The organism is Mesorhizobium sp. L103C119B0, assembly GCF_000502235.1.
GTDB lineage: Bacteria > Pseudomonadota > Alphaproteobacteria > Rhizobiales > Rhizobiaceae > Mesorhizobium.
Window position 1 is genome coordinate 398,819 of record NZ_AYXE01000001.1, and the last position, 115,343, is coordinate 514,161.

Genomic DNA, 115,343 nt, shown 5'->3' on the forward strand with positions numbered 1-115,343 from the left:
TGGCCGATGCGCTCGACGCGCCGCGCCGCGACACCGGCCGCATCGTGCTGCCACCCGCCTCCTTCCTGCACGAGAAGGAGAAGGTGCAAAAACGCTGGCCGGCGGCGGTCGATTTCATCGCCAGGAACAAGATCAACGAGTTCTTCGGTTCGGACCATGGCTCGGTCGGCATCGTCATGCAGGGCGGCATGTACAATTCGGTCATCCGCGCCTTACAGCGGCTCGGCCTTGCCGACACCTATGGCGAGACGGATGTGCCGCTCTACGTTCTCAACGCCGTCTATCCCCTGATAGACGATGAGTTCCTGTCTTTCTGCGAAGGCAAGCAGGCGGTGCTCGTGGTCGAGGAGGGCCAGCCCAACTACATCGAGCAAGCCTTTGCCGCCATGCTGCACAAGGCCGGGCGCGGCACCAGGCTGGTTGGCAAGGAATATCTGCCGATGGCCGGAGAATATACCGGCCAGGTCATGCTGGACGGCATCGGCGCCTTCCTGCGCGCCGAGGCCGCGCATCTCTTGCCGAGCGAGGTGCGAGCACCGAACAAGGTCGGCGACGGCGTCAACACCGCCGACCTGATCAACATCGTGCCGGGACGTCCGCCGGGTTTCTGCATCGGTTGCCCGGAGCGGCCGATCTTTGCCGCGACCAAGCTGGTCGAGCAGGAACTCGGCAAGCACCACATCGCCTCCGACATCGGCTGCCATCTGTTCTCAATCATGCCGCCCTTCGAGCTTGGCGCCACCACCATGGGCTATGGGCTGGGGCCGGCCTCGGCTTCGGCCTTCAATTCGCCCGACGCCAAACGGAGGTCGATCTCCTTCGTCGGCGATGGCGGCTTCTGGCACAACGGCCTGACCTCCTCGATCGGCAACGCGGTGTTCAACAAGAATGACGGCGTCATCGTCATCGTCGACAATTTTTACTCCGCCGCCACCGGTGGGCAGGACATCCTGTCGTCGCGCGCGGGCAACAAGACCAAGTCGACCAAGCATCCGATCACCGAAGCGGTGAAGGGCATGGGCGTCAAATGGCTGCGCCACATCGACCGCACCTACGATGTCGGCAAGATGCAGGACACGCTGCGCGAGGCGCTGACGACGGAGGAAAAGGGACCAAAGGTCATCGTCGCCTCTTCCGAATGCATGCTCAACCGCCAGCGTCGCGAAAAGCCGCTGGTCGACAAGGCGATCAAGGGAGGGACCCGTGTCGTCAAGCCGAAATTCGGCGTCGACGAGGACATCTGCACCGGCGACCACGCCTGCATGCGGCTGTCCGGCTGCCCGTCGCTGTCGGTGAAATCGCTCGACGATCCCTTGCGTGACGATCCGGTGGCATCGATCGACCAGAGCTGCGTCGGCTGCGGCAATTGCGGCGAGGTGGCGGACGCTGCCGTTCTGTGCCCTTCTTTCTACCGCGCCGATGTCGTGCACAATCCGAGCCGCTGGGACCGCTTCCTCGAATCTGCACGTCGCGCCACCATCGGCCTGATGCAGCGCCGCCGCGAGAGCCGCAGGTTGACGTTCGCCGATGCTTGACCAGGCTTCGCCCTTGCGTCCGAAATCCGGTGCCGCCGATACCGAGCCGGTGATCAAGCTCGCTTTGCTCGCGGTCGGCGGCCAGGGCGGAGGCGTGCTCGCCGACTGGATCACCGATGTCGCCGAGCGCAATTCCTATGTCGCGCAATCGACCTCGGTCGCCGGCGTCGCCCAGCGCACCGGCGCTACGATCTATTACGTCGAGATGGCCCGCGACACCGGCCGGCTGCCGGTCTTTGCCTTGTCGCCTTCGCAAGGCGATGTCGACATATTGATCGCCGCCGAGCTGATGGAAGCCGGCCGCGCCATCATCAGGGGCTTCGTCACGCCCGATCGCACCACGCTGATCACCTCCTCGCACCGTATCGCCGCGGTGTCGGAAAAGATCGAGCCGGGTGACGGCCGGGCCTCGTCTTCCAAGGTACGCGCGACGGCGGAAGCTGCATCGAAACGCTTCATCGCCTTCGACATGGAAAAGATCGCCGCGGACAATGGCTCAATGATCTCGGCCAGTCTGCTTGGCGCGCTGGCCGGCTCCGACGCATTGCCGTTCACGCGTGAAAGCTATGAGCAAGCGATCGGCGCCGGCGGCCGAGGCGCGAAAGCCAGCCTCGCTGCCTTCGCCGTCGCCTACGACCGCGCGCGCGGTACGACGGTCCCCGCGCCAGAGCCGGCAGAACCGGCCACGGTCGAACCCGCTCCGGGTGCAGGGCGCGTGAGCGGTCCGCAGAACCTGCTGCAGGGTTGGCAGGCGCTGGCCGCCCGCATCGACCTGATGCCCGCGGCGGTGCGCGCCATGGCGCTTCGAGGCCTGAGAAAGGTCGTCGACTACCAGGACATCGCCTATGGCCGCGACTATCTCGACCGGTTGGACAAGGCCGTTGCGCTTGATGATCCCGGCCATGCCCATGCATTGTCCATCGCTGCCGCCAAGCACCTGGCCAACGCGCTGTGCTACGACGACATGATCCGCGTCGCCGATCTCAAGACACGTTCGACGCGTGACCGGCGGGTGCGCAAGGAGGTGGGCGTCAAGAACGGCTCCATCCTGCAGGTGACCGAGTATTTCCATCCGCGCATCGAGGAGTTCTGCGGCACTTTGCCGGCGGGATTGGGCAGCTACATCGAGAACCGATCGAAACTTGCAGGCTTTCTCGACCGGCGCATCAATCACGGCCGGCGCATCCGCACCGACAGCTTTGCCGGCTTTGCGGTCCTCTGGTTCATCGGCGGCCTGCGCCGCTGGCGGCGGCGCCTGTTGCGCCACAAGGTCGAGACGGCGCATCTGGAGCGCTGGTATGGGCTGGCGCTCAGCCACGCGCCTCAGGACTACGCGCTCGCCGTCGAAATCTTGAACTGCCGCCGGCTGATCAAGGGCTACAGCGACACCCACCTCCGCGCCCAGTCCAAATTCGATCGCGTGCTGTCGGCGCTCGATCTGGTCAAGGGCCGCGATGACGCTGCCGACTGGATCAGGCGGTTGCGCGAAGCTGCGCTGAAAGACGAGAAAGGCGACATGCTCGATGGCGCGCTGAAGACGGTGGCATCGTTGTCTGATCATGGTGTGGGAAGAGGTCGAGCTTAGGCTGGTACCTCTACGCTACTGCCGCCGTTTCCCTACTCCCACGGGATTCGCGGATTGAACACGCCGCTTCAGGCGATCGCAGCTCGGCTTCCACCCGGATTGCGGGAAGCGTTGCCGGCGGACCTGCCGGGCGTCAGTCGCGCGATATGGACAGCCCCGAGAGAAGCGGAGCGTACGCGGCGAGCCTGCGGGATACGAACTCGGTGAAGAGCCGCACCCGCTTCGTCTTGCGTGTCTCGCCTAGCGTGAGAAGCCAGAGTGTCCCATGCATGGGCACGTCGATCCCCGGCACCCTTACCAGCAGGGGGTCGGCATCTCCGACGAAGCACGGCAGTTTCGTTATCCCAATCCCTTGGTGCGCCGCGATGATCTGCGTCTCGGCGTCAGGTGTCCTGAACGGTACTCCCGTTACGTGAACTTCTCCCTCGCGCGCCCAGTCCGGAATTCCATGATTGTCTATGCCTATCCACCGGATGGGATCAGGCGTGCCCGCACGCCACGCGGCTAGCCGATCGCGAGACATGTAGACGCCGCTGAACAGCTCCGGTCCCTTCAGGCCGTGAAGATTGAGCGGCAGGGTCTTGCGGTCGGCGACAATGCGGATCGCGACGTCGGCCTCTCGGTTGGTCAGATTGGCCAGCTCGCCGGACGACAGGATTTCCATCTCGATGTCGCGATGTAGACGCGCGAAGTCGGCGAGATCCGGCATGAGCAGGTGTGTGGCGAGGAACGGTGGAAGCGTCACCCGCAAAAGCCCGCGCGCGCTCTGGTCACGACCGAAGACTCGCGTCTCCAACTGGTGCGACGACGCTTCCATCTGGGTCGCGAGATCGAGGACCTCTTCGCCGGCAGCCGTCAGGCGGTAGCCGGAAGGCAGCTTTCCGAACATCTGCGCCCCGAGGCGTTCCTCGAGCTGAGCGATGCGTCGCAGCACGGTCGAGTGGTTCACACCGAGGTGCGCGGCGGCAGCACGCACCGAGCCGCCGCGCGCGGCGGCAAGAAAGTAGCGGACGTCATCCCAGTCGATCATGGTGCATTCCTGCGCAGCGAAGTGCGGCTTGCAAAGCCCATACTAACACGATCAGCCGTAGTTCGTGCGGCCGCCGCGGCGTTCAATCATCTAGCTGGATCGTTTTCGCACCAGCGATGTGCGCGATTGCGCACTCACCGCCCGACTTCGGCGAACCCATCTTGAGGCTCTCGCGGGACTTTCCCGTACAGCCAAAGACACGAGACGGCGAAACAAAGGATGCATGACATGAACAGACTGAATGGAAAGACCGCTGTGATAACTGGCGGCGCTACGGGCATCGGCCGCGCCGCAGCCAAGCGCTTTATCGAGGAGGGCGCCTTCGTCTTCATCTTCGGCCGCCGGCAGGAAGCGCTCGACGCAGCCGTGGCCGACCTTGGGCCTAGTGCCCGCGCGGTTAAGGGCTCGGTCTCGGATGAGGCCGACCTCGACCGACTCTACGCTGCGGTGAAGGCCGAGCGCGGAAGCCTCGATATCGTCTTCGCCAATGCCGGGGCAGGAAGCCCGCTTCCGCTCGGCCAGATCACCGCCAGGCACATTGACGAAACCTTCGACACCAATGTGAAGGGTACGATCTTCACGGTCCAGAAGACGCTGCCGCTGATGAGCCAGGGCGGTTCGATCATCCTGACCGGGTCGAGCGCCGGCACCACGGGCGCTCCGGGGTTCACTGCCTATAGCGCGAGCAAGGCGGCAGTGCGCAACCTGGCGCGGACCTGGGCGGAAGACCTGAAGGGCACCGGCATCCGCGTAAACGTGCTGTCGCCCGGAGCGACGGCGACCGAACTCGCGAAGGAGGCGTTAGGCGAGGAAGGCCAGAAGGCCTACGGCGCGATGACCCCGCTCCAGCGCANCGACCGAACTCGCGAAGGAGGCGTTAGGCGAGGAAGGCCAGAAGGCCTACGGCGCGATGACCCCGCTCCAGCGCATGGCCGATCCGGCGGAGATCGGCGCCGCGGCCGCCTTCCTCGCGTCGCCGGACAGCAGCTTCATGACCGCCAGCGAGGTCGCCGTCGACGGCGGCCTGGCTCAACTCTGACCCCCAGCGCGGTCCGTACCTGGCCCGTGCGCAACGAAAGACAAAGAATTATGAAAAAACTCGAAGGCAAGATCGCAGTCATCACGGGCGGAAGCAGCGGGATCGGATTGGCCACAGCCAAGCGCTTCGTAGAAGAAGGAGCGCACGTCGTGATTACCGGGCGAAGAGAGAAGGAGCTGAAGGAGGCCGCAGCCTTCATCATGAAAAACGTTACGACGGTCGTGGGTGACGTGTCGCTCCTGGAAGATCTGGATCGCCTCTATGCCGTCGTGAAGGAGAAATATGGTCATATCGACATTCTCTTCGCCAACGCCGGCGCGGGGACGATCGCACCGCTCGCCGTCGCTACCGAGGCACATTTTGATCAGACCTTCGATGTGAACGTGAAGGGTCTGTTCTTTACGGTGCAGAAGGCCCTTCCCCTATCAAAGACGGCGGTTCGATCATCCTGAATTCTTCAGTGTCGAACGTGTTGGGGCTTCCAGGGTTTAGTACCTACACCGCGAGCAAGGCGGCTGTACGCAACTTCGCGCGCGCTTGGACACTGGAATTCAAAGACCGCAAAATCCGCGTCAATGCAATGAGTCCGGGACCAATCGAGACGCCGGCCTTAGAGACAACGACTGGCCTTACCCCTGAGCAAGCCGAGCAAGCGGCCGCCCAGTTTGCGTCACGGATCCCAATGGGTCGCAGGGGCAAACCAGAGGAAATCGCTGCTGCCGTAACGTTCCTCGCCTCCGATGAAAGTTCTTTCGTCACCGGCGTGGATCTCGCCGTCGATGGAGGCATGGCGCAAGTCTGAGCCCGGCATTAGCACCAGATCGGAGAAGTACTATGAACTATGCAATCGTAGGATTCGGCGATATCGGACAGGCCCTTGCCAAGGCGTTTGCCCGAAACGGCATCGAAGTTTCCGTTGCAACCACACGCGACCCGGAAAGCTTTGCCGCCGATGCGGCCGCGATCGGACCCACCATCATCCCCAAAAAACTGGCGGAAGCCATCAAGGCGGACATCATCTTTTTGGCTGTCCGCTTCGAGGCGCACCCGAATGTTGCTAAGGCGCTCCCCACCTGGCAGGGGAAGACGATCATCGATGTGACCAATGCCTATGGCGTGCCCCCTGAGGAACTGGGAGGACAACCTTCTTCCAAGTTCATCGCGCAGGCCTTCTCTGGCGCAAAACTGGTCAAGGGCTTCAACCATCTGGTCGCCCCGGTGCTTGATCAGGATCCGGCCGTACATGGTGGCCGGAGGGTCGTGTTCTTGGCAAGCGACGATGATGCTGCCGCAACACAGACTGGGGAGCTTGCGGAAAATCTCGGTTTCGCGCCGATCAAGCTTGGCGGGGTGTCGGAAGGTGGCCTGCTGGTCCAGGCGCGCGGAGACAGCTGGGGTCATCTGATCTTCAAGGACTTGGTCAAATTCGACTGACGAGCGCGACGTCCCCACCGGCAAAGAAACCACGCACTCGATCGGAACTCGGATCGGATCAAGCGCGATCCGATCCGAGCAAAATGGAGAAATCACTATGAGCACCGAGAAGAATATCCACTCCTAAGGAGATTTCGATGTACGACCAATCCAAGGTATCCGAGTTAATCCGGTTCGCACGAATCGAGGCGGGCTCCACCGTGATCGACGTCTACCCTGGCGACGGAGACTGGACGCGCCTCTTCTCCGACATCGTCGGATCAGAGGGGCGGGTCTACAGCTTCGTGCCGGCCGAAGTCGCCCACTTCAAGAACGATCCGGTCGGCCTCATGCGGACGCTCGCGAAGGAGCCGGGCCGAGAGAACGTCGAAGCCGCCTCGGCGGATCTCGTCGCGATGCCGGAGGTCACGCCGCCAGCGGATGTCCTATGGCTGCACCTGTTTTACCACGATCTTCACACCGCCCTGGTCCAGAAGAAGGGTGCGACGGCGGCCGACTTCAATCGAGCTGTCTACAAGCGGCTGAAACCCGGTGGGTCCTACGTCATCGTCGACCACGCCGCCGCCGCTGGGTCGGGCACGAGCGACACCCGGTCGCTGCATCGGATCGACCCTGCATTCGTCGGCGAGGAGGTGGAGGCGGCCGGCTTCGTACTGGACGCGGAAAGCACCGTGCTGGTGAATAAGGATGACCCGCACTCGACCAAGGTGTTCGATCCCGCGATCAAGGGCGAGACCGATCGCTTCGCGTTCCGGTTCGTGAAACCCTGACAGCTCCCGGGCGCCGACTTTCATGTCGACCTCTCCAATGGGCCAATCAACTCGGGTTGGCACCCGTCAAGCTGGGAAAGGTCAACGAGGATGGCGCGCTGGTGCACGCACGCGATGCGGCAGCGCTTGAAGGCGTCCGAGGTGATGATGGCACAAGGTTCTGGAGCACACCTGCCGCAGGTTCCTGATCTGAACCTGATGACATGACTGAGTGCCCGCGCCGTTGAGAGAGCCGGCGCATCCCCTCAGGGATGCGCCGGGACAAACGATTCAAGAATGGCGGATTTCCGTTCCCAGCACCTTCAGGCATTCACGGATGAACGCCGCAAGCGCGGTCCAGCCTTTGGCTGAAACCATGGTCCCATCGACATAGGCGTCGGTGGGAGACAGATCGATATAGGTGCCGCCGGCAAGCGTCACCTCCGGCTCGCAGGCGGCGAGCGCCGCCACCTTCTTGCCGCGCACGACGCCGTCGACCGCGATCAGAATCTGGACGCCATGGCAGATCGTGAAGATCGGCTTTTTCGCCTCGTGGAAATGGCGCACCATTGCCTGTATCCGCTTGTCGGTGCGGATGTATTCGGGGCCACGACCGCCGGCGCAATAGACAGCGTCGTACTGGCTCAGCTGCTTCTCGGCGTCGGCAAAGGTCTTGTTGATCAGCGCATTGTGGCCGGGCTTTTCGGTGTACGTCTGATCGCCCTCGAAATCGTGCAGCGACGTCTTGATCATGTCTCCGGCGCTTTTGTCGGGGCACACGACATGAACGGTGTGTCCCACCGCTTCCATCGCCTGCTGATAGACGAAGATTTCATACTCCTCGGTGAAATCACCGGTCAGCATCAGGATTTTTTTGGCTGGCATGTCTTTCCTCTCGGTTTGTTTCAGGGGCGAGGTGCACTGCGCGCCTCCTTCCGGTATCGAAATCGGCTCAGAACGGGGAGTACAATTCGTAGGCGGCAGGCTGGGCGAACAGCGGCGCGCCGCGCTTGAGGGTGCCTCGGACAAGCACATCGCCAGGCTACTCGAACGCAGGCAGGAGCCTGTCCCGCGAATTTTCGATGTGCGCACGCATGGCTTTTTCGGCGGCGTCCGGATCGCCCCCGGCAAAGGCAGCGAGAATAGCCTCGTGCTCGTCGAGCGCCTCTTCGGTCACCCTGGAGTGATACATCAGGCGGAAGATATGGAAGTGGGTATGCTGGTGATTCAGCGTCTCGCGAATGAGTTCGTTCTGGGCGAACTCGACGATCTTGTCGTGGAAGATCGCGTCCTGACGGGCGAAGTTCGAATAGCGCAGGCGTTCGTCCTTGCCGACCCGCCGAGCCATGACGCCGGCCGCCTCCTGCAGCGCGGCAAGGCGCTCGCCGTCCATTGTTGCGGTGGCTTTGGCCGCGGCGGCAGGTTCAAGCAATAGACGCAGCTCGTAAAGCTCGTCGAAGCGCCGGCGGGTGATTTGTGGGGCGGCGCGATAGCCGATCAGGTGGGTTTTCAGAACCAGCCCTTCCCCCTCCAGCCTGCCAAGCGCTTCACGAATGGGGGTATGCGAGACGTTGAATTCCTTGACGAGATTGTCGACGGTGATGCGCGATCCCGGAGCAATCCTCAAAGACATGAGCTGCGCGAAGATTGCTTCGTAAACGTCGCCAGCCAGACTGTTGGCGCGCTGAATACGACCGGTCGCACGGGCTTCATTGTCAACCGTCAGGTCCGTGTTCTGCATCGTTTGCCTCTTGACAGAACCACCCACTAACATGATGCTCCGCGAAACTCAATCCTATATCCTATACGATTTTATTAGAGGGGTATCGCATGATCATGACCTGCAGCGCCGAGGTCGGCCTCTGGCACGAAGCCAAGCCTGTCGGCTTCCAATCCGTCTTCGCAGGATCTTGTGCATGAGCTTGTTTGCAGCGGCGCGCCTGCCGAGCGAGATTCTATTTGGCAAAGGCCAGCGCCATGTCCTGCCTGCCATTGCCGCCAAATATGGACGGCGTGCGTTCGTCTGTACCGATGAGCGCTTCGCGGCGACGTCGCAGTTCGCCGAGATTCTGGCTGGCTTGCACAACGCGGTGATCGAGGCGCTGGTCTTCGACCGAACGCTGCCGGATGTGCCGCGCGACAGCGTCGCCACCTGCATTGCGCAGGCGAAGGATTTCAAGCCGGACATGGTGATCGGCATCGGGGGCGGCAGTTGCCTCGACATGGCCAAATGCGCTGCACTTCTGCTCAGCCACGGCGGCAAGCTCGAGGACTACTATGGCGAGTTCAAGGTACCCGGCCCTACCCTTCCGGTGATCGCAGTGCCGACGACGGCTGGAACAGGCTCCGAGGTGACCCCCGTCGCCGTGATCTCCGACCCGGATCGGACGCTGAAAGTGGGTATCGCCAGTCCGCATCTCATCGCGGCAGTGGCGCTTTGCGATCCGGATCTGACGGTGACCTGTCCACCGTCCTTGACGGCGATCGCCGGCGCCGACGCGCTGACGCACGCAATCGAGGCCTTCACAGCGGCCAAACGCGGCGCCGACCCTCATTTGCCGCAACAGCACGTGTTCATCGGCAAGAGCGCTCTGACCGATCATTTCGCGCTTCTGGCCATCAGGCTGCTCGGCCGCAGTCTGGAAAAGGCATATCGCGACGGATCGGACGAGGATGCGCGCGCCGACGTCATGATGGGAGCGCTGGCCGCCGGTTGCGCCTTCGGTACGGCGGGAACGGCCGCCGCCCATGCGGTGCAGTATCCCGTTGGCGCGCTTACCCACACCCCGCATGGCCTGGGAGTGGCCACGATGCTGCCCTACGTGATGACCTACAATCTGGCCGCAGCAGCCGCGGAGATTGCGGAAGTCGGCACTGCTCTCGGCCTTTCCCATCAGGGCGGCGGCGACGCCGATGCCTTGGCGCACGCCACCATCCGTGAGGTGAGCCGGCTGTTTGGCGCCATCGGCATCACACCGACATTGGCCGAACTGGGTCTTCCCGAAGACAAGATCGACTGGACGGCTGAGCAGGCGCTGGGCATCGACCGGTTGATCAAGAACAATCCCCGCCCGTTCGACCTTACCGCGATGCGACAGCTGGTCAGGGCTGCTTATGACGGCGACATGTCCGCCACCACGATGTGATCGACCAGGAGCTCATCCAAAATGAACATCGCCGCAGGCATATCCGACGAGGATCAAGATATGTTCGACTACGCCACGGTCTCGCACGGTCTCTACATTGGCGGACGCTGGCGGCCCTCATCGGAGGGCCGCGTGATCGAAGTGGTCGATCCCTCGACTGAAGCCGTGATCGCTGCGGTTCCCGATGCAACACTCACTGATGCCGCCGCCGCCGTCGACGCTGCCGCGAAGGCGGCGGCCGGCTGGCGCGAGACCCCGCCACGCAGGCGATCGGAAATCCTGCGACGCTGCTTCGAACTGATGACGGAACGGGCGGAGACGTTGGCCGCGCTGATCTCGCTGGAGAACGGCAAGGCGCTGCGCGATGCGCGCGGCGAAGTCGCCTATGCGGCGGAGTTCTTTCGCTGGAACGCCGAGGAAGCGGTCCGCATCAACGGCGAGTTCGGCCTTGCGCCCTCGGGCGCGAACCGGATCATTGTCGACTACCAGCCCATCGGCATTTGCGTGCTCATCACGCCATGGAATTTCCCAGCCGCCATGGCGACACGTAAAATCGCTCCGGCGCTGGCGGCCGGCTGTACGGTGGTCCTGAAGCCCGCCAGCGAGACACCGCTGACGGCCTATGCGCTTGCGGCGCTCTACGAGGAAGCCGGCGTGCCGCCCGGCGTCGTCAACGTCCTGACGACCTCGACCCCCGGACCGGTGACGGCGGCCATGCTGGCCGATCCGCGCGTGCGAAAGCTGTCCTTCACCGGCTCGACCGGCGTCGGCCGCGTGCTGCTGGCCGAAGCCGCAAAGCACGTCATTTCCTGTTCCATGGAGCTTGGCGGCAACGCACCCTTCATCGTCTTCGACGACGCCGACCTGGAAGCAGCCCTCGACGGTGCGATGGTTGCCAAGATGCGCAACGCCGGCGAAGCCTGCACGGCCGCCAACCGGCTTTACGTCCAGGCCGGCATCCATGATGCTTTCGCGGAAGGCTTGACCAAACGCATGGCGGCACTCAACCTGGGCCCGGGCACAGACTCAGACACAGAATGCGGGCCGATGATCACCAGGAAGGCTGTGCACAAGATCGACCGGCTTGTGCAGGACGCCGTTGCCCGCGGCGCCAAAATCCTGTGTGGCGGCGGCGTATCTGAAGGCAGAGGCTTTTTCTATCCGCCAACGGTGCTCAAGGACGTGCCGGCCGACGCCGCCATGCTCCACGAGGAGATATTCGGTCCGGTGGCGCCGATCATGCGCTTCGACAGCGAGGCGGATGTCATCGCCAAAGCCAATGACACCGAATACGGCCTCGCTGCCTACATCTATACGCGCGACCTGGCCTGGGGGATGCGCGTGGCATCGAAGATCGAGTCCGGCATGATCGCGCTCAACCGCGGCCTGATGTCGGATCCGGCGGCGCCTTTCGGCGGTGTCAAGCAGAGCGGGCTGGGCCGCGAAGGCGGCCAGAAGCATGGCGTTGCCGAGTTCATGGAGGCGAAGTACATCGCCGTGACCCTGTGAGCGGACATCCCGCCAAAGATCCGTTTCGCATTCGCGATCATGTGGTCGAGTTCGACGACATCGTCGCCGAGATCGTTCGCAGAAGCGAGGAGACCAGGGCGAACGTTCCCATGGTCGCCGATGTCGCCTACGGGGCTGACGCCACCGAAACCATGGATCTGTTCTTTCCCGAGGGCAAACGGGACCGCCTGCCGGTGCACATGTTCATCCACGGGGGCTATTGGCGCATGTTCTCCAAGCGCGACTATTCCTACGTCGCCGAGACCGTTACGAACGCAGGTGCGATCGCGGTCATTGTCGACTACGCGCTGATGCCTACCGTCAGGATGGCCAGGATCGTCGACCAGGTGCGTCGCGCCAAGCGATGGGTATTTGACAATGTCGCACACCATGGCGGCAATCCCGGCCTGCTGACCGTTAGCGGTCATTCCGCCGGTGCGCATCTGGCAACAATGCTTTTCGACGGTGACGAGCGGCCTTTCGGCATCAAAGCTGCGCTGCTGCTTGGCGGCCTTTACGACCTGAAGCCATTGCAGATGTCGTTCCTTGCCGCGGAGATCGCGATCACCGACGAGGAGGCCCGCCGATTCTCGCCGATCGACCACAGTTTCGATCCATCCGTGGGCGTAGATATCTCGGTCGGCGCCGATGAAACGCCGCCGTTCCACAGCCAGGCCGCACTCTTCACGGACCACCTTGACACACAGGGACTGACTGTTTCGCGCACCACCCTTGGTGGGGCCAATCACATGAGCAGCGTCCGTGACCTTGGCTTGGCTGGTACCGAGGCCGCGTCACTGCTGGCCCGCGTCGTGGCCGCCTGAGACTTCCGCCAGAAGCGCTGCTGGGCGCGACCGTTCTTCAAAGTAGCGTCGCAGCATCGAGGTGCCGACAGCGGTGGCAAATCTTCCGCCACCGGTCGCCATACCGTAAGCCCGCCGGCGATGTCGACGTCGACGTGGTTCATGCTTTCCAGCGTGATTGAGCTTGATAACCGACGTCGGCGATCGCCGTCATGCAGGCAGCCCAGTTGAGTTCTCAAGGCTGGCCGGCCAAAGACGCCCTTCAGGGGAGAGCGGGCCGACGTTCCGCAACACCGGCCCGCAACCTCAGAATATGATAGCCCGCGGCACCCCGGAGAAGGGAATCTGCGCTCTCACACCAGCATCGACTGCTGGGCGAAGATGCCCGCCATCGCGCCGTGCGATATTGCCAGGGTGACCGATGGCGGCGTGAGGGGGTTGGCGAGGTCGCCCGCGGCGTAGATGCCGGGCATGCTGGTTTCGCGGCGCTCGTCGACCTTGAGGATTACGCCGAGGGGCGTATCGACCGTGGCGAGGCACAGTGATTCATGCAGGCTTGCGGACGGCTTGTTGCGCGAATGCGCGAACAGGATGTCGACCGCGACCTTGGGGCCGGTATCGAGCTTGACGGTGGCGTTATGCCCCCCATGATGGGCGATCTCGCTGATCCGGCCGTCGACGACAGGTATGTTGCGGCGCGCCAGACCGGCCCGGATATCGGGCGAAATGTCGTGACCATCAGCGAAGACCGTCAACCTGTCGGTCCAATCGTGGAACAGCCTGACCTGATTCATCGACTGTGGGCCGGACCAGACGAGGCCCCAATGCTGGCCGGCGACTTCAAAGCCGTCGCAATAGGGGCAGGGCACGATGGACGTGCCCCAACCTTCGGCAAAGCCCGGAACATCAGGCATCTGGTCGGCGACGCCATAGCTCAGGATCAGCCGGCGCGCGCCGAGGCTTCCGCCATCGCCAGTGAGGACGGAGAAATCGTCGATGGCCCCGGAGAGGCTGTCGGCCCGGGCATTGACCAGCTTGATCGTGGGATAGCGCGCCAGCTGCCGCCGCGCCTCGGCCAGGATGTCCAGCGGTGGCTTGTGATCGTGGCCGAGCAGGCCATGCGAGTGGCCGGCGAAGCGGTTGCGCGGCAGGCCGGTATCGAGAACGGTGACCTTACGGCGGGCACGGCCGAGTTGCAGGGCACCGGCGAGACCGGCAAAGCTGCCGCCGATGATGATGACGTCATCCATGATGGGCTCCGTGTTGTGGATGAGGGGCTGGTTGGACCAAACCTACCCATCGGCTTGCGCATTTCAGAAACTACATGGTATCGTAATCCAAGAATTAGGATACTGTCAAGGACTGGAATTGTCGTGACCGAAAATAGCCAGGGCCGGCGCGGCCGACCCGCCAACGAGGCGCTTGGCCAAACGATACTCGACGCTGCGTCCGAACTCTTTGTGGAATTGGGTTTTCAAGCGACCACATTGGACAAGGTCGCCCAGCGGGCGAAGATATCTAAACTCAGCATCTATCGGCACTTCGAGAACAAGGAGGCGCTGTTCAGCGCGGCCATCGCGTCCGGCTGCCATCAGTTGTTTGCACCACAGGCCCTTCTTGAAGGCGTCGGCGGTTCGGTCGAGGATCAGCTCATGGCGGTGGGATCATCCCTACTTCGCACGCTGTTGAGATCAGATGTCCGCAATGTCGAAGCCATGGTCATGGCCGACCAGACGAATCCAAAGTCCTTAAGCAAGCTCCATTACGAAGCCGGCCCCGCCAATGTCATCGCCCAAATCGAGGCCCTGTTGCGTCAGTTGCACGCGAAGGCGGTTCTGAACGTGCCCGATCCTCTCCGGTCCGCCCGCTTGTTTGCCGCGCTTTTCAAAGGATCCGATCTCCTGATTATCGCACGCTTCGATGACGCGAGAGCAGCGGACGACAACGAAATCGAATCCTATTGCCGGTCGGCCGTCGCCATGTTCATCGCTGCGCACGGCTAGCAGTCCGCCCTGCCCGCTAATCATTGTATTTCTGCGAAATACTCCGCTAGAGCCGCCGTCGCGATGGCGCCCATCCACCTCATGTCGATCGCGTCGGTCGGGCTGCGCGCCCGCCGGTGAGCGGCATCTCCTACCTGCTCCGGTCACAGCGCTGACCCTTGAGCGCCTCGGCCGACCTGTGAGGGCGAGGAAGAGAATGCCGGTTATGGCCGCGAGAATCGAGCAGATGAGGTGTCGATCGCCGCGAAGGGACACCTGCGGACGGACCTTCTTTGGTACACTTGAGTACGTCCATTCGTGGCTCGGGCTCCGGCGGTTCGTGCCCCGACGCGCCCGCGAAGGCCGCTGGTGCCCGCGACAGATCCTTCCAAGGTGCGGGTCTGGAATGGCCCAAAAATTCTCTCGAGCTCCCGGAACATCGGTCCGCCCCTGTGGTTCGACAAGCAGCGGCACAGTCGATCCAACCAGGCATCGGCCCGCTTAGGACAGGCGCGAGGTCCCTACCCACAGATCTTGCGAAAATAGGAGCAAGCTATGCGAGCGTTGGTCTGGCACGGCAAGGAAGACATACGCTGCGATCAGGTTTCGGATCCGGAAATTGAGGATGAACGTGACGCGATCATCAAGGTGACGAGTTGTGCCATATGCGGCTCCGACCTTCACCTCTACCACAACTATGTGCCAGCCATGCTGCCCGGCGACATCATGGGCCACGAGATGATGGGAGAGGTCGTCGAGGTCGGCAAGGGCGTCAACGGCGCTCTGAAGGAGGGAGACCGCATCGTCGTGCCGTTCACCATAATCTGCGGTGAGTGCGACCAGTGCAAGCGACAGAACTTTTCGGTTTGCGAACGCACAAACCGCAAGAAGAATCTCGGTGACAAGGTGTTCGGGCACACCACCGCGGGTCTGTTCGGCTACACTCATTTGACCGGCGGCTATCCCGGGGGACAGGCGGAATACATGCGTGTGCCGTTCGCCGATGCCACGCACGTAAAGGTGCCTGACAGCCTTACCGACGAGCAGGTTCTCTTCCTCGGCGATATTTTTCCTACCGGATGGCAGGCGGCGGCACAGTGCGACATTGAGCCCACCGATACGGTTGCGGTGTGGGGCTGCGGCCCAGTCGGGCAGATGGCCATACGCAGCGCCCTGCTGCTCGGCGCGAAACAGGTGGTGGCGATCGATTGCCTGCCGGAGCGGCTTTCCATGGCCGCGGCCGGCGGCGCCATCGCCATCAATTTCGCCGAGGAAAGTGTCGTCGAACGACTGCGGGAACTCACCGGCGGAAAGGGCCCGGAGAAGTGCATCGATTGCGTCGGCATGGAAAGCCACGTCTCGCTGGCCCAGCCCGATACCGTCTACGATCGCGCAAAGCAGTTGATGCTGATGGAAAATGATCGACCGCACGTTTTGCGTGAGATGATCTATGTCTGCCGGCCGGCCGGCGTGATCTCGATCCCCGGCGTCTACAGCGGGCTGGTCGACAAGATTCCGATGGGACAGGCAATGAACAAGGGGCTCACCTTCCGAATGGGGCAGACCCATGTCAACCGTTGGACCGAGGATCTGTTGCGCCGCATCGAAGATGGCCAGATCGACCCATCCTTCGTCATCACCCATACCGTGGGGCTCGAGCAGGGACCCGAGATGTACAAGGTGTTTCGCGACAAGCAGGACAGCTGCATCAAGGTTGTACTGAAACCGTAGGGAAATCGTCATGAACGTGATTGCCAAACTTACCAACATCACCCGATCGCCTGGCGATCCCAAAGTGCTGAAGACTGGGCAGAGTGCGGTCGCGGCCTCCGATGGCCTTGCCCGCAAGCTCGGCTGGTTCAGCATCGCGCTTGGCGTCGCCGAGCTGGTTAGCGCCGAGCGGATTGCCGGCGCGCTCGGCATGCGCGGCAAGGAAGANACATGACGCTTGACCGTATGCTCGCTGAGCCTCAGCTCGGCGGCGATCGCGACATTGCTGACAGCGTATCGGCATGGCAACCCAAAGCGCGATAATGTGGGCCTTGCGCTTGCGATGGTCGCCGGCATCACATTGCTCGACATCATCGGTGCGAAAAGCGTGACCGCGCGCCACTCTCGGAGCGGGACCAAGCCACGCGATTACAGCGATCGAAGCGGCTTTCCCGGAGGCACTGCCGCAGCCCGCGACCGTGCCCGCTCGCAGCGCAGCCAGGAGGCCGGCACAGCCTGATAGAGATTTCCGAACCCTGGCGCCATGCGACCTGGACAGGTGGCATCTCGTCAGGCCCTAACGCCAGAGGTGGTAGCTCTCGGCGAGCCGAGTTTGCTGGAACAGAGTGGACCGTCGCGCGGCCGTTCTCGCCGTCTCCTGGGTCACCGCCGCGCATGGGTTGTGTGGCCGGTGCGTTAAAGGCACGAAGCAAGCAGCGATCCGACCGGCGTCGAGCCTTCCATGTCTCTTGCCTTGGCAAGGTTCCGGCGATCCTCAGGCCGAGCCGCGTTCGGGAAGCTCGGTCTCTTCCGCCACCCCTTTCCGCAGGTCTCGGCGCAAGCGTTCCGCTTCGTCGGAATTATTATCGTCGTCTGTCCGCTCGAGTTCGCGATCGATTGTCTCGCGCGACCCCTCTGCCGGATCCTGTTGCGGAGATGTGTTCGGGCCGGTTTCGATCTTGCCGTCGCCGGGAACGGTGCGGTCGCGAGACTTCGTCATCTTCAGCTTCCCTTTCATCTGTCATCTGCCTCGGCATGTCCGATGGCATGAATTTTGGCCGCTTCCCTGCCGAACCGGATCGTCGACGCTTTGTTCCGGGAAAGCCCCCGCAGGTTCGTGCTGGTCGGCCCCGGGGCATTGGTCGATGCCCTTGCCGGGAAGCATCCTATGCCAACGAGGTCGGCGGCAGCCTCATCGATGTCGTTATCAACATGTGGGCTGTGAAGGCGTTTTCGGCCCGGACACGCGAGCACGCCAGGCTCGCGGCGAGTTTTCGAACCGAAGCAGATGCGCAGCGTAACAACTGGATGTATACGGAAAAGGCTGCCTCATCCACGACATCGCGCTTTCGGTAATGGCCGGCGGCATGCTCGCCTGGGCGGTCCGGCAGCTGGTAGCGAACTGGTCGTAGGCCTTTGCAAAGCCGCGTCGATGAAGCGGGTGCGGTAGCGCTGGTCGGTGTAGCGTCGAGGCATCTGTCAATCGGAGACAAGCGCGACCGCTTTTGGGACCTCACTGTTTTTTCCACCGGGCTCGACATCTCACTATCATAGTTGATTGTGGCTGCCGGTGACCCTGCGTAATGGATAGCCATTCCAACTCTCCAACAGGAAAACGGTATGTTGTATCCGGGTCGGTTTTTGGGGCCAAGCGACATTGAGATGCTCGCCCAGGTTTGTCACACGGTCTGCAAAGAGCGCGCCCTACCTCTTGCTTCGCAGAACGGAGAGCGCATAGCCGCGCACATACTCAAGCTGTTTATGAACGGCTTGATTGGGCAGAATGAACTGCTCGATGCCGAGAGGAACTGGGCTCTTCGGCTTGACCGTTCGGTCCAGCAGACGATGTCAACTACGCGCACATGAGAGGCCGCGGGACCCAGTTTGGTTCTTACAGCCGAACACCCGCCGCTATCTGAGATATGTTGCGGGGTTTTCTTCGCCGCGGAGTGATCCGATACAGTGCGCGGAAATCATGGCAATCCTGTTCGCAGTGATTCTATTGAGCGTAATCGCAGTCGCATTCTTGGTCGTCGGAAAGCCGCCAAGGCCAGTTGGGAACAAACCTGACGTTTAAGCGTTTGTAGAGCCCTTCCACCGGGCAACTCACCGAAATGCTTCTTGCCGTGCATGATGCGATGTCGACGGCCGTTTTGGCGGGCAGGAGCGCCAATGCGGAAATAGTAGGCGTGGTCGACCTCACCAACAAAGCTGAGGTCGACATCGGCATCACCAGCTTGGGAAGAGCCATCCAGTTCGTGGCCAACGCCTCGGTGCTTGGATACGACATTCGCGGCGCCATGGTCTTCTATGGCGCGCCCGGTACCCCGAGCCTAAGGGCGAGAGAGTGCGAGCGCTTGTGGGCGCAGTTTGGCGGCGCGCTTCTACAGCCGTAGCTCTATCAGGACGTTCGCCCCGCCCATTCTTGGTATGAACGCGTACGGAACTGAGGCGCTACCCAGCCGCAGCGGGAATGGCTCAGTGGTAGCTCTAGCTTGGCGACCGCACTAAGCAGCTTTTCGGTGATGGGCTTTGAGCGGCTGAGCCAGCGTGAGAACGTTCGGCCGCATATCTGCCGGTGCCTGCTTTCATGTGACTGGGCGGGGCTATCGGGGAGCCGGGTTGACCACTGGGCCCTTAGCCGAGGGAAGCAAAGTACGGCAACCTCGCTCTTTGCTGGCTAACATCCTTCCGCTCTCAGGGACCGGACCATGCGCACAACAACAGAATCATACGGTTTCTTTTCGGATTTCCGATAATTCATTGTGAAAAGCGCGGCACGCTCGTTGCAGACCATAATTGCACGGACATAGCGAATCTCACCATTCTTGACCCCGGAGTAGCTGGCCCATTTCGGGGCTATGCGCCGATAGGTCAGTCGCCAACCGGCCTTTTCGTCCTCGATCATGCGATGTTCAATCTCGGCGCGAAAACTTGCTTTGCCCAGTCGCGCGCCCCAAACGACCAGAAACGCGTCTCTTGGGCCCTGAAAAGCCGCGCCCTGCTCCGAATTCTGGGTCAGGACGAAATTCGGAGGAATATCGAAACTAAAGCCAAGCTGTCGGACGCCGAAGGGCTGCCACGCCTCGGCCTGAAGCAACGTGGTCCAAAAGAGAAAAACTGTAAGTCCCAGCAGTAGGCGTCGCATTGCTCTGATTTAGCGCTGGCTAACATGGTGTCCAGACGGACAGAGGTCCGTGACATAAAAAATATGCATTATGGCCGCGCAGCATATGGACGCGGGATTCGCTATTGACGGCTTGCGGTCGAAACGGCTTCCGTCCCACGAAAGGAGAGGACGCAGAGGGAATTGGTGCGTCGGTATGATCGACTGGCAGAAAATTGGCGAGGCCGAATGTCCAACGTTCATTGCCCGCAAAAATGGGCGCCGGCTTCCTCTTGTGCCTAGGGAAGAAGAGCCGAAATTATTCCCTGACGAAGACCCTGATCTACCTCAGACGGGGGGCATGCCCTGTAACTTCGCCGTGACCTGATCCCCTTCGGGGAACAATCAGATCGAGCTCCAGTTTGGCCTTCCAAGCGAAGGCACTGATGGAGCATGCCATGAGATTTCCACACAGCACGACGGCCGCGGCCGCCGTTTTCATTGCCCTGACCTCCCCCGCGCTCGCCCAGACAAGCGGAACACCATCACCCTCGACACCTGCACCCGCTCCGGCAACCGAACCGCCGGCCGCCGGACAGTTGCCGGATGCGACCGGACAAGCGGATGGACCAACACGCGAAATGATCCGCCAGATGGTTGAGCAAGCTGTCCGTGAGCGACTGCAGCAGGATCGCGGTTCCGAAGAGGGTTTCCGCGAGGAAGATAGTCGCAACTATCAAGGCGATCGCAACGAGGATGCTGACCGCCACGATGAAGATGGCGACCGTTGGCAGAACCACGGTGGCCGCGATCGTGGACACAGAATGGCTGGACGCTGGCATCATCAGATGATGCGCGGTGCCGGCATGCGACTGATGTTCGGTCTGTTGGACACCGATGGCGACGGATCGGTGTCCGAGGACGAGGTTAAACGCGCGGTGGGCAGGATGTTCAGTAGCATTGACGAGAATGGTGATGGCAAGATCGATGTGAACGAGATCCAGTCCTTCATGCATGGCTCCAGCATGCATGGCACTGATAGCGAGGACACGCCGTAGCTGTCTTCAAAGGGCCCTCCCTCGGACAAAGCGGGCGCGTGGCGGCCGATCCCGAAGCGGTGACTCTTGGCTGTTAGGCGCCCGGCGGCCCTAGTCAGCACCCTCTAGGCTTGAGCTATTCCCGCAGTCCCGTGAGACGCCAGCCATGACAAAAAAGGCTTCGCATTGCTGATCGAGGAACGATCGAAGCCGACCACGCAGGGTCACTCGGGCGCCCGGTCCTCCCAGCAGAACGAAGGATGCGGCGATCAAGTCGTCGCCATTGATACGTCCTTGGCTGTCCTCCAACATAGTTGCAACCTTGTGGAAGGCCATCATTTCACCCGCGTCAATCTGCGCTTCACGCATCTTGGCTGTGAGATCAGCCACGCGATTTCCTAACGAATGTGATTTTGCAGTCTCGCAATTCGACATATTAGTCATCCTTTGCCTTGGGGTTTCACGCTGCCGAACGCAATGCTTCAGCGGATGTTCCGAATTTGGCCATCAGTCTTATGGGATAGGACTTGCGTCTGATTGCGGTTGGAAGAAGCCCGAACGGCGGAACACGCAGCCGGACGCCGAATTGGAAACCCACCGTCGATCGAAGTCCCTTGTCGCCGGTTGAGATCCCGCCATCTTCACTGTCGAGAGGGTGGCGGGATCGCCTTCCGAGGAGCGACGCATATGAGGTAATAGATATTTGGCAGATGTACTCACGGCCATCCTGCTCGCTTCTTTTGTCTGCGCATGTTCATTCTTTTCGGGAAACCCCATCTCTCCAACAACACGCAACAACCGCGTTGCTACCCACGATTGATGCGATGACAACTGCATCAACAAAGCAAAGCCTCTTCGCCTAAGGTGCGATTGCCGCGGGCTTTTTCGACTTGAAGGTCGTCCAACGCGCCCGGTGGTCAGGCCATGGCGTTCAGCGGGAGCCAGGTAGACTCATCGCGAAAATCCCGCAGCGAGGCATGTCGCAAGTCCTCCTCGCCGCGTGCGGATACTGGAATCCGCCTGGCTCGTTGTGACAGGCATGCGAAGATGAGTGTCGGCGCATGGACGCGGAAAAACCCGCCAGCTTGAGCCAGCGGGCCTTGTGATGGGATGGCCCGCGCGTGCGGTCAAGGCTGCGCGGGCCGACCATGATGAATGAGGGGACATCTTGGTCACCGGCACGACCGATGAAGAACGAGCCGGGTGTCACAGAACACCCTTGGAGCGAGGATGTTCCCGTCCGCGCAAAAAAACCCGCCGGCGTGAGCCGGCGGGCAGCCGCTATTTTGCCGTCAAGAGGACAGACCGCTTGCGGCCCACCCACTGCAGCATTTTTCCACTTTGAGCCGAAATCATTCTCAACTATGGTTCGCCAGGCTTAAGGCATGGGGGATTGCCGATGGTTTTATCACGCAGGGGTGTCGTGCTCGGCGGTCTGGCGCTGGTCGCGGTCGGTGGAACCGGCAATATTGTTCAAGCCGCGGCGGCAAAATCCTTTTTCGCCGGTACCGCAAGCGATAACGATTTCGTCTATCGCAAGACCAACTTCGCCAAGATCGACAAGAGATGGCATCGCCAGATCGTCAAGTATTTCAGCAGCGAGCCGGTCGGCACCGTCGTGGTCGATACCCGCCACCACTTCCTCTACCTCATCATGGAAAACAAGACTGCCATCCGCTACGGCGTCGGCGTAGGCAAGGAAGGCTTCAAATGGTACGGCCGCGCGACGATCGATCGCCGCGCGCTGTGGCCGCAATGGGTCCCGCCCCCCGAAATGCGTGAGCGCAAACCGGACTTACCGCCCATGATCGCAGGCGGCGCGTCCAACAATCCGCTCGGGCCGCGCGCGCTCTATCTGTACCGCGACGGCGCCGACATCGGCTACCGCCTGCATGGCACGCTGGAGCCATGGAGCATCGGCACCGACGCTTCCAGCGGCTGCATCCGCATGTTCCCCGAAGACATCATCGACCTCTACCAGCGGTGCCCGATCGGCACCGCGGTGGAGGTCCTGCCGCACATCGCCGACCAGGCGCCCGCTTCCACCACTGTCGAATGATTGGCGCATCATGAACCGCATGATTGAAAACACGTGCCGGCTGCTCGCAGCCGGCCTGCTGGTTGTGGCCGCATCCTGCTCGACCAGCAACACGCTGGCCCCGTCCACGCCTGACGTCACCAACGCCGAGATTGCCGGCTTCCAGAACGTGCAGCCGGGAAGCGAGGAGGATTTTATCCTCAATGTCGGCCGCCGCACCTATTTCACGAAAGGTTCGGCCGCGCTCGATTCGGTCGCCAAGGCCACCCTCGACACCCAGATCGCCTGGTTGACAAAGCATCCGCGCTGGCTGCTCAAGCTGCAGGGTTTCGCCGACGATCCCGGCGCAAGTGAAACGGCGCTGTCGCAGCAGCGCGCCGATGCGGTGATGGACTACCTCGCCGCCGGCGGCATAGACCGGAACCGCATGTGGGCCAAGGGCTACGGCAAGGACAGGCTCGTCCGCGACTGCCCCGACTCCGCCTGCAGGTCGCAGAACCGCCGCGTTGTGTCTAATTTGCGCGATGAGAGGGACGAGTCGTAGAGGCTGCTGTTTTGCTGGCCGCCAAATCAGTCTCACAACGCGACGGCGGCATGGCTGCAATGCGCCTATCAGGGACATTCACCCAGCGTTTGCCCCCCCGAAACCTGACGCTCCGGTGAACCCGGAATGAAGTCAGCTTCCCGTCTACCAACCTCCGGCTCAGGGCCTGGTGGGAGGCTTCGGCATGCGCCTCGACCAGTTTGCGGACGTGGCGGTTGTCCGCGATCCTGATCGGCATGAACCTCGCCACATGTCGGTGTGCTACGGGGAGTGGGCGCCGTGGAGCTGGCAGGTACGCTCGCTCAAAGCATCGGCCGTCCACCGGTGACCTCGTAGAGTGCGCCGGTGGTGTAGCTCGATCCTTCCGAGGCAAGCAGCACATAGGTCGCTGCAAGCTCTGCCGGTTGCCCGGGACGCTTGAGCGGTGTGTTCTTCCCGAACTCCTTGACCTTCTCAGAGGGCATTGTCGACGGGATCAGCGGCGTCCAAATCGGCCCGGGAGCGACCGCGTTTACCCGAATGCCGCGTTCAGCTACCAGTCCTGCAAGTCCGGCGGTGAAGTTGGCGATCGCTCCTTTGGTAGTGGCGTAGGCAAGCAGTGCCGGCGAGGGACTGGTCGCGTTGATTGAGGATGTGTTGATGATGGTCGAGCCGGGTTCCATGTGCTTCACTGCTTCCTGGGACAGATAGAACATCGCATAGACATTGGTGCGAAAGGTGAGATCCCATTCCTCCGCGCTGATGTCCTCCAGCTTCTCGAACGACGCCTGGTGGGCTGCATTGTTGACGAGGATGTCCAGGCGCCCGCATTCATCGATAGCTCGCTGCACAAGCGACCGCGCGAAGATTTCGTCCGAGATGTCGCCGGGTGCGAGCACCGCCTTGCGCCCCGCTTCCTCGACCAAGCGCGCCGTCTCCTGCGCATCTTCGTCCTCTTCAAGATAGGAGATCATGACGTCGGCGCCTTCGCGTGCAAACGCGATAGCCACCGCCCGGCCGATGCCCGAGTCCGCGCCGGTGATCAGCGCGACGCGGTCCGTCAGCTTACCGCTGCCGCGATAGCTCTCCTCTCCGTGGTCGGGCCGTGGATCCATCTCGTCGGTATAGCCGGGCATGTCCTGCTGCTGTTCGGGAAGCGGCGGCTGAGGATATTTCTGCTGGGCATCCTGCATGTCAGCTCCTTTTTTGGCTGGAGTTGCGGTTGTGTCGATCCGGTTCCGTGATCGGTCCCTTGGCGGCTTTCGAGCCACCGCCCCATTCCTCGGCCTTGCACGCTTGGTCGCCGCCCATGAGGTCCGGCGAACCGCGATTTGCGGTGCCGCTGTCGGTCTTGTTCAACTCGTGCTCCTTCTTGCGTGTCGTCAGTCTTTCTCGCCGGCGGTAATCATCGACCTCAGCGGCTCTTGCGCCACATTCGCCTCGATTTCCACTCGTCCGGGGGTATCCGGTAGCGCCTTGCGGAAATTTCTCGCATAATCCGGTGGCATCTTCGGTGGCATCATCGGTTCGAACGGATCGACCACGGCCTCGATGACCACCGGACCCTCAGCAGCTAGGGCAGCGTCGAGAACACCTTCCACCTCCTCGGCGAGAGAGACGCTGTAGCCGATGCCGCCCATGGCTTCGGCGGCCATGGCGAAGTCGATGGGCCGGAGTTCGCAGGCGAATTGCGGGTTGCCGAGAAACATCATCTGCTCCCAGGCGATCTGATTGAGCATGCCGTTCTTGAGCACGAGCACCTTGAGTGGGATCCGGTGCCGAACTGCCGTCGAGAACTCTCCGAGCTGCATCGCGAGACCGCCGTCGCCGACGACCGCGAAGACCGGCCGGCCGGGAAAGGCCAGGCCCGCGGCGATCGCGTAGGGCAGTCCGCATGCCATCGAGGCCAGCGCACCCGAGACGCCGAAGGCCTGCCCGTCACGCAGTTCGATATGGCGGGCCGCCATCTCGGTGTTCTGGCCGGAATCGGCAACCAGGATCGCCTCATCGGGCAATCGTTTCCCAAATGCGCGTGTGACCACCTGGGGCTTGAGCGAAGTGGCGGCCTTTTGCTCCGACTGCGCCATCATCTCGCGCCAGCGTCGCATGCCCGCCTGCGCCTTCTCGAGGAAGCTGCGATCATCCTTGCGCTTCAGGCGCTTGTTCAGCAATCGCAGCGTCACGGCGGCATCGCCGGCAAGGCCGGCCTCAATGGGATAGCGCAGGCCGATGCGCTGCGGGTCGCGCTCGATCTGCACCCCGCGCGCCTGTCCCGGCTTCGGGTAGTATTCGATGTAGGGAAAGGTCGAGCCGACGACGAGCAGCGCGTCACATTCCTCCATGATTTCCTGCGACGGCAGCGTGCCGAGAATCCCGATGCCGCCAGTCGTCAGCGGGTGATCGTCGGGCAAGGCAGCCTTACCGAGCAAGGCCTTTGCGACGGGGGCACCAAGCAGCTCCGCCGTCTCTTCCAACTCGTGCCTGGCACCAAGCGCGCCCCGACCGGCGAGGATCGCGACCTTTGTCGCCCCGCTCAGGATCTCGGCGGCTTTCGCAAGTTGTTCTTCGTCGGGAAGCCTGCTTCCTTCGAACCAACGATCCGGCGTATGCGACGGTTTGTTGCGCTTCGAGCGCTTGGCTTGGTCGAGCGTGTGCTCCTGCACATCGCTGGCGATCGACAGATGCGCAACGCCGCGACTTGCCAGCGCCGACCTGCAGGCGAGACCGGCCAGGCTTTCCATATGCGCCGCGTCGGAGACCTGCGCGTTGAAGACGGCGACATCGCTGAAGACGCGCGTCAAGTCGACATCCTGCTGGGTGAAGGTCTCGATGAGGTCGTGGAACTGCATGCCGGTAATGGCGAGCACCGGCGCTTGGTCGAGCTTGGCATCGTAGAGGCCCGTCAGGAGGTGTGTGCCGCCAGGGCCGGAAGTTGCGAGGCAGACACCGAGCTTGCCTGTCCATTTTGAGTAGGCGCACGCCATGAACGCCGCGGATTCCTCGTGTCGCACCTGAATGAAGCGGATGCGGTCCTGCCGCCTGCGCAGCGCCTCCATGATGCCATTGATGCCGTCGCCCGGCAGGCCAAAGATGATATCGACGTTCCAGTCGATCAGCGTCTCGATGAGGATGTCCGCGGCGGTCGGCATGTCTCAGTCCTACCGCGATGCGGATCCCGCCGCCTGGCTGCTCTTGTTCGCGGTCTTGTCAGTCTTACGCTGGTCCTTGTCGCCGCCGCGATTGCCGCCATGCAAGTCGTCGGAAGATTGAGCGGTCTTGCCGTCTTCCAAATTAGTGGCCATGCGCAAAGCTCCCTTCATCCGGCCTGCCTAACCAGAAAGTCGGTGAGATGTTCCGTGCCCGAAGGCAAGGCCGCCTATTCAGGTGCCGAAGGCAGAGGTCTCAGTACCACCCGATGAGGCGCTGTTCGGCAGTCAGCGGCTGAACAGGCGAGGTGCGATCGAACAGACGAAGGCATCGAACTGCTGCGAGGCCGAGGATTGCATGTAGTGGCCGAGGCTGTCTGATCGCCAAAAGCTCTCGCGGCAGAGCTGGCCGATGTTCAGGTCGCGTCTTCGCAGGTCCCTATAGCCAGAGCGCAACGCCGCCCGGACCGTCCCCATAGGCGAACTCCTCGCACCCCCTCGTCGACGATTTCTCGCGCGGGATTCCGCCTCAGTGGCGAAAGGACTCGTTCGTCGCGCACACCGCGGCGGGCGATGTGCGCCTCGACCGTGCGGTGCCTGGCGTGCCGGTAGTCTGGCATGGCTCCTCGATAGCCTTAAAGACGACAGGCTTAGCCGTCCTGCCTGCGCTTGTGGTGCTCGCTCTCCTGGTTTTCGCCGCGGATCATCTGGCGATCATCCTTGTCGGTCAATTCCACGCCCTCGTCGCGTAGCTTGGCGCCGTCTTGCCGCGCCTCGCGCTCCTGCTTGGTTCTCTTCAGCTCATCCTCGGCATTGAAATCGTCGCCGGCATTGCTGGTGTTCTCGCGCTTTTCGATGATGCGCAGCTGCTGCTCGTGGGTCTTCCGGCCGGCCATGGCAAGGCGCCTCCTACTTGTTCGTGCGTCCGGTCTGGTCAGGATTGATGCCGCCCTGAGGCGTGACATCGTTCTCGACATCGCCTTCGAACGTATTGTCCCCATCGAGAGCATCGTTCTCGTCGAGCATATCGCCGCCCTTGGCCGCGCCCTTCGAGGTGCCGATTCCCGGGTTGTCTCGCAGATCCTTGTCCGTGGGCTGTTTAGTCTTGGGGTGTTGGTTGGTCATGGAATTTCTCAGCGCTGGTTGAGCTTGGACGAACGACGGTCCTGGCGCTGTCCAACTTCAACGTGGAGAAAATGTTCCGGAACATATTCGCTTGTCAGGTGCGCGTAAGCGGCCAGGCGGCCGCCGTCTCGGCTAGCGAAACTCCAGGCATGCCACATTACATCCCATTCCGAGGCGAATTGGCAGGCTAAAGTGAAAATCGAGACGGTCGAAAGCTTGCAAGGAGTGGGTGCTCTGTTCCGGTGGCGATCTCGGTTGCAAGCAGTTCGCCGGCAATCAAGCCAAGTGTTGCGCCGCTGTGGCTGAAGGCGACGTAATACCCCTCGATCTCCCGCAACTGGCCGAAGACCGGCTCGCCGTCTCCGGGGATCGGCTTGGGCCCGACACCGTAGCTCTCCAATTCCAATTTCGGATGACCGTCGAGAACATTCGACGCTTCGTCGAGAAGCCCCTGGATGGTCGATGCTTTTACGCGATAAGTCCCGTCCGGATTGACTACCACCTCTTTTTCCGACCAGGCAGAATCGAGCGCGAGGGCGCCATCAGGCGTCGGCCGGATGGCGACGCGCGGCGTGTTGAGCACGGCGCGTAGAGGCAAGTCGACTGGCTTGGTCCTGACCAGCAGCGCGATTGGTGTCCCATCGGCAATACGCTGACCGGCCACGGCAACCATTCGCGGCACATCCGCACCGGTCGCCAGAAGCACCGCGTTGGCGGCGAAGCTGACCCCGCTGGTGGTGGTGACGCCGGTGGCGCGGCCGTTGGCGACGGTGACGGTAGCCCTTCCGGCCTCGGTGAGCACCTGGCCGCCCCGCTCCACGAATTCCGCGATCAATATCTCGATCAGCGACGGCAGGTCGACCCAGCCCTCGCCCGGGTTGAAGATCGCGCCTTGAGGCGTGACAGCGCTTGCGCAGACACCCGGCGTGACCAACCTTGTGGCGTCCGCGGACAGATGCTGCGCATCATAGCCGAGACGTTTTTCGTGAGCGAAGACATCGGCGATCTCGTTTGAGGCATCGTCCGCATCCCACGTCAGGCCACCGTCGAAACGCAGCCAGGCGGCATCCGGGCATCGCGCCGACAAACTGCGGTAGCGGTCGATACCGATCATGCGCAGGCGATGATATTCAGCCGAGCGCCTGCGCGCCGAATTGATCCAGGCGAGCGAGCGGCCGGAAGCTCCCTTGGCGAGCGGTCCATCATTGACCAGCACGGTCTCGATGCCGAGCCTTGCAAGATGAACGGCCGAGGAGACGCCAAAAATGCCGCCGCCGACAACAACGACCTTGGAAACCTGATGTGATGCAGCCATGAGATATCTTTCACTGGTGGAGGTTGGTTTGGGCGGCCGTCTTGAAGGGCTCATGCGTGATCAAAGCACTTCGGCAAGGAAGTGCTTCAGACGTGGGCTTTTCGGCGAGTCGAAAATAGCGGCAGGCGTGCCGGCCTCGATGATGCGGCCTTCATCCATGAAGACGACCTGATCGGCGACCTTGCGGGCGAAGCCCATTTCATGTGTCACCACGACCATTGTCATGCCGCGCCGGCCGAGATCCGCCATGAGGTTGAGCACGCCCTTCACCAGTTCGGGATCGAGTGCGCTTGTTACCTCATCGAACAAGATGACCTCCGGGTCCATCGCCAATGCACGAGCGATTGCCACACGCTGCTGCTGGCCACCGGAAAGGCTCCCTGGACGATGGTGTTTGCGGGTCGCAAGCCCGACGTCGGCAAGGCGCGCCTCGGCGATGCGCTCAGCTTCCTGTACAGGGAGCCCCTTTACCTTGGTCAGCGACAGCATGACGTTTTCGAGCGCGGTGTGGTCGGGAAACAGATTGAACTGCTGGAAAACCATGCCGACACGCCGGCGCAGTTTTTCAGGCTTCATCGCCAGGATGCTCGCACCATCGAGCAACACCTCACCGCCCTTGGGCTCGACCAGGCGGTTGAGGCAGCGCAGCAGGGTCGACTTGCCCGAACCTGATGGGCCAATCACGCATGTGACCGTGCCAGGCTTGACTGCCAGGCTGACGCCTTTGAGAACATCGAGGTCGCCATAGGCCATGTCGAGACCGGTGATGGCGAGACTGCCGCCCTTGAAGCGGGGCAGCGCTGAGCCGGCATCAGAGCCGGCCTCCGAAGGTGCACTGCCGGTGGCGCCCTCCAGTTCGCTCACTTCGGCCAGGCCGCTGATGACGAGGCCGGCCTTTTGCTTTCCGACCCGCAGCGAGTTGTCGATGTAGTTGACCACATGGGTCAACGGCACGGTGATGACGAGATAGAACACGCCGGCCAGAAGCAATGGCGAGAGGTTTCCGGTGACCACTGCCTGGTCCTGACCGACACGGAAGATCTCGCGCTCCGAGGCGAGCAGACCGAGGAAGTAGACAAGGCTTGAATCCTTGACGTTGCCGATGAACTGGTTGACGAGGGCCGGCAAGACGCGGCGGATGCCTTGCGGGATCACGATCAGGCGCATGCCTTGGCCGTAGCTCATGCTGAGCGCCCTGCAGGCCTCCATCTGCCCGCGCTCGACGCTCTGGATGCCCGAGCGGAAGATTTCGCCGATATAGGCGCCGGCGATCAGGCTCAGCGCAAGAATGCCGAGCGGAAAGGGCGAAGGGCCGAAGATTTCACGGCCGATGCGGGCAAAGCCCTGGCCTATCAGCAGGATGGTGACGATCGCCGGCAGCCCACGGAATATATCCGTGTAGACCCGCGCCGGAATGCGCAGCCAGCGCGATTGCGAGATGCCCATGACCGCCAGGATCATGCCAAGAATGACACCCAGCACCGTCGACGCGGCGGCGAGGATCAACGTGTTCTTCAATCCGATGGTGATCATGCTGGGCAGCACGTCCGCCATGGCCTGCCAGTCGAGGAAACTGCGCCGCAGGTTTTCGAGCCAGTTCATTCGCCCCCCTTTCGGTTGCGCTATTCACATCGTCCGCATCAAGGACGGCGGCGTAATCCGGCCGCCGGCATGAGAGCCAGCGGCCGGGTACGGTCTACTTCTTGGGAAGATACTGGTCGGGCATCGGCGAGCCGGGGAACCACTTTTCATAAAGCGTTTTCCAGGTGCCGTCCTGCATGGCCGCGTGAAGGGCGGTGTTCAGCGCATTGCGGAGCTTGTCGTTGCCCTTGCGCAGGACGAAGCCGGCCGGCGCGTCAAAGGAAGGAATATTGACCGCGATCTTCAGGTTCGGATAGCGAACGCCATAGTCCTTGGCAGCCTCGTAATCGAGGAAGTGGGCATCCACGGTTCCGTTGTTAAGCGCCGAAACGGCGGAGTTGTTGTCGGGGAATTTGACGAGATCGGTTCCGACAAAATTCTTCGCCGCGTAGATTTCTTGGAGCGTGCCTTGCACGACGCCGAGACGTTTGCCCTTGAGCCCGTCCGCCGACGTGATCGCCTTGTCGGCAGTAAGCACGGACAGATAGCCTGCGATATACCCGTCGGAAAAGTCGACGGTCTTTTTGCGTGCTTCCGTCGTGCCGATTGCCGCGACCGCGACATCGAAGCGCTCGTTTGCAACGGAAGGCATCAGCGCCGAGAATTCCTGGCCGGTGAAGATCACCTGGTCGGGCTTGAATCCAAGGCGGCTCGCGACGTTGCGGAACAATTCGATGTCGAAGCCGGTGAACGACCCATCGGCCTGGGTGAAAGCGTAGGGTTTGGCATCGCCCATGGTCCCGACGCTGATGACCTTCGCATCAATGAGGCCATAGGGATTGTCATCCGCGGCGGCCGCTCCTGAAACCAGCCCAGCGCCGACGCACATCGCCATAAGAGCCATTGCGCCGGTTCTGACCGGGCACATCAACGACTTGAGAATTTCTTTCCTGCTCATGTCTTTCTCCACTCTGAAGGTCTGTTCTTCTTGGTATTTGCGTCGAGCCGCCATCTGGCGCGCCGACATGCCCTTGCCGAAATCACGGTCCGTCACGCCTCTCGGCTCCACTCCTTTTAAAGAGACCGGTCTCATATTGCGTGAGACCGGTCTCTTTGTTAATCGTTATCGCCACGTTGACCTCCCGTCAACAACTCTTGTAGTCGTCATCCGATGAAAAGAACCGCCCCCAAGACCCCGTCGATAACGGTCAGCGACGTCGCCCGCGCGGCCAATGTTTCGAAAGCGACAGCCGCGCGCGTGCTCGGCGGATACGGCGTCGTCAGCGACATGATCCGCGCGGAAGTCACGGCTGCGGCCAAGGCCTTGGACTATCGTGCGAACGAGTTGGCCCGCAGCATGACGACCGGCCGCTCCGGCATCATCGGCGTGGTTGTCGGCGACATCGAGAACCCGTTCTTCAGCCTCGCGGTACGCGGCATCAGCGACGCGGCAAAGGCAGCCGGGTTCAACGTCATCCTGGCCAATTCCGGCGAGAAGATCGAGGCGGAAAAGGCGGCCGTGAAACTGCTCATCGGCAAGCGCGTCGACGGGCTGATCGTCACGCCGTCGGAATCGCGCGACATCGCGCACCTGCGCGATATCCACCGCTCGGGCCGACCGCTTGCCCTGCTGGATAGGGCGCTGGCAGATCTGGATGTCGATACGGTCACGACCGACGATCGCGGCATCGCCATGCTGGCGACCCGCTTTCTAGCGGATGCCGGCCACCGCAACATCGCCTATGTAACCGCGGTCGACGCCGAAGGGCACGAGTACCGGGATCTCGGGCAGATCTACACCTCGTCGGTCCGTGAGCGCATCGACGGTTTCCTCACCGTGTGCCGAGAGGCCGGACTTGATCGGCCAGAACGCTATGTCCGCCTTGGCGCCACAAGCCCCACCGAAACGCGCAGGGTTGCCGGCGAGATGCTGTCGGCGCCGGATCGGCCGACGGCGATCCTCGCCTCCGACAGCGTCATTGCGCTGGAGATCTTCAAGGTGACCCGCGAGCGCGGCCTGCGGGTTCCCGACGACATTTCGCTCATCACTTTCCATGATGCGGACTGGACGAGCGTCACCACGCCGCCCATCACTGTTATCGACCAGCCCGTCTACGCGCTTGGCAAGAGCGTCGCGGAATTGCTCATCCGACGATTGAAGGGAGATTCCCGCCCGGCGGAAAGGCTCGTTTTGCCGACCGCCATCATTGCACGCGGATCCGTTGGCCCGCCCTCAAATGGAAAGCCGCAAGTGCGCCAAGCATAGGCGTGACGGCGGTACGGCCCACATGAATACGTTAGGACAAGGTCGACGCACTCCGCTTTAAGAATGTACGTCGATCAACCCAGCAAGCACCCTGATCGCAATGCCGCGTCCACCGTCATTGGGACGGCACGTGCTGGCTCATGGTTTGAAGAGCATGACGATGAGCCAAATGCCCGGCTACTTCTTGCGCCTGCCTGGCTTCAGGGCCGCCAGAAGACTGCTGATCCTGCCGGCCTTGCGGTTGCGGATCTCGGCCTCGTTCTTGCGGCGCACCGCGGCGCGGACAAGCCTGGCGCCGAGATAACGCAAAGGCTCGGGCGGCAGCGACATGCGCCGCTCGATGCCGACCAGACCACTTTCGCTCCAGCGATCCTTTCGCTCGAGCACCAGGCTCGCCAGAATGCGTCCGGCTATCGGCGTCTGCGCGATGCCGGTGCCGTTAAATCCCATGCCGTAGAAGATATTGGGATGATCGCGCAGGTGGTCGAAGACAGGAACGTGTTCAGGCACGCAGTCGATCGGCCCCGACCAGTCATATTCGATCGCCACACCGCGCAGCGAGGGGTAGACCCGATGCAGCTCTCGCATATTGTCGCGACCGTGCTCCGGGCTGCGGTTGAAGCTGGCGCCGAAATTTCCACTGAAGGCGACGTTGCCGCTGCCACGACCGAAGACCACCCTGCCCCCGATGGTGCGCTGGTAGTAGAGCACCTGGGCCTGGGAATCGCAGATCGAGGCACCGTCGCGCCAGCCGATGCTGTCGAGCAGTTCGGGAACGGCGGCAGTGGCAATCACCTCGCTGCCGACCACATAAAGATGCCGCCGCAGTTCCGGCAGCGCGGAAAGCCAGGCGTTGGCGGCAAGCACGATTTTGTCAGCCCGTACCGCGCCATGCGCCGTGCGCACCGTGCATGTCATGCCGGGTTCGATGGCGAGGACCGGGCTGCGCTCATGGATGATGACGCTGCGTGCCAGTGCCAACTTGCGCAATCCGATGGCAAGTTTGGCGGGATGGACCGTGCCGGCAGTGGTCTCGACCACGCCGACATAGGAGGCCGATGAACCGGTGCGGCGTTGAATGTCCTCGGCTGTCAGCGGGCTGAAACGGTTTTCTCCAACAGCCGCCGTCAAGGCCACGGCGGTCTCCCAAGCGCCTTCCTGCGCAATGGAGCTTGCTGTCCACAACCATCCGTCCAGCCTCAGGTCCATGTCTATGGTGCCGTTTTGCTGCAGCGTCTTCAGCTCAGCGATCGATGCCACCGTGTCGGCGCACAGCAGGCGCGCTTCCTCGAGACCGACGACCGCACTGATCTGGTCGATTTCGGCGAACCATGAATGGACCTGACCGCCGTTGCGCCCCGAGGCCCCCGATCCGCACAGATCGGCTTCAAGGATGACCACCCGCGTTTGCGGCGCCAGCTCAAGGATCCGCAGCGCCGTCCACAGACCGGTATAGCCGCCACCGACGATCACCACGTCGGCGCGCTCGTCGCCTCGCAATGGCTCGGTTGCGGGGGCGGCGGCAATGTCCTGCAGCCAAAACGACCGGTCAGATGCAAGCGCGACCGCAGGCTGCCGCAAACGAATTGTACTCACGCTTGGGCTCCCTGCGCATCGACAATGAAGCTGGCATATTTGGCTGGCAGCCAATCGGGTATCGGACGCGGTCTCTGGGGAAACCCGCCAAGATGGGTGCAGGTCTGCGCCGCCGCGATCGACGCCCTGTGCAATGCCTCCAGGGCGCCGAGGCCGCCGAAATGGAAGCCGGCGAGGAAAGTGGCAATGAAACTGTCGCCGGCGCCACACGTATCCACGACATCGACAAGCGTCGCCGGCGCATGCACGACATTCGTGCCATCGTCGAAGTAGGAGCCGCGTCGACCACAGGTCAAAACTACCTGCCTTGCGCCGGCCGCCCTGAGCGCGCCCAGCGATGGCTCGATGGGAACATCGACATCGTCCGGTCCGGACGCAAACAAAAGCGGGACACCATCGAGCGGCAGCGCCATATGGGCGGTCGATAGATCGATGCTGAACGGCACATGGTCCGCCACCAATCGTTGGACAAGGTGCTTGTTGGCGTTGGTGCCGAGATGCACCCAGTCGGCCGCGGCGATGACCGCATAATGCGCGGGCAGCGGCATGAAGTTTTCGCCCACACCGAAGGATTCGTGCAGGAACTTCCGGTCGCCGGATTCATCGCGCAGCAAGGTGACGGCCGTATCGCCGGGACGCCGTTCGACGTCGTCGGGGGATAGGCCGGCACCTGCCAGCTCGGCAAGCACCACGTCGCCTTCGGGATCGTTCCCGACGGCGCCGAAATAGCGCGCGGACCAGCCGTTGCGCCGCCATTGCGCCGCGACATTCAAGGCATTGCCGCCCACCGTCATCAAGTTGTTGGTCAAATAGGCATCAAGGCAATTGTCCCCGACCGCGATAAGCTTCTTCGACCTCATGCCGGCACCGTTGCGCGATCGATATACGGCGCGATGGCGCCAAGGCAGCGTGTCCAGGCTTTTACCGGATCGAGCGCGTAGGAGCCGTTGCCGAACGGCTCGAAGGTGAACTTACCGGCATAGCCGAGGCGCGCGAGTTCGCTGACATAGTGGTCGAGCGGCAGCGTGCCCTCCCCCCACACCAGATGCCCGCCTGGCGTGCCGTCGACCAGATGAACATGCGCCAGCCGCGAGCCGAACAGGTCGACATAGCCGGCCACGGTGTCGCCGGCCGTGGCCATGGCGACAGTGTCGAGCACGACATCGACGTTGCCGGCGCCCACCTCATCCAGCATTTGGCGCAGGCCTGCCGCATTATTGACGAGGTTGCTCTCGAACCGCTGCAACGGCTCGAGCAGGCAGCGCACCCCGTTTGCGGCGGCGCGCCGGGCGATCTCGCCGATCGAACCGACCGCGCGGTCCCATGCCGGTTGCCGGGGTTCGCTCTCGTAGCCCCGGCCGGGCGTCAGGAAGAGATAGCGGGCGCCAAGCGCCGCGCAGATGTCGGCTGCACGCCAAAACCGCTCGATGCTGTCCTGGCGCAGTGCGGCGTCGCCGGAGGCAATGTTGATTGGATACAACACCTGCTCAGGCGTAAAGCACCAGGCCGACAGCTCGTTGTCGGCGAGTACCCGGCGAACGGATTCGACACGTGCGTCCGTGGCGTGGAACAGGTCCAGATGCTGGGCAATCCCCCACAGCTCGATCTCGCGCAGGCCAAAGCCTCGGATCGTCCTGGCGACCTCATCGAAGGGGAAGTGCTGGAAGCTGAAATTGGCTCCGATCAGCTGATGAGCAGCGAGCTGCGGCATGAAGGCTCCTTTCGGGAATTGTTATTTGCCGATGCCTTCGGCCAAGCCACGGATGAAATAGCGTTGCGCGCCAAAGAACACGATCACGATAGGCAGCGCCGAGATCGTCATGGCCGCGAACACCACGGCATAGTTGGTCCCGTGGGTTGCCATGATCGACGTCAGTCCGACCGGCAGCGTCTGCACATCCGAGCCGCTCGTGAAGATCATGGCGAAGAGATATTCGTTCCAGGCGAACAGGACGTGCAGGATGACGCAGGAAATGATGATCGGCCGGCACAGCGGCAAGGTGATGCGCCAGAAGATCTGACCCTCGCTGGCGCCATCCATCGTCGCCGCCTCGTCGATGTCTTCAGGCAGATCCAGCATGTAGGCGCGGATGAGGAAGGTGGTGAACGGCACACGGAACGCCGTGTAGAGAATGATCAGCGCCCAGTAGGTGTTGTAGAGACCGAGCGCCTGCAACATCTTCACCAGTGGAATGATCGCCACGGTGGGGCTCAGCATCAAGCCGCCCAGAACGATGGCAATAACCAGCGGCTTTGCCGACATCTTGGTGCGGGTCAGGCCGAAGGCCGTCCAGGCGCTGATCAGGACGGTGCATATGGCCGAAGCGACGGTCACCAGCACCGAGACTGTCACGTAGCCACGCACGCCCTGGTTCCATGCCTGCATGTAATTGTTCCACGACCAATGGGTGGGCAGGGCGAAGGGATCGCCGAAGATCTGCGCATTGTCCTTGAAGCCGCTCAGCGCCATCCAGATCAGCGGATAGATGACGACGACACCAAGGCAGACCAGGAACGAATAGAGCAATGTCCTGGCGATGACCGACCACACATTCACGTTCCGGCTGCGACCGGCTGCGACCATCGCACTCATAGCTGCACCCGGCGGCGCTTGGTGTACCAGAGCTGTGCCGCACCTGTGAGCATGGTCAACATGAAGATGACGGCGGCGATCGCCGCGCCATAGCCGAAATTGTCCTCGATGAAGGCCTTCTGGTAGAGCCACGTGCCCAGCACCTGGCTGCTGTTGTTAGGCCCGCCCGCGGTCATCACCATAACCTCGTTGAACACCTGGAACGCGCCCGTGATGGTGACGATGATCATCAACCCCGTCATTTCCCGGGTGAGCGGAAAGGTGATGCTCCACAGGCGGCGAAGCGGACCCGCGCCGTCGATCGTTGCGGCATCGTAGAGGTCGCGCGGGATCTTCTGGATGGCAATGGCGAACAGCAGCGTCGAATAGCCAAAACCCTGCCATTGGCTCATGGCGATGATGGCATAGATGGCGGTGTGCTCATTGCCGAGCCAAGGCATGACGAGCTGGCTCAGTCCAACACGGCTGAGCGCGGCATCCAGTAAGCCGATCTGCGGCTGGTAGATGAAATAAAACAGCAGGCCGGTCACCGTGATCGAGATTGCCGACGGCACGAAATAGACGGCGCGCCACAGCCGGCGCCAGCTTTCGCTTTTCAGGTCCTCGATAATGGCCGCCAGCAGGAACGCGCCGAAGACCTGGAAGATGACGGAGATGAGAGCGTAGAGGCAGTTGTTCCACAGCGCCAGCAGCACGACCGGGTCATGCAGCAGCCGGTCGTAGTTGGCGAGGCCGACATTGGTGACCTCGCCGGTGTAGATGTCCTGGTCGGTGGTGCTGACGATGAAATTGTCGACGATCGGATAATAGACGAACCAGCCGATGAGGATGAGCGCGATCGCCGCCCATCGCAACGACAACAGGTTGGCGAAGCAGGCCCGCCGGCTCTTTGGCCGTTGCGGCCTGGCGACGCCGATGTCGGCGCCGCTGTCCACTGTGTCCGAGGCCCTTGCCATGCTCGCCTGCTTTATTTGGCCGCGGATGCGGCTTTGCGCACCTCGTCCATCACTTGCTCGGGCGTCATCGAGCCGCCCGCCAGCGCCTGCAGGCTGGACAGCCAGACGGCGGCGACGCGCGGTGGGTTGGCCGTATCCAGCCAGGGCATGAGGTATGAGGCGGCGTTGATATCCTTGAGGCCATCGACCACAGCCGCGCTCATGTTCGATTCCGAGGCGCCGCCGATGGTGGCGCTCGGCTGGCCATAGGGTGGCGCAGACAGCACCTGCGCATTTTCCTTCGAAGTCACGAACTTCATGAAATCGATCGCCAGCGGGATGTTCTTCGATGCCGCATTGATCATGTAGCCCTCCGGCGCGCCCTCGATCGACCTGGCGTCACCCTTGGCGCCGGCGGGCACCGGCAGCCGGAAGAATCCGAAATCGGCGGGCTTTAACGCCGACTCCGGCGTGGCGGCCTGATCGAACTCGATGATCTCCTGGTAGTACATGGCCGACTGCGCGTTGGTGAAGGCCTGGAGAGCCGAGGCATAGGATGTGCCGTTGACGCCGGCGCCATCGGTGCAGCGCTCGACAAGCTGGCTGAACTGCTTGAGTGCTGCGATATAGCCTGGGTCGGTGTATTGGGCGGTGGCCGGATCGAAGTCGCGTTCCAGCGCTGCCTGCGGCACGTTGTAGGCGAGCAGCTGGCCTGCAAAGTGGATTGCCGGCCAGGCCTCCTTGTTGCCGAAGGAGATCGGTGTCACGCCGGATTTGCGGATGGCGTCGCAGCTGGTCAGCAATTCCTCGAAAGTGCCGGGTGCCTTGAGGCTGAGCTTGGCGAAGATCTGCTTGTTGTAGCCCATGAACTTGGCATCCTGGTAAAGCGGAATGCCATAGAACTTGCCGTTGTATTGGAACGCCTTGACGGCGGCTGGAGACAGCGACTTGCCCCACTCGGTATCGGCAGCAATGACGGGCGTGAGATCAACGGCGCGATTGCCGCGCACGAAATTGCCACCCCAGCTGCCTGTCCAGGAGAAATAGATATCGGGCAGCGAGTTGGAAGCGACCAGCGTCTTGGTCTTGCCCTTCACGCTGTCGTCGCTCTCCTGGATAAGTTCGACCTTCACATCCGGATGGAGCTTCTCATAGGCCTGTGCCAGGTTGACGAAATAGGGCGACAGCTGTTGCAGCCCGAACTTCGTCAGGACCGAAAGCGTGCCGGTGTATTCCACCTTGGCGTTTGGGTCGGCCGTGACAGCCGGCGAAGCGGCGGAACTGCCGCTTATCGACAACCCCAATGATGATACCGCGGCCACCGTGACCGCCACGATTTGCAGCGAACGTTTCATGGATAGCTCCTTCAGAGGTGAGAGGGGATCAATATTCCACGCGTTTGTAGTAGCGACGGGTGGTCAGCGGGTGGTTGCGCAGCACCTCGAGATGGGCGCTCAGCCGCTCGAGCAAGGTGGCGAGCAGAACCGGCGAGATCATGCCGCGGACCTTTGCGGAGATGCCCGGCAACTTGACCGAGGCCGCGTCCAGCGTGCGAACGCGGTCCGTGTAGCGCTTGGCGAAGTTCTCGACCCGGTCGGCCAGGGGCCGAAGGGCATCTTCGCCCTTGAACACGAAAACGCTGACGCCCGGCTCGACCAACTCGAGCGTACCGTGGAAGAAGTCGGCGGCGTGCACCGGGCGGGTGCGAATCCACTGCATCTCTTCGAGGATGCACATGCCGTAATAGTGTGCCTCCGGCCACACCGAGCCGGCGCCGGTGAAGATGTGATAGGTATCGTCCTTGATTGTCTGGGCCAGTTCGGCCGCCCTGTCCTCAAAGGCAGCCTTGGCGTCGGCAAGCAGATCCGGCAGCAGTTTGAGTTCGGCGACAGTGCCATCAAAATCATCATATTCGCCGCGCTCTTCCAGCAGGGCCAGGACGATCAGCAGCGTCTGCAGGTAGAAGGATTCCGACGAGGTGTCGTCTTCGGCGAAGTTCGTGAAATTGTGGTCAGCCTCCCGTGCGATTGGCGTATCCGAATGGCCGGTGAGCGAAATCGCGCGCACACCACGTTTTTTCAGAAAGGCCATGAGCTCGACGCCTTCCTTGGTCGTGCCCGACAAGGACGGGATGACCACCACGGCCTTGCTGTCGAGACCGGCGGGCGGATCGATCACGACCTGCGCCGGATAGGCACCGCTCACCGGGAAGGTGGAACAGCGCTGCGCCAACTCGATCGCGGGCAAGGTTAGAAGCTGCACGCCGCCGGTGCCCATGAAAAACAGCCGCTCGACGCCATCTGCCAGCAGTGTGCGCATCAGTGAGCGAACCTCACCTGCGACGGCGACGGCCCCGCTTTGGCTCTTCACGAAGCGGTCCCTATCGAAGTTCAGCATGACGTTTTCCTTGTATTTCGCATGTTACAGGCCTCTAGCCCGCCTTAGGCGTCGGTGGGCCGTCTAGCTCGTTTTCCCGATGTGAGATCGATCTCACAAGCAATAATGGGCACGCAATTTCGCCAATGGCAAGTCCTTTAGACGAAATTCTCCGAAATCGAGGGGTTTGCTCTTTAGCGCACAACGCGCCGGGCAACCGATCCGCGTACGATCAAGCGGGTCTGAAATCGGGTACGGCGCGGTGCAACCTTTTTGCCGGCAAGCCGCTCCAGCAGGTATCTGGCGGCGAGCGGTCCGATCTCGGAGATGGGTTGCGCCACGACCGTTATCTGCGGATCGGTGAACGTGGCGAGGTTGAAGTCATCGAAGCCAACCACCGACACATCATGCGGAATCGAGAGCCCCATTGAACGCAGGCCAAGAAGCGCGCCTTGCGTCATGAGGCTGTCCACCGTGAACAGTGCGGTCGGGCGATTGCGCCGGCTGAACAGGCGGATCGTGGCTTCGATGGCGTGCTCGACGGTCGAGCGCGATACGCCGATGAGCGCTTCATCGATTGCGATCCCATGCGAGTGGAGCGAGTTTTGGTAGCCAGCCAAGCGTTCCTGTGCCGTAAAGATGCGTGACTCGTCGCGCAAAAGACCGATCCGGTGGTGACCGTTGCCAACCAGATAGTCCACTGCCTCGCGTGCCCCGCCCTCGTTGTCGACGACGACGCTGTCGCATTGCAGGTCCTTTACCACGCGGTCGATGAGCACGATCGGCGCGCCTTCGCGGGCCAGTTGCACAATATGCTGGCTGTCGGTTGCAGACGTTGGGGCAAGGATGAAGCCGCGAATGCTGAGCGAGCGAAGGCTCTCAAGCAGTTCTTTCTCCTGTTCTACATTCTCCTCGCTGCTGGCAATCAGAAGATTGTGGCGGTGCTTGCGCAGTTCCACCTCTATGTCGTGCGCGATTCGGGCGAAGAACGGATTCTGGATATCGCCAGGCACGAAGCCTATGATCGGCAATTGTCCGCTGCGCAGCGCCTGCGCGACGAGGTTGGCCCGATAGCCCAGCCTTTCGGCTGCCTCAACCACGCGGAGCGCCGTCTCGTCGCCAACGTAACCATAGCTGTTGAGCGCCCGGGCGGCCGTGGCGCGCGACACCTTAGCCGCTGCGGCAACGTCCTTTAGTGTGATTCCTTTCTGGGCCACAGGTAACCGTCCTTCTTGGATCTGAACATTGCGTCAGATCATTCTCGGCTCGTCTTGCGGGCATCGTTGTGCGGCATATCGGACGATTCTCAAACTGCGAACATAGCTTTCGCAACTCCTTGCCACCTAATCGAGATACGCGCGCTGTTTGGCTATCTGGAAATTTGATCCACGAATGCACCTACATGTTGTGCAGTCAGTTCATTGCCTTGCACTGCCAGCATACGGCAATGAGTTCACGCCATGGTCCAGGCGGCCTCCCTGGCATCGATCATAACACCGATGGAGACGACTAGCCTTGCCGCCAAACTCGTCCAGCGATTGGAGGCGAGCTTTCAAAAAGGTCGAGCCAGACGCTCAAGGCCCGCTGCACGGAGAGCCACAGGCCGGGGGACTCTGAGCAAATCGGGAATCTGAGTCGCTTGCTCTGAACCGTCGGCATCATGCTGCTAACCGGTTTTGATCCTCCGGGGCTCCGCATTGGCAATAGCGACGAAAATGCTGTCGAGCAGACCCTTGTCGCGGAAGGAACTTGCCAAGCAAGGGCACCTCGGCCAAGTACGCAAACAACGCCCGGAGACAAGGCGCATCCGGCAGCACCCTTTTGGGGCCAGATAGAGACTCAGAAACCCAAAGCTTTCATCTTCCCGCTATTGAAAACGGAGGGACTCGATCGTGACGCGTGCGCCCGACCATCCCCAACGGTGGGCTCCAAACTGATCGAAACTTCTCGTCGACCTTTGCTAGGTGATTGATCATCGGGGAGACCAAAGCCGAAACGCTGGGGTTGGTGTCTCCAGGGACGCTGAACGAAGCTTCAGGGAAAATCCCAAATCTGCCGATTTCCCTGGCGCTGTCATTGCAACGATCGAGACAATAAGGGAGACCGGACCGGAGGCACGAGAGGCCGCGTCCTTTTCGTGGGATCGCTCCTCCAAACCGTTTGCCGCAATTTAGAGATGTTGCCTTGACCCCGCACTAGCGTCTACTGCATCTGCTAGTAGGAGCGTCACGAATGGCGAGAAAGTCTGTCCGACGCAAGTCAACGATTTATGACATCGCGGTGGCGGCAAAGTTGTCCCCGACAGCGGTTAGTCTCGTCCTCAATGGCTCGTGGCAACAGCACCGGATCAAGGCGGAAACCGCAGCGACCATCCTCGATTGGGCTGAGCGGCTTGGCTATGCTGTCAACCTCAAGGCACGAGGATTGCGGCTTTCCCGATCCGGGCTCGCTGGAATGATCTTGCCACATTACCGCAATCGCTTCTTCGCCGGATTGGCCGAAGCCTTTGAAGCGGAATCCCGCGTCCACCGCTTGTGCCCGATCGTCGTCAGCACCCATCGCAATCCTGATAACGAGTTGAGTGTGACGGAAACCCTGCTGGCCCAGCAGGTGGAATTTCTCTTCCTTGCGGGCGTTCGTGACCCCGATCCGCTGAATGATCTGTGCCGGGCAGCGGGCGTCCGGTGCATCAACATCGATCTGCCAGGCCGCCGGGCTCCCTCAGTTGTTTCTGACAACTACGGGGGTGCCAAGGCGCTCACAGAGATCATTGTTCAGAAATTGAAAGAACGAGGGGGCTCCACCGAAGATCTCTTCTTCTTTGGCGGGGTCAGCGATGATGACGCAACACGTAGCCGTTTGCTGGGTTTTCACGATGCGCTGGCAGCGCATGGGATTGTTACGGGCCCGGGCACGATTGACTGCTGCGGCTACGCACCGACCAACGCTGCTCGGTCTCTCGCTGCACGATACGCTCAGCTTGGGCATCTGCCCTCAGGTATGTTCGTCAACGGCGTGACCGCTCTTGAAGGAACATTGCGGTTCACTTCGACACTAGCCTCAAGTGAGCTTGGACGGGTTGTTGTCGGAAGCTTCGACTGGGATCCATTCGCGGCGCATTTGCCCTTCGATGTGACCATGGTCCGACAGAATGTCGAGGTGATGATTGCTGAAGGATTTTCGCTTCTGGAGAATTATTCGATAGACCACTTTCCGCTGGTGACCGTACCGACCAGCTTTGGGCGAACCGGAGAGCATGACGGCGCCCAAGAAGATTGGGATTCGGCATCCAAATCGAGCATCGACCACTAGCAATTCTTTGTCGCAAGACATCGTTGCAGAAGTTCAACTCCGTTCATCAGCACCTCGGATCTGGGTAGCATCGCCTCCACCCAAGGCTGGCGGGGGATCGCATGTCGTTTCCACGGGTGCAGCCTGAGTGCGAAAGGGCGGATCGTTTACATCAATCGACAAATGTTTTTAGACGCCGGTGGCGTGACCGCCTTGCTAAATCTATTTAGCACCTTGACCGGCCGGCATTCAAAGTCTTTTATGGCGCGTTCTGGGAGGAATGCGGCGCCGAGTGCGTCAATGCCGTCGGGCACAAAGGGGTGGGCCAAACAAAGCCGACATGGGCAATAGGCAACCCAAAAACTCGTCAATCAGGGAGGAATTAAATGTTAGCAAAAACTATACTCGCGGCAGCGTTCGGCGCAGCCCTTTCGGTCGCCACAATGAATGCTGCGCTGGCAAAGGACGTCAAGGTTGGAGTCGTCGTGAAGATCGGCGGCATTCCCTGGTTCAATGCCATGGAAACGGGAATAAAGGAAAAGTCGAAAGAGCTTGGCGACGACGGCTTCATGGTCGGGCCGACCAGCGCCGACCCGGCACTTCAGGTCCGCGCGATCGAAGACCTGATAGCTCAGGGCGTCAGCGTAATTGGCGTCGTGCCGAATGATGCAAACGTTCTCGAGCCGGTTCTAAAAAAGGCGCGCGACACGGGCATCAAGGTCATAACTCATGAATCGCCGGACCAGGTGAACGCTGATTGGGACTTCGAAATGGTCTCGGCCGTTGGTTTCGGTGAGGCCCATGCCAAGCTATTTGCCGAGAAAATGGGCGGCAAAGGCAAGTACGTGGTGTACGTGGGTTCTCTTACCGTGCCCGCACACAATGCCTGGGCCGATGCTGCAATCGCCTACCTGAAGAAGAACTTTCCCGACATGCAGATGGTTGGCGACAGATATGGCGTGGCCGAAAGCGCCGATGACAGCCGGAAGACGGCTCTGGATGTGCTTGCCGCCAATCCTGACCTCGGCGGCTTCCTGACGTTCGGCAGTCAGGGACCGATCGGCGCCGGACGCGCGATCGAGGAGCAGAAGCTTGGTGACAAGGTGGTTCTTGTCGGTTCATTCTCGCCTAGCCAAGGCAGCGCAATGCTCAAATCCGGCATTATTGACGGCGGCTATATGTGGAATCCTCTGGAAGCGGGCAAAGTATTCGTAACGATGGCTGATTTTCTGGCGGGCGGCGGTGAAATCACCGACGGCATGACGATCGAAGGTCTGGGTGTCGTTCACCCTGACTTCAAAACCGGCACCATCATCGTGGACGCTGTGCAGCCTATCACGGTCGAAACGGTCGATGGTCTTGCAGCCCTAGGGCTTTAGATGGCGGACCATGGCTGGCGTGCCGGGGTGGCAGATCAATCCCGGCACGCCCCATCCTTGTCATTTCAGAAGGGCCCGCCGTGAACCTCGTCGCGTCTACGACGCAGGACCTCCCATCGGTTCTGTCGTTTAGCAACATAAGCGTCACATTTGGTGGCGTTAGAGCCCTCCAGGATGTCGCCTTCGAGGTTCTCCCGGGTGAAGTGCAATGCATCGCCGGTGAGAACGGCAGCGGCAAGAGCACCCTGATCAAGGTAATCACCGGCGTTTGTCAGCCGCTAGCCGGCGCAAACATGTCGATCGCCGGAAAGTCTGTCGACATCATGTCGCCGGCTGCGGCGCGCAGCGCCGGGGTGGAAGTCATCTGGCAGGACCTCGCACTGTTTCCTGAAATGACAGTCGCGGAAAATATCGGGATCAGAACTGTCCTCGGCAACATGCCTCGGCTCGTCGATCATTCGCGCATTCGCGAGGTGGCGCGAGGGCTGTTGGCGCGGCTTGGCGCCGACCTCAATGTCGACGCGCCTCTGCGTAGCTTTGCAATCGCCCAACGTCAGATCGTCGCCATCGCCCGGGCGCTCGCCGGCGATGCGAAGGTTATTTTCATGGACGAGCCCACATCGTCGCTTACTCAATCGGAAACAGACCGGTTGCTCGCGATCGTTCGAACACTCTCGAATGAAGGCATGGCCATCGTCTTCGTCAGCCATCGCCTTGCGGAAGTTCTGGAGATCTCAAGTCGCGTCACCGTTCTGCGCGACGGTAAGGTCGTTGGGGTGTTCCCGACCGCCGGAATGACCCAATCACGCCTCACCGAACTGATGACCGGCAAGACGTTCGACCAAACCGTGAGCACGAGAAACCTTAGTGGATCACCCGTCGTGTTGAAGATCGACCGATTGACCCGCGCAGGCGACTATGACGACGTTTCGCTGACAATACGGCGAGGTGAAACGCTTGGCCTGACCGGGCTACTCGGCGCCGGTCGCACAGAACTCGCGCTTTCTATTTTCGGCATGCTGCGCCCAGACCGCGGCAGCATCGCACTCAACGGGACGGTTCTTCATCTGAACTCCAACCGCGACGCAATCCGCGCGGGTATTGGATATCTCTCCGAAGACCGCTTGTCCCTTGGTCTCATACAAGCTCAGTCCATCGCCGACAACGCCGTTATCCCGGTGCTCGACAAGATCCTTGATCGAGGGCTGATCTCCTCGGAGAAGAAGGACGCGCTCGTCAATCATTGGATCGAGGAATTGGCGATAAAAGTCGGGCGGCAGACCGATGCGATTTCCACGCTCTCGGGCGGCAACCAGCAAAGGGTGGCCATCGCCAAATGGCTGGCGGTCGGCCTGAAACTGATCATTCTTGATTCGCCAACCGTGGGGGTGGACGTTGGCGCGCGGGCCGGCATCTTCGAGATTGTCGCCAAGCTCGCTGCCGAAGGCCTGGCGATTCTGCTGATATCCGATGAAGTGCCGGAGGTCTATTTCAACGCCGATCGTATCCTTCATATGGCTGCGGGCAAGATAGTCGCCGAATACGATCCGCACGCCATCCCGCTCGGCGACCTGGAAGCTGCCGTCTATGCGTAATCGCGGCAAGCTCTTCCGGGCTCATCCCACCGAGACATGGCTCGTTGTGGTTCTTCTCATCATGAGCGCAGGTCTCTCCGTTGCGAGCGACAAATTCTTCACCATTGCCAATCTCTTCAATCTGCTCAACACAAGCTCGACAAATCTGATCTTCGCGGTTGGGCTGCTGGTGGTGTTGATCGCTGGGGGCATCGACATCTCCTTCGCTGTGGCCGCGTCAGTGGTTCAATACGTTGTGGCGCTGGCTCTAGCCCAAATGGGAGGTGGTGATTGGTTCATCGGCCTCACCTTGGCGGCAATTGTCGGGATCGCCCTGGGTGCGGTGAACGCCGGCCTCATCTACTATTTCCAGATCATTTCAATCGTTGTCACCATCGCCACCTTCAATATTTTTTTCGGCCTGCTGATGTTCTTCACGCACGGTGTATCGATCTACAATCTGCCTGCATGGTGGACGCATCGCACTGTGCTTTTCGAGTTCCAACAGGCGAATGGCAATTGGGCCGAGCTAACACTGCCGGTTGCGATCATGGCGGTCTGCGTCGCCGCCACCTGGGGGCTTATCCGGTATACCACCACGGGACGGCAGCTATACGCTTTTGGCGATAACCCGGAGGGCGCCCGTCGCCTCGGTATCAACATCGCGGCGATGCACTTCATTGCCTTCGGCTGGCTTGGTTTGATGGCCGGGATCGCGGGACTTGTGCAGGTGCACTATTCCCAGGAAGTCGTGCCCAACGCATTGGTGGGGCGCGAGCTGGACGTGCTGGCAGCTGTTGTCCTTGGCGGTGCCAGGCTGGGTGGCGGGCGCGGCACCGTGCTCGGTTGCATCCTTGGCGTGTTTCTTGTGTCGGTGACGCAAAACGGGCTGAACCTCCTCGGCATCTCTCCCTATGCTTTCAAGATGATCGTCGGGGCGATCATCTTGATTGCCATCACGCTGTCCAACGCGCCGCTCGGGCATATCCTCGCGGGCTTGCGGCAGAGGATGGGTACATGACGCAGCGCGTGCTCGAAACTGGAGCGCTACGGCACGGATTCTTGCGCCGTCTTGCCGGCACGTTGGGCGCCGAGAATATCGGACTTTTGCTGGCATTGATTTTGGTGATTGCATTCTTCGGATCTCTCTCGCCGCGATTCCTGTCCAAAGCTACCTTTGAATCGGTGGCCTTCCAGTTGCCTGAACTTGGACTGCTTACGCTCGCGATGTTGATGCCGATCATCTCGGGCGGCATCAATCTCGCCGTGACGTTCACGGCCAATCTCTGTGGCCTCACGCTCGCCTGGGTTCTTCAGGCCAACGGAGGACCGGACGCAAGCATCTATGCCTTTCTACTCGGTTCCGTTCTTGCGGTCGGCGTTGGCACGGCAAGCGGCTTGGTCATGGGCCCGGTGATAGCCTATACCGGCGCGCACCCCATCCTCGTTTCGCTCTCGGTGATGATTTTCCTGCGCGGCCTTGGCGAGTTTCTGACCCGCGGCGCCGATATTTCGGGCTTTCCCGAATTCATCCAGCCCCTGGGCCACGGCAGCATCGTCGGCATTCCTGTCCCGCTGCTGATACTGCTCGGCGCAGTCATCGTCTGGCATGTTTTGATGACCCGAACCAGGCTTGGCTTTTCAAACTATATGGTCGGCTCCAACATCGAGGCGACGCGCTATTCCGGCATCTCGACGCGACGCGTGATCATTCTGATCTACGCGCTGTCTGGCGCCATGTGTGCGTTGGCCGGCATTATCATGATGGCACGATTCAATTCCGTCCGTGTCGGCCATGGCGAGTCCTATGTGCTGATTACGGTGCTTGCCTGCTTTTTGGGCGGGGTGAATCCGTTTGGCGGCTTCGGCAAGGTCGTTTCGGTCTTCCTAGCCCTCATCGTTTTGCAGTTGCTTTCTTCGGGACTGAATCTCTTGGGCGCCAGCCAGCACCTGGCCACAGCCATTTGGGGCATCATGCTGATCGGCGTCATGATCTTGCGGTGGGCTGCCGGGCAGCTCAATTTCATGAGGATAACACGATGAAGGGTTTTGGCGTTCATACTAGCATGTGGACGAGTGGTTGGTCCGTAGAGGGCGCCGAGCACACTGTAGCGGCGGTGAAAAAATACGATCTCGATTTCATTGAAATTTCGCTGGCCGATCCATTTTCTTGCGATGCCGATCACACCCGCAAGCTGCTGGCGGCAAATGGCATGCAGGCGGTGTGCTCGCTAGGGTTGCCCGAATATGCGTGGGCATCGCGCCACCCACAGGAGGCGATTGACTTTCTCAAGGTGGCTATCGACAAGACGGCCGACATCGGAGCCCAGGCGCTATGCGGCGTAATCTATGGCGGCATCGGCGAGCGTACTGGCGTGCCACCTACGCAGGACGAACTTGATAACATTGCAAAAGTGATGACGTCCGCCGCCGCGCAAGCCAAGTCTCGCGGCATCGAACTCGGTGTTGAAGCCGTGAACCGCTACGAGAACCACATCATCAACACCGCGGCTCAGGCGGTGGCACTAATCGAGAGAGTCGGCGCCGACAATATGTTCGTGCACCTTGATACCTATCACATGAACATAGAGGAGAAAGGTATGGGCAACGGTATTATCGTCGCCCGCGATTACCTCAAATATATCCACCTCTCCGAGTCTGATCGCGGCACCCCAGGCGAGGGCAATTGCAATTGGGATGAGACGTTCGCAACGCTGGCCGCGATCGGCTTCAAGGGCGGGCTCGCGATGGAGAGCTTCATCAACATGGATCCGCGTCTGGCGTTTGGCCTCAGCGTGTGGCGTCCGGTGGCCGAGAGTGAAGCGGTTGTAATGGGCAACGGTCTGCCGTTCTTGCGCAACAAGGCACGGCAGTACGGGCTGATCGCATAAGTTACATCGCCATGCGAGATCGAAACTCGGCACATCATGAGCCGACTGCATCGACATTGCGGCGACTGCCTTCGAAGCAGGAGCCGCTTGAGAGGCAATATTGCGGCGTTTTAGATCCCGGCCTTCGGCTGCCCCCCGGGCGCAAGCAGCCAACCGGTCGGCGATCGCAACTGCCGTGAACAATCTATTTCACCGGCTCGGGCATCACAGCCTACCTTCGGCGGTTGCGAGCCGGCCCCGCATCAATTCGCGGCGCTTTCGAAACTCTGTGTATTCCTGGTCGGCCAGTACCCCGATCAGGATCACCGATCCACTCACGGCAAAGTTGAGTGAGGAGGGAATGCCTAGAAGATTGACAAGGTTCTGAAGCACCTGCAGCAAGATCGTTCCAAGCACCACACCAATGATTGAGCCTTCCCCGCCCCGCAACGAGAACCCTCCAAGGACGGCGGCGGCGATCGCGTAGAGCTCGTAGAAATTGCCGTGCGAGCTTGGCAGGATCGAGCGTGTGAGAAAGATGGATGACAGCGCCGTCAGCCCGGCGCAGATCACATAGGCGCAGATGATAACCCGGCCGGTACGGATTCCCGAAAACCGCGCGGCCTCTTCATTTTTGCCGACGGCGTAGAGGTATAGTCCGAAGGCGGTACGGTGCAGAACGACCAACATCACCGCCGCCAGGACAAGCAGGAAGACAAAAGAATGAGGAATGGGAATGGAGGTAGGCATTGTTGGTAAGAACCGAAACCAGATCGGTGCGACCGGTGGTGAGATATTCCAGATCCTCGAAGCGGGTTTCGTAGGGAAAGCCTGCCGTCGCATCTTGGTGTTGCCCTGCTGCTCGCCGGCATGAAGATCGCCCGCACCATCCTGCGTCAGCCGGCCCTGCAGGCGGTGATCGCCGAGGAGCTGTCGCTGGGCGGGGCCGCCGACCTTTCCGATCAGTCCATAACAGACCACATCCTCGAACACGCCAAAACGGTCTATCACCCCTGCGGCACCTGCCGGATGGGCAGCGATGACCAGGCGGTGGTCGACCCGCAATTGCGCGTGCGCGGCGTGCCGCGCCTACGCATCTGCGACGCCTCGATCATGCCGCGTCTCATCAGCGGCAAAACCAACGCGCCGGTGATCATGATCGCCGACCGCTGCGCCGATTTCATCCTCGGCAGCGCTTAGCGAAAAACGGGCAGCCGAGAGAAATCCAGGCTGTTTTGAGACGGTGTATCTGTCCAGCGCATGCAGCGACTTGTCGCGACCGAAACCGGACAGCTTGACTCCGCCGGGCGGCACGGTGATGTCGGCGCCGCCATACATTGCATAGGTCCTATCAAATCGAGACTGGGACAGCGATGCCAACGCGCTGCTGTTGGCCGCCAGAAAGCTGGTGCGGATACGCCTGGAGAAATTCAGGCGATGCAGGCAGCTTCACCAGACGCAGCAGTTCCAGCAGCATCCATGACGGCGCCGAAGTCGCGCCCGGCTTCCAGATCATCGCTGCGCCGGCCACACGCCCGGCCACTCGGTCTACCTCGCAAACTACGGCAAGGAACAGCGCATGATTTCGGCCGACACGATGTATGTGCCAGCGCTGCTGGCGCCGCATCCGGAGTGGCAAGGCAGCTACGACCAGGACGGGCCGATGGCGATCACCACGCGGCACAAGCTGATCGATCGCGTGATTGCCGACAACATCCGGATCTCGGGCGGGGGCTCTCAGAGAGGTTCCTGCTATTGCTGCTGCAGGCCGGTGATCATGGCAATGATCTCGTTCTTATCGGTCTTCGCGGTCTCGCGAATTCCAATCTGCTTGCCACGCCTGAGAACACAGACGCGGTCGGAGAGCTTGAAGACCTGGTCGAGGCTGTGGCTGATGATCAGGATGCCGACATTGCGCTGCTTCAGCGACTGGACGATAGCCTCCACCCGGGCGGTTTCGGCAACGCCCAGCGCCGCCGTCGGCTCATCCAGCAGGATCAGCTTGCTTGCCCAATGCGTGGCGCGCGCGATCGCAACGCCCTGGCGCTGGCCGCCGGAGAGATCGCGGATAGTGGCGTGGGCGGAGGGGATGCGCACGTCCAGTTCCTTCACCAGTTTCTCGGTCTCGTCGATCATGCGGCGGCGGTCGAGCAAACCGAGGCGGTTCAGCGGCTCGCGGCCGAGGAACATGTTCATGTAGACCGTCTGCTGGTCGGCCAGCGCCAGGTCCTGGTAGACGACCTCGATGCCGTGCGCGCGCCCCATGGTGGCATTCGACATCGTCACCGGTTTTCCTTCGATGACGATGGTGCCGGACGAGGGCGGGTGGACCCCCGAGACGATCTTGACCAGCGTCGACTTTCCGGCGCCGTTGTCGCCGACGAGTGCAACGATCTCGCCCGGGAAAACCTCGAGCGAAAAACTCTCGATCGCGGTGATGCCGCCGAAATTCTTGCGAATGTCGTGCAGCTGAAGGATGGGCGCGCTCACCGTCATGTGTTTCTCCTAGACTGGCCAGGCATAGGGTTCACCGAAGCCGTTCTCGATGGTTTCCACTTTCGGATTGTCCGTCGAAATGCCCGACACGCCGACAATATGGGCGCGGGTGACGAAGGCCTGGCCACGGAAGCCGAACACGGCGCTGTCGCCAGGCTTCGGCGCGTTCGCGCCGGCGGCATCGATCATGGCGTAATAGTCGATCGCCGAGGGCGGCGGCACCTCGACGCTGCGCAGTGCCGAGCCTGCCGTTGTCGGTTCAGCCGAGACGATCGCCTTGACGTCGTAGTCGGGGAAGATCGGATCGATGTAGAAGCCGCCGCCAAGGCAATAGGCCTTGCCGCCGGAGAGATGCGAGACCTCGGCGAGATAGAGCACCGCCGGCAGCTCCGGCAAATCTTCCATGACATGCAGCGCGGTGGTGCCATGTAGTCCATTGCCGGGCTCGCACTGCGTCGCGCCGGCCTCGGCGAGTGCCGCCAGCATAACGCTCGACGTGGTGCCCGGCGCGTTGATCTCAATGTCCTTGCGGCCTGCCTTAGCCAGCGCTTCCGCAGCTTTCGCGAGCGTCGCCAGATTGGGGGTCGGCAGCACTTTTCGCGAAGCATGGTCGAACAGCAGAGCAGGGAAAGTGGTGATGCCGGCGAAACGGCCGCCTTCGACGGCATCCAGCCGGTCGGCGACATCGATAATGTCGGCGGCATTGAAACCGCCTTCATGGCCGCGATAGAAGATATCGCCTTCGGCGGCGATGCGGGCCAGCAGATGCTGCACATAGCCGGCCGCCTTGGCGCCTGTTGCCGCTTCCCCAGCCTTGGTATCATTGAACACGGTCCAGTAGTCCGGCTTGAAGGTTTTCGCCGCAGCCGCCGCTTCGAATTTTGCGACCTGCTGGAGATGGCCGAGATGGCCAAGCTTCATGCCTGCCTTGTGGGTGGCGCGGGCGCAAGCCATGTCGACGGCGACCGCGCGGTCAATGCCGCCGCGCATCACAGCCCGGCAGAACGACGAGGAGCGGCCGACCTGCTTGGTCATGGCGAAGATCTTCAGGCCGTTGCGGTTGGCCTCGCTCTTGAGAACCCGCGCATTGGCCTCAACCGTGTCGAGATCGAGCACATAAGCATTGGCCGGCAGCTTACCTTGCTGGTGCAACCGGATAGCTGATTCGATGAAGGCGGGGTTGCGGCGGCGCAAAATGTCGAGAAACATGGATGGCTTCCTTCAGCGGTTCTTTTCGCGCAGCGACACGGCGACTGCGGTCAGGATGATGAGGCCGCGCACGATCATCTGGTCGGAGACCGACAGGCCCATCAGGATCAGGCCGTTGTTGAGCATGCCCATCATCAACGAGCCGACCAGCGCGCCGACCACGGAGCCCTTGCCGCCATTGAGCAGCGTGCCGCCGACGATGACGGCGGCGATGACCGTCATCAGGTCGGTTTCGCCGAGAGTATATTTCGCCGCCTGCAGGCGACCGGCATAGAGCAAGCCGGCAAGACCGGCGAGCCCGCCGCTGATGGTCAGCACGGCGAGCCTGATCCTGGGCACGCTGATGCCCGATACGCTTGCGGCGCGGGCATTGTCGCCGGTCGCCAGCACATGCGCGCCGAAACGGGTTTCGCGGAACACCAGGTGGCCGATGGCCACGGCAATCACCGACCACCAGACGAGTGAGGGGACACCGAGCAGCGAGCCGGAACCGAAGAAGCCGGTGAACGCTTCGTTGGTCACCGAGATCGAGCGAAGGTCTGTCATCGAACGCGAAACGCCGGCGAACAGGCCGAGCGTCGCCAGCGTCACCAGGAAGGAGGGCAGCCTGACATACGCCACCAGCACGCCGTTGATGACGCCGATCAGCAGGCCGGCGCCGAGGCCGGCGACTATCCCTGCCGGCATGCCGTACGCGTTGATGGTGACGGCGGCTGCAAGGGCCGCCACCGCCACGATCGAGCCGATCGACAAATCTATTTCGCCGGCCGACATGACGAAGACCAGGCCGATGGCCATGATCGTCACCGGCGTCGTCTGCAACACGATGTTCGATAAGTTTCGGACGGTGAGGAAGCCGCTGTCCCTCAGCACAATGGCGAAGAACAGGAAGATCGCCAGGAAACCGAGGTAGACGACATATTGCTGCAGATTGAAGCGGCTGGCGAAGCTGCTACCGGCGCTGGTGTTGGCACTGGACATTTTATTCCTCCGGTGGTGAGCGCTTCGCCTCGAGCCTATTTCACCGCGTCCGCGATAGCCGCCGGTACGTCCCTGTTGAGGGACTTCTTCCAACCGTCCTTCACCGTGTCCTTGGTGACGGCGATGGAATCTACGGCATAGAATGGTTCGGCCTTCTTGCCGACCAGAGAACCTGCCGAGGCGCGCGCCAGCGTCACGCCAATGCTGTAGGCCTCGTCGGCGACGAGGGCCGCGATGTTGCCGCCCTTGACCATGTCGAGCGCGGCAGGCTCATTGAGGTCGAGCGTGACAATCTTGGTGTGCGTGTTGCCGGCACCGCGCAAGGCCGAAAGCACGCTCAGCGCCGGTTCGGCCCAGGTGACATAGATGCCGTCCAGGTCCGGATGCTGGGTGATCATCGCCTGGGCGATGTCTTCGCTGCGCGCCGGGTCGGCCATGCCGGCCTCGGCCTCGATCTTCATATCGGGATAGTCCTGCTCGATGGTCTTCTTGAAGGCCTGGTCGCGCTGGTTGGTGACGTAGAAGTCGGCATCGTGGAAGATGTAGCCGACCTTGCCTTTCTTGCCGAGCGCCTCGGCCATGGCGATGCCGGCCTTGTTGCCCATCTGAAAGAGATCGTCGGAGACGATGGTGACATAGTCCCTGCCCTGCTTGTAGCCGGCCGGGGAATTGTCGACGAAGCCGAGCTTGACGCCGGCCTGTCGTGCCGGATCGTAGACCGAAGCTGCAGTCGCCGGATCGACGGGAAGCGACAGGATGATCGACGGCTTTTTGGCCATCACCGTCTCGATATCGGCCTTCTGTCGCGCGGCGTCGAAACCGGCATCGGTCTGCGCCACCACCTCGATGCCGAGGCGCTTGAATTCGTCATGGGCGCCGGCATTGACGGCGTTGGTGTATTCGCTCATCTCGTGCCAGACGAGGGCGGCGGTGAACTTGCCGTCCTTGATCTGCTGCTCTTCGGCTGGCGTCAGCGTAAGACTGCTCGCCGGCACCGGCTTTTCACCATTCGGTCCTGTGGTGACGCCTTCGGCGGCGAAGGCGTGCATGGCTAGCAGGCTCGCCACCGTCGTTATGATTGCAGATGCTATGCGCATGTCCCGATTCCCCTTTTTGTTGTCGAAGAAAAGCTCCGGTGCGGCGGGCCGCGCCGGAGCGAGAGCCTTACTTGAACGCGTCGAGCACCGGCTGCGGCGCGTCGCGGTTGAGCGAGTCCTTCCAGCCCTGCGCGACATTCTCCTTGGTGACGGTCAGGGCCGGGGCGACGACGAAGGCTGGTGTCGGCTGGCCAAGCAGCGACTTCATGCCGGAAGCAGCCATGGCGCGGCCGAGTTCATAGGCCTTGTCGGCGACGAGGGCTGCGACATTGCCGCCCTTGACCATGTCGAGCGCGACCGGCTCGGCGAGGTCGAGCGTGACGATCTTGGTCCTGGCGTTGCCGGCGCCGCGTAGCGCCGACAGCACGCCGTCGGCCGGCTCGGCCCAGGTCACGTAGATGCCGTCGAGATCGGGATGTTGCAAAAGCATCGCGTTGGCCAGTTCCTCGGCGCGGGCCGGGTCGGATATGCCCTGTTCGGCGACGATCTTGATGTCGGGATAGACCTTCTCGATGGTGGTCTTGAAGGCTTGGTCGCGCTGGTTGGTGACGTAGTAGGCAGCGTCGTGGAAAATGTAGCCGACCTTGCCCTTGCCGCCGATCGCCTTGGCCATCGCGTCCGCAGCCTGCTTGCCCATCTGGAATAGATCGTCAGTCACGATCGAAGCGTAGTCGGTGCCCTGCTTGTAGTCCTTGGGCAAGTTGGACAGGAACACCAGCTTGGTGCCGTCCTTGACCGCCTGGCGGAAGGCTTCTGCCGAGGTGACCGGGTCGAGCGGCAGCGCCAAGATGACGTTGGGCTTTGCGGCCAACGCCGTCTCGATGTCGCTGCGCTGGCGGGCGGAGTCGAACTGGGCATCCGTTTTGACCGCAATGGTGATACCGGCGCGGGCGAATTCGTCGGTGGCGCCGGCGGTTACCGCATTGGTGAAATCGGACGAGGTGTGCCAGAGCAAGGCAGCCTTGTAGCCCTTGTCCTTGAGCGCGGCGATGTCGGCATCGCTTAGGATCACGTCGGCGCTCGGCGTGGCGCTCTCGCCCTGCGGGCCGACCGTCTGTGCGAAAGCTGGGTTGGCGGCAAGCATCAATCCGCCGGCAAAGGCGGCGGCGATCAGTGTCTTCATCGGCATGTCAGTTCTCCCATTTTGCTTCGTTGGTGGTTCAGTCGGCCACGCCGCAATAGCGGGCCATGAAGGCGGCGAAGCCGACTATGCCGGCGAAATATTCCTCGACATCCACGTGCTCCTCGAATGTGTGGCAATTCCTGATGTCGCCGGGCGCGCAATAGACGGCAGGAATACCGAGCTGATTGATGATGAAGGGGGACTCCGACCAGAACGGTGCGCCCTCGATGACGCCGCGTCCGCTCATTGCGCCGGCCATCGCGTCGGACAGCATGGCGACTTCCGCCCGCGTTTCGCCGATCTCGGCAGCGGTGCCGCCCAGCCTGTGGTCGCGGCCGGCGGGGTAGGCGAACTCTACCGAAATATCCGGATCGGTGATCGCGCCGCGCACGGCAGCCTCGATCTCGGCGGCGGCGGTGTCGAGGTCTTCGCCAGGCAACAGCTTACGGATCAGCGAGAGCGTGCAGCGCTCGGGAACGGCAATGTAGCCGCCGCCGGCAAGCCCGGTGATAAGCAGGAAGCCGCGCCCGACCAGTTTGTGCTCGGCGCGCGCGGCGACCTCATCCGAATGCTTCCAAAGCGCCGTCATCGCGGCATGGCTTGCACGGAGCGCATCCTTGCCGAGTTCTGGCACACCGAAATAGGCGGATTTGCCGGTAATCGAGATATCGGTGATGAAGAAGCCGATCTGCGCCGCATAAACGGCCAGGCGGGTCGGCTCGACATAGACGCTGAAATCGGGTGCTGTGACCTCGCCGGTCTCGATGCGTCCGACGAAGTGCTTGATCCCGGCGGAAATGCCGGTGCCGGGCTGGCCGCTCTCCTCGTCGCCGATGAAAGCGAAGGCGACGTCGCCCTTGAGGCGAACGCCTGCCTTGTCGAGTAGCGCGAGTGCCGCCAGCGAAGCAGTGATGCCGGCCTTGAGGTCGCCTGAGCCGCGGCCCCAGACAGCACCATCAATGATCGGGGCGGCGAACGGATCCTCACGCTCGGTGCCTGCCCAATGCTCGCGCCAGCCGTCGACATGGACGGTGTCGGTATGGCCCATGAACAGCAGGCGCTTTCCCTGGTCGGCCCCCTTGCGCTCGCCCCAGATGTTGGGCCGCCCGGGAAGAAATTCCGTCCTGGTCAGGCCGCTGAGGTCAAGGTCGCGCATCCTGGCTTCTAGGAAGTCGACGAAGTTGGCTTCGTTGCCGGTGATGCTCTCTCGGCCGATGGCGCGGCGAAACAGCGTTAGTGCGTCGTCGCGGTCGAGCGCTGCCTGCAGGCGGGCGGTAATATCGTGAGTCATATCGCGGCCTCCTTCAGGGCGGCGGCCTGGGCAGGCGGCAGCGAAATCCGGCCATCAGGCGCGTCGACGCCGAACAGCGTGTTGTGCAACTGGCCAAGGCCGATTGCCGCCGCGCCGATGAGGGCTGCGCGTGCGCCGAGTTCGCTCGCCTCGACCCTGACCGGATAGGGGAAGCATAGCGGCAGAAGCGCCTGCACCCTGGACAGGATTTCGGGCCGCAACCCAATCGAGCCGCCGAGGATAAACTTTTCTGGATTGGCGATCGCCGCGATTGCCGCAACGCCTTGCGCCAGATGGCGGGCAGTTTCGTCGAGCACGGTGAGCGCGTCCTTGTCGCCAAGCGCGGCATTCTCGAATATTGCCGGCACCGAGACCTGCCTGCCGGTGAGAGCGTGGTAGCGATCGGTCATGGCGTGGGTGGCCACCGCGCGTTCGAATGCGCCGGTGCGCAGTGATTCCTCGGTGAAGGGATCGGCCCCGATCGGCATGAAACCGATCTCGCCGGCGGCGTGCCCAGCACCCCGCACCAGATGGCCGCCCAGCATCAGCCCGCTGCCGATGCCGGTGCCGAGCGCGATGTAGGCGAGATTGTCGATGCCCTGGCCTTGGCCGAGCCAGTTCTCGCCAAGCACCGCGAGATTGACGTCGTTCTCGATCATCACCGCGACGCCGAGCGCTTCTTCGAAGGCATCCAGCACATTCATTGTGTCGAAGCCGGCAATGTTCGGCGCCATTAAAATGCGGCCGGTGGCCGGGTCAGGAGCGCCAGGCGCGCCGATGACGGCCAGGCGTATCTTCTTGCGCGCGACGTGCTGTCTGGCCGCGGCATCGAAGGCCAGCGCTGCAATCTGATCGACGACGAACTGGCCGCCGCGCGGGTCGGTCGGTGTGGCGGCTTCGGCAAAGATCTGGCAGGCAAGGTCCGTCAGCGCGACCCGCACCTTGGTGCCGCCAAGGTCGACGGCGATGATATAGGCTGCGTCGTGGACCAGTTCGTAGGTGACGGCGGTGCGCCCGACATGGCCGCTGGTGCGGCCGGTTTCCTGGACCCAGCCCTCCTGCTCGAGCCCGCGCATGATTTCGGAGATGGTCTGCTTCGACAGGCCCGTCAGCTTGGCGATCGAGGCGCGGGAGATCGGCCCGCCCTGGACGATCGCTTCCATCACGGAGCGCTGTGAGAACTGACGGGATATGCGCGGCAGGTCAGTCACATTGAACTCCCGTTAATTCGTTCTATGAGCGAACTTATTATTCGGAACTGGACCTGTCAATGTATGTTCGCGAGCGGCCGTTTTTGCGCACGCGAACATTGATCCGGAGGCAGGATTCAGGCGCGGTGCTGCCGTTCGGCAGAAGATAAATGCGGTCAGGGAGTGGCTGGATCAGCTTCTTGAATCAATTGGGCGAACAGCTTCGCAGCGCATTGACAAATAACGATCATGCTAGTCTCTGAGGGGCACTGTTTTCTACAGGAGATCAATACAGCGGATGGTTCGCCGGTCCATATCTCTCGTATTCTCTCGTATGGGTCTGTCGAACCATGGGACGATGAACGAGACCAACTATTGGCTTCGAGAATATCGGTGATGTACCGCGGGTCTGCGTCCCAGTGAATGGCTCAAATGGGCCGGCAGCGGAACGTCCGTTTGCAGTTTGCAAACGTGGATAACTACCATACCGCCTTAACTCGCAAAGACCCGTTTGACGCCAACTGGGCTGGCCCGAAGCCGACCTCTCCGTCCAGCATAGTCCGATCATATTCGGCGCAAGCTGCTCGCTTGAACCGTGGGATAGAATTCCGCCAATCTCGACCCGCCTATGCCTGGGTGGCCCCTGCTCACAATCACGAGCGTAGCGCCATCTTTCCGAATGGCCGGGTGAGGCTGGAGAAATCGCCGCTGAACCTTCTCGACCAGCCATTCTCCGGCTTTGGCAAAAAGCCGGTTCGAAGGCTTTTCCGCCATGTGCCGTTGCCTTTCGCAACGAACGGTCAACCGACTGTGAATAGCACTTGCAGGCACGTGGTTGTCAGGCGCCCACCGAACTTGACAAGCAGTCTTGCAGGAACTGCGTCGAGCACTGAACGTTTGACCAAGCGCGGGCATCTCCGCCTTGGCTAAGGACCATCAATGTTCACGTTCATGTTTGCCACCGGCATCGAGAACAGCACCCCCACCATTCGACAAGGCCGGGAGCGCGTCGACGAAATGGAAAAATGCCGCTTCTACGAACGATGGCGCACCGACTTCGAACTGGTCCAGGATCTCGGGGTGCATTTCCTCCGCTACGGACCTCCCATCCACAAAACATGGCTGGGTGACGGACGTTATGATTGGGCATTCGCCGATGAGACCTTCGCGGACCTGAAGGCGAAAGACATTCTTCCGATCGTCGACCTTTGCCATTTTGGCGTGCCGGACTGGATTGGCAACTTCCAGAACCCGGACTTTCCGACACTATTCGAGCACTACGCCAGGGATTTCGCGATGCGCTATCCGTGGATCCAGCTCTTCACCCCAATAAATGAGATGTTCATCTGCGCCACCTTTTCGGCCCGCTGGGGATGGTGGAACGAACAACTGAGCAGCGACACTGCTTTCGTCACCGCCCTCAAGCACATCGTGAAGGCGAACGTGCTTGCCATGCGGGCGATTCTCGAGGTGCGGCCGGACGCCATCTTCATTCAGAGCGAATCCTCGGAATACTTCCACGCCGATTCTCCCGAGGCGGTCGGCAGAGCGGAACGGTTCAACAGCGAGCGTTTCCTGTCGCTTGACCTCAACTACGGTCATGACGTCGACGCGCACACCTATCGCTATCTTCTCGAAAACGGGATGACGGCCGAAGAATACAGTTTCTTCCTGGAAAGCCATCTGCGCAGGCATTGCGTGATGGGCACCGACTATTACCAGACCAACGAACATCGGGTTTGGGCAGACGGAACGACGTCCGGGTCCGGCGAGGTGTTTGGCTATGACGAGATCACGCGGCAGTACTTCAACCGCTACCGGCTTCCCGTAATGCATACGGAGACCAACATCAGCGAAGGCCCCAATGGAGACGAGGCCGTCTATTGGCTGTGGAAAGAGTGGGCCAACGTGCTGCGGATCCGCAACGATGGCATCCCCATCGTAGGCTTCACCTGGTACTCGCTGACGGATCAGGTGGACTGGGACAGTGCGCTTCGGGAGAACAACGGACGGATCAATCCGCTCGGCCTCTATGACCTCGACCGAAATCCGAGGGCGGTGGGGCGCGCTTTCAAGGCGCTGATCGCGAACTGGAACAAGCTGTTGGCACACAAAGTGTCTGCCTTGCTTTGCCGGTCTTTCTTCCCTCACAGCAAGACGATGCCATTGTTCGCGCGCAACAGGATTATGCGCGCAGCCTGCTGAGCGTGGATCGGGTCGCTGAAGGCTGGACTGAACCACTTGCTGCTCCCCAGAAAGAGGTCGAACCCGATGCGCCTGGATAACAAGACTGCATTGTAACCGTTGCTGCAAGCGGCATTGACTGGCCATCGCCATGCGGTTGGGCACCGAAGGTGCACGGGTGAGCCGACGTGGGTGGAGGCAAGGTCGAGAAGGCGCGCATCGGTTCGACAAGGGGCGCGCCGGGGAGGCCGCTATCACGGTGCTGTCGACTTGCGCTCACGCGTTCGGCAGGTTGGTAATAATCGTCAACAACGCGCCGGCCTGATAATCTTTAACCATTGAGGCATTCACTAGAGCGGGCTGGCTGAAGGTGCTGAGCGTCGACCTGCTGGGAGCAATTTATTTCGCCGGAAAGGCATTCGCTCATATGACATCTGGGGGGCGTCATCGTAAAACATATTGAGTGTGCGCGGTCGAGACGAGCTCCGCATGTCGAGCTATACGCCGCGGCAAAGGCCACCCTCCTGTCTCTAACCGAGACCCGACGCAGTTCGCACCTTGGCCGACTGGGCATGAATCCGGACGATTACCGAACCAAATGGAACCTGCCTCGCAATTACCCGATGGTGGCACCCAACTATTCGGGAAGCGTTCCGCATATCGCCTCTAACACCCAGTAGCGGACAGCTCTCGCCTGAGGCGTCAGTCGTCGTTGAAGCGCTCCGGCATCGCATTCGAGGCCAAGGCTGGTGCACAAGGATCATGACATCGAATTCCACTCTTTACAGGAACAAGTGCCTTTCCTCGGGATTAGGATTCGACGCCGCAACGGCGTCGAACCCCAAAGGAGACTCACATGAAACGTAAGATTTTGACAGCTACAGCGATCTCTCTCTGTCTCGCCACCGCGGCCTTGGCGCAGTCGTCGGGAACATCCAGCGGCACGAACGGAACGTCCGGCTCATCGGCCGGGTCCAGTATGAGCTCTACGTCCGGCTCCGGCCAAAGCGGTATCCCGAGCGGCTGGGACAGCAAGCTCTCCGGCTCATTCTTCAGCGACGCCAATTCGGGAAGACTTCTGTCGCAGGATGAGATCCGCAAGAACTGGTCGTCCCTGAGCTCTGAACAGCAGGCACAGGTTCGCTCCGACTGCTCGAGGATGACGGCCAGTAACGGCACTGGCTCTGGCACAATGGCCGGCACGTCAGGTAGCTCGGCTTCGACCGGCAGTGATACAACGGCGAGTATCGGCACCGGCTCTGGCACAGCCACCGGCACTTCAGGCAGCTCTGGTTCGACCGGCAGTAACACCACGGCCAGCAACAGCACTGGTTCGGGTACAACCACCGGCACGTCGGGATCCTCGAATACAGCTGGCGATACGACCGCCAGCACCAGCACGGGTTCGGGCGCGAACTCGGCTGCTCAAATGGCTTCGATGCGGCAACTCTGCACTCAGGTTCAAGGGATGTGAGTGAATGCGGCGCTCCGGGCCGGCTTGGCCGGAATAAGAAGAGGCCTTGGAGGCCCGGGCATCGCTTTGGTTTGGTAGCCATTTCGGCGCTGAAGTCGGCCGGAGACCGGGGTGACAACTCGGCGCTTGTCGCGCTGCTTTTCTATCGCCGGCGACCGTCACTCGCCAATAGCGCGCTTCGCGTCGAGACACTTCTCCCGGCTGAGGCAAGCGAGATTCCGTCCCGTCCATACCTGCCAAGATAGACCGTCTCGCGGCCTCCGTTGAGCCTGTAATCCAGCCGAAAGGAGATCGCGCCACTGGGCATGACGCGAACATACATGCCGTCGCAATCTTGTAGATGTTCTCTTTTGGTTCAGGGCTTTAAGGGCGACGTCCGTCAGCATTCCCCGCTACCTCCTGAAAAGTACCGTCAGTACAATTTCGAGGCTCTTCGGCAGAAATTTTGTTTTATCTTCAATTCCTTAAGGCATAAAAAAATACCGTCAGAGCCTCATTGGATCTGACGGTACTTCGAAAAATCTGAGCTACCAATATGCGGAAGGTCCCTCAGCCGGTCCGTCAATCCAATCTCTGCGCACCGATTGTCGCCGAATGGGTTTATATGTGTTGTCAAATAGTTATGGCGTACAATGGCGTGTTTTCGGCGGCGTTTGAGTGGGCCTGAATCACTCCCACTCGATGGTGCCTGGCGGCTTTGACGTCACGTCGTAGACGACGCGGTTGATGCCGCGGACTTCGTTGATGATGCGGGTGGCCGCCGCGCCGAGGAAAGCCATGTCGTAGTGGTAGAAGTCGGCGGTCATGCCGTCGACGGACGTCACGGCGCGCAGGGCGCAGACGAATTCGTAGGTGCGGCCGTCGCCCATCACACCGACGGTCTGCACCGGAAGCAGCACGGCGAAAGCCTGCCAGATGGCGTCGTAGAGGCCGGCCTTGCGGATCTCGTCGAGATAGATGGCGTCGGCCTCGCGCAGGATTTCGAGCTTTTCGCGGGTGATACCGCCGGGGCAGCGGATGGCAAGGCCTGGTCCAGGGAACGGATGGCGGCCAATAAAACTTTCGGGCAGGCCGAGTTCCTTGCCCAGTGCCCTCACCTCGTCCTTGAACAGTTCGCGCAGCGGCTCGACCAGCTGCATGTTCATGCGCGCCGGCAGGCCGCCGACATTGTGGTGCGACTTGATGGTCACCGACGGGCCGCCGGTGAAGGAGACGCTCTCGATGACGTCGGGATAGAGCGTGCCTTGCGCCAGGAAATCGGCGCCGCCGAGTTTCTTGGCCTCTTCCTCGAACACTTCGATGAACAGCCGGCCGATGGTCTTGCGCTTCTTCTCGGGGTCGGACTCGCCTTCCAGCGCCGAGATGAATTTTTCCGACGCGTCGACCAGGATCAGCGGCAGATTGTAGTGCTGGCGGAACATCGCCACCACGCCGGCGGCCTCGTCCTTGCGCATCAGGCCATGGTCGACAAGAATGCAGGTCAGCTGGTCGCCGACCGCTTCGTGGATCAAAAGTGCGGCGACCGATGAATCCACGCCGCCCGACAGCGCGCAGATCACCTTGCCCTTGCCGACCTGTTTGCGAATTGTCTCGACCGCATGCTCGCGATAGGCGCGCATCGTCCAGTCGCCTTCGATGCCGGCGATGTTGTGCACGAAGTTTCTCAGCAGCCTGGCGCCATCCGGCGTATGCACAACTTCCGGGTGGAACATGATGCCGTACATCTTGCGCGCGACGTTGCCGAAGATGGCGAAAGGCGAGCCTTCCGACTTGCCGAAGACTTCGAACCCCTTGGGCAGCGAGATGACGCGGTCGCCATGGCTCATCCACACCTGGTGGCGCTGGCCTGGCGCCCACAGGCCCTCGAACAGCGGGCTGTCCTTTTCGATCTCGACGAAGGCGCGGCCGAATTCGCGATGGTTCGAGCTTTCGGCGACGCCGCCCATCTGCACGCAAATGGCCATCTGGCCGTAGCAGATACCGAGCACAGGTACGCCGGCATCGAAGACGATCTGCGGCGCGCGCGGGCTGCCGATGTCCGATGTCGAGGCGGGACCGCCCGACAGGATCACGGCTTTCGGATTGATGCGCTTGAAGGCAGCTTCGGCCGATTGGAACGGCACGATCTCGGAAAACACGCCAGCCTCGCGGATGCGGCGGGCGATGAGTTGCGTAAACTGGCTGCCGAAATCGACAATCAGGACTGTATCGGGATGATTGGCTGTCGTCATGGCGAGCCTTTAGAGAAAGAAACGAGTCGGCGCAATGGGGTGCGCAACCCGACTTTCAGAGCGGCGCCGACTCTTGCCCAGGCTGCTCCTTGTGTAGCGTGCCGGAGCCGATGGCCTGTTCGAGCCGAGCGACCGCATCCGCCAGCTTCTCGTCGATGACATGCAGATATTCGGTCCAGTCGCCAACGTGGCGCAGATCGGCTGCACCGTCTGAAATGCCGCGCAGGCCGATAAGCGGGACATCGAACAACTGGCAGGCGCGCAGGCAGGCGAAGGTTTCCATGTCGACCATATCGGCGGCGATGGCGTCGTAGGCGGCGCCGGTGATGATGGCGCCGCCGGTCGACAGGCTGGCTTCTTTAATGCCCGGTATCCTGAATGATAGCGGGACGGTCACCGGCAGGTCGAGGAACGGCGTCGCGCCTTTTTCGAAGCCTAGCGGCGAAGCGTCGATGTCGCGATAGCTGACCGAGACCGCCTGGTAGATTTCCGTCTGCTCCAGTGTGCGGCTGCCGGCGGAGCCGAGCGAGACGACGAGATCGGGCAACGCCTTCTCGGATTTCAGCCATGACAGTTCGGCGCCGAGCCGCACACCTGCCTCTACCGGGCCGACGCCCGTCATCAGCGGCGTGAACAGTTTTTGCAGATGCGGACCGTACTCGGCCTGCGCCGCCATGACGAAGAGGACGTCCTTGCCACCAATTCGCGTAATTTTGGCCATCAGCCTGCTATCCCGTCACGGCCAACCACCGTCATCATCGTGCCGGTCATGGTCGCGATCAGCTTGGCCTCGCCATCGGCGGCAAAGGCGTAGGCCTGGCCGTCGGCGACGATGATGGTGCGGCCGGGCTTGGTCACCGAGCCGCGGAACAGGAAGCGTTCGCCCCGGCCGGGCGCCAGGAGATTGACCTTGAACTCGATGGTCAGCACGCCGGAATTTTCCGGCATCAGCGAGAACGCGGCGTAGCCGCAAGCCGAGTCCAGTGCGGTCGAAATCACGCCGGCATGCAGGAAACCATGCTGCTGCGTGAGTGCGGCCGAATAGGGCATTTCGATCTCGATGATGCCCGGCGTCACAAGGGTCAGCTCGGCGCCAATGGTCGCCATCGCCTGCTGGCGGGCGAACGACGCCCTGACGCGGTCCTCATAATCGGGTGCGGGTACGATCTTTGCTGCCATGGCCATCGCCCTGATTTATCTGCAAAGCTTATCGCAGACGCCTGAACGCCACGCAAATGCTTTTGCTGCACTGCAGCAAAGCACTCAGTTCAACAGGAGCAGCGACGCATTGAGCAAGGTGGCGAAGGCCACCCATAGGGAATAGGGCGCAAACAGCCAGCCGGAAACCCGATCGCGGTTCCACACCGTGGCTATGAACAGCGCAATGCTGGCGAGAAGAGCCAGGATCACGACCAGTGCCGGCCCCACCAGTTTGGCGCCGAAGAAAGTCGGCGACCAGGCGAAGTTCAGAACAAGCTGGAGGGCCCAGATCTTCATCGCGGCGCCTGCTCGTTCCCGCTCCCATGTCCGCCAGCCGGCTACGGCGATCAGGACATAAAGGAGCGTCCAGGCCGGCGCGAAGACCCAGTTGGGCGGGTTGAAGGGCGGCTTGGCGAGCGAGGCATACCATTCACCCGGCAACGTCGCATAGCCGATCAACAGGCCGCCGCCGAGCACCAGAATGAGGAAAAGCAGAGGCGACACATATCTTTGCAAGAATTCTACCCCGTCTGGCGGCCGACGCCGCGCATCTGCAACTGGCGCTATGTCAGCCTGTCAATCGCAGCGTCAATTCGCCCGACGCAGCGCACAGAAATGGAACCCGTCGGTGCCGCTGAGCGCCGGCGACAGCGAGATATCGCTTGTCTTGCCGATCCGGGCGGCCGCTGCGTGGCCGGGGAAGCTGGCATCCCAGAGCGCGCGATGATCGACCGGGACAAAGCCCTTGTGCCGCTCGCGGAAGGCAGCGATCTGCTCGCCATTCTCCTCGTCGAACACCGAACAGGTGATGTAGACCAGCAGGCCGCCCGGTTTGACATAGGCCTTGGCCGCGTCGAGGATCGCCGACTGCTCGCCCTTGCGGGCATCGAGCTGTCTTTGCGTCAGCCGCCATTTGGCGTCGGGACGGCGCCGCCAGGTGCCGCTGCCGGTGCAGGGCGCATCGACCAGCACAATGTCCATATGGCCCACGAGGGGGCTGAGTTCAGCCGGCTTGGTGACGACCTGCACGTTGCGGTTTTCCGAACGGCGGAGGCGGTCGAAGATCGGCGCCAGTCGCGCCTTTTCGGCATCATGGGCGAAGACCTGGCCTTTGTTGGCCATCGCCGCAGACAGCGCCAGCGTCTTGCCGCCGGCGCCGGCGCAGAAGTCGAGCACCTGCATGCCGGCCTGCGCGCCGGCAAGGGCGGCAACGATCTGCGAACCCTCGTCCTGGACCTCGAACCAGCCTTTCTGGAAGGCCGGCTCGGCCTGTACGTTCGGGTGCCTGCCGTCGCCGTCGATGGGCGGGATGCGAATGCCTTGCGGCGCGATAGCAGCCGGTTTGGCGCCAGTGTCGGCGAGTTCGGCCAGCACTTTGGCGCGGTCGGATTGCAGCGTATTGACCCTGATGTCGAGCGGCGGGCGGGTCGCCAAAGCCGCCCCTTCCGCAACCCAGTCTGCGCCAAAGGATCGTTCGAAGAGCGGCGCGCACCAGTCGGGTATGTCCGCCCGCACCGCCTCCGGCGCGTCTTCAGGCCGGCGCTCGGCCAGCGCCTGCAACTCGGCGGCGCTGAGCAGCGGCGGCGCGAACTTGTCACCCTGGAGCGCATCGTTGAGCGATTGCGGCGTCTGGCCCCATTCGATGAGCAGCGCGCCGAAGCCGATGGTGCGGGGCGTGTCTTCACCTAAAAGCCAGCCGGCGGAACGTTTGTGGCGCAGCGCGTCGTAGACGATGTTGCCGATCGCCGCGCGGTCGCCGCCGCCCGCAAAGCGATGCGACAGGCCCCAATCTTTCAGCGCATCGGCCACCGGCCGGTGGCGCCGGCCAATGTCGTCCAGCACTTCAATGGCTGCCGCCAGCCGTCCGCCCAGTCGCATTCGTCATTCCATCTATCGAGCACAGTATCTTTCGGCCTGCTCTTAGAGCGTTTCGCGTCGAGATTGAACCCCGCTTGAATTTCGCGGCGACGAGGCCTTCCGCTCGCGGCCGACGATTTTCCCCGCCGGCAAATGTCCGCCCGCCGGCGATAACAAATCTCAAATATATGCAAGGTCTCTAATGTTGGTAACTGGCCGCCGTAAGCACGATCTGTGGCGCAATTGCTCTGCTTTCCAAGCTTTTGCGTTGGGAATACTCTTTGCGCCATGATTCGCGGCGCGGAAAAGCGGACCGACGGATCGATACGAGGAGAGGGCAATGAAAACGTATCTTGCGGAAGTTCTAGGGACATTTCTATTGGTGTTTATCGGCACGGCGTCGGTGGCGACGGGTGGCTTTCTCGCCGACTTGCCGCTGGGCCAGGAAGCCATCGGCCTGGCGTTCGGCATCGGCCTGATTGCGGCGGCTTACGCGGTGGGTCCCATCTCAGGCGCACATCTCAACCCGGCCGTCACGCTCGGCGTCTTCCTTGCCGGCCGGCTGCCGGCCAAGGGTGTGATTCCTTACTGGATCGCGCAGATCATCGGCGCCATTCTGGCCTCGCTGGCGCTGTGGATCATCGTCTCCGGCCAGACCGGCGGGCACACCACCGGTTTCGGCGCCAATGGCTGGGACGTGGCGAAATGGGGGACGAGTTCGGCCTTCCTGTGGGAGCTGATCGGCACCTTCACCTTCGTCACCGTCATCCTCGGCGTCACCGCCGAGAAGCACTCGACGGCGTTCGCCGGCCTGGTCATCGGCCTGACGCTGGCCGGACTGCACTTCGCAATGATCCCGGTGACCGGCACCTCGCTCAATCCGGCGCGTTCGATCGGCCCGGCGCTGTTTACCGGTGCCGCAGCCCTCAGCCAGCTCTGGCTGTTCATCGTTGCGCCGCTGATCGGCGGCGCAATCGCTGGCGTCGTCGCCAAGGCACGCATCTTCGAAAAGGACTGATTTCGAAGCCTGCGAAAACGAAGGGCGCGGGCCTCGGCCCGCGCCCTTCGTTTGGGAGGTTGTATCAGGCAGCGATGTCGAAACGGTCGGCGTTCATCACCTTGGTCCACGCCTTGACGAAATCGCCAACGAATTTCTGCCCGGCATCCGCCGACCCGTAGACCTCGGCCAGCGCGCGCAGCTGCGCATGCGAGCCGAAGATCAGGTCGGCGCGTGTGGCGGTCCACCTGACTGCCCTGGTCTTGCGGTCGCGTGCTTCATAGACCTCATGCGAGCCCGGCTCGGAGGCCGGATCCCAGATGGTGCTCATCGAGAGCAGGTTGACGAAGAAGTCGTTCGTCAGCGTGCCCGGCCTGTCGGTCAACACACCATGCTTCGAGCCGCCGGTGTTGGCGCCGAGCACGCGCAGGCCACCAACCAGCACCGTCATCTCCGGCGCCGTCAGGTTGAGCAGTTGCGCCCGGTCGACCAGCATGGCTTCGACCGACATCGGCGGTTTGCCCCTGACATAGTTGCGGAAGCCGTCAATTTTCGGCTCGAGCGCCGCAAAGGAATGGACGTCGGTCTGCGCCTGCGAGGCGTCGGTGCGGCCGGGCGTGAAGGGAACCTTCACCGCATTGCCGCCATCCTGCGCCGCTTTCTCGACCGCGGCGACGCCGCCGAGCACGATGAGGTCGGCCAGCGAGACCTTCTTGCCGCCTGCGTTGAACTCGTTCTGGATGGCTTCGAGCTTCGCCAGCACGGTGGCCAGTTCGACAGGCTGGTTGACCTCCCAGTCCTTCTGCGGCGCCAGACGAATGCGCGCGCCATTGGCGCCGCCGCGCTTGTCGGAGTTGCGGAAGGTCGAGGCCGAGGCCCAGGCGGTCGAGACCAATTGCGAAACGCTGAGGTCCGAAGCCAGGATCTTGGCCTTCAGCAATGCGATATCCTGGTCGCTGACCAGCTCATGGTCGACGGCCGGAACCGGATCCTGCCAGATCAGCTCTTCCTTCGGCACCAGCGGGCCGAGATACCGCACGACCGGCCCCATGTCGCGATGGGTGAGCTTGTACCAGGCACGGGCGAAGGCATCGGCGAACTGCTCCGGATGCTCGTGGAAGCGGCGCGAGATCTTCTCATAGGCCGGGTCGGCCCGCAGCGCGAGGTCGGTGGTCAGCATTGCCGGCGCATGACGCTTCGAGGGATTGTGCGCGTCCGGCACCGTAGCCGCGCCAGAGCCGCCCTTCGGCGTCCACTGATGGGCCCCGGCCGGGCTCTTGGTCAGCTCCCATTCGAAGTTGAAGAGATTGTCGAAGAAGTTGTTGCTCCACTTGGTCGGCGTCGTCGTCCAGGTAACTTCGAGGCCGGACGTGATCGCATCGCCGGCAATGCCGGTGGCATGCTTGCTCGACCAGCCGAGGCCCTGCGCCTCGATGCCCGCGCCTTCCGGCTCGGCGCCGACCAGTGTTGCATCACCGGCGCCATGGGTCTTGCCGAAGGTGTGGCCGCCGGCGATCAGCGCCACGGTTTCCTCATCGTTCATTGCCATGCGTCCGAAGGTCTCGCGGATGTCGCGGGCCGAGGCCAGCGGATCCGGCTTGCCGTTCGGCCCTTCCGGGTTGACGTAGATCAGGCCCATCTGCACCGCGCCGAGATGGCCGTGCAACTCACGGTCGCCGGAATAGCGCTTGTCGTCGAGCCACTTGGTTTCCGAACCCCAGTCGACATCCTGCTCGGGCTCCCAGACATCGGCGCGGCCACCGGCAAAGCCAAAGGTCTTGAAGCCCATCGATTCCAGCGCAACGTTGCCGGTGAGAATCAACAGGTCGGCCCAGGAGATCTTGCGGCCGTATTTCTGCTTGACCGGCCACAGCAGCCGGCGCGCCTTGTCGAGATTGGCGTTGTCCGGCCAACTGTTCAGCGGCGCGAAACGCTGCTGGCCCGCACCGGCGCCACCCCGGCCGTCGCCGATGCGATAGGTGCCGGCGCTGTGCCAGGCCATGCGGATGAACAGCGGCCCGTAATGGCCGAAATCGGCCGGCCACCAATCCTGCGAATCCGTCATCACCTTGTGCAAATCCTCGATCACCGCGTCGAGGTCGAGCGTCTTGAACTCCGCGGCGTAGTCGAAAGCTTCGCCCATCGGGTCCGAAAGGCTCGACTGCTGGTGGAGAACGCCGATGTCGAGCTGGTTCGGCCACCAGTCGCGGTTGGTCCTGGCGGAGGTTCCATGCGCGACCGGGCATTTGCCGGCGCTGTTGTCGTCGGTCATCGCGTCCATCTTGGCCTCCGAATTGCTGATTTATGTGTTGTTTTTTCCGGGCCGGCCGGGAGCCGCGCCACTCTGGAATGGTTCCAGACTAAGCCGTCTCTTCGATAAAAACAAATTGCCTTTCCTGTTTGTTGCGATAGGCTTTCCTTATGATTGGCTTGACCGTGCGGCAGATGCAATATTTCGAGGCTTTGGCGCAAACGCTGCATTTCGGCCGCGCCGCAAAACTCGCCGGCGTCAGCCAGCCGGCGCTGTCCGCGCAAATCGCCGAGATGGAGCAAAGGCTGAACTGCCGGCTGTTCGAGCGCGGCGGCAAGACGGTGCGGATGACGGAAGAGGCGCAAGCGCTGCTGCCACGCATCGAGCGCATCCTGCGCGACATCAGTGATGTCGAGACGACGGCCCGGCGCGGCCGCCCGGCCATGGAAGGCCGCTTCCGGCTGGGCATCATCCCGACCGTGGCGCCGTATCTTTTGCCGCATGTGCTCCCGGAGCTGAAGCGGCATTTTCCGTCCCTGCAGCTCGAACTGCGCGAAGCAGTGACGGCATCACTGGTCGAGGACACGGCAACCGGACGGCTCGACGCCTTCATCGCCGCGCTGCCGCTCGAGCAGCCGGGCCTGGTCACCGAGGAACTGTTCGCCGACCGCTTCTTCCTCGCCGTGCCAGCCGGAGATCCAGCCTTCGCCTCGCCACCGGTGCCGCCGGAAAGCCCGGCGCTGGAGCGGTTGATGCTTTTGGAGGAAGGCCACTGCCTGCGCGAACAGGCGCTGGCCCTGTGCGGCAGCGTGCGTCCCGTAGCGATGGCAAGCTACGGCGCCACCAGCCTGACGACGCTGCTGCAGATGGTGGCGCATGGTCTCGGCGTCACGCTCATCCCCGAAATGGCGGCAAGGCCGGCCAGCGCCATGCCGGACCTCAAGATCGTGCCGTTCCAGGAGCCAATGCCGCAACGCACGATCTGCCTCGCCTGGCGCCGCAACAAGGTGCGGCATGATGAATGCGTCGAGTTGGCGAAGATCATTCGGGGGTTGGATGCGGCGGTGCTGGGGGTGTGAGTCGTTTGGGTCTTGGATGTCGCCTTGGGAACCCCGAAAAGAAACTCAAATCAGGCGCGTTCGCGAATACCCGCATTGATGGCTGGTCGCCAGACCGCACCAAAGCCTCAAGGGATAAATACCAGAAAAACATACGTAAAAAATACAACGGCATGGACGATTCCGGTCAGGAAGGTCGTCCTTTCGTTGCTAAAGCTTACGCCGCATATGAAAAGCGCTAAAACCAAAAGTACTGCGTCAGCTTCCGGGAGCCCCAGGGTCAACCCTCGTCCCGTAAGCAGGCTGGCTGCTGCGACCGCAGGTATCGTCAAACCAATCGTGGCGCAAGCCGAACCCATTGCGACATTCAGGCCGCGCTGCAGCTCATTGTTGAGTGAAGCGCGAACCGCCGAAATGGCTTCCGGCATCAAAACCAGACCCGCGATCATTGCCCCCACAATGCTGTCAGCCTGGGTCACCTGGTAAGCAACGAGCGCATTTTCAACACTTGCGGCAACCTGCTCGGCGAGCATGACAATTCCGATCAGTCCGATTGCCAGGAGCAGAGCGCTGGAATAGATGCTTTTGTGAGGGGCGGTTCGCGCCGAAAGGTCGTGTGCCAGTCCTTCGATGAAGTCGTCCCGGTGCCGGACGGTTTGCGCGAACACAAAACTTGCATAGAGCAGCACGGAAAGTACGCTCACAAGGCCAAGCTGAGCTGCCGAAAATGTGCCGGGATCGGTGGTCCGCGTGTAGGTCGGCAGGATAAGCGTCATGACGGTCAGTGCGGCCAGAACCGCCAGATATGCGCTTGTCCCTTGCCGGACAATTGCCTGCTTGCGATGACGCCAGCCGCCAAACGTGAGACACGTCCCCACAACGCCGGTGGAGGCAATCATCACCGTCGAGAAGACGGACTCACGTGCAAGCGTGGGGTTGTTCTCTCCATGCAGCATCATGGAAACGATGATCGACACCTCGATTGCCGTTACGGCAAAAGTCAGCACCAATGTGCCGTAGGGTTCCCCCACACGGTGGGCCACCGCCTCGGCGTGATCGAGCACCACGAAAATAGTGATGAACATGATCGCACTCGAGAGCGCTCCGACGAGAATCCTGACGCTCGGCGAACCTTCGTCCACCGGTAGCCCGCTGGCTCTGACCGCAACGGCCAGTGCCAGCGCGGCCAAAGGCATCGCATAGGAAGTCGCTGATCGTGCGAAACCAGTCATTCAAGCCCCAATGCGTTCGGCGAACCTTGCGGAAGCCTGTCGAGCACCCCAGTGTCGTTTCGAAGCCGGGCAGTCCCGTCCCCCGGCGTTCAACCCTCAAGCCGTCTTCTGCACCACCAGCCCCAGTTCCTCCACCATCGCCTCGCGCATCAGAAACTTCTGCGGTTTTCCCGTCACCGTCATCGGCAGTTCGGTGCGGAAGCGGATGTAGCGGGGGATTTTGTAGTGGGCGATCTGGCCGGCGCAGAAATTCTTGATCTCCTGCTCGGTGGCGATCTGGTTGGGCTTCAGCACGATCCAGGCGCACAGCTCCTCGCCATATTTGGCGTCGGGAATACCGAACACCTGCACCTCCTTGACCTTGGGATGGCGGTAGAGGAATTCCTCGACCTCTCTGGGATAGACGTTTTCGCCGCCGCGGATGGCCATGTCCTTGACCCGGCCGACGATGTTGCAATAGCCCTCGGCGTCGATCGTGGCGAGGTCGCCGGTGTGCATCCAGCCATCGCTGTCGATCGCCTCGCGGGTCTTTTCCGCATCGTCCCAATAACCCTTCATCACGGAATAGCCGCGGGTGCACAGCTCGCCCGGCGCGCCGACCGCGACGGTGGCGCCGTCGGCGTCGATGGCCTTGACCTCGACATGCGGATGGATGCGGCCGACGGTGGAGACGCGCTTTTCCAGCGGGTCGTCGACACTGCTCTGGAACGACACCGGACTGGTCTCGGTCATGCCATAGGCGATGGTCACCTCTTCCATATGCATCAGCGACACCACCTTCTTCATCACCTCGATCGGGCATGGTGAGCCCGCCATGATGCCGGTGCGCAGGCTGGAGAGATCGAAGCTGGCGAAATCCGCATGGTCGAGCATGGCGACGAACATGGTCGGTACGCCGTAGAGGCCGGTGCAGCGTTCCTGCGCCACCGCTTTCAGCGTCGCGCCGGCGTCAAAACCCTCGCCCGGGAAGACCATGGTCGCGCCCTTTGAGACGCAGCCCATCGTGCCCATCGACATGCCGAAGCAGTGGTAGAGCGGCACCGGGATGCAGAGCCGGTCGTCGACGGTGAGCTTGATCGCAGCGGTGACGAAATTACCGTTATTGACGATGTTGGTGTGGGTCAGCGTCGCGCCCTTGGGCGCGCCCGTCGTGCCTGATGTGAACTGGATGTTGATGGCCTCGCCCGGCTTCAGCCCTTCGGAGATGCGGTCGAGGCTGTCATGCTCGTCGCGGCCGGCCATCGACAGCACATCGGCGAAATTGAACATGCCGGGCGAGTTGTCGTCGCCCATGCGGATGACGATCTTCAGCGCCGGCAATTTCTGCGCCTTGAGCTTGCCGGGGGTGGCCTTGGCGAGCTCCGGCGCCAGCGTCTCGATCATGCCGAGATAGTCGGAGGTCTTGAAACTGGCGGCGGTGACCAGCGCCTTGCAGCCGACCTTGTTGAGGGCATATTCCAGCTCCGTCAGCCGGTAGGCCGGGTTGATGTTGACCAGGATCAGGCCGATGCGAGCGGTGGCGAATTGGGTGACCAGCCATTCCCAGCGGTTGGGCGACCAGATGCCGACACGGTCGCCTTTTTCGAGGCCGAGCGCCAGGAAGCCGGCGGCGAGCGTATCGACCGTGTCCGACAATTCGCTCCAGGTGAAGCGCTTGTCCTGTCCGACGAAGACGGCAGCATCCTGCGTGGCGTATCTGCCGACCGTGCCGGAGAAAAGCTGAGGGATCGTCTTGTCGAGCAGCGGCACCGAACGGTCGCCGGAGACATGCGCGCGGCCGTCGAGCGGGGCGATGAACGCCCTGCCGCGCCCGCGCAGATTGGTGGCGTTCTTGAGCTCGTCGAGATTGATCGCCATCGCCGTTTCCTCCCGGAATATGGCGAGCCTATCAGCCTGAGTGGGTGGTGGAAAGTACAGGCGGTTCCCCTCCCCTCGAGGGGAGGGTGCCTCGCGAAGCGAGGCGGGTGGGTCCACGGCGAAGTGCTCGACTTCCTTGGTCACGGTCGACCCGGCTTGGGTCGTCTCGCGTCGAGCACTGCCGGAGCGACCCCACCCGTCCATCCGCCTTTGGCGGCTGTCCACCCTCCCCTCAAGAGGGAGGGAGCGCGCTCATCTTCGCGGCTATTTCCCGCACTAGCGCCTCATCCGCCGGCGCACGATCTTTCCGGGCAGCCACCAGGCAGGCCTGCGACTTCAGCACAACCCCATCGGCCAGCACCTTGAGATGGTTGGCGCGCAGGGTCGAGCCGGTGGTGGTGATGTCGACGATGACGTCGGCGAGGCCTGCCGCCGGTGCGCCTTCGGTGGCCCCGAGGCTTTCGACGATGCGGTAAACCTGGATGCCGTGCTTTTGCGAGAAGAATTGCTGCGTCAACCGCCAGTATTTGGTGGCGATCCGCAGCCGCCTCCCGTGGCGCTGGCGGAAATCGGCGGCGACATCGTCGAGGTCGGCCATGGTGTCGACGTCGAGCCAGATGCCGGGCACCGCGACCACGACATCGGCATGGCCGAAACCGAGACGCGCGACGATTGCGGCGCGCGCCTCCCAGTCGGCGAGGTTTTCGCGCAGCAGGTCCTCGCCGGTAATGCCGAGGTCGACCGAACCTTGCCCAATCTCGCCGGCGATTTCGGACGCCGACAGGAACGCCACCTCGATGCCCTCGGCGCCGTCGATGCGGGCGCGGTACTGGCGCTCATCGCCGGGCAGGCTGACGGCAAGCCCGGCCCTGGCCAGTACCTCCAAGGCCTGCTCCTTGAGCCGGCCTTTCGATGGGATCGCCAGCGTGATCATTGCGGCTCTCCCCGCAGCGCTTCGATGCGGTCGAGCCAGACGGAGAAGCCGACGCCGGGGATCGGCGTCTTGGCGCCGAGCAGGGTCAGCAGCCGGTCGTAGCGACCGCCGCCGGCCAGCGGCCGCTCGCCACCAAGTGCTGCGATCTCGAAGACGATGCCGGTGTAGTAATCCAGCGGACGGCCGAAGGCAGCGTCGTAGCGGATCGTCTTTGCAGGCAGGCCATGTGCCTCGATGGCTTTGGCGCGGGCGGCGAATTTTTCCAGCGCCGCGCCCAGCGAAAGCCCGGCAGAGGCCGCAAAACTTTCGAGCGCAGCACTCGCGCCGTCGAGCGGCACGTCAATGGCGAGAAAATCCCTGAGCGCCGCAAACGCTTCGTTCGACAACCGCACGCTGCGCAGTTCGGCCTTTTCGATCAGCCGCCGGGCAATGTCGGCGGGCGCGCGTCCGCCGGATGCCAGCAGGCCGGCCTCTTCCATGCCGCCGGCAATGTGGGCGGAAAGCGCTTCGAGATCGCGATCGAGGACAAGGGCCGCGACTTCGCCGTCAAGCTGACCGTTGCGTGGCGGGTTGGCGAGATCGGACAACGCTGCCTGCAGCATCGGCGCCGAACCGAAGGCGCGCGCAAGTCGCATGCGCCAGCCGCGCGGCAGGCCGAGGGCCGCCAGCACCGCCTCGAAGATGGTCTGGTCGCCGAGCGTGATCGCAAGAGGTTGCGCCGGCAGCACCAGCTGCAGCAGCGCGTGCGCATCGGCCAGCGAACGCGCATCGGCCTCGGCCGTATCGCGGTCGCCGAGATCCTCGATGCCGGCCTGAAAGAACTCGTTGCCGCCCTCGCGGCGCTGGCGGAACACTTCGCCGAGATAGCAATAGCGGCGCGGCGTGCCGGCCTGCGAGGCGATGTGGTCGAGGCAGACGGGGATGGTGAATTCGGGCCGCAGACACAGCGTCTTGCCGGTCTCGCTTTCGGTGAGAAAGATGCGGCGGCGCAGATCCTCGCCGGCCATGTCGAGGAATGGGTCGGCCGGCTGCAGCACCGCGACCTCGACCGCATGGGTGTTGCGGGTGGCGAAGAGTTTGGTGATTTCGGATGCGATGGCGGGATAGCGGGAGGTCATGCGTGGCGCGAGGCACCCCCCTCTGGCCTGCCGGCCATCTCCCCCTCAAGGGGGGAGATTGGCAGCTCGGAGCGCAGCGCCTCTTCTTCAACGCCGGAGATTGGCGAAACCATGCGCGACATCCAATCTCCCCCCTTGAGGGGGAGATGGCCGGCAGGCCAGAGGGGGNCCTCGGCGACCAGCTCTCCCTCCGCCACCGTCACCTGCGCCGGGCGGGCAGCCCGCCATTCAGCGTTGTCGGCGATTTCAGCGGACATGCGCGCGCCTTCGATCAGATCCTTGATCTGCAACTCGCCCTTGGCGCGCTCATCGCCGCCCTGGATGATCGCGACCGGGCTACCGCGGCGGTCGGCGTATTTCAGCTGCGCCTTCATGCCGGCGCCGCCGAGATACATCTCTGAGCGGATGCCGGCGGCGCGTAGCTCTGCGACCATCTTCTGGTAGCGGCCAAGGCTTTCCGTATCCTTGTCCATCACCAGCACGACGACCGGCGCGATGACATCGGTGGTGTCCAGCTTGCTGAGGTTCTTCAGCGCCGTCATCAGGCGGGAGACGCCGATCGAAAAGCCGGTCGCCGGCACCGGCTCGCCACGGAAGCGCGAGACCAGCCCGTCATAGCGGCCGCCACCNCCGCCACCGCCGACCGAACCGAAGCGCACGATCTGGCCGTCTTCGTTGGGGATTTCGGCGAGCAATTCGGCTTCGAAGACCGGGCCGGTGTAGTATTCGAGGCCGCGCACGACGGAGCGGTCCATGGCGATGCGATCTTCGCCATATCCGGCCGCCCTGACCAGGGCTTCAATCGTCGCGAGCTCGCCGACGCCTTCTTGGTAAGTCGAGTTCGAGCTCACTATGGAAACCTGGTCGACCTGTGCGTTCCTTGCCGTGGCGAGAAGAACTGCTTCAGCTTGCCCGTCGTCCAAACCAGCGCCCTTGGCGAAGTCGCCCTCGCCTTCCTTGCCGCCATCCCATCGGCCCGGCCCAAGCAGAAGCTTCACGCCTTCCGGCCCGAGCTTGTCCAGCTTGTCGATGGCGCGCAGCACGGTCAGCCGGCGGCCGGCATTGTTGTCACCTCCAAGGCCGATCGCCTCCAGCACGCCGTCAAGCACCTTGCGGTTGTTGACGCGAATGACGTAGTCGCCGCGCTTGATGCCGAGCGCTTGCATCACGTCGGCCATCATCATGGCCATCTCGGCGTCGGCTGCGACGCCCGGCGTACCGATCGTGTCGGCGTCGAACTGCATGAACTGGCGGAAGCGGCCCGGGCCGGGCTTTTCGTTGCGGAACACCCAGCCGGAGCGGTAGCTGCGATAGGGTTTCGGCAGCTTCTCAAAATTCTCGGCGACGTAGCGCGCTGTCGGCGCAGTCAAATCGTAGCGCAGCGACAGCCACTGCTCGTCATCGTCCTGGAAAGAAAATACGCCCTCATTAGGCCGGTCCTGGTCGGGCAGGAACTTGCCGAGCGCATCGGTGTATTCGATCAGCGGCTGGTCGGCCGGCTCGAAACCGTAGAGCTCATAGACCGAACGGATCGTCGCCATCATCTTCTCGACGGCGCGGATATCGTCGGCGCTGCGGTCGGCAAAGCCGCGCGGCAGCCGCGCTTTCGTCTTTTCCGATTTGTCGGCCATGGGATGGGTCTTTTCGCTTAGTAATCGATGACTTGTTTGGAGTGGGCGTGTCCTAACCGAAGCGGCTTGGTGCGGCAAGGGTTTGCGCTCTTTCCATCTCCTTCGAAACAAAACGCACCGAAAGGAAACAATTCCGCCATCGGCGCGGCATCGTGCCGACACAATCAGAGCCGATAAGCGCGCCGAAACAAAGGGTTGGGCCATGACTGCCGCACACAAGTTCGACATCAGAGACGACGGCTTGCATGAAGTCCGGTTGCGGCCGGCCGAGAACCGTGCGCCGGTGACGGCGAGCCTCGGTCCGTTTGAGGTCACCGCCGACGAGCGCAAGGGTTCCACCATACGCGAGGCGCTGATGACCGGATTGCTGGTGATTTATCCGGCCTTTGCGGCACTGGCGGCGATTGTGGCGGGATTGTTCCTGACTGGCGCCAGCGGGACGTGAGTTCCTTACCCTCCCCCTTGTGGGGAGGGTCGACGCGTAGCGTCGGGGTGGGGGTGCGGCGCCAAGATACCCCCACCCGCGCCTTCGGCGCGACCTCCCCACAAGGGGGAGGTAGGGGGACAGCGCCCTACTTCGGCCTCTTAAAGGCCTTGCGTTCCTTCTCCACCTGCTCCCGGCACACGCAGCCTTCGAGATGGTCGTTGACCAGACCCATCGCCTGCATGAAGGCGTAGACCGTCGTCGGGCCGACAAAGGTCCAGCCGCGCTTTTTCAACTCCTTCGAAATCCTGATCGAGACCGCTGTCGTCGGGTTGGCGCGTAGATGCGCCATGTCCACCACCGCCGGCCGCTCCTCCGGCCCCGGCTCGAACTTCCAGAACCAGGCGGCCAGCGAGCCGAACTCGTCGACCATTTCGCACGCCCGTTTGGCGTTGTTGATGGTCGAGACGATCTTGCCGCGGTGACGGATGATGCCGGCATTGGCGACCAAGCGCTCGACATCCTCGTCGGTGAAGGCGGCGACCTTGTCGAAGTCGAAACCGGCGAAGGCCTCGCGGAAATTCTCGCGCTTGCGCAGAATGGTCAGCCAGGACAGGCCGGACTGAAAGCCTTCCAGGCAGATTTTTTCGAACAGCCTGCGGTCGTCGGCGACCGGCCAGCCCCATTCATGGTCGTGGTAGTGCAGATAGTCCGGCAGATTGCCGTGCCAGAAGCAGCGCGTGATCCCGTCGGAGCCGGTAAGCAGTCCGGTGTTGTCTTGAGTCATGGCCAATCCATCCGTTAACGCGCTTTCGCGCTGCATTTACCGCGGCTTTACCAGATTCCTGAACCCGGCGGTAACCACACCAAAAGGTTTACTGACAAAGCGGCATTTTACGCATTCCGATTCATGTTTCGGTTGTGGCTTCGCGCCAAGGATCGCGCAACCGGGGACAAGTTCCGCCTCCGTCCGTTCGACGATCAAGGTGCGTTCCGATGAAGATCTTTTTGCGTTCCGTGCTCGGCGCCGTGGCAATTCTGGCCGCCGGCGTCACTTCCTCCGCTGCCGGCGACCGCTATGCCGACAGGCCGCCGGTGATGGTGAGCCCCGACCTTTCCGCGCCCTGGGTGCTGCAGCTTGGCCGCGCGCCCGGCATCGTGCGGCAGAGCCGCCAGTTCGTGCAGCAGCAGCCACGCCTTCGCTATGCGCAGCCGGCGCGACCCGATCGGGTGCGCACTGCTTCCGTGCAGGCGCCGGCCAAGCGCGTGGTGATGCGGCCGCAGATCAATCCGCTCTACCTGCCGCAGGAAGTCGCCTATGACGGCCCGCAGAAGCCGGGCACGATCGTCATCGATACGACGCAGAACTTCCTGTTCCTGGTCGAGAAGAACGGTAAGGCGCGGCGCTATGGCGTCGGCACCGGCAAGCCTGGGTTCGAATGGTCTGGCACGCACAAGATCACCAACAAGCGCGTCTGGCCGGACTGGCGCCCGCCAGCGGAGATGATCAAGCGCGAGGCTGCCAAGGGCCGCTACCTCCCGACCTATCTGGCCGGTGGCGAAGAGAATCCGCTCGGCGCCCGCGCGCTCTATCTCGGCACGACGGAATACCGCATCCACGGCACCAACCAGCCATGGACCATCGGCGGCTCGGTATCTTCCGGCTGTATCCGCATGCGCAACGAGGACGTGGTTGACCTTTACGAGAGGGTCAATGTTGGAACGACCGTGGTCGTGATATAGTCGGCTACCGAATCATCTGGTTCAGAAGGCTAGACCTTCAGGGATCGGGAAGAGTTTACGGGGGACGGGCCGTGTGGGGATGCGGCCAGTCAGGAAAGGGCAGCCCGGGAAACCGCGCTGCCCTTTCTCTTTGCGGCTATAGCTGAGCCAGGCTGCGCCAGAACGTCGCGCCAGGGGGATGACGGTTCGCTTTCACGCTGCCTTGCCGCATTTCCCCTGCTATAGGGACGGCCAAACTCCCCTGCGCCAAACTCGCTGCAAAGGTTCAGCCATGTCTCCGCCAGACGATAGCCGCTATCTCCGGGGCGGCCCGGTCGCCCAGCGCATCATGGCATCCGTGCGCGAGGATGCCGCCATCGCCACCGCCGAAGGTTTTCCGCCCAAGCTGGTGTCGATCACCGTCGGCGATACCGCTGCCGTCGATGTCTATGTGCGCAACCAGCGCGCCAAGGCCGCCCTTGCCGGGATCGGTTTCGAGGAGCGGCGGTTCCCCGCCGACATCAGCGCCGGCGAACTCGAGGCGGCGATCCATGGCCTGAACGCCGACCCGCGCGTCACCGGCATCATCATCCAGCGGCCGGTGCCGGCCCACATCCCGATCAAGACGCTGCAGGCTGCGGTGCATCCGCTGAAGGACGTCGAGGGCATGCATCCCGCCTCGATCGGCAACATCGTCTACAACCAGTTCGATCTCGCGCCCTGCACGGCGGCGGCCTCGGTCGAGCTGTTGAAGGAAACCGGCCTCGACCTCAAGGGGCTCGAAGTCGTCGTCGTCGGCCATTCCGAGATCGTCGGCAAGCCGATTGCCTTCCTGCTGATGAGCGAAGGCGCAACGGTGACGGTGTGCCATCACATGACGCGCTCGGTGGCCGCCCATGCGCGCCGCGCCGACGCACTGTTCGTCGCCGTCGGCAAGCCCAGGCTGATCAAGGCCGACATGGTGAAGCCCGGTGCGGCCGTCATCGACATCGGCATCAATTCCGAGATCGGCCCGGACGGCGCGAGCCGCATCGTCGGCGACGTCGACACCGAGAGCGTGAAGGAAGTCGCGTCCTGGATCACGCCGGTGCCCGGCGGCGTCGGTCCGATCACCGTGGCGATCCTGCTGCGCAACACAATGGTAGCGCTCAGCCGCCAGCGCGCGCGCTACCAGGCGACGTATGGCGTGGTGGACCGGCTGGCAGCGGAATAGCTGCTTACTCGGCGGCGACCAGGTTTCCTTCGGAGACGCCCTCCGGCTTCGGACCACCATAGGCCCAGTCGAGCAGCTTGATCGTGTGCACCACCGGCAGCTTCGCGGCGGAAGCGATCTGGGTGATGCAGCCGATGTTGCCGGTGGCAACGATCTCCGCGCCGGTCGCCTCAATGTTCTTCACCTTGCGGTCACGCAACCTTGCGGAAATCTCCGGCTGCAGGATGTTGTAGGTGCCGGCGGAGCCGCAGCACAGATGCCCCTCGCGCGGTTCGCGCACGACGAAGCCCGCCTTGGACAGCAGCTCCTTCGGCTGGCGGATGATCTTCTGACCGTGCTGCATCGAGCAGGCGGAGTGATAGGCGACGACGGTGCCGGGTTTGCGCACCGGCTCGGGCAGGTCAAGGCTTGCGAGATATTCGGTAATGTCCCTGGCCAGCGCCGAGACCCGCGCGGCCTTGTCGGCATAGGCCGGATCGAGGCGCAGCATGAAGCCGTAGTCCTTGATCGTTGTGCCGCAGCCGGACGCGGTGATGACGATGGCATCGAGCCCGCCCTGGTCGATGGCACGCGTCCACGCATCGACATTCTGCCGGGCCGAGGCAAGGGCTGCTGCCTCGCGGCCCATATGATGGACCAGCGCGCCACAGCAGGCTTCGCCCTGCGGCACCACGACCTCGACGCCCAGCCGTGTCAGCAATGCAATCGTCGTCTCATTGATGGCGGGATCGAGTACCGATTGGGCGCAGCCGGTGAGGATGGCGACGCGACCTTTCTTCGTCCCCTGCCCGGCATGAATGCCGGAAGAGGCCATTGGCGAGACCGTCGGGATCGAGGCCGGTGCCAGCTTCAGCATCGCGCTGAGCGGCTTCAGGGCCGACACCTTTTCGAACAGACGAATGAATGGCTTGCCGAGTCTCGCCAATTTCAGCGCGGCGCGAAAGCGCGCGGGATAGGGCAGCACGAAGGCCAGCATGGCGCGGGTGAGCCGGTCGAGCAGCGGCCGCTTGTAAGTTTCCTCGATATGGGCGCGGGCATGGTCGACCAAGTGCATGTAATTGACGCCCGACGGGCAGGTCGTCATGCAGGCGAGGCAGGACAGGCAGCGGTCGATATGGGTGACGATCTCCTTGTCGGCCGGGCGGCCATTCTCCAGCATGTCCTTGGTGAGATAGATGCGGCCGCGCGGCGAATCCAGTTCGTTGCCAAGCGTCACATAGGTCGGGCAGGTGGCGGTGCAGAAGCCGCAATGCACGCATTTGCGCAGGATCTTCTCCGATTCCGCGACATGCGGATCAGCAAGCTGGGCAAGGGAGAAGTTGGTTTGCATTATCTTAGCCTAGGGCCATGCGGCCGGGATTGAGGATGGACTTGGGATCGAACTCGGCCTTGAGCCGCGCCGACAGTGCGGCCTTATGCGGTGCCTGCGGCTCGAACACCGGAACGGCGGCGCGATGCGAAGGGGTGGCGCGCACCAGCGTGGCGTGGCCGCCGCCAAGCTTTCTGATCAGCCCGCGCAGCAGGGCGGCCTCGGGATCGCCCTCCTCCATGCGCAGCCAGACCAGCCCGCCCTGCCAGTCGTAGAAGGCGCTGACACCGATCTGCATGCGCAGCGTCAGCACCATCTGATGGGCCTGAGAAGGCGCCATGGAGACGCGCCAGACCGGCTTTTCGCTACGGTCGGCGAATGGCGTGCAGTCCCTTATGTCACGCCAGAGGGTATGCGATGTCTCACCTGCGATCTCCTGCAGCGGGCCGGCATTTTTCAGCAGGGTCTTCAGCGCCTCAATGCGATAGGCGACCGATGGGCCGAAGCCTTCGACGCGCAGCAGCGTTGCGGCGTCGGCCCCGAGACTGCCGCCGGCAACGCGCGCGGCGGTGCGCTCGGGCAGATGGGCGGCGCTCGACACTTCGGCGCTGGAGCCTAGCGCCAGCGCCATGGCGGCAGCCGCCGCATCGTCGAGCAAGCCGCGCACGGCAAGCGTCACCTCGGTCTCGGCCGCCGGCAGCACCTTGAAGGTGACATCGGTGAACACGGCCAGCGTGCCCCAGCTGTTGGCCATCAGCTTCGACAGATCGTAGCCGGTGACATTCTTGACGACGCGGCCGCCGGACTTGAAAGCCTCGCCGCGTCCGGCAACCGCATTGATGCCCAGAATATGGTCTCGCGCAGCCCCCGCCTTCAGCCGGCGCGGACCGGACAGGTTCGCGGCAAGCACACCGCCGATCGTGCCTCTTCCCTTGATGCCGCCGAACAATGGGCCGTAGTCCATCGGCTCGAAAGCAAGTTGCTGGCCGTTTTCGGCGAGCAGGCTTTCTATATCGGAAAGCGGTGTGCCGGCCTTCGCCGACAGCACCAGTTCGGCCGGCTCGTAGAGCGTGACGCCGGTGAGTTTTGAGAGATCGAGCGTGTGCTCGGTTTGCGATGGCCGACCGATGCCGCGCTTGGAGCCGTGGCCGATGGTCTCCAGCGGCGATTCCTCCGCAGCCGCCCATTGGACGGTGGAGAGGACTTCGGTGGACGAGGTGGGAGTGAAGGTGGTCATGGCGACGCGCCGCTTGCGAGTGCAGAGACGTCGAGTTCCTTCGTGCCCCCCTCTGTCCTGCCGGACATCTCCCCCACTTGGGGGGAGATTAGCAGCTTTGGCGACCGCGCCTCTCTAGCAACGTCGAAGATTGGCGAAGGCAGAGATGACTGGTGATCTCCCCCCTTGTGGGGGAGATGTCCGGCAGGACAGAGGGGGGCGCGAAGGATCGCCGACGTGAGACATTCCGCCCCCATCAAAACCTCGGAATATCCGGAAACGCGACCTGCCCGCGATGCACATGCATGCGTCCAAGCTCCGCGCAGCGGCGCAGTTGCGGGAACACTTTCCCCGGGTTGAGCAGATGGTTGGGATCGAAGGCGCATTTGACGCGCATTTGTTGGTCGAGGTCGATCTGGTTGAACATCTCCGGCATCAAATCGCGCTTCTCGACGCCGACGCCGTGCTCGCCGGTCAAGACGCCGCCGACCTTGACGCAGAGCCGCAAGATGTCGGCGCCAAAACTTTCCGCCTTGTCGAGTTCGCCCGGCACGTTGGCGTCATAGAGGATCAGCGGATGCAGATTGCCGTCGCCGGCGTGGAAGACATTGGCGACGCCGAGGCCGTATTTCTCCGACAGTTCGCGCATGCCGGCGAGCACACCCGGCAATTCCTTGCGCGGGATGGTGCCATCCATGCAGTAATAGTCGGGCGAGATGCGGCCGACCGCCGGGAAGGCCGCCTTGCGACCGGCCCAGAAGCTCAGCCGCTCCTGTTCGGATTGCGAGACGCGGCATGTGGTGGAGCCGTTCCTGTAGGCGATCGCTTCGACGAGACCGATCAGGTGATCGACCTCGACGCCCGGCCCGTCGAGTTCGACGATCAGCAGCGCCTCGACATCAAGGGGATAGCCGGCGTAGACGAAATCTTCCGCGGCATGGATCGCCGGCCGGTCCATCATCTCCATGCCGCCAGGGATAATGCCGGCGCCGATGATGTCGGCGACGCATTGGCCGCCCTGCTCGCTGGTCGGAAAGCCGATCAGCAGAGCACGGGCCGTCTCTGGCTTTTTCAGGATGCGCACGGTGACCTCGGTGACGACGCCGAGCAGGCCTTCGGACCCCGTCATGACGCCGAGGAGATCATAGCCTTCCGAGTCCAGATGATTGCCGCCAAGCCGCACCACCTCGCCGTTCATCAGCACCATCTCAATGCCCAGCACATTGTTGGCGGTCAGGCCGTATTTCAGGCAGTGCACGCCGCCGGAATTTTCAGCGACATTGCCGCCGATCGAGCAGGCGATCTGGGAGGATGGATCGGGCGCATAGTAGAAGCCCTCCTGCTCGACGGCGGTGGTGATGCCGAGATTGGTGACGCCGGGCTGAGCGACGACGACGCGATCGGGATAGTCGATGGCAAGGATGCGGTTGAAGCGGCTCATGACCAGCAGCACGGCATCCTCGAGCGGCAGCGCGCCGCCCGACAACGAGGTTCCGGAGCCGCGCGGCACGACACGGATGTTGCGGTCGTTGCAGTATTTCAGCACGCGCGACACCTGCGCCACCGTTTCCGGCAGCACCACGACCAGCGGCAATTGCCGGTAGGCGGTGAGGCCGTCGCTTTCGAAGGCGCGCATCTCATTGGTGGCGTCGACGACGCCCTCGCCCGGCACGATGATGCGCATGTCGGCGACGATCTCCGCCCGCCTTCGCATAGTGGCGTCGTCTGGCTTGGGCATGACAAGGCCGGACATCGGCGGCGTTCTCCGCTTGGCTGGTAAAAATCTTTTACCAGTTACATCCGGATGTTGCAAACACCGCATTGGGCAAAGAGCGTACTGCCGGCCTTCCCCAGCGGCAATCTGCCGCTATTCACCCTCCCCCTTGTGGGGAGGGTCTCGAACGCAGTGAGCGGGGTGGGGGTCCACGCGACGAAAGCTCTTTACCAGCACCCCACCCCGATCCGCTATGCGGATCGACCCTCCCCACAAGGGGGAGGGTAAAGTGCGCTCCTACTCCCCCGGATGTTTCGCCGGCTCGGAGTGCATCCGCCTGACTCGCCGCACGCCCCACCAGACCAGCAGGATGGCGACCGGCACCGCGGCGGCCGTGACGACTTCCGGTGCAAAGGCATGGCCGAAGATCGAGGCGCCCTTGGCGAGATAGGAGATCAGGCCGACGACATAGTAGGACACTGCCGCCACCGACAGGCCTTCCACCGTCTGCTGCAGCCGCAGTTGCAGCCGGGCGCGGTTGTTCATCGACGCCAGCAGATCGCGGTTCTGCTTCTCGACCTCGACATCGACCCAGGTGCGCAGCAGCGTCGTGGCGCGGGTTAGTTTGCGCGACAGGTTGGCCTGGCGCTCCTCGACCGACCGGCATGTGCGCATGGCGGGTGCAACCCGGCGCTGGAGGAAGCCACGCCAGGTGTCGTAGCCGGGCACCGCCTCTTCCTCCAGCGCCTCCAGCCGCTCGAGGACGATGCCGTCATAGGCGCGGCTGGCGCCGAAGCGATAGAGGCTGGAGGCGGCATCAGCCTCGAGTTCAGCGGCAAGCTCGGTCAGGTCGGCGAGCAGCGTCTGGCTGTCGCGGGTTTCAGCGACCTTCATTTCCAGTGTGGTCTGCGCCAGCCGGTCCTCGATGCGGCGGGCGCGGCCCGACAGCGTCAGAGCCAGCGGCAGGCCGAGCATGGCAAGCGTGCGGTAGGTCTCGACGTCGATCAGCCGCTGCGACAGCGCGCCGGTCCGCGCCGGCGTCAGGCCGCGATCAAGCACCAGGATGCGGGTCAGGCCGTCGCCGTCCTGGCGGAAATCGGTGACGATGGCCGCATTGCCGCGCTCGACCAGCGAATAGCAGAGGCTCGTCGGGTCGAAGGCCGCAATCAGCTTCTCGCTTGCCGGCGTCCATTTGCGGATCTCCAGCCTTATGCCTGAGATCACCGTTCCCGGCGGCGAGAACCCGTTGCCGAAAGGAGAATCCTCCTGCGCCCTGCCGCTTTCGGCAAGCGGCCCTTCCCAAAGATAGGTCGAGAATTCCGTATGCCGCTCCCAGCGCAGCGTACCCTTGCCCCACTTCATGGCGTGGTGGCGGGCATGACGGTCGGGCGCCGCGATGCCGAGGCGCCGCGACAGTTCGGAGAGCACGGCCATGTCGACGCCGGAGCCGCCCTCGGTCATGAAGGCGAGTTGCACAAGCACGCGCGGCTTCTCTATCAGCGGATGCGGCCGGGCATGGACCTCGCCGATCGCGCCGGGCCGTCCCTCATGCGCGGGAAAGCCCATCACGCTGCCCTGGGCGCGCGGCTGGAATTCGAGGTTGGACGTCTCGTCCGACACGGTGGTCCCCCTGTTCTCGACCCTTCGTGTGATGGCGTCCTCTAAAGGCAATCCATGAGGCGCGTAAACACCAAAGTCTAGCATCGTAGGTCCTGCCGGCGCGACGCGCAGACCGACCCGATTGGGCAAATTGGATAAATAATTTGACCAGTTGGCGACGCTGGCTTTATCTTGCGCGACGCCGGTTCAATTTCCCAGGCCCCCGTTGAGCGATATTTTCTCCAGGATCGAGCATTCGCGCACCGCCGACGAGGTGGTGCAGCAGATCGAAAGCCTGATCCTTGAAGGCGTGCTGCGCACCGGCGACCGGCTGCCGGGCGAGCGCGAGCTGGCGCGCCAGTTCGACGTGTCGCGGCCGATCCTGCGCGATGCGCTGAAGGCGCTGGAAGGGCGCGGGCTGCTGATCACCAAGGCCGGCGGCGGCACCCATGTCGCCGACGTCATCGGCCAGTTGTTCACCAAGCCGGTGACCGACCTCATCTCGATGCACCGCAAGGCGGTGACCGACTATCTGGAATACCGCCGCGAGATCGAAGGTGTTGCGGCCGAATATGCGGCGCGGCGCGCGACAGCGGACGACATTGCGCTGCTCGACCGCATCATGGCGCGCATGGACGAGGCGCACCGCACCGGCGATTTCGACGACGAGGCGGAAATCGACGTCGAGTTCCACCATGCTGTGTGCGAATGCGCGCACAACATCATCCTCTTGCACACACTGCGCTCCTGCTACCGGCTGCTGTCTGAAGGCGTGTTCCAGAACCGGCTTCTGGTGTTCAGCGTGCCCGGAGCGCGCGAGGCGCTGCTGGCCCAGCACCGGGCGATCTACAAAGCGGTGAAGGCAGGCGATCCGGCTGCCGCCCGGCAGGCGGCGATGGACCATATCTCCTATGTCGAACGCTCGATGCTCGAGGCCGAACGCAGCGGCGACTGGCAGCGCGTGTCGCGGCTCAGGCTTAAGCAGCGCTCCGACGCCGACGACGGCTTCAAGACGACTGGCTAACGAGGAACCACCATGAGCGACATCCTCACCATTGCCGATCTCAAGGACCTGGCACGCCGGCGGGTGCCGAAGATGTTCTTCGACTATGCCGATTCCGGCGCCTGGACGGAAAGCACCTACCGCGCCAACGAGGAGGATTTCGGCAAGATCAAGTTCCGTCAGCGCGTGCTGGTCGACATGAGCAACCGCTCGCTGGAATCGACCATGATCGGCGAGAAAGTGGCGATGCCGGTGGCGCTTGCCCCAACTGGAATGACCGGCATGCAGCATGCCGATGGCGAGATGCTGGCGGCGCAGGCGGCAGAGGAATTCGGCGTGCCGTTCACGCTGTCGACGATGAGCATCTGCTCGATCGAGGATGTCGCGTCGGTGACGAAGAAGCCGTTCTGGTTCCAGCTCTACGTGCTTCGCGACAAGGATTTCGTGCTCGACCTGATCGACAGGGCGAAGGCTGCAAAATGCTCGGCGCTGGTGTTGACGCTCGACCTGCAGATCCTGGGGCAGCGCCACAAGGATGTCCGCAACGGGCTGTCGGCGCCGCCCAAGATGACGCTGGCCAACATTGCCAACATCGCCATGCGGCCGCGCTGGCTGATGGGCATTGCCGGCACCAAGCGCCGCACCTTCCGCAACATTGTCGGCCATGCCAAGGGCGTCGGCGACGTCGCTTCGCTGGCATCGTGGACGACGGAGCAGTTCGACCCGCACCTGTCGTGGAAGGACGTCGCCTGGATCAAGGAGCGCTGGGGCGGCAAGCTGATCCTGAAAGGTATTCTCGACAAAGAGGACGCGCTGATGGCGGTCGAGACCGGCGCCGACGCCATCATCGTTTCCAACCATGGCGGGCGCCAGCTCGACGGCGCATCGTCGTCAATCATGGCGCTGGAGGAGATCGCCGATGCCGTCGGCGACAGGATCGAGGTGCATATGGACGGCGGCATCCGCTCGGGCCAGGACGTGCTGAAGGCGCTTTGCCTCGGCGCCAAGGGCACCTATATCGGCCGCCCGTTCCTGTACGGGTTGGGCGCCATGGGCAAGCAAGGCGTGACCCTGGCGCTGGACATCATCCGCAAGGAGATGGACATCACGCTGGCACTGTGCGGCAAACGGCTGGTGACCGAGATGGGCAAGGACCAGTTGCGGCGATAGGGTCTTGTTCACCGATTAGACCCTAGCTTCGCTGGATCACGGAGACGAAGCCGCCTTGACCGAGACCGGCATCCACTACCTCGACGCGCGCGCGCCCGATGGCATGCGCCTCTATGCGATCGGCGACGTGCATGGCCGGCTCGATCTGCTCGCCGCCATGCATCGCCGCATCGAGAGCGAACTCGAATACAAGCCGACCAGCGATTGGCGCGTCATCCACCTCGGCGACTATGTCGACCGCGGACCAGAGTCCAAGGGCGTCATAGACTTCCTGATCGAGGCGCAGAAACGCGATCCACGGCATCTGATGCTCGCCGGCAACCACGATATCGGCTTCCTCGATTTTCTCGACGAGCCTGACCCGGAAGGGCTGTTCATCCGCTATGGCGGCGTGCAGACGGCACAATCCTATGGCGTCGACCTAGCGGGACACGCAAGCTGGTTCGGCAAGGCCGAGGCGTTACGGCGGGGACACCAGGCACTGGTCAATGCTGTACCGCAAGCCCATGTCGACTTCCTGCGGTCGCTGCAATTGTCACTGATATCAGGTGATTTCTTCTTCTGCCATGCTGGCGTCAGGCCTGACGTGCCGCTGGAGAGCCAGAGCCCGCAGGATCTGGTCTGGATACGCGACGTCTTCCACAACCATCCAGGGCTTTACCCGAAGGTGATCGTGCACGGCCACACACCGGTGCCGGAGGCGGAGGTGATGCCGAACCGCGTCAATGTCGACACGCTCGCCTGGCAGTCAGGCATGCTCAGCGCGCTCGCCGTGGACGGCGCGGACAAGCGTGTCCTGACTGTGCAGGGAAAAGCGTTTTAGCGAAGCGCGGCGGTGACGCCGTAGCCGTCGACGGCCTGATGGTTGTTGGCTGCATCGGCGGAATAAATGCCGAGACCGCACAAAACGATGGCAGACAGCATGACAAAGGACAGAAGCGCTGCTTTCACGGACGTCATCTCTAGTTGAGCTTCCTGCATCTGGGCACGAGGCGGTTACCAATGGGTTGAAACCGAGAATTCGTCTCAAAGTTTCGACGATTTCGCGCTTGTAGGTCGATTCTGTATCGGCGGTGTGTCGCGCGGATCACACAGAAGGTTCATCGCGGTTGCATTGCCGATGCATAGCGCGCGCCTTGTAGGATAGCGTTCGGCCACAAACCAAGGACGAAAGAAGTTGTCCCCGGCAGATTCCCCGCCGCGTGCCAATTATGCAACGGCCGCGCGTTGGCTGGGTTCAGATCGTCGCCACCCAGGCGCGGGCAATGGCCAAGCCCGCGGCATCAGCCTCGGGGCCGTTGAGAGCCATTTCGCTGTCGAGGCGATCGTGCCAGTCGGGATGGCGATCGGCAATCAGCGGCGCGAAGGACGTGCTCCAGTCCCTCACCATCGGCCGGTCGGCCTCGAAATGGAACTGGAAGCCGTAGACGGCGCGGCCGATACGGAACGCCTGGTTCTCAGCAATCTCGCTGCCGGCAAGCCGCACCGCATTTGACGGCAGCGCGAAAGTGTCGTCGTGCCATTCGAAGATGGGGAAATCCTGGGGAAGTGCGCCAAGCACCGGATCGGTTCTGGCGTCCGGCGTCAGCGATACCTTGTGCCAGCCGAATTCCGAGGCGGCGCCGATCTGGTTCTCACCGCCGAAAGTGCGGGCAACCAACTGGCTGCCCAGGCAGATACCGAGAACCGAGCGATCCTTGGCGGCGAAATCGCGGGTCAGTTCGAGCAGCGCCGGGAAATACGGGTAGTCATCGTCGGCCAGCGCATTCTGACCGCCGCCAAGCATCACCATGGCATCGTGTCCGGTCGCGTCGTCCGGCAGCGCATCGCCCTTGTAGGGCCGGCGCAGGTCGAGATCGGCGCCGGCTTCGGCGAGCGCGGCACCAACCTGGCCAAGGCCGGTGTTGTCGTAGTTCTGGACCACCAGCACCCGCATCGCAAAACCCTGCTGACATGAAATGACGCGACGAGCGATATCATGTCGCCCGTATTGCAGCCAAGATGCGTATTCGGGAGAGAGCTATGCCACTGCAGAACCGGGTCGATCCGTTCGGCGCCATCCATGCCATATCCGAGCGCGGCCTGTTCACCGGCAATCGCGGCATCATCCACGATCCTGAGACCAAGACGCTGCTGAAAAAGCGTTGGGCCTTGCCGGCCTGGATCATCTGCGTCTGCCAATTCCGCAATGTGCGGCGCGAGCCGATGGGCAGGAACAGGCCGGGCGGCAGGGCCGGCTGGACCGAGTTGTTCTTCCTCGACGAGGTGACGGCGCTGGCCGCCGGGCACCGTCCCTGTTTCTATTGCCGGCGTGAGCGAGCCACGGATTTTGTCGGGCTTTTCGGCAAAGTCTTCGGTGTAAACGAACCGCGCGCGCCAACGGTGGACAAGCGGCTGCACAAGGAGCGGCTGGCTTCCGGCGGCAAGCCACCTGATGTCACCATGGGAGAGCTTGCCGAATTGCCGGACGGAGCGATGATCGCGGATGGCGGCTCGGCCTATGCGCTGCGCGGCGGCAACGCGCTGCCCTGGTCGTTCGCAGGCTATGGCGATGCGGCGGCCTTCGACAGCCTTGCCGGCCGGTCGCTGCGCCTGCTCACACCGGCCACGACCGTTTCGGTGCTGCGGCACGGTTTTGAACCGGTGTGGCATCGTTCCGCCGAGACTTGACGCCAGGCACCGCCTCCCCCATTCCTCGGCGATGCGCGCCAATTACAAGATGCAGCGGCTGTTCGTGCCGGACGACCTCGCGGCAGGCATCGAATTCGATGCCGGCCAGCAGCAGAGCCATTATCTCACGCATGTGCTGCGGCTCGGCGAAGGCGCCGAGATCCTGGTCTTCAACGGCCGCGACGGCGAGTGGTCGGCGGCGATTGCCACCAGGTCGAAAAGGGCGGTGCGGCTGAAGGTGCTGGCCTCGCAGAGACCGCAACCGCCCCTGCCTGACCTGATCTATTGCTTTGCGCCGCTGAAACAGGGCCGGCTCGACTATCTCGTGCAGAAGGCGGTCGAGATGGGCGCCGGCATCCTGCAGCCGGTGATCACCCAGCACACGCAAGTGGCAAAACCCTCCATCGACCGGCTGCGCGCCAATGTCGTCGAGGCGGCCGAGCAATGCGGCATACTGGCGGTGCCGGAAGTGCGCGAGGCCGAGAAATTCGAGCGCCTGCTCTCCGGCTGGGACAAGGAACGCCGGCTTATCTTCTGCGACGAGGATGCCTCGACCAACAACCCGCTGCCGGCATTGCAGGCAATACCTGAGAGGAAGCTGGCGCTGCTGGTCGGGCCGGAAGGCGGCTTTTCCGATGACGAACGCAAGATGCTGCGGGCGCTCCCCTTCGTCACTGCCATCCCGCTCGGACCGCGCATCCTGCGCGCTGACACAGCAGCTGTAGCGGCGCTTGCGGTGATGCAGGCGACGGTCGGAGACTGGTAAGAAGCGTAAAGATCAATTCCTGTTGACCTGTGGCTCAGGATTTTTCGCTTGATCGGCTGCTGACATTTCGTCCATTTAGCGCCGGCGGGCTCCGAGAGCCGCAGAGGGGGCCCCATGGCGCGCGACACAACCGATTTCCGGCCAATCGAAGGCATCGACGAACTGGTCGAACATCTGGCCGAAGGCAACAAGCCGCGCGACAAGTGGCGCATCGGGACCGAGCACGAGAAGTTCCCCTTCTATGTCGACGGCAACGCGCCGGTGCCCTATGGCGGCGAGCGCGGCATCCGCGCCATCCTCGAAGGCATGCAGCAAAAGCTCGGCTGGGACCCGATCATCGATGACGGCCGCATCATCGGCCTGGTCGAGCCGACCGGCCAGGGCGCGATCTCGCTCGAGCCGGGCGGCCAGTTCGAGCTGTCGGGCGCGCCGCTGGAAACGATCCACCAGACCTGTCGCGAGGGCAATGCGCATCTGGCGCAGGTCCGCGAGATCGCCGAGCCGATGGGCATCCGCTTTCTCGGCCTCGGCGGCAGCCCGAAATGGTCGCTGGCCGAGACGCCGAAAATGCCGAAATCGCGCTACGAAATCATGACCCGCTACATGCCCAAGGTCGGCACCAAGGGTCTCGACATGATGTATCGCACCTGCACCATCCAGGTGAACCTCGACTTCGAAAGCGAAGCCGACATGCGCCGCAAGATGCAGGTGTCGCTGAAGCTGCAGCCACTGTCGACGGCGCTGTTTGCCAACTCGCCCTTCACCGACAGCCGGCCGAACGGACTGCAGAGCTGGCGCGGCGACATCTGGCGCGACACCGACAACCAGCGCTCGGGCCTGCTCGAATTCTGCTTCTCGCCCGAGTTCGGCTTTGCCGACTATGTCGAATGGGCGCTCGACGTGCCGATGTATTTCGTCATCCGCGACGGCCACTATCACGACATGACGCACATCACCTTCCGCCAGTTCATGGCCGGCGTTGCCCGCAATGAAGTACCGGACGGACTGCCCACCATGGGCGACTGGGCGAACCATCTGTCGACCCTGTTCCCTGACGTCAGGCTGAAGCGCTTCCTCGAAATGCGCGGCGCCGATGGCGGGCCGTGGCGCCGCATCTGCGCGCTGCCGGCCTTCTGGGTCGGGCTGCTCTATGACGAGGCCGCGCTCGACGCCGCCGAGGCGCTGACTTCGAGCTGGACCTATGAAGAAACGCTGGCGATGCGCAATGCGGTGCCGGAACAAGGCATTTCCGCGCCGTTCCGCAACACGACGCTGCGTGAGATCGGCCGCGATGTAATGACGATTTCGCGCCTTGGGCTGAAAAATCGCGGCAGGAAGAACCGCGACGGCTATGACGAGACCTCGTTCCTCAACACGCTGGACGAAGTCGTGGCGCGCGGTACCACCAGTGCCGAGGAAATGCTGTCGGCCTACCACACGCGCTGGGGCGGCTCGATCGAGCCGGTGTTCATGGAATATGCGTATTAGCGTCGCGCCTTGAGCAGCGGCAAAAGCCGCTTCAATCGAACATCGAAACGAACTAGGTTCTCCCTCGAGGATTTCCCGGAGGAGAAACCGATGCCTACCTTGTTCGACATATTGGCGCAGGCGCAGAACGGCAACGGCATGCAGGCGCTTGCCCAGCAGTACGGGCTTTCCATGCAGCAGACGCAGGCGGCTGTCGCCGCTCTGCTGCCGGCCTTCTCGCAAGGGCTGCAACGCAACACCGCCGATCCCTATGGGCTAGGCGCCTTCATGACGGCGATGGCGAGCGGCCAGCACGCCAAATACTTCGAGGACGCGACCAGGGCTTTCTCACCGCAAGGCGTCAATGAGGGCGATGGCATTCTGGGTCATCTGTTCGGCTCGAAGGAGCTGTCGCGCGCGGTGGCCAGCCAGGCCGCGCAGGCGACCGGCGTCAGCCAGCAGATCCTGCAGCAGATGCTGCCGGCCATCGCTTCGATGGTGATGGGCGGATTGTTCAAGCAGACGACAAACCAGTTGACCGGGGGGCAGATGCAGGCCGCCGGTGGCTTCGGCGGCGGCAGCAATCCGCTCGGCGAGATCATCGAACAGATGATGCGGCAGGCGGGCGGCGGGGCACAGCCTGCGCCGCAGCCAGCACCCAATTCTTACGGTGAGAACCCGCTGGGCAAAGTGCTGCAGGACATGTTCGGCGGCGGCGCCCAACAGCCGCAAAGCCAGCCGCAACAGGCGCCCAACCCATATGGCGACAATCCGCTGGGCAAGGTGCTGCAGGATATGTTCGGCGGTGGCGCGGCACAGCAACCGCAGGGCCGGCCGCAGCAGCCAACACAGCCGCAACAGACGCAGAGCCCTTACGGCGACAACCCGCTGGGCAAGATTTTTGAAGAGATGATGCGGCAAGGCGGTGGTGGCGGCTTCGGCCTGCCCGGTGGGCAGCCGGCGCCGCAGCAGCCGCAAGCACCCCAGCCGCGACAGGCACCGCAGGAGCGCCAGGCGCCGCAACCGCAGGCCAATCCGAGCGGCAGGCCACGCAATCCGTTCGACGATATTTTCGGCAAGATGTTCGAGACCGGCGCCCAGCAGCGCGACGACTATCAGAAGGGCGTGGAAACGATCTTCGACCAGTTCAAGCGGGACATGGACCGGCGGTAGTTGGTGGTAGTTGGGCGCTGACCTTCGCGGCTTCGGAGCAAGGAACGAAGCGACGCGGCGCAGACCGCACGATGACGACGGAGCTTTAAAAGAAAAGCCCGGTCCTGGAGGAGGACCGGGCCAGTGTGCAGGCTGGCCGGCGGGGAACCGGCAGGGAGTGGGGAGCCTGCTATACTCGTTGGTCGTAGCGAGCCTGAGAAAGGTTCACGGCAACCGAAACAATGCGCCCGATATCACGCTATCTGGCGGGCGAGATCTTCGATTGTATCGGCGCGATCGCTCGCAATCGCACGCAGCTTCACGGTCGGATCGGCGCCGAACGGCACATCGATGGCGACATGGAGATCCGCGCGCGTCAGGCCGATATCGGCGAGTTCGGCGTCCGACATCTCGCCGAGGCGATAGAAGGCCCGGCGATTTTTCCAGGCCTGGTAGGCATTGAGAAGGGTGTTGGCCACGCGCGTCGCAACGGCCGGACGCGAGGTGATGCGCGAGGTCTCGGTGGCGAAATCAAACGTGGTCATGTCGGTCTCCTTCAGACTCGAACTGGACAAGACCAGGCGATCGGCGCTGGGGACAGCGGCCGTTCCGGTCTGGATTCACATGCCTTCATGTGGACAATGTGAATTTGCCACGCACCGATTGATTAATCGAACGAATGTTTCTAATCTTTAGCATCAACGCTACTGATGGATTGGACCGATGAAAGCGCCACTCGATCTCGACCAGTTGCAGACCTTCATCTCGATTGCCGATACCGGCAGCTTTACCCGCGCGGCCGAGGAAGTGCTGCGCACGCAATCGGCGGTGTCGATGCAGATGCGCCGGCTGGAAGAGCGGATCGGCAAGCCGCTGTTCGAAAAGGACGGCCGCACCAACAGGCTGACCGAGGAAGGCGACAAGCTGCTCTCCTACGCGCGCCGCCTGCTCTATCTCAACCGCGAAACGCTGGCCGCCTTCGATGACCAGCGGCTCGAAGGCACCATCCGCATCGGCACCCCCGACGACTATGCCGACCGGTTCCTGCCCGAAATCATGGCACGCTTCACACGGTCAAACCCGCGCGTCGAACTGACCGTCATCTGCGAGCCTACGCCAGGCTTGGTCGAGCATATCAAGCGCGGCAATCTCGATCTTGCGCTGGTGACGCACAACGATACGCGCGGCCAGTCGGAAGTGGTGCGGCGCGAGCCGCTGCTATGGGTGACCTCGGCCAACCATGCCACGCACGAACAGGAAGTGCTGCCGATGGCCTTCGGCCGGCCGAACTGCATCTGGCGGCGCGCCGCCGTCGATGTGCTCGACCGGCAAAACCGCGACTATCGAATCCTGTTCACCAGCTTCTCGGCCACCGTCATCACCGCCGCGGTGCTGTCGGGGCTGGCGATCTCGGTGCTGCCGGAATGCGCGCTGCGGCCCGGCATGCGAGTGCTGGGCGAAGCCGACGGTTTTGGCGCCCTGCCCGACTGCCGCATCGGCATCATGCGCGGCCAGACCTCGCGTCCCGAAATCGTCGACGCTCTGGCCCGACACATCTCGGAAAGCCTCGACAATATTTCCGTGCCGCTCGGCGAAGAAACGGGAAGCTTCGATTTCGCCTCGCTCGCCTTCGCCAAGATGAAGCGGAGCAAGCCGAACCAGATCCTGCCTGGCTGGTAGGAACGATCAGGCCGACGCTGCCGCCTCCGTCGTTGCGTTGGCCGACGACAGGCCGGGCAGCGCCACCAATTGCGCCGGCTCCAGCGGCGGCGACAAGAGGTGGCCCTGCAGCTGCTGGCAGCCCATGGCGACCAGCAGCGCCTTTTGCACCTCGGTCTCTACGCCCTCGGCGGTGACCTCGACCTTGAGCGCGCCGGCGAGATCGATCAGCGCCTTGACGATGGCGCCCGAATTGCCGTCGCCGTCGAGAAGCCGCACGAAGGAGCGGTCGATCTTGAGCTTGTCGATGGCATGGCGGCGCAGATAGCTCAGCGACGAATAGCCGGTGCCGAAATCGTCGAGCACAATGCCGACGCCCGACTGGCGCAAGGCTGCCAGAGCCGCTCTGGTGGTGTCGTTGTTTTCCAGGAGAACGTTTTCGGTGATTTCGAGCTGCAGGCGCTTCGGCGCCAGTCCGGTTTCGGCGAGGATCGAGGCAACCTCTTCGGCAAAGCCGGCGTCGCGCAATTGCAGCGGCGAGACATTGACGGCGAGCCACGGCAGTTTGGTCTTCAGGGCGAAGCGGCAGGCTTCCAGCAGGGCCCATGCGCCGAGCTGCCCGATCATGCCGCGTTCCTCGGCGATGGCGATGAACTGCGCCGCCGGCAGTGCGCCATGGACCTCATGCGCCCAGCGGATCAGCGCCTCGGCGCCGACAATGGTCTTGCCGTCGCTGGCAAAGACCGGCTGGTAGGCGAGCTTGATACCGGTGCCGCCATTCAGCGCGCTACGCAGCTCGCTCTCGACCTTGCGCTTGCGCAGCAAAAGGTCGTCCATGTCGCCGGCGAAGACCTGGTAGCGGCCACGGCCGTTCTTCTTGGCTTCGTAGAGCGCGATGTCGGCCTTGCGCAGCAGATCGTCTGCGTCGGCATCAGGGCCTGTCGACAAGGCTATGCCGATGCTGGCGCTGATAAAGACCTGATCGTCCATCAGCTTGAACGGCTCCTGCAGTTTCTGCAGCACCCTCTCGGAAATATCCTCGGCGTTCCTTACGTCGCGGACATCGATCAGGATCACCGCGAATTCGTCGCCACCCAGTCTTGCCACCGTGTCGACGTCGCGAACCGTATGCTGAAGCCTGGCCGCCGTCTGGCGCACGAGTTCGTCGCCTGCCGGGTGACCAAGCGTGTCGTTGACATGCTTGAAGCGATCTAGATCGAGATAAAGCAGCGCGACCTTGCTTTCATTGCCGGAGGTAAGCAAGGCACGCCGCAGCCTGTCCTCGAACAGTGCCCGGTTGGGCAGGCCGGTGAGCGTGTCGTGAAAGGCGAGATATTGCGCCTGGGCCTGGCTGGTCTGCAGCGCCGATGACGCACGGCGCAGACGCCGGAGCAGAAAGGCGAGCACGCTCGCCGCAACCAGCGCGGCCAGAGCCAGGGCCGGGCTGGCCTTGCCCACCAGCGTCAGGCCGGGCCGTTCCTGGTCCCAGGCAATATAGCCGAGGATGACACCCTGTTTGTCGATAAGCGGAATGGCAGCCGAGCCAAGCGGCTGAGCCATCGGCAGGAGATGCGCCCCCGCCAGCAGATATTTCTGCGCGATCTTGCCGATCACCGCGTCGTTGATGAACTCTATGGAGACATGCAGATATTCGCTGCCGGATGCCTGGGTGACGCGATCCGAACTCGGCACCAGAGGCATGACGCTGAGTATGGCAGGCTGACCGCCAAGCGAGACCAGATCGTCGGCAACGAATTTTGCGCCGGCCTGGCTTGCGTCCTTGCTCATCATCTGGCGCAACCTGGCGATGGTCGGCCGCAAAGCGGGTTCGTCCTCGCCAAAGACGGCAGGCGACACGACCTTGCCTTCGCGCATGGCGTGGACCGGCCGGTTGGCGTTGTCCAGCACATAGACCCGGTTGTGGCCGTAATACGAGTACATCCAGACGCTGAAATTCTCGGCCATCCAGGTCTGGTTGCCGGCCTTGGCGTTTATAACGGAATCATCCCAGACGGCGACGCTTTCCTGCTCGCGCTTTACCGCGGCGATCAGGTCCTGCAGGCCGTTGGCAAGGAAAACCTTCTCCCGCTCGAGCGAGACCCGGTCGGCCTGCATGGTGGCGTAAAGGCCGAAGCCGACAACGATGGCCAGTGCAAAAACGGCAAGCGTCAGCACCGTCAGGGTGACCTGGAACGTCAACGGGCTGCGTTGTTTGCGGGCGCTCATGCGTCCTCCTTGGCCCAGAGTCAATCAGGCCAGGCTTAAGATCAAGTTATGGAATCTTGACGCGGAGCGACAACAGCCGCTCAATCGGCCGATGAGCGACGCAGAATCCGAATCACGAACCAATGCCACCGAATACACGGTGAGCGAGATTTCCGGCGCGCTGAAGCGCACGGTCGAGGATGTCTTCGGCCATGTGCGGGTGCGCGGCGAAATTTCCGGCTATCGCGGGCCGCACTCTTCCGGCCATGCCTATTTCACCCTGAAGGACGACCGCGCGCGGCTCGATGCCGTGGTCTGGAAAGGCACGATGAGCCGGCTGAAATTCCGTCCCGAAGAGGGGATGGAGGTGATCGCCACCGGCAAACTCACCACCTATCCCGGCAAATCCAACTACCAGATCGTCATCGACAATCTAGAACCCGCCGGCGCCGGGGCGCTGATGGCGCTTTTGGAAGAGCGCAAGCGGCGACTGCAGGCCGAAGGACTTTTCGATGCCGGCCGCAAGCGGCGGCTGCCGTTCATGCCGCGCACCATCGGCGTCGTCACCTCGCCGACCGGATCGGTGATCCGTGACATCATCCATCGCATCAAGGACCGCTTTCCGCTGCATGTGCTGGTCTGGCCGGTAAGAGTCCAGGGCGAGACGGCGGGGGCGGAAGTGACGGCCGCCGTCAACGGCTTCAACGCGCTGGCCTGGGATGGCGCGATTGCCCAGCCCGACCTTCTGATCGTGGCGCGCGGCGGCGGCAGCCTCGAGGACCTCTGGGGGTTCAACGATGAAGGGCTGGCGCGCGCCGTCGCCGCCTCGCGCATTCCGGTGATTTCGGCCGTCGGGCACGAGACCGACTGGACCTTGATCGACCTCGTCGCCGACATGCGCGCACCGACGCCGACAGGTGCGGCGGAGATCGCGGTGCCGGTGAAAGCGGACCTCGAAGCGACACTAGCCAGTCTTGGCGCACGGCTCAAAGCAGCCACCTTGCGCAATTTCGAACGCAAGCGGCAGGCCTCGCGTGCGGCCGCCCGCGCGCTGCCCTCGCCCGACCAGTTGCTGGCGCTGCCGCGACGGCGGCTGGACGAGGCGGCCAGCCGGCTTAGCCGGGGGCTGATGGTCTCCACCGAAAGAAAGCAAGCTCGGTTCTTCGCCGTGAAGCTCACTCCGGCAACGCTGTCGCGGCGGATTGCCGAGGCGCGACGCACCAACGACCGCAACCTTTTGCGCGCCCAGGGGGCGCTGCGCGCATTGGCGAGAGCCCGGCGCGCGGAGTTGAATCGTGCGGCGGATCAGTTGCCAAAATGTGCGAAAGCATCCCTGCAACGGCACAGGCAGCAACTGGCTTTGCTGCAAGGCCGCATTACGATCGAGCCAACGGCACGGCGGCAAACCGTGCAGAGGGATCTTCTGACAGCTTTGACGAGACGAGGCACGCAAGCGGTACTGCTCAGGCTGGAGCGACTGCGCGGCCGCATCGTCCAATCCGAGAGGCTGATGGCAACGCTGTCGCACAAGGCTGTGCTGGCCCGCGGCTTCGCGCTGGTCAAGGATGCCGGCGGCGCGGTGATCAAACTGGCAGTTGATGTGGCGCCGGGCGCTGGCCTGCAGCTGGAGTTCGCCGACGGCATCGTAAATGCAGTCGCGACCGGCGACGCCGAGCGGGTGCAGGCCGTTGCCAAACCAGCGGCCAGCAAACCCGCCGCAAAGCCGACGGCCAGCAAACCGAAAGAACCGGGCAATCAGGGCTCGCTTTTTTAGAGGACCGCATGACCGGACATGACCCGCATCTTCAAACGCCGGCGGGCAAGCCGCGCGCCCGTGCTTTCGGCATTGCCTTCGAGGGCACGCCGGGCGGCTTCAACGCCATCACCGATGTGCCCGGCGTATCGGTCGGCTATGCGACGCTGATTTCCGGCGAGGGTCTGCTCGAGGTTGGCACGGGGCCGGTGCGCACCGGCGTCACCGCCATTCTGCCGCGGCCGTTGGCTGAGCTCGCCACGCCGGTGTTTGCGGGTGTCTTCAGCCAGAACGGCAATGGCGAGTTGACGGGGTCGCACATTATCGAGGAAGTCGGCGCCTTCAACCTGCCCGTCACGATCACCAACACGCATTCCTGCGGCGTCACCCGCGACGGCACGCTGCGTTGGATGCAACGCGTGCTGCCGGCGGCGCTCGACAGCGGCTGGGGCCTGCCGGTTGCGGCGGAGACCTATGATGGTTTCCTCAACGACATCAACGGTCATCACGTCGGCTTCGAAGATGTCGAAGCCGCGCTCGACGGTGCCGCCGGTGGAGCGATCGAGGAAGGCAGTGTCGGCGGTGGCACCGGCATGATTGCCTTTGGCTTCAAGGCCGGCTCGGGCACGGCATCGCGCATCATCGAGTGGCAGGGCATCAGGCATACGGTCGGCGTATTCGTGCAGGCGAATTTCGGCAAGCGGCGCAATTTCACACTGCGCGGCGCCCGCGTCGGGCCCGATCTGGTGGAGCCGGCGATGCGCGAAGGCACGCCGCGTGCCGAAAAGGGCTCGATCATCGCCATCGTCGCCACCGATGCGCCATTTCTGCCGCACCAGATGAAGCGGCTGGCAAAGCGCGTGCCGCTCGGCATCGCCATGACAGGCGGCTTCGGCTACCACAGTTCGGGCGACATTTTTCTGGCCTTCACCACCGCCAATCCGCAAGCAGCACTTGCACCGTCGGGACGAACCGCAAACGCCGCTTACATCCCGGACGTCGATATCGATCCGTTCTTCGATGCGGTGGCGCAAGGCGTAGAGGAGGCGATCCTCAATGCAATGGTCGCCAATGAGGATATGAGCGGACGCGACGGCAATTTCGTGCCGGCGCTGCCGAAGGCCTGGCTGAAAGATCGATTTGGATAGAGGACAAGGCCTGGCGGCGCCAGGCCTGTTGCGTCACGGCTTGGCCGCGTTGCTCTGGTCGGCCTCGGCCGCCTCTTCGAGCCGCGATGCGATCAGTTCCTGGATGTCGCCGACTTCTTCCTGGATATCTTCCAGCGGAATGCCGACCTCAGCGGCCTTGGCCGCGCACTCCTTGGCGAGGGTCTCGGCCTGCTTCTCGATCTTTACCGGCGAGTGCTGGCAGTGGACCTTTTCACCGATCCATCCGCGCAAGAACTCGATCGCATGTTCACTCATACTGCTTTTCCCTGGCGGCTATGCCGGTTGGTAACCGTAAACGTCCGCACCCGGTAAAGGATGCATGCTGCCATTCGAACCGAGTCGGCTTCGCCCGGCAAGTTGATCTTGTCGGAGGTCCGAAGAGCCGAATGAAGGGAAGGGTTCAATGAGCACGTTCTGATTGTTTGATAGAGTGGTACGTTGGCCGGGATCGGCTTCGGCTCTATGCTGTTGTTCTTACGATCTTTTCCTGCTGTCGACGGCCGATTTGTATCACAATAGGGATCGCAACGCGTAACACATTTTCTGCTGCTTCGTGGTACACCGCCACAGCTACACGGTCGAAGCCGCCGCTATATAGTGACATCATTATGCGATGTCGACTCTATCAGCCATCCTGCTTCTTTCCGCCGCGCTGTGTCAAACGTCATCCCCGTCCAGTATGGAGATCGGATGGCCCCGGAGGGCGTATGAAGATGTTGATTTTATTGCGTTTCGTGGGCCAAAATCAGAAAGCTCTCGTCAGCGTCACCCCGCTCGACTGCCTCCGCCACACTCAGCGCCTCCGACGTCGATTCCTTGCACGTAAGGCGCGGGCCGGATGAACGACAACATTGGCGCTTTGGCAGCGCGCTCCTGCTAAGGACGATGTCTCGATGCAACAAGCTCTGCCTTTCGCTGCGCCGTCTCCAGACCGATTGAGATGAAGGCGCGCGCATGCCGGGCCAATTCCATATTGTCGGACCACAGATTGCGCCAGATCGCGGTCTTCCGTGACAGGTTCTCGTCGACGATCTTCGACGAGAAGGATTCAAAGCTGAGGTCGTCCCTATAGCCGATCGCGGTCAGCGCATCGAAGATGGCGGCAAAGTCGATATTGCCGGTGCCGAGGAAACCGCGATGGCTCTCGCCGATATGGACATAACCGATCTTGTCAGCGGCATGGCGGATAGCCAGTCCGACATCGGCCTCCTCGATGTTCATGTGGAAGGTATCGAGATGCAGGAAGATGTTGTCGGAGCCGGTGTCCGCGATGAAGGCCAGGCCTTGTGAAGCGGTGTTGAGAAGATTGCTTTCGAAGCGATTGACGATCTCCAGATTGAGCGTGACGCCGGCGGCCTTGGCCGTCTCCGCAACCTTCGCAAGTGTACCCGCGCTGCGGTTCCACTGATCGCGCGTCGGCGCCTGCGTCTGCAAGCCGTGGCTGGTACTGAGGATGCCGCCAATCTTCTGGCCGCCGAGATCGCGGGTGAGCGCGATCGTCTCGTTGAGGATCTCGACGCCGCGCGCGGCAACCGCCTTGTCGGCACTCGAAATGTCGCCGTCGGCCGGCAGGCCGATGCTGATCGCGACGCCGAGCTTGAGGTCGGCGATGCGCCTGGCCAACCCGCCAACGTCGACATTGGCCGGGTCAAGATAGGAGAACTCGATCAGGTCGAAACCGGCCTCCTTGGTGTTGGCCAGCGTCCGTTCGAGGTCGCCTTGCGCCGAACTCGCCGACCAGACGAAGGAATGAATACCGATGCGCGACATGATCGTCTCCCGTTTCTGAATTGAGATGCGGCCGGGTTGCCCCGGCCGCATCGGCCTTGGGAGGCTTAGCGGGCTGCGGTCCAGCCCTTGTAGTCTTTCAGGTTCTCGGCCGTGATCAGCTTCGGGTCGAGCAGCACGGTCGGCTCCGCCGGCTTCTTGCCGGCAAGCAGCTCAGCCGCCATCGTCAGCGACTGGCCAGCCATCACATAGGGATCCTGCGAAGCCGAGGCCTTGATCATCGAGGTGCCGGAAGCGAGTTCCTTCTCGATATCGGGCGCTCCATCCACTGCGGTGAAGATGAACTCCGAGCGATTGAGCTGCTTGGCCGCAAGCTGGGCGCCGATCGCCGTCGGATCGTTGATGGCAAACACCGCATCGATCTTGTCGAAGCGGGTCAGCAGCGACTGAAAGACCTTCAGGCCGCCGTCGCGCGAGCCTTCGGCATTCTGGTCGTCGGAGAGGATCTTGATGTCGGGGTGTTTTGCAAGGACGTCCTTGCAGCCCTTCACCCGCTCCAGGATCGACGACGACGCCGGGCCGTTGAGGATAACGTAGTCGCCCTTGCCGCCGGTGTGGTCGACCAGGTACTGGCAGGCCTCTTCGCCGGCCTTGACGTTGTTGGTCATCACGGTGACGTCGGCGCCTGGCGCCGAGACGTCGAAGGCGGCAACGACGATGCCCGCTGCTTGCGCCTTCTTCACCGCCGGGCCGATCGCCTTGGCATCGACCGCATTGAGCATGATGACGTCGACGCCAGCGGCGATGAAGGAATCGACCTGGGAGACCTGCTTGTTGAGGTCGTAGTCGGCCGACACTGACGTCACCTCGACCTTCGGGTTGATCTTCTTGGCTGCGTCCTCGATGCCCTTGATGGTGGCGACGAAGAAGGGGTTGCCGAGCAGGCCGACCGAGATGCCGACCTTGTTGAGGTCCTTGGCCGATGCGGGCGCGATGGCGGCAGCCGCGAGTACGACGCCGCAGAGCAGTTTAGCGATGGTCTTCATTGCTTTCCTCCAATTGCCCCGCGCCTCTCACGGTGCGTTACACAAACCGGTCGTTTACGCCGGCGACCAAGGTCAATCACGTTCTCGCTCCTGCCTGGAGCCTGTAGCGGTCGAGGGCGACTGCCACGATGATGACCAATCCCTTGATGATGTACTGCCAGATGTCCGAGACACCGGCCAAGATAAGCCCATTGGAGAGCACCGCTATGATCAGGCCGCCGATCAGCGTGCCCCAGATCGAGCCGACGCCGCCGACGAAGCTGGTGCCGCCGAGAATGACCGCGGCGATGGCATCCAACTCGTAGGACTGGCCGAGTTGCAGCCCGTTGGCCGCATAAAGCCGGGCCGCTGACATGGCGCCGCCAAGGCCGGCCAGCAGGCCGGAAACGCCATAGACAAAGAGCAGCACCAGCGGCACCTTGATGCCGGTCAGCCGCGCCGCTTCGGCATTGCCGCCAACGGCATAGATCCAGGTGCCGAGCACGGTGCGCTTGAGCACCAGCCAGGACAGCACCACGACCGACAAGGCGATGATGACCAGCCACGGAATGCCGAACAGCGAACCGTTGCCGATGAAGTCGAACGGCAGGTCCGAGTTGAACACCGTGGTGTCCTGGCCGAGCAGGCGGGCGACGCCGCGCACAGCGGTCAGCGACCCCAGCGTGACGATGAAGGGCGGCAGTCTGATATAGGCGATCAGCAGCCCGTTGATGACGCCGAAGCCGAGGCCGACGAGAATGGCCGCCGGCACGCCCAGCAGTCCCCAATCGGGCACCAGCGACACCATCACCGCCACCATCGCCGAGGCGGCAAGTATCGAGCCGACGGACAGGTCGATCCCGCCGGTCAGGATGACGAAGGTCATGCCCGCTGCCAGCACAATGTTGATCGACGATTGCTGCATGACGATCAGCAAATTGGTCTGGGTGAAGAAGCGCGCGTTCATCAACTGAAAGCCGACCGCCAGCAGGATCAGGATCGGCAGCATGCCAAGGGCGGCGAAGGCGGTGCGCAACCACCGGCTCCTGCCGACAACCTGGCCACTGATCTCGGTCGCCTTGTCGGTCATCCGTTGGCCGCTCCCGTTGCAAGTTCCATGATTGCTTCCTGGCGCAGCGGCTGGTCTTTGGACGCCGTAACCTCGCCGGCAATCGTGCCGTCGCGCATTACCAGCACGCGGTCGGCAACGCCGATCACCTCCGGCAGTTCGCTGGAGATCATCAGGATGGCGATGCCCTTTTTGGCGAGATTGTCGATCAGCCGGTAGATTTCCGACTTCGCTCCGACATCGACGCCGCGCGTCGGTTCATCCAGGATGACCACTTGCGGCTCGGTCTCGAGCAGGCGGGCAAGCAACACTTTCTGCTGGTTGCCGCCCGACAGCGAACCGGCATTGGCCTGTACCGACCTGGTGCGGATGGAGAGATCCGAAACGGCAGTGGCAGCACGTCTCTCGGCGGCTTTGAAATCGCGCAAGCCGCCGGGCCGCGCATCCCTGGCCAGCACGCCCATGCTGATGTTGTCGGAGATCGACATGTCGAGAAAGAGGCCGAGCTCCTTGCGGTCCTCGGTGAGATAGGCGATGCCGGCATTCAGTGCCTCGCTTGGCGAGCCGATGGTTACGGGCTTGCCGTCGAGTTCCAGCGTGCCGGCGATGCGTCTGTCGGCACCGAAGATCAGTCGCGCGAGTTCGGTGCGGCCCGAGCCGACAAGGCCAGCCAGAGCCAGCACCTCGCCCTTGTACAGTTCGAAGGAGCAGTTCTTCAGGAGATTGCCGTCCGCCATGCCGCGCACCGACAAGGCGACCGCGCGCTTGTTGTCCGGCGGGCGATGATCCTTCCTGTAAAAAGCGGACAGGTCGCGGCCAACCATCATCGAGACGAGGCGCGAGGCGTTCAGCTCGGCACGCTCGAGTGTGCCGACATAGCCGCTGTCGCGCAGCACGCTGACACGGTCGGCCAACTGGTAGACCTCTTCCATGCGGTGGCTGATGTAGATGATGGCGATGCCTTGCGACTTCAGCGTCGCGATGACCTCGAAGAGACGGTCGGTCTCGCGCGAGGTCAGCGAGGTGGTTGGCTCGTCCATGACGATGATGCGCGCGCTGGTCGAAAGCGCGCGGGCGATTTCGACCAGCTGACGCTCGCCGAGCGACAGGCTGGAAACCTGAGCCCGTGCGGAGAAGGACACGCCGAGACGCTTGATGATCTCATTGCTGCGCCGGTAGCATTGGTCGCGGTCGACGATGCCAAAACGCCTCGGCTCATTGCCGAGGAAGATGTTCTGCGCGACCGTCAGGTTGGGCGCCAGCGACAGTTCCTGATAGATAACCGCAATGCCGTGAGCCCGCGCCTTGATCGGGTCGCCGGTGGCGACCGGCACGCCGTCGATCAGTATCTCGCCGCCGGCATCAGGCCGATAGGCGCCGGACAGCACCTTCATCAAAGTCGACTTGCCAGCACCGTTTTCACCCATCAGCGCATGGACTTCGCCGGCATGGACGGTCAGCGACACGTCCTGCAAGGCGCGGACTGGCCCGAACGTCTTCGAGATGTGCCGCATTTCCAGCACTGGCTGGCGCGTGACTTCGGCCTGAGCAGCGACAATCACCGTGCGCCTCCCGCTGCCGCGCGGGGGATGCCCTGCTCGCCGATGAGGCCACGCCATGTGTCGCGATATCGGGCAAGTCCGGTGAAGCTTGCGGCACGCACGGGCTCCGGCACTTCCGCGGCAAATTCGCGGCCGACGGTCTCGAAGGCCAGCGCCGCCGCCCCGGTGGCGCTGCCCTCCAGTGTGGCCCCTTGCAGGAAGGCCTGGCTGGGACGCAGTTGCGCCACTAGCCCGGCGAGCAGGCCGCCAGCGTTCAGTCCGCCATCGACGATCACGGTGTTGTCCGAATGGATCTGGTCGAGGCAGAGGTCGACCATCAGCGCGACGTAGAGCAGCGCCACGGCTGCGCGTTCCTCGGCGCTTGGCATGCGGCCGACCAATTTGCCGGCGCGGCCGGGCATTGGTCCGCCCGGCGCGAAGCTCGGCAGCGCCATGCTGCCGGCGTTGATCACCCGCTGCACTGTCGCCGGCGCGATCGCGCCTTGCCAGCCGTCGCTGATCGTGGCGAATTCGCGCCCGCCCATAAAGCGGATGGTCGGCACAGGGCCGCCGTCGACATCGACATTGACCAGCATGTCGCGCTGGCCATCGAGCGCGTCGAGCAGGCAATCCGGATTAAGCACGACGACCCAGGTGCCGGTCGAGACGACGGTGACCGGGCCAAGCTCCTGCCGGCGATAGGCATGGAGCGCGGCATTGCTGTCATGGACACCATTGTGGATGGCGATCCGCCGCTTCGTGTCGCCGAGGCGTTGCTCGCCGATAACCGAGCCCGCCCGCTCGAAAGCGGGCATCCGGTCGCGCCAGCCCTCGATGTCGACCAGCGAACTGAAGTCGCGCTTGCGCGGCGCCCATAAATGCGAGTGGCAGCCGAGATAGGACACTTCCGAGACCGCCCGGCCGCCAAACCGCCAGCTCCAGTATTGTGGATAGCCGAGGATCGATTTCGCGGCCGTGAATGCACCGGGTTGCACCGCCTGTAGCCACAGCATGTGGCGACCGTAGTTGAAGCCGAGCGGCAATCGCGGCGAGAAGGTCTCGGTGAAATCCGGAACGAGGCGATCAATTTGCGCGGCAATATCAGCCGGCGGCTCTTGCTCATAATCGAGTATCGGATGCGTCAGCGCCGCCTCGTCGACCAGGGCAAAGGTGCAGCCATGGCCCGACACCATCACGCCCTGTACGCCATGGACGTCGGCGGCCTCGCTAACGGCGCGAACCGCCCAATCGTGAAGTGCTGCCTCATCAAGCACGCTGAAGCCATCTTTGCGCATCCAGTTCGGCCGGGTCCGGCGCTCGTCGACGATGCGCCCGTCCTGAGCGAAGACGAACAGCTTCGAATTGGTCTTGCCGAAATCGAGGACGGCCATCTTCACTGGATGGCTCCCGGAGCCGAAGCGATGCGCACCATGACGCCCGCGTCTTCCAGCATGCGCGCGTCGACGTCGGACAGGCCGTCATCGGTCACCAGCGTGCCGATGCGCGACAAGGGCAGCGCGATGTTACGGGCGTGGATCGACAGTTTGCGGCTGTCGGCCAGCACCACGATCTGGTCGGCACACAGGCTGAGATCGGCGATGGAGCGGACCAGCAGCGGGTGCGATTCCAGCACGCCCTCCTGGCCAAGGCCTTGCGCGCCGAGAAAGAACTTCGATGCGTAGAACGGCTCCGCCTGGGTCGGTGAATGGATGATGCCCGGCTCACGATGCAGATCGCCGCCGGCAACGGTCAGGCTGCAATGGCCGTGGTCGCTCAGATAGGCCGCGAGCGGCATCGAATTGGTATAGAGACGGATGCTGCGCTCAGCCAGCTTGACCCCAAGGTGGAAGCAGGTCGAACCGCCATGCACGATGACCGCATCGCCGTCGCGCACCATCGTGGCCGCGAGAGCGGCGATCTGCCGCTTGGCCTCGACCGCGAGGTCGCGGTTCTCGTCATAGGGCCTGGCATAGGCAACACCCGCCTGTGAAGCGCCGTCGAGCGCCGAGATGCCACCATAGACCTTCCGTGCTTCACCGGCCTCGTCGATCTTGTCGATGTCGCGCCGCACCGTCGCCGCCGACACGCCGAGCTGCTCCTGCAGTTCGCGCACCGACGCGAAGGGGCGATCCCGCAGCAACTCGACGATCTGACGCTGGCGGCCGGAGTCGCTCAATCGTTTTTCCTCCCAGGAGCCGTTTTTGCCACGGCATTTGACGTAACTTACTCAACATCTTTCCGATTGCAAGAACCTTTGATGACATTAGATCACTATTGACGTAAGTCGCTCGCATCTGCGATACACATCAACATCCCACGACGGGTATCCGAAGCTGCGAGGCTGACGGAGCTGATAGAGGAAATGCGCCATGGCGAGCTATGCGGATGCGCAGGAAATGGCTGCCTTGCGGGCGCTTTCGGCCAGCATCGGGCGCAATCCAAACCTGACCCAGGCCGCCGGCGGCAACACCTCGCTGAAAGCCGGCGACACGCTGTGGATCAAGGCTTCCGGCACATGGCTGAAGGATGCGCTCTCCGAAGACATCATGGTCCCGGTGGCGATGGCGCCGCTGCTCAGGGCTGTCGAACAGCGCGACAGCGCCGCCGACCAGCCGCAGATCTTCGCCATCGAGACGCTCAACGCCCGGCGCCTGCGCCCTTCGATTGAAACCACCGTTCACGCGCTGATGCCGCAGCGCGTCGTCCTGCATGTCCATTGCGTCGAAACCATTTCGCTGGCGGTACAGGCCAATTGCGAGGTGGAAGCCGCCAGACGCCTTGATGGTCTCAAATGGGCGTATGTTCCTTATTTCCGGCCAGGCCTGCCGCTTGCCCAGGGTATTGCCGAGCGGCTTCAGGCTGGGGTCGACGTGCTAATCCTTGCCAATCACGGGCTGGTCGTCGCGGCCGATACCGTCGCCGAGGCCGAAGTGCTGCTGCGCCGCGTCACGCTGCTTCTGGCGCGGCCGGCGCGCCAAGTGGCGGAACCGGATGTTGCGGGATTGGCGGCGCTGGCCGGGAAAACCGGTTACAGGCTGCCGGCGGAAATCGAGGCGCACGCGGTCGCCATCGATCCCGAAAGCCGCCGCATGGCGTCCGGGGGCAGCCTCTACCCCGATCACGTCATCTTTCTGGGTCGGGGGTCGGTGGTGGCAAAGCCCGGTGAGGATGTGCCGCGCGTCATCGAGCGGTGCGGTACAAACCCCGTGGCGATCCTGTTTCCCGGGCTGGGCGTGCTGATGCGCGGCGATGCCAGTGCGGGCGCCGACGCCATGCAACGCTGCCTTGCCGACGTGACGGCACGCATCGACATTGCAGCGCGGCTGAACTACCTCACCGCCGCCGAGAACGATGAACTGGTCAACTGGGACGCCGAGAAGTATCGCCAGAAACTCAATGCCGCCAGCCGCTGACACGCCGCTTGCCATAGGCATCGACATCGGCACGTCCGGCGCGCGCGCGGTCGCCATGCGTCCGGATTTTTCCATTGCCGCGCGTTCCGCCGTTTCGCTCGAGTTGTTTGGCCGGAATGCCCGCGACCCTGCAGTGTGGTGGTCAGCGGTCGGCGCAGCGCTGGCGGAACTGCTTTCGGGCATCGACCGAACAGCGGTCCGGTCGATCGCTGTTGACGGCACTTCAGGTACGTTGCTGCCGGTCGACGGCGCCGGGCGGCCGCTGGCCGAGCCGCTGATGTACAACGATACGGTCGCCGACAACGCCATTCTGGTCGCGATCGCTCGCGAAGCCCCAGCGACCAGTGCCGCACTTGGGGCGACGTCCGGTCTCGCCAAGGCGCTCTGGTTCCAGCGCACGCCCGGTGTTGCCGCGGTGCTGCATCAGGCGGACTGGATCGCGGGACAATTCTCCGGTCGCTTCGATGTCAGCGACGAGAACAATGCCTTGAAAACCGGTTACGACATCACGGCCCGCTGCTGGCCGGACTGGATTGCGGCCACCGAAATGCGCATGGAGTTGCTGCCCGGTATCGCCAGGCCGGGCGATGTCGTCGGCAAACTCACCGCGGATGCCGCGGATATGTTCGGCTTACCGCGCGAAATCGCCGTCGTCGCCGGAACGACCGATGGCTGCGCCTCGTTCCTGGCGACAGGTGCCGCGGCAATAGGCGACGGCGTCACCGCGCTGGGGTCGTCGTTGACCGTCAAGATCCTGTCCGACCGGCCTATCTCGGCGCCACGCTTCGGCATCTACAGCCATCGGCTTGGAGATGTCTGGCTGGCGGGCGGCGCATCGAACTCCGGCGGCAAGGTGCTGACACAGCATTTCCCTCTGGCGCGCATCGTCGAGCTGAGCATGGCGATCGACCCGATGACCGAGACCGGCCTCGACTACTATCCTCTTGCCACTGCAGGCGAACGCTTTCCGATCGCCGATCCGGCACTGCCGCCGCGTCTTGTGCCGCGACCGGTGGAGGACGCCGACTATCTGAAAGCCATGTTGGAGGGTATCGCCGCGATCGAGGCGCTCGGCTATGACAGGCTCGCCGAGCTCGGCGCTCCGCAGCTGACGTCGGTCAGAAGCGTCGGCGGCGGTGCGGCGAATGCCGCCTGGACGGCGATCCGGCAGCGCAGACTTGGTGTTGATTTCCTGCCGGCGCTTTCGGACGAAGCCGCCGCCGGCACAGCGCGGCTGGCGCTGATGGGCGCAAGCGCGGCGGGGCTTCTATGAGCGCGAAAACAGTCGAACACCTCAACGGCGTCAACCAGCTGGCCGAGCGCTATGATTTTTTCCTGCTCGATCAGTTCGGCGTGCTGCATGACGGCGCCAGCCCCTATCCAGGGGCAGTGGAAGCACTGTCGGCGCTGAAGCGCGCCGGCAAGACCATTGTGCTGATCTCGAACTCCGGCAAGCGGGCGGGGCCTAACGAGAGCCGGCTGCTAAAGCTCGGCTTCGAACCGGGAAGCTGGGACCATTTTGTTTCTTCCGGCGAGGTCGCGTGGGAGTTCTTCCACGACATGGCGGTATCCGGAAAGCTACTGCCAAACACGAAATGCCTGTTCATAAGCCGCGACGATGACCGCTCGGCGATCGAAGGTCTGCCGTTCGCATTGACTAAGGACGGTGACGATGCCGGGCTGGTGCTGATTTCGGCCAGCGAGGGGGACCGCTATGATCTTGAGCACTATCGCCGACTTCTTGCGCCGGCTGCGGTGCGGCAGGTGCCATGCTTCTGCACCAACCCTGACAAGATCATGCTGACGGCAGTGGGGCCGCGCTTCGGCGCCGGCCGGCTGGCGGATCTCTACGAGGACCTCGGTGGTAGCGTCACGCGTATCGGCAAGCCTTACCCCGCCATATTCGGCGCCGCACTAGCGCTGGCAGGCGATCCAGACCGCGGCACTGTGGTCTGCGTCGGCGACAGTGTCGAACACGACATCGCCGGCGGACTTGCTGCCGGCGTGGCCACGGTGCTGGTTCTGTCAGGAATATTGGCGGAGACCCCTGACCTGTTCGATCTGTTCGACACGATGGACGCCTACCCGGATTACACCATGGATCGCTTCAGGTTTCGCTGATTTGATTCACCTGGCAGCGCTCGCGCGCGAATCCGGCCTCAACGCCTCGTGGCCGACGAGCATTGGCCGGCTGGCTCAAGACCGCCGAACAGCGCGGATCCAGTCGAGCCGCGCGGCTGGAATGAGGCCGTAATTGTAGAAATTGATGCCGTCAACACCGGGCGCCAGCGCCGGCTTCACCTTGGCCGCGAGGATGTCGGGGCGGACCATTTCCGGATAGAACAGCCGGTAGCCGGCGCCGAGGAATTTGTCCGCGCCCAGTGCCGCACGGCCGGCCGCCATCAGGCTGGCGACATCGCCGGCCTGCATGTCGTAGGCGCACAGGATCGCCCCGTCGCAGACCTTGCCCAGCGCTGCCAGATCGCAACCGCCAAGCCAGCCGTCTTTCAGATCGATAATAACGACCCGCGTCGTGGGATCGGCTACCTCGCGCAGTTCGGCGACCAGGCTGGTCACTGGCTCGAATCGCCACAAGAGATAGGCATGGAGCTCCGGCCACGGGGCAAAGGCGTCGAGGCCGCAGGCGGGGAAATCGGGAAAGCGCCGCTCAGGCACCGCACGCTCGCAGGTCTCGACGATCCATTGCCTGGTCAGCTTGCGCGCCGCCTCGGCATCGATGCCGGCTTTTGCCGCACGGGCGACGCAGGACGGACAGAAGCACAGAGACAAAAGAAAATCGTCTTCCGGCGTCAGCCCGACACCGTCCTTCTCGTGATGGTATTCATGGGCAAAGCCCATGAAGGACGGGCTTTCAAGTTCTATCCGGTCCGGCCGGTAGCTGTGCGAGATGTCGGCGATCAGCGCGCGGACATAGGCGCGCGCATCGGGATGGGACGGGCAGAGATTGTAGTAGTTGGCATCGCCGAAGGCGTTGCGGGTGACGGCCTGCGGATGCAGCATGCCCAGGCGGGTGTTGTGCAGGCAGACCGTCCAGCACGAAACGCCTAGCCCGCCTGCGTCGCGCCTGCGGATAAGCTGACCGAGCACGTCGCCGCCCTCAGCGATCACGTCAGCCACCTTGGGCTGGATGGCTAGACTTCCCCAGCGCGCAGCGGTCGGCTTGAAATAGATGGTGCCGTCCTCAGGGAAATAGGCCTTGCGGCGCGGGCTGCGCGGCTGCAGGAAGCGCCCGGCATGATAGGATGTCGCCAGGCTGATCATGTTGAGCCCGGCGCGCTCGACAAGATCACGTTCGACCGTCTCCAGGCCGAGATCCTGGATGTCCCAGGGATAGGTCCACATGGACAGTTGCTGCATGGAATATCCTCTGCCTTTGGCTCAGCCGTCGACCGGCTCTGCGACCTGCATTAGGCAGTCGCCCGCCTCACACATCGTGTGCAGCCGGCGCGACAGCACCAAGCCGCTTTCGGCGAAATGCAGGGCCTCCTCGGCAACATTGAGCCGCTCGAGATCGTGGTACCAGCCGGCCAATTGTCCTGAAGTGACACTGTCGCCGAGCCTGGCGGCGGGCTCGAACCAGCCGCGGCGGGTGGCATAGAGGCCCTGGCTGTGCCTGGACAGGGACAGCAGCCTTGTCGGCGCTGAAGGCTT

The 115,343-nt window shown here is 62.7% G+C and carries 101 protein-coding genes and 8 pseudogenes (2 of these 109 running past the window's edge); 44 read left to right on the top strand and 65 right to left on the bottom strand.

From position 1 onward, the window contains the following. Both X728_RS164300 and X728_RS164295 read left to right on the top strand, forming a co-directional pair. On the top strand, positions 1-1,535 hold the 3' portion of the coding sequence (locus X728_RS164300) for an indolepyruvate ferredoxin oxidoreductase subunit alpha (RefSeq protein ID WP_023830417.1). 619 nt of this gene lie to the left of the window's left edge; the window shows 1,535 of its 2,154 coding nt (coding positions 620-2,154); its start codon lies off the left edge, out of view; it ends in the stop codon at positions 1,533-1,535. Continuing rightward, on the top strand, positions 1,528-3,120 hold the full coding sequence (locus tag X728_RS164295) for an indolepyruvate oxidoreductase subunit beta family protein (RefSeq protein WP_023830418.1): 1,593 nt from the start codon (positions 1,528-1,530) through the stop codon (positions 3,118-3,120). Before X728_RS164300 ends, X728_RS164295 begins: the two co-directional genes overlap by 8 nt. A gap of 133 nt (positions 3,121-3,253) precedes the next feature. Here X728_RS164295 and X728_RS164290 read toward each other — a convergent pair whose 3' ends face one another. Further along, entirely contained in the window at positions 3,254-4,150 is an 897-nt protein-coding gene (locus X728_RS164290) for a LysR family transcriptional regulator (protein ID WP_023830419.1), read from the bottom strand. Positions 4,151-4,378: 228 nt separating this feature from the next. Here X728_RS164290 and X728_RS01000000166100 point away from each other — a divergent pair. The 4 genes and pseudogenes from X728_RS01000000166100 to X728_RS164280 all read left to right on the top strand — a co-directional run bounded on the left by X728_RS01000000166100 (position 4,379) and on the right by X728_RS164280 (position 7,393). Then, a pseudogene (locus tag X728_RS01000000166100) lies at positions 4,379-5,189 on the top strand (SDR family oxidoreductase). 50 nt (positions 5,190-5,239) lie between these two features. Next, a pseudogene (locus tag X728_RS01000000166105) lies at positions 5,240-5,991 on the top strand (glucose 1-dehydrogenase). Positions 5,992-6,023: 32 nt separating this feature from the next. Continuing rightward, positions 6,024-6,623 carry an NADPH-dependent F420 reductase gene (locus X728_RS164285; RefSeq protein WP_023830420.1) on the top strand — a complete coding sequence of 200 codons (600 nt, stop codon included), beginning with the start codon at positions 6,024-6,026 and terminating at the stop codon, positions 6,621-6,623. Positions 6,624-6,760: 137 nt separating this feature from the next. Continuing rightward, positions 6,761-7,393 (top strand): class I SAM-dependent methyltransferase, encoded by a 633-nt coding sequence (locus X728_RS164280; protein ID WP_023682749.1) that lies wholly within the window; start codon positions 6,761-6,763, stop codon positions 7,391-7,393. A 270-nt stretch (positions 7,394-7,663) separates the two neighbouring features. Here the strand turns inward: X728_RS164280 and X728_RS164275 are convergent, their stop codons facing one another. Together X728_RS164275 and X728_RS164270 are read right to left on the bottom strand one after the other, a co-directional pair. Continuing rightward, complete coding sequence (locus tag X728_RS164275; RefSeq protein WP_023682750.1) at positions 7,664-8,257, bottom strand: DJ-1/PfpI family protein; 594 nt, start codon at positions 8,255-8,257, stop codon at positions 7,664-7,666. 157 nt (positions 8,258-8,414) lie between these two features. Next, on the bottom strand, positions 8,415-9,113 hold the full coding sequence (locus X728_RS164270) for a GntR family transcriptional regulator (RefSeq protein ID WP_023682751.1): 699 nt from the start codon (positions 9,111-9,113) through the stop codon (positions 8,415-8,417). 175 nt (positions 9,114-9,288) lie between these two features. Between X728_RS164270 and X728_RS164265 the strand changes: the two genes are divergently transcribed. From X728_RS164265 to X728_RS164255, 3 genes are read left to right on the top strand one after another with little or no spacing between them, the layout of a single operon-like run. Beyond that, entirely contained in the window at positions 9,289-10,518 is a 1,230-nt protein-coding gene (locus tag X728_RS164265) for an iron-containing alcohol dehydrogenase (protein ID WP_023682753.1), read from the top strand. Positions 10,519-10,578: 60 nt separating this feature from the next. Continuing rightward, a complete protein-coding gene (locus X728_RS164260) occupies positions 10,579-12,027 on the top strand; it encodes an NAD-dependent succinate-semialdehyde dehydrogenase (protein ID WP_245261818.1) in 1,449 nt (482 codons plus the stop codon). A gap of 41 nt (positions 12,028-12,068) precedes the next feature. Continuing rightward, positions 12,069-12,851 carry an alpha/beta hydrolase gene (locus X728_RS164255; protein ID WP_245266056.1) on the top strand — a complete coding sequence of 261 codons (783 nt, stop codon included), beginning with the start codon at positions 12,069-12,071 and terminating at the stop codon, positions 12,849-12,851. Between the two features lie 332 nt (positions 12,852-13,183). Here X728_RS164255 and X728_RS164250 read toward each other — a convergent pair whose 3' ends face one another. Next, positions 13,184-14,080, bottom strand: a complete 897-nt coding sequence (locus X728_RS164250) for an NAD(P)/FAD-dependent oxidoreductase (protein ID WP_023830422.1) — start codon at positions 14,078-14,080, stop codon at positions 13,184-13,186. Positions 14,081-14,203: 123 nt separating this feature from the next. Between X728_RS164250 and X728_RS164245 the strand changes: the two genes are divergently transcribed. Next, complete coding sequence (locus X728_RS164245) at positions 14,204-14,833, top strand: TetR/AcrR family transcriptional regulator (RefSeq protein WP_023682757.1); 630 nt, start codon at positions 14,204-14,206, stop codon at positions 14,831-14,833. A gap of 534 nt (positions 14,834-15,367) precedes the next feature. Then, the gene (locus X728_RS164240) at positions 15,368-16,543 is read left to right on the top strand and encodes a zinc-dependent alcohol dehydrogenase (protein ID WP_023682758.1); all 1,176 of its coding nucleotides are present in this window, start codon (positions 15,368-15,370) and stop codon (positions 16,541-16,543) included. Between the two features lie 754 nt (positions 16,544-17,297). Here the strand turns inward: X728_RS164240 and X728_RS164235 are convergent. Continuing rightward, positions 17,298-17,522 (bottom strand): hypothetical protein, encoded by a 225-nt coding sequence (locus tag X728_RS164235; RefSeq protein ID WP_155922421.1) that lies wholly within the window; start codon positions 17,520-17,522, stop codon positions 17,298-17,300. Between the two features lie 1,138 nt (positions 17,523-18,660). Here X728_RS164235 and X728_RS164225 point away from each other — a divergent pair. Continuing rightward, positions 18,661-18,918, top strand: a complete 258-nt coding sequence (locus X728_RS164225) for a hypothetical protein (RefSeq protein WP_245260390.1) — start codon at positions 18,661-18,663, stop codon at positions 18,916-18,918. A gap of 284 nt (positions 18,919-19,202) precedes the next feature. On the opposite strand, the gene X728_RS164220 is transcribed toward X728_RS164225, so the two are convergent. Continuing rightward, positions 19,203-19,622 (bottom strand): hypothetical protein, encoded by a 420-nt coding sequence (locus X728_RS164220; protein WP_245266057.1) that lies wholly within the window; start codon positions 19,620-19,622, stop codon positions 19,203-19,205. Between the two features lie 464 nt (positions 19,623-20,086). Between X728_RS164220 and X728_RS0133945 the strand changes: the two genes are divergently transcribed. After that, on the top strand, positions 20,087-20,686 hold the full coding sequence (locus X728_RS0133945) for an EF-hand domain-containing protein (protein WP_031194629.1): 600 nt from the start codon (positions 20,087-20,089) through the stop codon (positions 20,684-20,686). 90 nt (positions 20,687-20,776) lie between these two features. Here the strand turns inward: X728_RS0133945 and X728_RS1000000172175 are convergent, their stop codons facing one another. Beyond that, entirely contained in the window at positions 20,777-21,055 is a 279-nt protein-coding gene (locus tag X728_RS1000000172175) for a hypothetical protein (protein ID WP_348625619.1), read from the bottom strand. Positions 21,056-22,064: 1,009 nt separating this feature from the next. On the opposite strand from X728_RS1000000172175, the gene X728_RS164215 reads away from it, so the two are divergent. Both X728_RS164215 and X728_RS164210 read left to right on the top strand, forming a co-directional pair. Next, on the top strand, positions 22,065-22,724 hold the full coding sequence (locus X728_RS164215) for a L,D-transpeptidase (protein WP_023686888.1): 660 nt from the start codon (positions 22,065-22,067) through the stop codon (positions 22,722-22,724). Between the two features lie 10 nt (positions 22,725-22,734). Then, positions 22,735-23,247: an OmpA family protein gene (locus tag X728_RS164210; RefSeq protein ID WP_023686887.1), complete on the top strand. Its 513-nt coding sequence runs from the start codon at positions 22,735-22,737 to the stop codon at positions 23,245-23,247. 302 nt (positions 23,248-23,549) lie between these two features. Here the strand turns inward: X728_RS164210 and X728_RS164205 are convergent, their stop codons facing one another. The 10 genes from X728_RS164205 to X728_RS164165 form a co-directional block, all read right to left on the bottom strand. Continuing rightward, on the bottom strand, positions 23,550-24,419 hold the full coding sequence (locus X728_RS164205) for an SDR family oxidoreductase (RefSeq protein WP_023815136.1): 870 nt from the start codon (positions 24,417-24,419) through the stop codon (positions 23,550-23,552). Position 24,420: 1 nt separating this feature from the next. After that, positions 24,421-24,585 (bottom strand): hypothetical protein, encoded by a 165-nt coding sequence (locus X728_RS1000000170895; RefSeq protein WP_023815135.1) that lies wholly within the window; start codon positions 24,583-24,585, stop codon positions 24,421-24,423. A 23-nt stretch (positions 24,586-24,608) separates the two neighbouring features. Beyond that, positions 24,609-26,375 carry a thiamine pyrophosphate-dependent enzyme gene (locus X728_RS164195; protein ID WP_023830428.1) on the bottom strand — a complete coding sequence of 589 codons (1,767 nt, stop codon included), beginning with the start codon at positions 26,373-26,375 and terminating at the stop codon, positions 24,609-24,611. 9 nt (positions 26,376-26,384) lie between these two features. Then, positions 26,385-26,528: a hypothetical protein gene (locus X728_RS1000000170900; protein ID WP_023738314.1), complete on the bottom strand. Its 144-nt coding sequence runs from the start codon at positions 26,526-26,528 to the stop codon at positions 26,385-26,387. A gap of 132 nt (positions 26,529-26,660) precedes the next feature. After that, positions 26,661-26,849: a hypothetical protein gene (locus tag X728_RS1000000170040; RefSeq protein ID WP_023707234.1), complete on the bottom strand. Its 189-nt coding sequence runs from the start codon at positions 26,847-26,849 to the stop codon at positions 26,661-26,663. Positions 26,850-27,022: 173 nt separating this feature from the next. Further along, entirely contained in the window at positions 27,023-27,268 is a 246-nt protein-coding gene (locus X728_RS164185; RefSeq protein ID WP_023830429.1) for a hypothetical protein, read from the bottom strand. Positions 27,269-27,281: 13 nt separating this feature from the next. After that, entirely contained in the window at positions 27,282-27,497 is a 216-nt protein-coding gene (locus X728_RS164180) for a hypothetical protein (protein ID WP_023830430.1), read from the bottom strand. A 187-nt stretch (positions 27,498-27,684) separates the two neighbouring features. Further along, the gene (locus X728_RS164175) at positions 27,685-28,812 is read right to left on the bottom strand and encodes an FAD-binding oxidoreductase (protein ID WP_023830431.1); all 1,128 of its coding nucleotides are present in this window, start codon (positions 28,810-28,812) and stop codon (positions 27,685-27,687) included. Positions 28,813-28,872: 60 nt separating this feature from the next. Then, positions 28,873-30,414 (bottom strand): amino acid ABC transporter permease/ATP-binding protein, encoded by a 1,542-nt coding sequence (locus X728_RS1000000172010; RefSeq protein ID WP_023830432.1) that lies wholly within the window; start codon positions 30,412-30,414, stop codon positions 28,873-28,875. Between the two features lie 94 nt (positions 30,415-30,508). Continuing rightward, positions 30,509-31,351 (bottom strand): ABC transporter substrate-binding protein, encoded by an 843-nt coding sequence (locus X728_RS164165; protein ID WP_023692311.1) that lies wholly within the window; start codon positions 31,349-31,351, stop codon positions 30,509-30,511. A 213-nt stretch (positions 31,352-31,564) separates the two neighbouring features. Here X728_RS164165 and X728_RS164160 point away from each other — a divergent pair, with 213 nt between their 5' ends. After that, positions 31,565-32,659 carry a LacI family DNA-binding transcriptional regulator gene (locus X728_RS164160; RefSeq protein ID WP_023830433.1) on the top strand — a complete coding sequence of 365 codons (1,095 nt, stop codon included), beginning with the start codon at positions 31,565-31,567 and terminating at the stop codon, positions 32,657-32,659. 177 nt (positions 32,660-32,836) lie between these two features. On the opposite strand, the gene X728_RS164155 is transcribed toward X728_RS164160, so the two are convergent. The 8 genes from X728_RS164155 to X728_RS164120 all read right to left on the bottom strand — a co-directional run bounded on the left by X728_RS164155 (position 32,837) and on the right by X728_RS164120 (position 41,376). Beyond that, positions 32,837-34,255 (bottom strand): FAD-binding oxidoreductase, encoded by a 1,419-nt coding sequence (locus X728_RS164155; protein ID WP_023830434.1) that lies wholly within the window; start codon positions 34,253-34,255, stop codon positions 32,837-32,839. Next, positions 34,252-35,115: a PfkB family carbohydrate kinase gene (locus X728_RS164150; protein ID WP_023749047.1), complete on the bottom strand. Its 864-nt coding sequence runs from the start codon at positions 35,113-35,115 to the stop codon at positions 34,252-34,254. The genes X728_RS164155 and X728_RS164150 overlap by 4 nt, the downstream gene beginning before the upstream one ends. Continuing rightward, positions 35,112-35,966 (bottom strand): sugar phosphate isomerase/epimerase family protein, encoded by an 855-nt coding sequence (locus X728_RS164145; protein ID WP_023745691.1) that lies wholly within the window; start codon positions 35,964-35,966, stop codon positions 35,112-35,114. The genes X728_RS164150 and X728_RS164145 overlap by 4 nt, the downstream gene beginning before the upstream one ends. Before the next feature lie 21 nt (positions 35,967-35,987). Beyond that, on the bottom strand, positions 35,988-36,848 hold the full coding sequence (locus tag X728_RS164140; protein WP_023714949.1) for a carbohydrate ABC transporter permease: 861 nt from the start codon (positions 36,846-36,848) through the stop codon (positions 35,988-35,990). Further along, complete coding sequence (locus tag X728_RS164135) at positions 36,845-37,804, bottom strand: sugar ABC transporter permease (protein ID WP_023682778.1); 960 nt, start codon at positions 37,802-37,804, stop codon at positions 36,845-36,847. The genes X728_RS164140 and X728_RS164135 overlap by 4 nt, the downstream gene beginning before the upstream one ends. An 11-nt stretch (positions 37,805-37,815) precedes the next feature. Beyond that, positions 37,816-39,138, bottom strand: coding sequence for an extracellular solute-binding protein (locus X728_RS164130; RefSeq protein ID WP_023830435.1), 1,323 nt, complete (start codon positions 39,136-39,138; stop codon positions 37,816-37,818). 28 nt (positions 39,139-39,166) lie between these two features. Next, complete coding sequence (locus tag X728_RS164125) at positions 39,167-40,180, bottom strand: SIS domain-containing protein (RefSeq protein ID WP_023830436.1); 1,014 nt, start codon at positions 40,178-40,180, stop codon at positions 39,167-39,169. 173 nt (positions 40,181-40,353) lie between these two features. Continuing rightward, positions 40,354-41,376 carry a LacI family DNA-binding transcriptional regulator gene (locus X728_RS164120; RefSeq protein ID WP_023830437.1) on the bottom strand — a complete coding sequence of 341 codons (1,023 nt, stop codon included), beginning with the start codon at positions 41,374-41,376 and terminating at the stop codon, positions 40,354-40,356. 1,015 nt (positions 41,377-42,391) lie between these two features. Between X728_RS164120 and X728_RS164115 the strand changes: the two genes are divergently transcribed. From X728_RS164115 to X728_RS164090, 6 genes are all read left to right on the top strand, one after another. Then, positions 42,392-43,471: a LacI family DNA-binding transcriptional regulator gene (locus tag X728_RS164115; RefSeq protein ID WP_023667744.1), complete on the top strand. Its 1,080-nt coding sequence runs from the start codon at positions 42,392-42,394 to the stop codon at positions 43,469-43,471. Positions 43,472-43,836: 365 nt separating this feature from the next. Then, entirely contained in the window at positions 43,837-44,829 is a 993-nt protein-coding gene (locus tag X728_RS164110) for a substrate-binding domain-containing protein (RefSeq protein ID WP_023704355.1), read from the top strand. A gap of 80 nt (positions 44,830-44,909) precedes the next feature. Then, entirely contained in the window at positions 44,910-46,424 is a 1,515-nt protein-coding gene (locus tag X728_RS164105) for a sugar ABC transporter ATP-binding protein (protein WP_023830438.1), read from the top strand. Then, the gene (locus X728_RS164100) at positions 46,417-47,424 is read left to right on the top strand and encodes an ABC transporter permease (RefSeq protein WP_023667741.1); all 1,008 of its coding nucleotides are present in this window, start codon (positions 46,417-46,419) and stop codon (positions 47,422-47,424) included. Before X728_RS164105 ends, X728_RS164100 begins: the two co-directional genes overlap by 8 nt. Further along, a complete protein-coding gene (locus X728_RS164095; protein WP_023667740.1) occupies positions 47,421-48,446 on the top strand; it encodes an ABC transporter permease in 1,026 nt (341 codons plus the stop codon). Before X728_RS164100 ends, X728_RS164095 begins: the two co-directional genes overlap by 4 nt. Next, complete coding sequence (locus tag X728_RS164090; RefSeq protein ID WP_023704358.1) at positions 48,443-49,294, top strand: sugar phosphate isomerase/epimerase family protein; 852 nt, start codon at positions 48,443-48,445, stop codon at positions 49,292-49,294. Before X728_RS164095 ends, X728_RS164090 begins: the two co-directional genes overlap by 4 nt. A gap of 204 nt (positions 49,295-49,498) precedes the next feature. Here X728_RS164090 and X728_RS01000000166115 read toward each other — a convergent pair. Then, positions 49,499-50,005 (bottom strand): annotated as a pseudogene (locus X728_RS01000000166115) (ABC transporter permease); the annotation flags it as partial. A 138-nt stretch (positions 50,006-50,143) separates the two neighbouring features. Here X728_RS01000000166115 and X728_RS164085 point away from each other — a divergent pair. Continuing rightward, positions 50,144-50,473, top strand: a complete 330-nt coding sequence (locus X728_RS164085) for a GMC oxidoreductase (RefSeq protein ID WP_023740511.1) — start codon at positions 50,144-50,146, stop codon at positions 50,471-50,473. A 157-nt stretch (positions 50,474-50,630) separates the two neighbouring features. Here X728_RS164085 and X728_RS1000000170045 read toward each other — a convergent pair. Then, positions 50,631-50,744: pseudogene (locus X728_RS1000000170045) on the bottom strand (peptide ABC transporter ATP-binding protein); the annotation flags it as partial. A gap of 4 nt (positions 50,745-50,748) precedes the next feature. Between X728_RS1000000170045 and X728_RS1000000171260 the strand changes: the two are divergent. After that, a pseudogene (locus tag X728_RS1000000171260) lies at positions 50,749-51,002 on the top strand (MBL fold metallo-hydrolase); the annotation flags it as partial. Between the two features lie 23 nt (positions 51,003-51,025). On the opposite strand, the gene X728_RS164080 reads toward X728_RS1000000171260, so the two are convergent. The 7 genes from X728_RS164080 to X728_RS164050 all read right to left on the bottom strand — a co-directional run bounded on the left by X728_RS164080 (position 51,026) and on the right by X728_RS164050 (position 58,681). Further along, positions 51,026-51,769, bottom strand: a complete 744-nt coding sequence (locus tag X728_RS164080) for an ATP-binding cassette domain-containing protein (RefSeq protein WP_023830439.1) — start codon at positions 51,767-51,769, stop codon at positions 51,026-51,028. 9 nt (positions 51,770-51,778) lie between these two features. Then, complete coding sequence (locus X728_RS164075) at positions 51,779-52,978, bottom strand: alanine racemase (protein WP_023818638.1); 1,200 nt, start codon at positions 52,976-52,978, stop codon at positions 51,779-51,781. A 12-nt stretch (positions 52,979-52,990) separates the two neighbouring features. After that, entirely contained in the window at positions 52,991-53,959 is a 969-nt protein-coding gene (locus X728_RS164070) for an ABC transporter permease (protein WP_023686847.1), read from the bottom strand. 35 nt (positions 53,960-53,994) lie between these two features. Continuing rightward, positions 53,995-55,056: a substrate-binding domain-containing protein gene (locus tag X728_RS164065; protein WP_023735717.1), complete on the bottom strand. Its 1,062-nt coding sequence runs from the start codon at positions 55,054-55,056 to the stop codon at positions 53,995-53,997. Positions 55,057-55,123: 67 nt separating this feature from the next. Beyond that, entirely contained in the window at positions 55,124-56,185 is a 1,062-nt protein-coding gene (locus X728_RS164060; RefSeq protein WP_031194643.1) for a substrate-binding domain-containing protein, read from the bottom strand. 31 nt (positions 56,186-56,216) lie between these two features. Then, positions 56,217-57,470 (bottom strand): M20/M25/M40 family metallo-hydrolase, encoded by a 1,254-nt coding sequence (locus X728_RS164055; protein WP_023667730.1) that lies wholly within the window; start codon positions 57,468-57,470, stop codon positions 56,217-56,219. Continuing rightward, positions 57,467-58,681, bottom strand: coding sequence for an ROK family transcriptional regulator (locus X728_RS164050; RefSeq protein WP_023681814.1), 1,215 nt, complete (start codon positions 58,679-58,681; stop codon positions 57,467-57,469). Before X728_RS164050 ends, X728_RS164055 begins: the two co-directional genes overlap by 4 nt. A 918-nt stretch (positions 58,682-59,599) precedes the next feature. Here X728_RS164050 and X728_RS01000000166120 point away from each other — a divergent pair. Together X728_RS01000000166120 and X728_RS1000000168210 are read left to right on the top strand one after the other, a co-directional pair. Then, the gene (locus X728_RS01000000166120) at positions 59,600-60,865 is read left to right on the top strand and encodes a family 1 glycosylhydrolase (protein ID WP_348625620.1); all 1,266 of its coding nucleotides are present in this window, start codon (positions 59,600-59,602) and stop codon (positions 60,863-60,865) included. A 533-nt stretch (positions 60,866-61,398) separates the two neighbouring features. Beyond that, positions 61,399-61,524: pseudogene (locus tag X728_RS1000000168210) on the top strand (MucR family transcriptional regulator); the annotation flags it as partial. Positions 61,525-61,696: 172 nt separating this feature from the next. On the opposite strand, the gene X728_RS164045 reads toward X728_RS1000000168210, so the two are convergent. From X728_RS164045 to X728_RS164020, 7 genes and pseudogenes are all read right to left on the bottom strand, one after another. Continuing rightward, positions 61,697-62,245, bottom strand: coding sequence for a hypothetical protein (locus X728_RS164045; RefSeq protein ID WP_023830440.1), 549 nt, complete (start codon positions 62,243-62,245; stop codon positions 61,697-61,699). Between the two features lie 234 nt (positions 62,246-62,479). Beyond that, a pseudogene (locus X728_RS1000000168215) lies at positions 62,480-62,704 on the bottom strand (Arm DNA-binding domain-containing protein); the annotation flags it as partial. Positions 62,705-62,986: 282 nt separating this feature from the next. Continuing rightward, the gene (gene guaA / locus X728_RS164040) at positions 62,987-64,549 is read right to left on the bottom strand and encodes a glutamine-hydrolyzing GMP synthase (protein ID WP_023707954.1); all 1,563 of its coding nucleotides are present in this window, start codon (positions 64,547-64,549) and stop codon (positions 62,987-62,989) included. A gap of 55 nt (positions 64,550-64,604) precedes the next feature. Next, complete coding sequence (locus tag X728_RS164035; protein WP_023745697.1) at positions 64,605-65,270, bottom strand: 5'-methylthioadenosine/S-adenosylhomocysteine nucleosidase; 666 nt, start codon at positions 65,268-65,270, stop codon at positions 64,605-64,607. Continuing rightward, positions 65,270-65,728 carry a PaaI family thioesterase gene (locus X728_RS164030; RefSeq protein WP_023686843.1) on the bottom strand — a complete coding sequence of 153 codons (459 nt, stop codon included), beginning with the start codon at positions 65,726-65,728 and terminating at the stop codon, positions 65,270-65,272. Before X728_RS164030 ends, X728_RS164035 begins: the two co-directional genes overlap by 1 nt. An 84-nt stretch (positions 65,729-65,812) precedes the next feature. Then, positions 65,813-66,253, bottom strand: a complete 441-nt coding sequence (locus X728_RS164025) for a TspO/MBR family protein (RefSeq protein ID WP_245261809.1) — start codon at positions 66,251-66,253, stop codon at positions 65,813-65,815. Between the two features lie 84 nt (positions 66,254-66,337). Further along, complete coding sequence (locus X728_RS164020) at positions 66,338-67,627, bottom strand: RsmB/NOP family class I SAM-dependent RNA methyltransferase (protein ID WP_023701301.1); 1,290 nt, start codon at positions 67,625-67,627, stop codon at positions 66,338-66,340. A 319-nt stretch (positions 67,628-67,946) separates the two neighbouring features. Between X728_RS164020 and X728_RS164015 the strand changes: the two genes are divergently transcribed. Beyond that, a complete protein-coding gene (locus X728_RS164015) occupies positions 67,947-68,624 on the top strand; it encodes an MIP family channel protein (protein ID WP_023686840.1) in 678 nt (225 codons plus the stop codon). 64 nt (positions 68,625-68,688) lie between these two features. On the opposite strand, the gene katG is transcribed toward X728_RS164015, so the two are convergent. Beyond that, positions 68,689-70,884 (bottom strand): catalase/peroxidase HPI, encoded by a 2,196-nt coding sequence (gene katG, locus X728_RS164010; protein WP_023667720.1) that lies wholly within the window; start codon positions 70,882-70,884, stop codon positions 68,689-68,691. A gap of 140 nt (positions 70,885-71,024) precedes the next feature. Between katG and X728_RS164005 the strand changes: the two genes are divergently transcribed. Further along, complete coding sequence (locus X728_RS164005) at positions 71,025-71,933, top strand: hydrogen peroxide-inducible genes activator (RefSeq protein WP_023667719.1); 909 nt, start codon at positions 71,025-71,027, stop codon at positions 71,931-71,933. Positions 71,934-72,040: 107 nt separating this feature from the next. Here the strand turns inward: X728_RS164005 and X728_RS164000 are convergent, their stop codons facing one another. The 5 genes and pseudogenes from X728_RS164000 to hisS all read right to left on the bottom strand — a co-directional run. Then, positions 72,041-73,144 (bottom strand): calcium:proton antiporter, encoded by a 1,104-nt coding sequence (locus tag X728_RS164000; RefSeq protein ID WP_023701299.1) that lies wholly within the window; start codon positions 73,142-73,144, stop codon positions 72,041-72,043. 96 nt (positions 73,145-73,240) lie between these two features. Beyond that, positions 73,241-75,001, bottom strand: coding sequence for an AMP-binding protein (locus tag X728_RS163995; RefSeq protein ID WP_023830441.1), 1,761 nt, complete (start codon positions 74,999-75,001; stop codon positions 73,241-73,243). A 232-nt stretch (positions 75,002-75,233) separates the two neighbouring features. After that, positions 75,234-75,935, bottom strand: a complete 702-nt coding sequence (gene hisG / locus X728_RS163990) for an ATP phosphoribosyltransferase (RefSeq protein ID WP_023830442.1) — start codon at positions 75,933-75,935, stop codon at positions 75,234-75,236. Continuing rightward, entirely contained in the window at positions 75,932-77,053 is a 1,122-nt protein-coding gene (locus X728_RS163985; RefSeq protein ID WP_023830443.1) for an ATP phosphoribosyltransferase regulatory subunit, read from the bottom strand. Before X728_RS163985 ends, hisG begins: the two co-directional genes overlap by 4 nt. Positions 77,054-77,223: 170 nt before the next feature. Beyond that, a pseudogene (hisS, locus tag X728_RS163980) lies at positions 77,224-78,684 on the bottom strand (histidine--tRNA ligase); the annotation flags it as partial. A gap of 202 nt (positions 78,685-78,886) precedes the next feature. Here hisS and X728_RS163975 point away from each other — a divergent pair. Next, complete coding sequence (locus X728_RS163975; RefSeq protein WP_023830445.1) at positions 78,887-79,129, top strand: hypothetical protein; 243 nt, start codon at positions 78,887-78,889, stop codon at positions 79,127-79,129. 127 nt (positions 79,130-79,256) lie between these two features. Here the strand turns inward: X728_RS163975 and X728_RS163970 are convergent, their stop codons facing one another. Beyond that, the gene (locus X728_RS163970) at positions 79,257-79,895 is read right to left on the bottom strand and encodes a DNA-3-methyladenine glycosylase I (protein ID WP_023830446.1); all 639 of its coding nucleotides are present in this window, start codon (positions 79,893-79,895) and stop codon (positions 79,257-79,259) included. A gap of 209 nt (positions 79,896-80,104) precedes the next feature. Here X728_RS163970 and X728_RS163965 point away from each other — a divergent pair, with 209 nt between their 5' ends. Together X728_RS163965 and X728_RS163960 are read left to right on the top strand one after the other, a co-directional pair. Then, complete coding sequence (locus X728_RS163965) at positions 80,105-80,851, top strand: L,D-transpeptidase (RefSeq protein WP_023830447.1); 747 nt, start codon at positions 80,105-80,107, stop codon at positions 80,849-80,851. 271 nt (positions 80,852-81,122) lie between these two features. Then, positions 81,123-82,043 carry a bifunctional 5,10-methylenetetrahydrofolate dehydrogenase/5,10-methenyltetrahydrofolate cyclohydrolase gene (locus X728_RS163960; RefSeq protein WP_023830448.1) on the top strand — a complete coding sequence of 307 codons (921 nt, stop codon included), beginning with the start codon at positions 81,123-81,125 and terminating at the stop codon, positions 82,041-82,043. 4 nt (positions 82,044-82,047) lie between these two features. Here X728_RS163960 and glcF read toward each other — a convergent pair whose 3' ends face one another. From glcF to X728_RS163940, 4 genes are all read right to left on the bottom strand, one after another. Continuing rightward, positions 82,048-83,373: a glycolate oxidase subunit GlcF gene (glcF, locus tag X728_RS163955; RefSeq protein WP_023830449.1), complete on the bottom strand. Its 1,326-nt coding sequence runs from the start codon at positions 83,371-83,373 to the stop codon at positions 82,048-82,050. A 4-nt stretch (positions 83,374-83,377) separates the two neighbouring features. Further along, a complete protein-coding gene (locus X728_RS163950; protein WP_023830450.1) occupies positions 83,378-84,589 on the bottom strand; it encodes an FAD-binding protein in 1,212 nt (403 codons plus the stop codon). Positions 84,590-84,824: 235 nt separating this feature from the next. Then, on the bottom strand, positions 84,825-86,321 hold the full coding sequence (locus X728_RS163945; RefSeq protein ID WP_023830451.1) for an FAD-linked oxidase C-terminal domain-containing protein: 1,497 nt from the start codon (positions 86,319-86,321) through the stop codon (positions 84,825-84,827). 258 nt (positions 86,322-86,579) lie between these two features. Next, positions 86,580-87,902: a DUF3422 family protein gene (locus X728_RS163940; RefSeq protein ID WP_023830452.1), complete on the bottom strand. Its 1,323-nt coding sequence runs from the start codon at positions 87,900-87,902 to the stop codon at positions 86,580-86,582. Positions 87,903-88,107: 205 nt separating this feature from the next. Here X728_RS163940 and X728_RS163935 point away from each other — a divergent pair, with 205 nt between their 5' ends. From X728_RS163935 to X728_RS163925, 3 genes are read left to right on the top strand one after another with little or no spacing between them, the layout of a single operon-like run. Further along, positions 88,108-88,905 carry an FCD domain-containing protein gene (locus X728_RS163935; protein ID WP_023830453.1) on the top strand — a complete coding sequence of 266 codons (798 nt, stop codon included), beginning with the start codon at positions 88,108-88,110 and terminating at the stop codon, positions 88,903-88,905. A 12-nt stretch (positions 88,906-88,917) separates the two neighbouring features. Continuing rightward, complete coding sequence (locus X728_RS163930; protein ID WP_023830454.1) at positions 88,918-90,054, top strand: alpha-hydroxy acid oxidase; 1,137 nt, start codon at positions 88,918-88,920, stop codon at positions 90,052-90,054. A gap of 55 nt (positions 90,055-90,109) precedes the next feature. Further along, positions 90,110-90,877 carry a metallophosphoesterase family protein gene (locus X728_RS163925; RefSeq protein WP_023830455.1) on the top strand — a complete coding sequence of 256 codons (768 nt, stop codon included), beginning with the start codon at positions 90,110-90,112 and terminating at the stop codon, positions 90,875-90,877. Here the strand turns inward: X728_RS163925 and X728_RS1000000168230 are convergent. Both X728_RS1000000168230 and X728_RS163920 read right to left on the bottom strand, forming a co-directional pair. Beyond that, entirely contained in the window at positions 90,874-91,014 is a 141-nt protein-coding gene (locus tag X728_RS1000000168230) for a hypothetical protein (protein ID WP_006206855.1), read from the bottom strand. The two genes, X728_RS163925 and X728_RS1000000168230, sit on opposite strands and share 4 nt — an antisense overlap. A gap of 277 nt (positions 91,015-91,291) precedes the next feature. Beyond that, on the bottom strand, positions 91,292-91,990 hold the full coding sequence (locus tag X728_RS163920; RefSeq protein WP_023751995.1) for a type 1 glutamine amidotransferase: 699 nt from the start codon (positions 91,988-91,990) through the stop codon (positions 91,292-91,294). Between the two features lie 86 nt (positions 91,991-92,076). Here X728_RS163920 and X728_RS163915 point away from each other — a divergent pair, with 86 nt between their 5' ends. The 4 genes from X728_RS163915 to X728_RS163900 all read left to right on the top strand — a co-directional run bounded on the left by X728_RS163915 (position 92,077) and on the right by X728_RS163900 (position 96,130). Next, positions 92,077-92,724, top strand: a complete 648-nt coding sequence (locus tag X728_RS163915) for a hypothetical protein (protein ID WP_023830456.1) — start codon at positions 92,077-92,079, stop codon at positions 92,722-92,724. Between the two features lie 31 nt (positions 92,725-92,755). Beyond that, complete coding sequence (locus X728_RS163910; protein ID WP_023715634.1) at positions 92,756-93,490, top strand: 16S rRNA (uracil(1498)-N(3))-methyltransferase; 735 nt, start codon at positions 92,756-92,758, stop codon at positions 93,488-93,490. 114 nt (positions 93,491-93,604) lie between these two features. Next, complete coding sequence (locus X728_RS163905) at positions 93,605-94,978, top strand: glutamate--cysteine ligase (protein ID WP_023670558.1); 1,374 nt, start codon at positions 93,605-93,607, stop codon at positions 94,976-94,978. Between the two features lie 90 nt (positions 94,979-95,068). Next, entirely contained in the window at positions 95,069-96,130 is a 1,062-nt protein-coding gene (locus X728_RS163900) for a DUF937 domain-containing protein (RefSeq protein WP_023830457.1), read from the top strand. Positions 96,131-96,363: 233 nt separating this feature from the next. Here the strand turns inward: X728_RS163900 and X728_RS163895 are convergent, their stop codons facing one another. After that, positions 96,364-96,654 (bottom strand): DUF1127 domain-containing protein, encoded by a 291-nt coding sequence (locus tag X728_RS163895; RefSeq protein ID WP_023670560.1) that lies wholly within the window; start codon positions 96,652-96,654, stop codon positions 96,364-96,366. A gap of 178 nt (positions 96,655-96,832) precedes the next feature. Between X728_RS163895 and X728_RS163890 the strand changes: the two genes are divergently transcribed. Beyond that, the gene (locus X728_RS163890; protein ID WP_023695095.1) at positions 96,833-97,789 is read left to right on the top strand and encodes a LysR substrate-binding domain-containing protein; all 957 of its coding nucleotides are present in this window, start codon (positions 96,833-96,835) and stop codon (positions 97,787-97,789) included. Between the two features lie 6 nt (positions 97,790-97,795). On the opposite strand, the gene X728_RS163885 is transcribed toward X728_RS163890, so the two are convergent. Further along, positions 97,796-99,994 (bottom strand): EAL domain-containing protein, encoded by a 2,199-nt coding sequence (locus tag X728_RS163885; RefSeq protein WP_050589839.1) that lies wholly within the window; start codon positions 99,992-99,994, stop codon positions 97,796-97,798. Between the two features lie 91 nt (positions 99,995-100,085). On the opposite strand from X728_RS163885, the gene xseA reads away from it, so the two are divergent. Beyond that, positions 100,086-101,747 carry an exodeoxyribonuclease VII large subunit gene (gene xseA / locus X728_RS163880; RefSeq protein WP_023830459.1) on the top strand — a complete coding sequence of 554 codons (1,662 nt, stop codon included), beginning with the start codon at positions 100,086-100,088 and terminating at the stop codon, positions 101,745-101,747. Positions 101,748-101,755: 8 nt separating this feature from the next. Continuing rightward, a complete protein-coding gene (locus X728_RS163875) occupies positions 101,756-102,874 on the top strand; it encodes a P1 family peptidase (RefSeq protein ID WP_023695092.1) in 1,119 nt (372 codons plus the stop codon). Positions 102,875-102,907: 33 nt separating this feature from the next. Here the strand turns inward: X728_RS163875 and X728_RS163870 are convergent, their stop codons facing one another. The 7 genes from X728_RS163870 to X728_RS163840 all read right to left on the bottom strand — a co-directional run bounded on the left by X728_RS163870 (position 102,908) and on the right by X728_RS163840 (position 110,434). After that, the gene (locus X728_RS163870) at positions 102,908-103,150 is read right to left on the bottom strand and encodes a DUF768 domain-containing protein (RefSeq protein ID WP_023670565.1); all 243 of its coding nucleotides are present in this window, start codon (positions 103,148-103,150) and stop codon (positions 102,908-102,910) included. A gap of 621 nt (positions 103,151-103,771) precedes the next feature. After that, complete coding sequence (locus X728_RS163865) at positions 103,772-104,665, bottom strand: sugar phosphate isomerase/epimerase (protein ID WP_023707957.1); 894 nt, start codon at positions 104,663-104,665, stop codon at positions 103,772-103,774. Positions 104,666-104,730: 65 nt separating this feature from the next. Further along, complete coding sequence (locus tag X728_RS163860; protein ID WP_023830460.1) at positions 104,731-105,669, bottom strand: ABC transporter substrate-binding protein; 939 nt, start codon at positions 105,667-105,669, stop codon at positions 104,731-104,733. A gap of 76 nt (positions 105,670-105,745) precedes the next feature. Then, positions 105,746-106,738, bottom strand: a complete 993-nt coding sequence (locus X728_RS163855) for a ribose ABC transporter permease (RefSeq protein ID WP_023830461.1) — start codon at positions 106,736-106,738, stop codon at positions 105,746-105,748. Then, positions 106,735-108,231: a sugar ABC transporter ATP-binding protein gene (locus X728_RS163850; RefSeq protein ID WP_050589842.1), complete on the bottom strand. Its 1,497-nt coding sequence runs from the start codon at positions 108,229-108,231 to the stop codon at positions 106,735-106,737. Before X728_RS163850 ends, X728_RS163855 begins: the two co-directional genes overlap by 4 nt. A gap of 44 nt (positions 108,232-108,275) precedes the next feature. Next, on the bottom strand, positions 108,276-109,655 hold the full coding sequence (locus X728_RS163845) for an FGGY-family carbohydrate kinase (RefSeq protein WP_023732351.1): 1,380 nt from the start codon (positions 109,653-109,655) through the stop codon (positions 108,276-108,278). Beyond that, complete coding sequence (locus tag X728_RS163840; protein ID WP_023732352.1) at positions 109,652-110,434, bottom strand: DeoR/GlpR family DNA-binding transcription regulator; 783 nt, start codon at positions 110,432-110,434, stop codon at positions 109,652-109,654. The genes X728_RS163845 and X728_RS163840 overlap by 4 nt, the downstream gene beginning before the upstream one ends. A 193-nt stretch (positions 110,435-110,627) precedes the next feature. Here X728_RS163840 and X728_RS163835 point away from each other — a divergent pair, with 193 nt between their 5' ends. The 3 genes from X728_RS163835 to X728_RS163825 are packed head-to-tail and all read left to right on the top strand — an operon-like array spanning position 110,628 to position 113,792. Next, positions 110,628-111,671 (top strand): class II aldolase/adducin family protein, encoded by a 1,044-nt coding sequence (locus X728_RS163835; protein WP_023670571.1) that lies wholly within the window; start codon positions 110,628-110,630, stop codon positions 111,669-111,671. Then, positions 111,655-112,944 (top strand): FGGY-family carbohydrate kinase, encoded by a 1,290-nt coding sequence (locus X728_RS163830; protein WP_023723356.1) that lies wholly within the window; start codon positions 111,655-111,657, stop codon positions 112,942-112,944. Before X728_RS163835 ends, X728_RS163830 begins: the two co-directional genes overlap by 17 nt. Further along, positions 112,941-113,792: a TIGR01459 family HAD-type hydrolase gene (locus X728_RS163825; RefSeq protein ID WP_023830463.1), complete on the top strand. Its 852-nt coding sequence runs from the start codon at positions 112,941-112,943 to the stop codon at positions 113,790-113,792. Before X728_RS163830 ends, X728_RS163825 begins: the two co-directional genes overlap by 4 nt. A 75-nt stretch (positions 113,793-113,867) precedes the next feature. On the opposite strand, the gene X728_RS163820 is transcribed toward X728_RS163825, so the two are convergent. Next, positions 113,868-115,049 carry a hypothetical protein gene (locus X728_RS163820; protein ID WP_031194650.1) on the bottom strand — a complete coding sequence of 394 codons (1,182 nt, stop codon included), beginning with the start codon at positions 115,047-115,049 and terminating at the stop codon, positions 113,868-113,870. Between the two features lie 21 nt (positions 115,050-115,070). Beyond that, positions 115,071-115,343 carry the 3' portion of a succinylglutamate desuccinylase/aspartoacylase family protein gene (locus X728_RS163815; RefSeq protein ID WP_023827910.1) on the bottom strand. 738 nt of this gene lie beyond the right edge of the window, so only the last 273 of its 1,011 coding nucleotides appear in the window; its start codon lies off the right edge, out of view — the gene reads right to left on this strand; its stop codon occupies positions 115,071-115,073.

Coding starts and splice junctions, on each gene's coding strand:
- X728_RS164100 (WP_023667741.1), top strand. CDS start 46,417: ATGCGTAATCGCGGCAAGCTCTTCCGGGCTCATCCCACCGAGACATGG.
- X728_RS164285 (WP_023830420.1), top strand. CDS start 6,024: ATGAACTATGCAATCGTAGGATTCGGCGATATCGGACAGGCCCTTGCC.
- X728_RS164225 (WP_245260390.1), top strand. CDS start 18,661: ATGTCGACGGCCGTTTTGGCGGGCAGGAGCGCCAATGCGGAAATAGTA.
- X728_RS164265 (WP_023682753.1), top strand. CDS start 9,289: ATGAGCTTGTTTGCAGCGGCGCGCCTGCCGAGCGAGATTCTATTTGGC.
- X728_RS164240 (WP_023682758.1), top strand. CDS start 15,368: ATGCGAGCGTTGGTCTGGCACGGCAAGGAAGACATACGCTGCGATCAG.
- guaA (WP_023707954.1), bottom strand. CDS start 64,549: ATGACGACAGCCAATCATCCCGATACAGTCCTGATTGTCGATTTCGGC.
- X728_RS163985 (WP_023830443.1), bottom strand. CDS start 77,053: ATGACCTCCCGCTATCCCGCCATCGCATCCGAAATCACCAAACTCTTC.
- X728_RS164055 (WP_023667730.1), bottom strand. CDS start 57,470: ATGACTCACGATATTACCGCCCGCCTGCAGGCAGCGCTCGACCGCGAC.
- X728_RS164115 (WP_023667744.1), top strand. CDS start 42,392: ATGGCGAGAAAGTCTGTCCGACGCAAGTCAACGATTTATGACATCGCG.
- X728_RS164210 (WP_023686887.1), top strand. CDS start 22,735: ATGAACCGCATGATTGAAAACACGTGCCGGCTGCTCGCAGCCGGCCTG.
- X728_RS164165 (WP_023692311.1), bottom strand. CDS start 31,351: ATGAGCAGGAAAGAAATTCTCAAGTCGTTGATGTGCCCGGTCAGAACC.
- X728_RS164250 (WP_023830422.1), bottom strand. CDS start 14,080: ATGGATGACGTCATCATCATCGGCGGCAGCTTTGCCGGTCTCGCCGGT.
- X728_RS164150 (WP_023749047.1), bottom strand. CDS start 35,115: ATGAGGTCGAAGAAGCTTATCGCGGTCGGGGACAATTGCCTTGATGCC.
- X728_RS164180 (WP_023830430.1), bottom strand. CDS start 27,497: ATGACCAACCAACACCCCAAGACTAAACAGCCCACGGACAAGGATCTG.
- X728_RS164080 (WP_023830439.1), bottom strand. CDS start 51,769: ATGACGGTGAGCGCGCCCATCCTTCAGCTGCACGACATTCGCAAGAAT.
- X728_RS1000000168230 (WP_006206855.1), bottom strand. CDS start 91,014: ATGACGTCCGTGAAAGCAGCGCTTCTGTCCTTTGTCATGCTGTCTGCC.
- X728_RS164125 (WP_023830436.1), bottom strand. CDS start 40,180: ATGCTGAACTTCGATAGGGACCGCTTCGTGAAGAGCCAAAGCGGGGCC.
- X728_RS164135 (WP_023682778.1), bottom strand. CDS start 37,804: ATGGCAAGGGCCTCGGACACAGTGGACAGCGGCGCCGACATCGGCGTC.
- X728_RS163920 (WP_023751995.1), bottom strand. CDS start 91,990: ATGCGGGTGCTGGTGGTCCAGAACTACGACAACACCGGCCTTGGCCAG.
- X728_RS164160 (WP_023830433.1), top strand. CDS start 31,565: ATGAAAAGAACCGCCCCCAAGACCCCGTCGATAACGGTCAGCGACGTC.
- X728_RS163850 (WP_050589842.1), bottom strand. CDS start 108,231: ATGCGGCACATCTCGAAGACGTTCGGGCCAGTCCGCGCCTTGCAGGAC.
- X728_RS163890 (WP_023695095.1), top strand. CDS start 96,833: ATGAAAGCGCCACTCGATCTCGACCAGTTGCAGACCTTCATCTCGATT.
- X728_RS163885 (WP_050589839.1), bottom strand. CDS start 99,994: ATGAGCGCCCGCAAACAACGCAGCCCGTTGACGTTCCAGGTCACCCTG.
- X728_RS164260 (WP_245261818.1), top strand. CDS start 10,579: ATGTTCGACTACGCCACGGTCTCGCACGGTCTCTACATTGGCGGACGC.
- hisG (WP_023830442.1), bottom strand. CDS start 75,935: ATGATCACGCTGGCGATCCCATCGAAAGGCCGGCTCAAGGAGCAGGCC.
- X728_RS164090 (WP_023704358.1), top strand. CDS start 48,443: ATGAAGGGTTTTGGCGTTCATACTAGCATGTGGACGAGTGGTTGGTCC.
- X728_RS164280 (WP_023682749.1), top strand. CDS start 6,761: ATGTACGACCAATCCAAGGTATCCGAGTTAATCCGGTTCGCACGAATC.
- glcF (WP_023830449.1), bottom strand. CDS start 83,373: ATGCAAACCAACTTCTCCCTTGCCCAGCTTGCTGATCCGCATGTCGCG.
- xseA (WP_023830459.1), top strand. CDS start 100,086: ATGAGCGACGCAGAATCCGAATCACGAACCAATGCCACCGAATACACG.
- X728_RS164075 (WP_023818638.1), bottom strand. CDS start 52,978: ATGTTTCTCGACATTTTGCGCCGCCGCAACCCCGCCTTCATCGAATCA.
- X728_RS164065 (WP_023735717.1), bottom strand. CDS start 55,056: ATGCGCATAGCATCTGCAATCATAACGACGGTGGCGAGCCTGCTAGCC.
- X728_RS164000 (WP_023701299.1), bottom strand. CDS start 73,144: ATGACTGGTTTCGCACGATCAGCGACTTCCTATGCGATGCCTTTGGCC.
- X728_RS164140 (WP_023714949.1), bottom strand. CDS start 36,848: ATGAGTGCGATGGTCGCAGCCGGTCGCAGCCGGAACGTGAATGTGTGG.
- X728_RS164275 (WP_023682750.1), bottom strand. CDS start 8,257: ATGCCAGCCAAAAAAATCCTGATGCTGACCGGTGATTTCACCGAGGAG.
- X728_RS163910 (WP_023715634.1), top strand. CDS start 92,756: ATGCGCGCCAATTACAAGATGCAGCGGCTGTTCGTGCCGGACGACCTC.
- X728_RS163860 (WP_023830460.1), bottom strand. CDS start 105,669: ATGAAGACCATCGCTAAACTGCTCTGCGGCGTCGTACTCGCGGCTGCC.
- X728_RS163875 (WP_023695092.1), top strand. CDS start 101,756: ATGACCGGACATGACCCGCATCTTCAAACGCCGGCGGGCAAGCCGCGC.
- X728_RS164205 (WP_023815136.1), bottom strand. CDS start 24,419: ATGCAGGATGCCCAGCAGAAATATCCTCAGCCGCCGCTTCCCGAACAG.
- X728_RS164060 (WP_031194643.1), bottom strand. CDS start 56,185: ATGCCGATGAAGACACTGATCGCCGCCGCCTTTGCCGGCGGATTGATG.
- X728_RS163950 (WP_023830450.1), bottom strand. CDS start 84,589: ATGACCACCTTCACTCCCACCTCGTCCACCGAAGTCCTCTCCACCGTC.
- X728_RS163960 (WP_023830448.1), top strand. CDS start 81,123: ATGTCTCCGCCAGACGATAGCCGCTATCTCCGGGGCGGCCCGGTCGCC.
- X728_RS163855 (WP_023830461.1), bottom strand. CDS start 106,738: ATGACCGACAAGGCGACCGAGATCAGTGGCCAGGTTGTCGGCAGGAGC.
- X728_RS164145 (WP_023745691.1), bottom strand. CDS start 35,966: ATGCCGCAGCTCGCTGCTCATCAGCTGATCGGAGCCAATTTCAGCTTC.
- X728_RS163870 (WP_023670565.1), bottom strand. CDS start 103,150: ATGAGTGAACATGCGATCGAGTTCTTGCGCGGATGGATCGGTGAAAAG.
- X728_RS163820 (WP_031194650.1), bottom strand. CDS start 115,049: ATGCAGCAACTGTCCATGTGGACCTATCCCTGGGACATCCAGGATCTC.
- X728_RS164070 (WP_023686847.1), bottom strand. CDS start 53,959: ATGTCCAGTGCCAACACCAGCGCCGGTAGCAGCTTCGCCAGCCGCTTC.
- X728_RS164185 (WP_023830429.1), bottom strand. CDS start 27,268: ATGGCCGGCCGGAAGACCCACGAGCAGCAGCTGCGCATCATCGAAAAG.
- X728_RS163945 (WP_023830451.1), bottom strand. CDS start 86,321: ATGTCCGGCCTTGTCATGCCCAAGCCAGACGACGCCACTATGCGAAGG.
- X728_RS164095 (WP_023667740.1), top strand. CDS start 47,421: ATGACGCAGCGCGTGCTCGAAACTGGAGCGCTACGGCACGGATTCTTG.
- X728_RS164290 (WP_023830419.1), bottom strand. CDS start 4,150: ATGATCGACTGGGATGACGTCCGCTACTTTCTTGCCGCCGCGCGCGGC.
- X728_RS164035 (WP_023745697.1), bottom strand. CDS start 65,270: ATGGCCAAAATTACGCGAATTGGTGGCAAGGACGTCCTCTTCGTCATG.
- X728_RS163905 (WP_023670558.1), top strand. CDS start 93,605: ATGGCGCGCGACACAACCGATTTCCGGCCAATCGAAGGCATCGACGAA.
- X728_RS164270 (WP_023682751.1), bottom strand. CDS start 9,113: ATGCAGAACACGGACCTGACGGTTGACAATGAAGCCCGTGCGACCGGT.
- katG (WP_023667720.1), bottom strand. CDS start 70,884: ATGGACGCGATGACCGACGACAACAGCGCCGGCAAATGCCCGGTCGCG.
- X728_RS163865 (WP_023707957.1), bottom strand. CDS start 104,665: ATGTCGCGCATCGGTATTCATTCCTTCGTCTGGTCGGCGAGTTCGGCG.
- X728_RS164030 (WP_023686843.1), bottom strand. CDS start 65,728: ATGGCAGCAAAGATCGTACCCGCACCCGATTATGAGGACCGCGTCAGG.
- X728_RS0133945 (WP_031194629.1), top strand. CDS start 20,087: ATGAGATTTCCACACAGCACGACGGCCGCGGCCGCCGTTTTCATTGCC.
- X728_RS1000000172010 (WP_023830432.1), bottom strand. CDS start 30,414: ATGAACTGGCTCGAAAACCTGCGGCGCAGTTTCCTCGACTGGCAGGCC.
- X728_RS163900 (WP_023830457.1), top strand. CDS start 95,069: ATGCCTACCTTGTTCGACATATTGGCGCAGGCGCAGAACGGCAACGGC.
- X728_RS164015 (WP_023686840.1), top strand. CDS start 67,947: ATGAAAACGTATCTTGCGGAAGTTCTAGGGACATTTCTATTGGTGTTT.
- X728_RS163975 (WP_023830445.1), top strand. CDS start 78,887: ATGACTGCCGCACACAAGTTCGACATCAGAGACGACGGCTTGCATGAA.
- X728_RS164020 (WP_023701301.1), bottom strand. CDS start 67,627: ATGCGACTGGGCGGACGGCTGGCGGCAGCCATTGAAGTGCTGGACGAC.
- X728_RS164130 (WP_023830435.1), bottom strand. CDS start 39,138: ATGAAACGTTCGCTGCAAATCGTGGCGGTCACGGTGGCCGCGGTATCA.
- X728_RS1000000170040 (WP_023707234.1), bottom strand. CDS start 26,849: ATGGGGACGGTCCGGGCGGCGTTGCGCTCTGGCTATAGGGACCTGCGA.
- X728_RS164215 (WP_023686888.1), top strand. CDS start 22,065: ATGGTTTTATCACGCAGGGGTGTCGTGCTCGGCGGTCTGGCGCTGGTC.
- X728_RS164295 (WP_023830418.1), top strand. CDS start 1,528: ATGCTTGACCAGGCTTCGCCCTTGCGTCCGAAATCCGGTGCCGCCGAT.
- X728_RS163830 (WP_023723356.1), top strand. CDS start 111,655: ATGCCGCCAGCCGCTGACACGCCGCTTGCCATAGGCATCGACATCGGC.
- X728_RS163965 (WP_023830447.1), top strand. CDS start 80,105: ATGAAGATCTTTTTGCGTTCCGTGCTCGGCGCCGTGGCAATTCTGGCC.
- X728_RS163930 (WP_023830454.1), top strand. CDS start 88,918: ATGAGCGACATCCTCACCATTGCCGATCTCAAGGACCTGGCACGCCGG.
- X728_RS164175 (WP_023830431.1), bottom strand. CDS start 28,812: ATGGCTGCATCACATCAGGTTTCCAAGGTCGTTGTTGTCGGCGGCGGC.
- X728_RS163835 (WP_023670571.1), top strand. CDS start 110,628: ATGGCGAGCTATGCGGATGCGCAGGAAATGGCTGCCTTGCGGGCGCTT.
- X728_RS1000000170900 (WP_023738314.1), bottom strand. CDS start 26,528: ATGGCCACTAATTTGGAAGACGGCAAGACCGCTCAATCTTCCGACGAC.
- X728_RS164110 (WP_023704355.1), top strand. CDS start 43,837: ATGTTAGCAAAAACTATACTCGCGGCAGCGTTCGGCGCAGCCCTTTCG.
- X728_RS163970 (WP_023830446.1), bottom strand. CDS start 79,895: ATGACTCAAGACAACACCGGACTGCTTACCGGCTCCGACGGGATCACG.
- X728_RS163825 (WP_023830463.1), top strand. CDS start 112,941: ATGAGCGCGAAAACAGTCGAACACCTCAACGGCGTCAACCAGCTGGCC.
- X728_RS01000000166120 (WP_348625620.1), top strand. CDS start 59,600: ATGTTCACGTTCATGTTTGCCACCGGCATCGAGAACAGCACCCCCACC.
- X728_RS163915 (WP_023830456.1), top strand. CDS start 92,077: ATGCCACTGCAGAACCGGGTCGATCCGTTCGGCGCCATCCATGCCATA.
- X728_RS163995 (WP_023830441.1), bottom strand. CDS start 75,001: ATGGCGATCAATCTCGACGAGCTCAAGAACGCCACCAATCTGCGCGGG.
- X728_RS164195 (WP_023830428.1), bottom strand. CDS start 26,375: ATGCCGACCGCCGCGGACATCCTCATCGAGACGCTGATCGACTGGAAC.
- X728_RS164085 (WP_023740511.1), top strand. CDS start 50,144: ATGAAGATCGCCCGCACCATCCTGCGTCAGCCGGCCCTGCAGGCGGTG.
- X728_RS163895 (WP_023670560.1), bottom strand. CDS start 96,654: ATGACCACGTTTGATTTCGCCACCGAGACCTCGCGCATCACCTCGCGT.
- X728_RS164005 (WP_023667719.1), top strand. CDS start 71,025: ATGATTGGCTTGACCGTGCGGCAGATGCAATATTTCGAGGCTTTGGCG.
- X728_RS164235 (WP_155922421.1), bottom strand. CDS start 17,522: ATGACGAAGTCTCGCGACCGCACCGTTCCCGGCGACGGCAAGATCGAA.